Annotated in this window: 115 protein-coding genes, 4 tRNA genes and 4 pseudogenes (2 of these 123 cut by a window edge); 65 read left to right on the forward strand and 58 right to left on the reverse strand. The window is 61.1% G+C overall.

Features of this window, described 5'->3' with window-relative positions:
* The 3 genes in view from J3A71_RS11455 to J3A71_RS11465 are tightly spaced (at most 38 nt apart) and all read right to left on the reverse strand, a layout consistent with a single transcriptional unit that may run on beyond the window.
* A protein-coding gene (locus J3A71_RS11455; RefSeq protein ID WP_245353461.1) for an MFS transporter crosses the window boundary here: on the reverse strand, window positions 1-1005 show its 5' portion. Its footprint begins 186 nt before the window's first position; the window shows 1005 of its 1191 coding nt (coding positions 1-1005); its start codon is at window positions 1003-1005; the stop codon falls past the left edge of the window.
* 38 nt (window positions 1006-1043) lie between these two features.
* Window positions 1044-1823 (reverse strand): SDR family oxidoreductase, encoded by a 780-nt coding sequence (locus tag J3A71_RS11460; protein WP_096426451.1) that lies wholly within the window; start codon window positions 1821-1823, stop codon window positions 1044-1046.
* Window positions 1820-2713, reverse strand: coding sequence for a sugar phosphate isomerase/epimerase family protein (locus J3A71_RS11465; protein ID WP_024717432.1), 894 nt, complete (start codon window positions 2711-2713; stop codon window positions 1820-1822). Before J3A71_RS11465 ends, J3A71_RS11460 begins: the two co-directional genes overlap by 4 nt.
* A 126-nt stretch (window positions 2714-2839) precedes the next feature.
* On the opposite strand from J3A71_RS11465, the gene J3A71_RS11470 reads away from it, so the two are divergent.
* Entirely contained in the window at window positions 2840-3760 is a 921-nt protein-coding gene (locus J3A71_RS11470; RefSeq protein ID WP_096426450.1) for a LysR substrate-binding domain-containing protein, read from the forward strand.
* Window positions 3761-3859: 99 nt separating this feature from the next.
* Here the strand turns inward: J3A71_RS11470 and J3A71_RS11475 are convergent, their stop codons facing one another.
* Together J3A71_RS11475 and J3A71_RS11480 are read right to left on the reverse strand one after the other, a co-directional pair.
* Entirely contained in the window at window positions 3860-4129 is a 270-nt protein-coding gene (locus J3A71_RS11475) for a DUF3077 domain-containing protein (protein ID WP_016488006.1), read from the reverse strand.
* Window positions 4130-4150: 21 nt separating this feature from the next.
* Entirely contained in the window at window positions 4151-4393 is a 243-nt protein-coding gene (locus tag J3A71_RS11480; RefSeq protein WP_016488005.1) for a hypothetical protein, read from the reverse strand.
* 407 nt (window positions 4394-4800) lie between these two features.
* Here J3A71_RS11480 and arfB point away from each other — a divergent pair, with 407 nt between their 5' ends.
* Window positions 4801-5214, forward strand: coding sequence for an alternative ribosome rescue aminoacyl-tRNA hydrolase ArfB (gene arfB, locus J3A71_RS11485; RefSeq protein ID WP_060517119.1), 414 nt, complete (start codon window positions 4801-4803; stop codon window positions 5212-5214).
* A 175-nt stretch (window positions 5215-5389) separates the two neighbouring features.
* Here arfB and J3A71_RS11490 read toward each other — a convergent pair whose 3' ends face one another.
* Window positions 5390-6031, reverse strand: coding sequence for a 3-oxoacid CoA-transferase subunit B (locus J3A71_RS11490; protein ID WP_003251131.1), 642 nt, complete (start codon window positions 6029-6031; stop codon window positions 5390-5392).
* Window positions 6032-6039: 8 nt separating this feature from the next.
* On the reverse strand, window positions 6040-6735 hold the full coding sequence (locus tag J3A71_RS11495) for a 3-oxoacid CoA-transferase subunit A (protein ID WP_016488002.1): 696 nt from the start codon (window positions 6733-6735) through the stop codon (window positions 6040-6042).
* Between the two features lie 388 nt (window positions 6736-7123).
* Between J3A71_RS11495 and J3A71_RS11500 the strand changes: the two genes are divergently transcribed.
* Entirely contained in the window at window positions 7124-9289 is a 2166-nt protein-coding gene (locus J3A71_RS11500) for a methyl-accepting chemotaxis protein (protein WP_031311758.1), read from the forward strand.
* A gap of 129 nt (window positions 9290-9418) precedes the next feature.
* Entirely contained in the window at window positions 9419-10297 is an 879-nt protein-coding gene (locus J3A71_RS11505) for a LysR family transcriptional regulator (protein WP_060517124.1), read from the forward strand.
* 222 nt (window positions 10298-10519) lie between these two features.
* Here J3A71_RS11505 and J3A71_RS11510 read toward each other — a convergent pair whose 3' ends face one another.
* Window positions 10520-11737 carry an amidohydrolase family protein gene (locus J3A71_RS11510; RefSeq protein ID WP_023047272.1) on the reverse strand — a complete coding sequence of 406 codons (1218 nt, stop codon included), beginning with the start codon at window positions 11735-11737 and terminating at the stop codon, window positions 10520-10522.
* Between the two features lie 281 nt (window positions 11738-12018).
* Here J3A71_RS11510 and J3A71_RS11515 point away from each other — a divergent pair, with 281 nt between their 5' ends.
* Window positions 12019-13173 (forward strand): MFS transporter, encoded by a 1155-nt coding sequence (locus J3A71_RS11515; RefSeq protein WP_096426449.1) that lies wholly within the window; start codon window positions 12019-12021, stop codon window positions 13171-13173.
* A 36-nt stretch (window positions 13174-13209) separates the two neighbouring features.
* Here J3A71_RS11515 and J3A71_RS11520 read toward each other — a convergent pair whose 3' ends face one another.
* From J3A71_RS11520 to J3A71_RS11530, 3 genes are all read right to left on the reverse strand, one after another.
* Window positions 13210-14103, reverse strand: coding sequence for an SMP-30/gluconolactonase/LRE family protein (locus J3A71_RS11520; RefSeq protein ID WP_096426448.1), 894 nt, complete (start codon window positions 14101-14103; stop codon window positions 13210-13212).
* A 26-nt stretch (window positions 14104-14129) separates the two neighbouring features.
* Window positions 14130-14948: an NAD(P)-dependent oxidoreductase gene (locus J3A71_RS11525; protein ID WP_095115601.1), complete on the reverse strand. Its 819-nt coding sequence runs from the start codon at window positions 14946-14948 to the stop codon at window positions 14130-14132.
* A 74-nt stretch (window positions 14949-15022) separates the two neighbouring features.
* Window positions 15023-15748, reverse strand: coding sequence for an oligogalacturonate-specific porin KdgM family protein (locus tag J3A71_RS11530; protein ID WP_095115599.1), 726 nt, complete (start codon window positions 15746-15748; stop codon window positions 15023-15025).
* A 340-nt stretch (window positions 15749-16088) separates the two neighbouring features.
* Here J3A71_RS11530 and J3A71_RS11535 point away from each other — a divergent pair, with 340 nt between their 5' ends.
* From J3A71_RS11535 to J3A71_RS11575, 9 genes and pseudogenes are all read left to right on the forward strand, one after another.
* Complete coding sequence (locus J3A71_RS11535) at window positions 16089-17243, forward strand: mandelate racemase family protein (RefSeq protein WP_016487993.1); 1155 nt, start codon at window positions 16089-16091, stop codon at window positions 17241-17243.
* A gap of 69 nt (window positions 17244-17312) precedes the next feature.
* On the forward strand, window positions 17313-18923 hold the full coding sequence (locus tag J3A71_RS11540; protein WP_019472022.1) for an ABC transporter substrate-binding protein: 1611 nt from the start codon (window positions 17313-17315) through the stop codon (window positions 18921-18923).
* Window positions 18924-18989: 66 nt separating this feature from the next.
* Window positions 18990-20027 carry an ABC transporter permease gene (locus J3A71_RS11545; protein ID WP_095115597.1) on the forward strand — a complete coding sequence of 346 codons (1038 nt, stop codon included), beginning with the start codon at window positions 18990-18992 and terminating at the stop codon, window positions 20025-20027.
* Window positions 20028-20082: 55 nt separating this feature from the next.
* A complete protein-coding gene (locus tag J3A71_RS11550; protein WP_016487990.1) occupies window positions 20083-21693 on the forward strand; it encodes an ABC transporter substrate-binding protein in 1611 nt (536 codons plus the stop codon).
* Between the two features lie 62 nt (window positions 21694-21755).
* Window positions 21756-22673 (forward strand): annotated as a pseudogene (locus tag J3A71_RS11555) (ABC transporter permease).
* 11 nt (window positions 22674-22684) lie between these two features.
* Window positions 22685-23524 (forward strand): ABC transporter ATP-binding protein, encoded by an 840-nt coding sequence (locus J3A71_RS11560; RefSeq protein WP_031311759.1) that lies wholly within the window; start codon window positions 22685-22687, stop codon window positions 23522-23524.
* 10 nt (window positions 23525-23534) lie between these two features.
* On the forward strand, window positions 23535-24311 hold the full coding sequence (locus J3A71_RS11565) for an ABC transporter ATP-binding protein (protein ID WP_028613317.1): 777 nt from the start codon (window positions 23535-23537) through the stop codon (window positions 24309-24311).
* Between the two features lie 69 nt (window positions 24312-24380).
* Window positions 24381-24749 (forward strand): 5-carboxymethyl-2-hydroxymuconate Delta-isomerase, encoded by a 369-nt coding sequence (locus J3A71_RS11570; RefSeq protein ID WP_016487988.1) that lies wholly within the window; start codon window positions 24381-24383, stop codon window positions 24747-24749.
* A gap of 63 nt (window positions 24750-24812) precedes the next feature.
* Window positions 24813-26627 carry a glycoside hydrolase family 28 protein gene (locus J3A71_RS11575; RefSeq protein ID WP_096426446.1) on the forward strand — a complete coding sequence of 605 codons (1815 nt, stop codon included), beginning with the start codon at window positions 24813-24815 and terminating at the stop codon, window positions 26625-26627.
* A 2-nt stretch (window positions 26628-26629) separates the two neighbouring features.
* Here J3A71_RS11575 and J3A71_RS11580 read toward each other — a convergent pair whose 3' ends face one another.
* Complete coding sequence (locus J3A71_RS11580) at window positions 26630-27376, reverse strand: FadR/GntR family transcriptional regulator (RefSeq protein ID WP_016487986.1); 747 nt, start codon at window positions 27374-27376, stop codon at window positions 26630-26632.
* 96 nt (window positions 27377-27472) lie between these two features.
* Between J3A71_RS11580 and J3A71_RS11585 the strand changes: the two genes are divergently transcribed.
* Entirely contained in the window at window positions 27473-28192 is a 720-nt protein-coding gene (locus J3A71_RS11585; RefSeq protein ID WP_096426445.1) for a GntR family transcriptional regulator, read from the forward strand.
* 171 nt (window positions 28193-28363) lie between these two features.
* Window positions 28364-29002 (forward strand): TetR family transcriptional regulator, encoded by a 639-nt coding sequence (locus tag J3A71_RS11590; RefSeq protein WP_096426444.1) that lies wholly within the window; start codon window positions 28364-28366, stop codon window positions 29000-29002.
* A 3-nt stretch (window positions 29003-29005) separates the two neighbouring features.
* Here J3A71_RS11590 and J3A71_RS11595 read toward each other — a convergent pair whose 3' ends face one another.
* The 4 genes from J3A71_RS11595 to J3A71_RS11610 form a co-directional block, all read right to left on the reverse strand.
* Entirely contained in the window at window positions 29006-32563 is a 3558-nt protein-coding gene (locus J3A71_RS11595; RefSeq protein ID WP_096426443.1) for a molybdopterin cofactor-binding domain-containing protein, read from the reverse strand.
* Window positions 32560-33033: a (2Fe-2S)-binding protein gene (locus tag J3A71_RS11600; protein WP_096426442.1), complete on the reverse strand. Its 474-nt coding sequence runs from the start codon at window positions 33031-33033 to the stop codon at window positions 32560-32562. Before J3A71_RS11600 ends, J3A71_RS11595 begins: the two co-directional genes overlap by 4 nt.
* 243 nt (window positions 33034-33276) lie before the next feature.
* Window positions 33277-33753: a MarR family winged helix-turn-helix transcriptional regulator gene (locus tag J3A71_RS11605; protein ID WP_016487981.1), complete on the reverse strand. Its 477-nt coding sequence runs from the start codon at window positions 33751-33753 to the stop codon at window positions 33277-33279.
* A gap of 69 nt (window positions 33754-33822) precedes the next feature.
* Window positions 33823-34875: a 2,5-dihydroxypyridine 5,6-dioxygenase gene (locus J3A71_RS11610; protein WP_016487980.1), complete on the reverse strand. Its 1053-nt coding sequence runs from the start codon at window positions 34873-34875 to the stop codon at window positions 33823-33825.
* Between the two features lie 321 nt (window positions 34876-35196).
* On the opposite strand from J3A71_RS11610, the gene nicC reads away from it, so the two are divergent.
* The 6 genes from nicC (at window position 35197) to J3A71_RS11640 (ending at window position 41524) form a co-directional block, all read left to right on the forward strand.
* The gene (gene nicC / locus J3A71_RS11615; protein WP_016487979.1) at window positions 35197-36345 is read left to right on the forward strand and encodes a 6-hydroxynicotinate 3-monooxygenase; all 1149 of its coding nucleotides are present in this window, start codon (window positions 35197-35199) and stop codon (window positions 36343-36345) included.
* Window positions 36342-37148, forward strand: a complete 807-nt coding sequence (gene nicD, locus J3A71_RS11620; RefSeq protein WP_209952863.1) for an alpha/beta hydrolase — start codon at window positions 36342-36344, stop codon at window positions 37146-37148. The genes nicC and nicD overlap by 4 nt, the downstream gene beginning before the upstream one ends.
* Before the next feature lie 13 nt (window positions 37149-37161).
* Entirely contained in the window at window positions 37162-37914 is a 753-nt protein-coding gene (locus J3A71_RS11625; protein ID WP_016487977.1) for a maleate isomerase, read from the forward strand.
* A 14-nt stretch (window positions 37915-37928) separates the two neighbouring features.
* Window positions 37929-38570, forward strand: a complete 642-nt coding sequence (locus J3A71_RS11630; protein ID WP_016487976.1) for an N-carbamoylsarcosine amidohydrolase — start codon at window positions 37929-37931, stop codon at window positions 38568-38570.
* Between the two features lie 207 nt (window positions 38571-38777).
* On the forward strand, window positions 38778-40091 hold the full coding sequence (locus J3A71_RS11635) for an MFS transporter (protein WP_016487975.1): 1314 nt from the start codon (window positions 38778-38780) through the stop codon (window positions 40089-40091).
* A gap of 140 nt (window positions 40092-40231) precedes the next feature.
* The gene (locus J3A71_RS11640; RefSeq protein WP_016487974.1) at window positions 40232-41524 is read left to right on the forward strand and encodes an OprD family porin; all 1293 of its coding nucleotides are present in this window, start codon (window positions 40232-40234) and stop codon (window positions 41522-41524) included.
* 97 nt (window positions 41525-41621) lie between these two features.
* Here the strand turns inward: J3A71_RS11640 and J3A71_RS11645 are convergent, their stop codons facing one another.
* On the reverse strand, window positions 41622-41807 hold the full coding sequence (locus J3A71_RS11645) for a hypothetical protein (RefSeq protein ID WP_096426441.1): 186 nt from the start codon (window positions 41805-41807) through the stop codon (window positions 41622-41624).
* A gap of 777 nt (window positions 41808-42584) precedes the next feature.
* Here J3A71_RS11645 and J3A71_RS11650 point away from each other — a divergent pair.
* Window positions 42585-42779: a hypothetical protein gene (locus J3A71_RS11650; protein WP_016487972.1), complete on the forward strand. Its 195-nt coding sequence runs from the start codon at window positions 42585-42587 to the stop codon at window positions 42777-42779.
* Between the two features lie 131 nt (window positions 42780-42910).
* Here J3A71_RS11650 and J3A71_RS11655 read toward each other — a convergent pair whose 3' ends face one another.
* Window positions 42911-43816 (reverse strand): LysR family transcriptional regulator, encoded by a 906-nt coding sequence (locus J3A71_RS11655; RefSeq protein ID WP_016487971.1) that lies wholly within the window; start codon window positions 43814-43816, stop codon window positions 42911-42913.
* 98 nt (window positions 43817-43914) lie between these two features.
* Here J3A71_RS11655 and J3A71_RS11660 point away from each other — a divergent pair, with 98 nt between their 5' ends.
* Window positions 43915-44676: a TSUP family transporter gene (locus J3A71_RS11660; RefSeq protein ID WP_060517156.1), complete on the forward strand. Its 762-nt coding sequence runs from the start codon at window positions 43915-43917 to the stop codon at window positions 44674-44676.
* Here J3A71_RS11660 and J3A71_RS11665 read toward each other — a convergent pair.
* The 4 genes from J3A71_RS11665 to J3A71_RS11680 form a co-directional block, all read right to left on the reverse strand.
* Window positions 44650-46101 carry a GGDEF domain-containing protein gene (locus J3A71_RS11665; protein ID WP_095115583.1) on the reverse strand — a complete coding sequence of 484 codons (1452 nt, stop codon included), beginning with the start codon at window positions 46099-46101 and terminating at the stop codon, window positions 44650-44652. The genes J3A71_RS11660 and J3A71_RS11665 overlap by 27 nt on opposite strands.
* A gap of 137 nt (window positions 46102-46238) precedes the next feature.
* Window positions 46239-48068 (reverse strand): SLC13 family permease, encoded by a 1830-nt coding sequence (locus J3A71_RS11670; protein WP_096426440.1) that lies wholly within the window; start codon window positions 48066-48068, stop codon window positions 46239-46241.
* A gap of 125 nt (window positions 48069-48193) precedes the next feature.
* A complete protein-coding gene (locus tag J3A71_RS11675) occupies window positions 48194-48586 on the reverse strand; it encodes a glycine zipper domain-containing protein (RefSeq protein WP_096426439.1) in 393 nt (130 codons plus the stop codon).
* Window positions 48587-48659: 73 nt separating this feature from the next.
* A complete protein-coding gene (locus J3A71_RS11680) occupies window positions 48660-48845 on the reverse strand; it encodes a hypothetical protein (protein ID WP_016487966.1) in 186 nt (61 codons plus the stop codon).
* A gap of 224 nt (window positions 48846-49069) precedes the next feature.
* Here J3A71_RS11680 and J3A71_RS11685 point away from each other — a divergent pair, with 224 nt between their 5' ends.
* Window positions 49070-50230 carry a GGDEF domain-containing protein gene (locus J3A71_RS11685; RefSeq protein ID WP_016487965.1) on the forward strand — a complete coding sequence of 387 codons (1161 nt, stop codon included), beginning with the start codon at window positions 49070-49072 and terminating at the stop codon, window positions 50228-50230.
* Between the two features lies 1 nt (window position 50231).
* On the opposite strand, the gene J3A71_RS11690 is transcribed toward J3A71_RS11685, so the two are convergent.
* Window positions 50232-50522, reverse strand: coding sequence for an RcnB family protein (locus J3A71_RS11690; protein ID WP_016487964.1), 291 nt, complete (start codon window positions 50520-50522; stop codon window positions 50232-50234).
* A 116-nt stretch (window positions 50523-50638) separates the two neighbouring features.
* Between J3A71_RS11690 and J3A71_RS11695 the strand changes: the two genes are divergently transcribed.
* Entirely contained in the window at window positions 50639-50989 is a 351-nt protein-coding gene (locus J3A71_RS11695; RefSeq protein ID WP_016487963.1) for a hypothetical protein, read from the forward strand.
* 167 nt (window positions 50990-51156) lie between these two features.
* Window positions 51157-51970 (forward strand): annotated as a pseudogene (locus J3A71_RS11700) (class I SAM-dependent methyltransferase).
* On the opposite strand, the gene J3A71_RS11705 reads toward J3A71_RS11700, so the two are convergent.
* The 4 genes from J3A71_RS11705 to J3A71_RS11720 all read right to left on the reverse strand — a co-directional run bounded on the left by J3A71_RS11705 (window position 51971) and on the right by J3A71_RS11720 (window position 55144).
* Window positions 51971-52738: an SDR family oxidoreductase gene (locus J3A71_RS11705; RefSeq protein ID WP_016487961.1), complete on the reverse strand. Its 768-nt coding sequence runs from the start codon at window positions 52736-52738 to the stop codon at window positions 51971-51973. It lies immediately after the preceding pseudogene.
* Between the two features lie 36 nt (window positions 52739-52774).
* Window positions 52775-53842 carry a phosphotransferase family protein gene (locus tag J3A71_RS11710; protein WP_096426438.1) on the reverse strand — a complete coding sequence of 356 codons (1068 nt, stop codon included), beginning with the start codon at window positions 53840-53842 and terminating at the stop codon, window positions 52775-52777.
* A gap of 217 nt (window positions 53843-54059) precedes the next feature.
* A complete protein-coding gene (locus J3A71_RS11715) occupies window positions 54060-54377 on the reverse strand; it encodes an SCP2 sterol-binding domain-containing protein (RefSeq protein WP_016487959.1) in 318 nt (105 codons plus the stop codon).
* Window positions 54378-54433: 56 nt separating this feature from the next.
* Window positions 54434-55144: a histidine phosphatase family protein gene (locus J3A71_RS11720; protein ID WP_016487958.1), complete on the reverse strand. Its 711-nt coding sequence runs from the start codon at window positions 55142-55144 to the stop codon at window positions 54434-54436.
* A gap of 436 nt (window positions 55145-55580) precedes the next feature.
* Between J3A71_RS11720 and J3A71_RS11725 the strand changes: the two genes are divergently transcribed.
* The 12 genes from J3A71_RS11725 to J3A71_RS11780 all read left to right on the forward strand — a co-directional run bounded on the left by J3A71_RS11725 (window position 55581) and on the right by J3A71_RS11780 (window position 64830).
* Entirely contained in the window at window positions 55581-56867 is a 1287-nt protein-coding gene (locus J3A71_RS11725; RefSeq protein ID WP_209952864.1) for a tyrosine-type recombinase/integrase, read from the forward strand.
* 70 nt (window positions 56868-56937) lie between these two features.
* Window positions 56938-57348 carry a hypothetical protein gene (locus J3A71_RS11730; RefSeq protein ID WP_209952866.1) on the forward strand — a complete coding sequence of 137 codons (411 nt, stop codon included), beginning with the start codon at window positions 56938-56940 and terminating at the stop codon, window positions 57346-57348.
* Window positions 57269-57793 (forward strand): BRO family protein, encoded by a 525-nt coding sequence (locus J3A71_RS11735; RefSeq protein ID WP_209952868.1) that lies wholly within the window; start codon window positions 57269-57271, stop codon window positions 57791-57793. The genes J3A71_RS11730 and J3A71_RS11735 overlap by 80 nt, the downstream gene beginning before the upstream one ends.
* Window positions 57794-57850: 57 nt before the next feature.
* Window positions 57851-58378 carry a hypothetical protein gene (locus J3A71_RS11740; RefSeq protein WP_209952870.1) on the forward strand — a complete coding sequence of 176 codons (528 nt, stop codon included), beginning with the start codon at window positions 57851-57853 and terminating at the stop codon, window positions 58376-58378.
* 787 nt (window positions 58379-59165) lie between these two features.
* The gene (locus tag J3A71_RS11745; protein ID WP_054904073.1) at window positions 59166-59567 is read left to right on the forward strand and encodes a hypothetical protein; all 402 of its coding nucleotides are present in this window, start codon (window positions 59166-59168) and stop codon (window positions 59565-59567) included.
* Window positions 59568-59617: 50 nt separating this feature from the next.
* Window positions 59618-60619 (forward strand): hypothetical protein, encoded by a 1002-nt coding sequence (locus J3A71_RS11750; protein WP_209952872.1) that lies wholly within the window; start codon window positions 59618-59620, stop codon window positions 60617-60619.
* A 259-nt stretch (window positions 60620-60878) separates the two neighbouring features.
* A complete protein-coding gene (locus J3A71_RS11755; protein ID WP_054903677.1) occupies window positions 60879-61352 on the forward strand; it encodes a Rha family transcriptional regulator in 474 nt (157 codons plus the stop codon).
* A gap of 644 nt (window positions 61353-61996) precedes the next feature.
* Window positions 61997-63016 (forward strand): protease SohB, encoded by a 1020-nt coding sequence (gene sohB / locus J3A71_RS11760; protein WP_096426437.1) that lies wholly within the window; start codon window positions 61997-61999, stop codon window positions 63014-63016.
* A gap of 154 nt (window positions 63017-63170) precedes the next feature.
* Window positions 63171-63244: transfer RNA gene (locus tag J3A71_RS11765), tRNA-Cys, on the forward strand.
* A gap of 529 nt (window positions 63245-63773) precedes the next feature.
* Complete coding sequence (locus J3A71_RS11770; protein ID WP_096426436.1) at window positions 63774-64082, forward strand: hypothetical protein; 309 nt, start codon at window positions 63774-63776, stop codon at window positions 64080-64082.
* Window positions 64083-64174: 92 nt separating this feature from the next.
* Window positions 64175-64504 (forward strand): hypothetical protein, encoded by a 330-nt coding sequence (locus J3A71_RS11775; RefSeq protein ID WP_096426435.1) that lies wholly within the window; start codon window positions 64175-64177, stop codon window positions 64502-64504.
* Window positions 64505-64590: 86 nt separating this feature from the next.
* Window positions 64591-64830: a hypothetical protein gene (locus tag J3A71_RS11780; protein WP_016487953.1), complete on the forward strand. Its 240-nt coding sequence runs from the start codon at window positions 64591-64593 to the stop codon at window positions 64828-64830.
* 162 nt (window positions 64831-64992) lie between these two features.
* Here J3A71_RS11780 and J3A71_RS11785 read toward each other — a convergent pair whose 3' ends face one another.
* The 3 genes from J3A71_RS11785 to J3A71_RS11795 all read right to left on the reverse strand — a co-directional run bounded on the left by J3A71_RS11785 (window position 64993) and on the right by J3A71_RS11795 (window position 66564).
* Window positions 64993-65331 (reverse strand): YceK/YidQ family lipoprotein, encoded by a 339-nt coding sequence (locus tag J3A71_RS11785; protein WP_095115575.1) that lies wholly within the window; start codon window positions 65329-65331, stop codon window positions 64993-64995.
* A gap of 164 nt (window positions 65332-65495) precedes the next feature.
* The gene (locus J3A71_RS11790) at window positions 65496-65816 is read right to left on the reverse strand and encodes a hypothetical protein (RefSeq protein ID WP_016487951.1); all 321 of its coding nucleotides are present in this window, start codon (window positions 65814-65816) and stop codon (window positions 65496-65498) included.
* Window positions 65817-65844: 28 nt separating this feature from the next.
* Window positions 65845-66564: an SOS response-associated peptidase family protein gene (locus J3A71_RS11795; protein WP_031311988.1), complete on the reverse strand. Its 720-nt coding sequence runs from the start codon at window positions 66562-66564 to the stop codon at window positions 65845-65847.
* A 102-nt stretch (window positions 66565-66666) separates the two neighbouring features.
* On the opposite strand from J3A71_RS11795, the gene umuD reads away from it, so the two are divergent.
* Both umuD and J3A71_RS11805 read left to right on the forward strand, forming a co-directional pair.
* On the forward strand, window positions 66667-67095 hold the full coding sequence (gene umuD, locus J3A71_RS11800) for a translesion error-prone DNA polymerase V autoproteolytic subunit (protein WP_016487949.1): 429 nt from the start codon (window positions 66667-66669) through the stop codon (window positions 67093-67095).
* Complete coding sequence (locus tag J3A71_RS11805) at window positions 67085-68359, forward strand: Y-family DNA polymerase (RefSeq protein WP_096426434.1); 1275 nt, start codon at window positions 67085-67087, stop codon at window positions 68357-68359. The genes umuD and J3A71_RS11805 overlap by 11 nt, the downstream gene beginning before the upstream one ends.
* Before the next feature lie 106 nt (window positions 68360-68465).
* Here J3A71_RS11805 and J3A71_RS11810 read toward each other — a convergent pair whose 3' ends face one another.
* The 3 genes from J3A71_RS11810 to adhP form a co-directional block, all read right to left on the reverse strand.
* The gene (locus J3A71_RS11810) at window positions 68466-68720 is read right to left on the reverse strand and encodes a hypothetical protein (protein WP_134792777.1); all 255 of its coding nucleotides are present in this window, start codon (window positions 68718-68720) and stop codon (window positions 68466-68468) included.
* Window positions 68721-69251: 531 nt separating this feature from the next.
* The gene (locus J3A71_RS11815; protein WP_016487945.1) at window positions 69252-69458 is read right to left on the reverse strand and encodes a DUF6434 domain-containing protein; all 207 of its coding nucleotides are present in this window, start codon (window positions 69456-69458) and stop codon (window positions 69252-69254) included.
* A 77-nt stretch (window positions 69459-69535) separates the two neighbouring features.
* Window positions 69536-70546, reverse strand: coding sequence for an alcohol dehydrogenase AdhP (gene adhP / locus J3A71_RS11820; RefSeq protein ID WP_060517197.1), 1011 nt, complete (start codon window positions 70544-70546; stop codon window positions 69536-69538).
* Between the two features lie 422 nt (window positions 70547-70968).
* Here adhP and J3A71_RS11825 point away from each other — a divergent pair, with 422 nt between their 5' ends.
* Window positions 70969-71166 (forward strand): hypothetical protein, encoded by a 198-nt coding sequence (locus J3A71_RS11825; RefSeq protein ID WP_016487943.1) that lies wholly within the window; start codon window positions 70969-70971, stop codon window positions 71164-71166.
* A 1-nt stretch (window position 71167) separates the two neighbouring features.
* Here J3A71_RS11825 and J3A71_RS11830 read toward each other — a convergent pair whose 3' ends face one another.
* Both J3A71_RS11830 and J3A71_RS11835 read right to left on the reverse strand, forming a co-directional pair.
* Entirely contained in the window at window positions 71168-71581 is a 414-nt protein-coding gene (locus J3A71_RS11830) for a DoxX family protein (protein WP_016487942.1), read from the reverse strand.
* A gap of 104 nt (window positions 71582-71685) precedes the next feature.
* A tRNA-Leu gene (locus J3A71_RS11835) sits at window positions 71686-71770 on the reverse strand.
* 198 nt (window positions 71771-71968) lie between these two features.
* Here J3A71_RS11835 and J3A71_RS11840 point away from each other — a divergent pair.
* From J3A71_RS11840 to J3A71_RS11855, 4 genes are all read left to right on the forward strand, one after another.
* A complete protein-coding gene (locus J3A71_RS11840) occupies window positions 71969-72244 on the forward strand; it encodes a hypothetical protein (protein WP_016487941.1) in 276 nt (91 codons plus the stop codon).
* 70 nt (window positions 72245-72314) lie between these two features.
* On the forward strand, window positions 72315-73475 hold the full coding sequence (locus J3A71_RS11845) for a PAS domain-containing sensor histidine kinase (protein ID WP_016487940.1): 1161 nt from the start codon (window positions 72315-72317) through the stop codon (window positions 73473-73475).
* A 5-nt stretch (window positions 73476-73480) separates the two neighbouring features.
* Window positions 73481-74926 (forward strand): ATPase domain-containing protein, encoded by a 1446-nt coding sequence (locus J3A71_RS11850; RefSeq protein ID WP_016487939.1) that lies wholly within the window; start codon window positions 73481-73483, stop codon window positions 74924-74926.
* Window positions 74927-74938: 12 nt separating this feature from the next.
* Window positions 74939-75292: a response regulator gene (locus tag J3A71_RS11855; protein ID WP_016487938.1), complete on the forward strand. Its 354-nt coding sequence runs from the start codon at window positions 74939-74941 to the stop codon at window positions 75290-75292.
* Between the two features lie 36 nt (window positions 75293-75328).
* Here the strand turns inward: J3A71_RS11855 and csrA are convergent, their stop codons facing one another.
* The 8 genes from csrA to J3A71_RS11895 form a co-directional block, all read right to left on the reverse strand.
* Window positions 75329-75526, reverse strand: a complete 198-nt coding sequence (csrA, locus tag J3A71_RS11860) for a carbon storage regulator CsrA (RefSeq protein ID WP_012051904.1) — start codon at window positions 75524-75526, stop codon at window positions 75329-75331.
* A 253-nt stretch (window positions 75527-75779) separates the two neighbouring features.
* Complete coding sequence (locus J3A71_RS11865) at window positions 75780-76802, reverse strand: DNA topoisomerase IB (RefSeq protein WP_060517201.1); 1023 nt, start codon at window positions 76800-76802, stop codon at window positions 75780-75782.
* A 57-nt stretch (window positions 76803-76859) separates the two neighbouring features.
* Complete coding sequence (modC, locus tag J3A71_RS11870) at window positions 76860-77951, reverse strand: molybdenum ABC transporter ATP-binding protein (RefSeq protein WP_016487936.1); 1092 nt, start codon at window positions 77949-77951, stop codon at window positions 76860-76862.
* 1 nt (window position 77952) lies between these two features.
* Window positions 77953-78633, reverse strand: a complete 681-nt coding sequence (gene modB, locus J3A71_RS11875) for a molybdate ABC transporter permease subunit (RefSeq protein ID WP_016487935.1) — start codon at window positions 78631-78633, stop codon at window positions 77953-77955.
* A complete protein-coding gene (gene modA / locus J3A71_RS11880) occupies window positions 78633-79391 on the reverse strand; it encodes a molybdate ABC transporter substrate-binding protein (RefSeq protein WP_060517203.1) in 759 nt (252 codons plus the stop codon). Before modA ends, modB begins: the two co-directional genes overlap by 1 nt.
* A gap of 187 nt (window positions 79392-79578) precedes the next feature.
* Entirely contained in the window at window positions 79579-80655 is a 1077-nt protein-coding gene (locus tag J3A71_RS11885; protein WP_096426433.1) for a nitronate monooxygenase family protein, read from the reverse strand.
* Window positions 80656-80678: 23 nt separating this feature from the next.
* Window positions 80679-80849 (reverse strand): hypothetical protein, encoded by a 171-nt coding sequence (locus J3A71_RS11890; RefSeq protein ID WP_095115567.1) that lies wholly within the window; start codon window positions 80847-80849, stop codon window positions 80679-80681.
* A gap of 7 nt (window positions 80850-80856) precedes the next feature.
* On the reverse strand, window positions 80857-81159 hold the full coding sequence (locus J3A71_RS11895; protein ID WP_016487931.1) for a DUF1883 domain-containing protein: 303 nt from the start codon (window positions 81157-81159) through the stop codon (window positions 80857-80859).
* A gap of 160 nt (window positions 81160-81319) precedes the next feature.
* Between J3A71_RS11895 and J3A71_RS11900 the strand changes: the two genes are divergently transcribed.
* From J3A71_RS11900 to J3A71_RS11940, 9 genes are all read left to right on the forward strand, one after another.
* Entirely contained in the window at window positions 81320-81679 is a 360-nt protein-coding gene (locus tag J3A71_RS11900) for a hypothetical protein (protein ID WP_016487930.1), read from the forward strand.
* 77 nt (window positions 81680-81756) lie between these two features.
* Window positions 81757-82407 carry a c-type cytochrome gene (locus tag J3A71_RS11905; protein WP_096426432.1) on the forward strand — a complete coding sequence of 217 codons (651 nt, stop codon included), beginning with the start codon at window positions 81757-81759 and terminating at the stop codon, window positions 82405-82407.
* On the forward strand, window positions 82404-83321 hold the full coding sequence (locus J3A71_RS11910; RefSeq protein ID WP_016487928.1) for a c-type cytochrome: 918 nt from the start codon (window positions 82404-82406) through the stop codon (window positions 83319-83321). Before J3A71_RS11905 ends, J3A71_RS11910 begins: the two co-directional genes overlap by 4 nt.
* A 299-nt stretch (window positions 83322-83620) precedes the next feature.
* A complete protein-coding gene (gene galU, locus J3A71_RS11915; RefSeq protein ID WP_016487927.1) occupies window positions 83621-84460 on the forward strand; it encodes a UTP--glucose-1-phosphate uridylyltransferase GalU in 840 nt (279 codons plus the stop codon).
* 475 nt (window positions 84461-84935) lie between these two features.
* Window positions 84936-86357, forward strand: coding sequence for a group II intron reverse transcriptase/maturase (ltrA, locus tag J3A71_RS11920; protein WP_042914397.1), 1422 nt, complete (start codon window positions 84936-84938; stop codon window positions 86355-86357).
* A 122-nt stretch (window positions 86358-86479) separates the two neighbouring features.
* A complete protein-coding gene (gene gorA, locus J3A71_RS11925) occupies window positions 86480-87835 on the forward strand; it encodes a glutathione-disulfide reductase (RefSeq protein WP_016487925.1) in 1356 nt (451 codons plus the stop codon).
* Between the two features lie 266 nt (window positions 87836-88101).
* Entirely contained in the window at window positions 88102-88665 is a 564-nt protein-coding gene (ahpC, locus tag J3A71_RS11930; RefSeq protein WP_004375926.1) for an alkyl hydroperoxide reductase subunit C, read from the forward strand.
* A gap of 126 nt (window positions 88666-88791) precedes the next feature.
* Window positions 88792-90354 (forward strand): alkyl hydroperoxide reductase subunit F, encoded by a 1563-nt coding sequence (ahpF, locus tag J3A71_RS11935; RefSeq protein WP_096426431.1) that lies wholly within the window; start codon window positions 88792-88794, stop codon window positions 90352-90354.
* 155 nt (window positions 90355-90509) lie between these two features.
* On the forward strand, window positions 90510-90698 hold the full coding sequence (locus J3A71_RS11940) for a hypothetical protein (RefSeq protein WP_016487923.1): 189 nt from the start codon (window positions 90510-90512) through the stop codon (window positions 90696-90698).
* Window positions 90699-90702: 4 nt separating this feature from the next.
* Here the strand turns inward: J3A71_RS11940 and J3A71_RS11945 are convergent, their stop codons facing one another.
* The 3 genes from J3A71_RS11945 to nhaR form a co-directional block, all read right to left on the reverse strand.
* Window positions 90703-91350 (reverse strand): DUF480 domain-containing protein, encoded by a 648-nt coding sequence (locus J3A71_RS11945; RefSeq protein WP_016487922.1) that lies wholly within the window; start codon window positions 91348-91350, stop codon window positions 90703-90705.
* 129 nt (window positions 91351-91479) lie between these two features.
* On the reverse strand, window positions 91480-92691 hold the full coding sequence (sstT, locus tag J3A71_RS11950) for a serine/threonine transporter SstT (protein WP_031312121.1): 1212 nt from the start codon (window positions 92689-92691) through the stop codon (window positions 91480-91482).
* A 139-nt stretch (window positions 92692-92830) separates the two neighbouring features.
* On the reverse strand, window positions 92831-93724 hold the full coding sequence (gene nhaR / locus J3A71_RS11955) for a transcriptional activator NhaR (RefSeq protein WP_060517211.1): 894 nt from the start codon (window positions 93722-93724) through the stop codon (window positions 92831-92833).
* A 131-nt stretch (window positions 93725-93855) separates the two neighbouring features.
* Between nhaR and J3A71_RS11960 the strand changes: the two genes are divergently transcribed.
* Entirely contained in the window at window positions 93856-94095 is a 240-nt protein-coding gene (locus tag J3A71_RS11960) for a hypothetical protein (protein ID WP_024717747.1), read from the forward strand.
* Between the two features lie 29 nt (window positions 94096-94124).
* Complete coding sequence (locus J3A71_RS11965) at window positions 94125-94877, forward strand: TerC family protein (RefSeq protein ID WP_016487918.1); 753 nt, start codon at window positions 94125-94127, stop codon at window positions 94875-94877.
* Between the two features lie 48 nt (window positions 94878-94925).
* On the opposite strand, the gene J3A71_RS11970 is transcribed toward J3A71_RS11965, so the two are convergent.
* Window positions 94926-95102, reverse strand: coding sequence for a hypothetical protein (locus tag J3A71_RS11970; protein WP_016487917.1), 177 nt, complete (start codon window positions 95100-95102; stop codon window positions 94926-94928).
* 222 nt (window positions 95103-95324) lie between these two features.
* On the opposite strand from J3A71_RS11970, the gene J3A71_RS11975 reads away from it, so the two are divergent.
* Window positions 95325-96002, forward strand: a complete 678-nt coding sequence (locus J3A71_RS11975) for a peptidase C39 family protein (RefSeq protein ID WP_060517213.1) — start codon at window positions 95325-95327, stop codon at window positions 96000-96002.
* A gap of 94 nt (window positions 96003-96096) precedes the next feature.
* On the opposite strand, the gene J3A71_RS11980 is transcribed toward J3A71_RS11975, so the two are convergent.
* Window positions 96097-97380 (reverse strand): FAD-binding oxidoreductase, encoded by a 1284-nt coding sequence (locus J3A71_RS11980; RefSeq protein WP_096426430.1) that lies wholly within the window; start codon window positions 97378-97380, stop codon window positions 96097-96099.
* 202 nt (window positions 97381-97582) lie between these two features.
* Between J3A71_RS11980 and J3A71_RS11985 the strand changes: the two genes are divergently transcribed.
* Window positions 97583-97659: transfer RNA gene (locus J3A71_RS11985), tRNA-Val, on the forward strand.
* A 106-nt stretch (window positions 97660-97765) separates the two neighbouring features.
* Here the strand turns inward: J3A71_RS11985 and J3A71_RS11990 are convergent.
* On the reverse strand, window positions 97766-98152 hold the full coding sequence (locus tag J3A71_RS11990) for a hypothetical protein (RefSeq protein WP_023048477.1): 387 nt from the start codon (window positions 98150-98152) through the stop codon (window positions 97766-97768).
* 131 nt (window positions 98153-98283) lie between these two features.
* Here J3A71_RS11990 and J3A71_RS11995 point away from each other — a divergent pair.
* From J3A71_RS11995 to J3A71_RS31740, 4 genes and pseudogenes are all read left to right on the forward strand, one after another.
* Window positions 98284-98490: pseudogene (locus tag J3A71_RS11995) on the forward strand (DUF2514 family protein); the annotation flags it as partial.
* A 139-nt stretch (window positions 98491-98629) separates the two neighbouring features.
* Window positions 98630-100063: a sialidase family protein gene (locus J3A71_RS12000; protein ID WP_080641068.1), complete on the forward strand. Its 1434-nt coding sequence runs from the start codon at window positions 98630-98632 to the stop codon at window positions 100061-100063.
* Window positions 100064-100285: 222 nt separating this feature from the next.
* Complete coding sequence (locus J3A71_RS12005; RefSeq protein ID WP_031312117.1) at window positions 100286-100504, forward strand: hypothetical protein; 219 nt, start codon at window positions 100286-100288, stop codon at window positions 100502-100504.
* A gap of 484 nt (window positions 100505-100988) precedes the next feature.
* Window positions 100989-101090, forward strand: a complete 102-nt coding sequence (locus J3A71_RS31740) for a hypothetical protein (protein WP_332249174.1) — start codon at window positions 100989-100991, stop codon at window positions 101088-101090.
* 100 nt (window positions 101091-101190) lie between these two features.
* Here J3A71_RS31740 and J3A71_RS12010 read toward each other — a convergent pair.
* Window positions 101191-101480: pseudogene (locus tag J3A71_RS12010) on the reverse strand (AlpA family transcriptional regulator).
* A 606-nt stretch (window positions 101481-102086) separates the two neighbouring features.
* Here J3A71_RS12010 and J3A71_RS12015 point away from each other — a divergent pair.
* Window positions 102087-102163, forward strand: a tRNA-Val gene (locus J3A71_RS12015).
* A 49-nt stretch (window positions 102164-102212) separates the two neighbouring features.
* Here J3A71_RS12015 and J3A71_RS12020 read toward each other — a convergent pair.
* Genes J3A71_RS12020 through J3A71_RS12035 form a run of 4 tightly spaced genes read right to left on the reverse strand, consistent with a single transcriptional unit; the run spans window position 102213 to window position 105888 of the window.
* On the reverse strand, window positions 102213-103493 hold the full coding sequence (locus J3A71_RS12020) for a TRAP transporter large permease (protein WP_016487911.1): 1281 nt from the start codon (window positions 103491-103493) through the stop codon (window positions 102213-102215).
* Window positions 103487-104092, reverse strand: coding sequence for a TRAP transporter small permease (locus tag J3A71_RS12025; RefSeq protein ID WP_016487910.1), 606 nt, complete (start codon window positions 104090-104092; stop codon window positions 103487-103489). The genes J3A71_RS12020 and J3A71_RS12025 overlap by 7 nt, the downstream gene beginning before the upstream one ends.
* Window positions 104093-104117: 25 nt before the next feature.
* Entirely contained in the window at window positions 104118-105167 is a 1050-nt protein-coding gene (locus J3A71_RS12030) for a TRAP transporter substrate-binding protein (RefSeq protein WP_082421998.1), read from the reverse strand.
* 49 nt (window positions 105168-105216) lie between these two features.
* Window positions 105217-105888 (reverse strand): RraA family protein, encoded by a 672-nt coding sequence (locus tag J3A71_RS12035; protein ID WP_060517217.1) that lies wholly within the window; start codon window positions 105886-105888, stop codon window positions 105217-105219.
* A gap of 112 nt (window positions 105889-106000) precedes the next feature.
* Between J3A71_RS12035 and J3A71_RS12040 the strand changes: the two genes are divergently transcribed.
* Window positions 106001-106900: a LysR family transcriptional regulator gene (locus J3A71_RS12040; RefSeq protein WP_016487907.1), complete on the forward strand. Its 900-nt coding sequence runs from the start codon at window positions 106001-106003 to the stop codon at window positions 106898-106900.
* Between the two features lie 82 nt (window positions 106901-106982).
* Here the strand turns inward: J3A71_RS12040 and J3A71_RS12045 are convergent, their stop codons facing one another.
* The 4 genes in view from J3A71_RS12045 to J3A71_RS12060 are tightly spaced (at most 51 nt apart) and all read right to left on the reverse strand, a layout consistent with a single transcriptional unit that may run on beyond the window.
* Complete coding sequence (locus tag J3A71_RS12045; protein ID WP_023048475.1) at window positions 106983-107783, reverse strand: aldolase/citrate lyase family protein; 801 nt, start codon at window positions 107781-107783, stop codon at window positions 106983-106985.
* Between the two features lie 18 nt (window positions 107784-107801).
* Window positions 107802-108605, reverse strand: a complete 804-nt coding sequence (locus J3A71_RS12050; RefSeq protein WP_209952874.1) for a carbon-nitrogen hydrolase family protein — start codon at window positions 108603-108605, stop codon at window positions 107802-107804.
* A 51-nt stretch (window positions 108606-108656) separates the two neighbouring features.
* Window positions 108657-109652: a TRAP transporter substrate-binding protein gene (locus tag J3A71_RS12055; RefSeq protein ID WP_016487904.1), complete on the reverse strand. Its 996-nt coding sequence runs from the start codon at window positions 109650-109652 to the stop codon at window positions 108657-108659.
* Window positions 109653-109681: 29 nt separating this feature from the next.
* On the reverse strand, window positions 109682-109929 hold the 3' end of the coding sequence (locus J3A71_RS12060; RefSeq protein ID WP_016487903.1) for a TRAP transporter large permease subunit. It continues 1036 nt past the right edge of the window; the window shows 248 of its 1284 coding nt (coding positions 1037-1284); its start codon lies off the right edge, out of view — the gene reads right to left on this strand; the stop codon is at window positions 109682-109684.

The following is a 109929-nucleotide window of genomic DNA, read 5'->3' on the forward strand; positions in this document are numbered from 1 at the left end:
AGTGCTGAAGATGATCAGGCCGATGCTCCCGGTGGTGATTGACCACAGGAAGAAGAACACCCCCGCACTACAAGCGAATGCGCCAACCGTGAAAATTGTCTTGCGCCCGATTCGGTCTCCCAGCAAGCCGAACAAAGGCTGACAGACCAAGGCTACTGCCTGACTCGCTGCAATCGCAGTGAGCATGGATGGGCGATCGATCCCTTGGTTGTTGGTGGCCCAGGACAGCCCGAAAATCATCACAAGGGAGGAAACTGAACAGATCAATGCGCAGCAAAATACCGTAAAGAAAGCGCGACGTTCGTTGCGCATGAGTTCGACGACAGGCGGAAGGTCATTTGCTGGTTGGCTTGCTTTGAACTCGGGGCTTTCTTCCACGCCCCGACGGATGATCCAAGTGATCACGACCATTACTGCACTGAGCAAGAACGGAATGCGCCACCCCCAGCTTAGAAGCTGCTCTTCACTCAACATCGATAGAGGGATGAACACTGAGGTGGCGAGGATAGACCCCATCGAGGCGCCATTGATCAACCAGCTGGTGTAGAACCCCTTACTCTTACCCGGAGCATGCTCCATCGTCAGCAAGCTTGCCCCCACCTGCTCGCCACCTGCAGAGAACCCTTGGAGCAATCGACAAAACACCAACAGAGCGGGTGCCCACGCGCCGACAGTTGCATAGGTGGGCAGAAGGCCAATGGTAAACGTCGCTAAACCCATCAATAGCAGCGTCATCATCAGCACTTGTTTGCGGCCCCATTTATCACCCAGGTGCCCGCAAACCAATGCGCCGATTGGGCGCGCTATGTAGCCAACGCCGAAGGTGGCAAGCGCAGCAAGCGTTCCCGCCATAGGGTCGTTCGAGGGGAAGAACAGGGTGCTGAAAACCAGGGCCGCGGCTGAGCCGTAAATGAAGAAGTCGTAATACTCGACAACGCTACCCAGGAAGCTGCCGAAGGCAGCCCTGCGGGCCATGCGCCGTTGGTTCGTGGCATCTGAATGCATGATGGGACCTTTATTGTAATTGTCTTTTTCAGGAGAACTCAGCGACTGCCAAATGGCGCGAGCTGGCTGCCGCCGCAGACATGGATGACTTCGGCAGTTACGAATGCGGCGTCCTCAGATGCCAGATATGAAGTTGTTCCAGCGATGTCTTCTGGCTTGGCCAGGCGCTTGAGCGGTGTATTGCTGATTGATCCCTGCGCCATACGCTCGAAGCTCTCTGCATCACGCCCATCCAGTGTGAATGCGGAGGGTAAAAGGCCTGGCGCGATGGCATTCACCGTGACGTTGTGTGCGGCTAATTCTCTGGCCATCGATCGTGTCAGGCCTACCAAACCAGCCTTGCATGCCACATAAGCTGGAGGGCCGCCCGCGACCCAGCACCGCGAAACCATGTTGATCACTCGACCACTGGCCTGGCGCTGCCAGTAAGGTGCGACGTGCTGGCAGATCAGGGCTGGAGCGCGCAGGTTCACGGCCATCATGTGATCCCATTTCGCCACGTCGAAATCGTAGATAGAGCCTCGGTGATTGACCGCAGCGTTGTTGACCACGACGTCGATGCGACCGAACCGCTGCCCCACCTGCTCGACCATTTCACTGATCGATGAGGGGAGGCCGAGATCAGCCTGGACTGCCACCGCACTTTGGCCGGGCGCCAGTTGAAGCTGCTGGAGAAAGGCCTGAGTTGTGTCCAGGTCGATATCAACTGCGGCAATGTGCAACCCGTCTCTGGCCAAGCGAACGCAGATTGCGCGCCCCAGTTCTCCAGCGGCGCCGGTGACGAGTGCAACGCGGCGATTTTCATGTGTTGTATTCATTGGCACGGTACCTCAAGGCTTGTATCGGAAGCGACGGTGGTCATTTTCATGTAGCGACGCACGAGATCCCGGTTCCGGGACAGCTTCGTTACGTCCGGATGGCTCGAGTCAAAATCCTCAATCGAGATCCAATCGTCGAAACCGTTTTTTTGGAGCGTTTTCAGCATGGATTGAAGTGGCAGCACCCCCTCATCTGGCGGACACCATTCCCAGGTCCAGCCCTCGCCCGGGGCCTGCGGGACATACGCGACATTTTTAACCTGTACGTGAGCGAGGTGATCGCCCATCAGGTCGAGGGATAACTGCACGTCCTCTCGGCCCTCGATTGCGAGGTTGCCAAGGTCGTAAATGATGCCTAGCTGCTGCGTGGGATAGTGCTCAGCGACACGCATCGCAAGCGAAGGGCTTGAGCAGATGGTTCGCTGGTGGACTTCAAGGGCGAGCTGGATGCCCGATTTTTCGGCCAGCGGGACGATGTCATCCAGGAATCGGCGCATTCTGGAGTAGCCCACGGCGTAACGCTGATGCTGGTAGCCAGGCGCCCAGAGTCGAAGCCGTGCTTGACCCGCTTGAGCTGCAAGGTCGATCAGGAGGCGAGCATTTTCAATGTCGCCGACCTCCAGGTAAGGACTAAGCCCGAAGATCTCGAGACCATGCGCCTGGCAGTGCCGGTAGATACGATCGACTGCCTGAGGGGTAGGCGCCACGGTGCAGCGATTATTGCTTCGCGCGTCCCATGGGCGTCTGTTATCCAGGCCATCGATATTCGCCACCCGCCATTCCACGCCTTGGTAGCCTTCTCGCGCCAAGTGCTCCACGAGATGCTCTGGGGAAAGGGAAGGTAGCGAAGCGCTAGAGACGCCTAGGCGCGGCGTTTTTTGTTGTGTCATTGATTGGCACCTTAATCACACCCCGAGTTGGTGGGGTGGCTCGATGCTAAATCAAACTGTTGGTTCATTAAATTGATATAAAAGCCACCGTTGATTAACCTGTAGGTTGATCAAAGGATTCGTTGCATGAAACCATCCCCCATCAGCCTTCGTCACTTCAAGGTGTTCCTCGCTGTCGTCAGCTCTGGCAGCCTGGTGACGGCTTCCAAACTTCTTCACATCACGTTGTCGGCAGTATCCAAGAGCGTCAAGGAGCTTGAGCAGGAACTGGATGCCCAGTTGCTGGTGCGTGGGCGAAAAGGCATACAACTGACGCAAGCGGGGGAGGCGTTCAGCAAGCACGCTTCTCAGGCCATGGCCAGCTTCAGGCTGGCCATGGAGGACGTAAAAGACGCGCCCCAAGCGCCTCAGGTTCTGAAAGTTGGTGCATTACCGACTGCTGCTGGTTACATGCTTGCACCTGTCGTGGAGCAGATGCGTCAGCGATACCCGCATATCCAGGTGCAGGTCGCTTCCGGTATTTACGATTACCTGGTGGGCAAGCTGCGCACGCGTGAGCTTGATTTGATCGTTGGGCGCCTGATCGGACGGGACATGGTGGGTGTAGTGTTCGAGGCACTCTACGAAGAAGATCTGGTGCTAGTGGTGCGCAGCGGCCATCCGCTTGCCCAGCATCGGCATCTTGAGCTGGATGATCTGCGCCCCTACACGCTCGTCGTATCGCCGCATGGAACCTTGGTGCGGATCAGCGTAGACAACTTTCTACTCTCCAAGGGCGGGCTAGAGGGGTTTCAAATACAGGAATCCCTGAGTGAGACGTTCTCGCGGGTATACGTGCAGGATTACGATGGGGTCTGGTTTGTTCAGCGGGGGGTGGTTGACCTTGATATGCGCATGGGGCTGGTTAAACGACTGCCCTTCAGCAGCACGCTGCTTCGAGCTCCGATCGGATTAACATCTCCGACAGACCGGCCCCTATCAGAGGCGGCCACCGTTTTTGCCGAACTGCTGAGGCAATGGTGCGCACAAACACAATCTCAGAGTTGATTCTGAGCCCCGCCAAAGCCCCGGCAGAGATGCTGGGGCTTTTTTGCATTGGGTTGGGGCATTAGGCGCTTTTCGAGCCAATGCTGGAGGCCAGGCAAATCAGCGCATCATGCCCAGCTCGGCATCATCCATCAGTGCCTTGGCCAGCGCACTCAGATAATGAGCAGCCCAGATCATCATCGGTTTCTCATCCATCAACCCGATAATCGTCAGCTCCCGCACGTACCCCATCAGCTCCGAGGATTGCTCCCGAGCGCTTTTGCAGGGAATCCCGGCTTCGATGCGAAACAGTGGGTGTGTCTGGTTTTCACCCTGGTAGAACGTGGTCTTGCCTACTGTGGTTTGTTCGGTCGATTCGTCAGTAGTCATGTGTCCATCTCCCGGATCGGCTCAGTGCTGCATTCGCGGCTCGTTCGGCGTCTGTGCCTGAATCAATGCGGACTCAAGTAACGAGCGCAGGGACTCAAGCTCATGGGTCGTCGCCATCATCAGCACCGCTGCAGGTGACTTGGGCTGCATCAGCATCGCTTGTTGCGAAATGGCTAGCGCGCAGACGGCATATTCCGCGGCTTGGATGAGAGTGTCTTCGAGGGAGTGGAGGGTGTGGGGTGGGTCGGGGACCATCTTTAACATTTGCTTATTACCTCTATGGATGCCACTACCTGACTGCTGTCAAACAGAAGGGTGGTAGCTGTACGTGGGTTGACAGACCGGCGGAATAAGCAAGTTCCGGCGCACGCAAGCGTGCCCCACGCACAGCCACCATAGAAGGAAAGCCGTAATGCTTAAACCGTTACGGCCTGTCAAAGCCGTGTCGCTGATGAGCAACGACCGGCCCAGACTAGAGCCCCAACAGGGCACCCGCAACGGAAAATAGGCGGCAACAGTATCTTTGGGAAATGCCCTACAAGAAAGCGAAAAATTCTGATTTTTCGACACAGATAGACATCATCTTGGGTGGGGATAGCAAGGAATCGTGCATTGTTCTATGGGAGCGCTGCCAAGGCTGTGATAATGGCGGCAATGACAAGGGCCATACCATGCTGACCATCTCCAATAACGTGCATCTGCCGGATGCCGAAATCGAACTGACCTATATCCGCGCGCAAGGCGCGGGTGGGCAGAATGTCAACAAGGTGTCCAGCGCCGTGCACCTGCGCTTCGACATCCCGGCCTCATCGTTGCCCGAGTTCTACAAGGAGCGGCTGCTGGCGCTGCGTGACAGTCGCATCACCGGCGACGGTGTGTTGATCATCAAGGCCCAACAATATCGCACCCAGGAGCAGAACCGTGCTGACGCACTGGCGCGTCTTGGCGAGTTGATCATCGCTGCCGGCAAGACCGAAAAGAAACGCCGCCCCACCAAACCGACCCTCGGCTCGAAGACCCGCCGGCTTGAAGGGAAAGCCAGGCGGAGCACTGTCAAGGCGGGTCGGGGCAAGGTGGATTTCTAGGGCGGTGTCGGACCGTCGCTGGCAAGTCTGGGCTCTGCGATGCCAGCGTGGCTAGTCCGGCTGCAAAGCGGCCCCCGGGTTTTGGCGTAACATCAACTATTGCTGGGGCTGCTTTGCAGCCCCTTCGCGGCACAAGGCCGCTCCTACAAAGGTCCGCGTAAGCCAACACGCAAGATCACTTGATCAGCGGCACACCGCTCAGCTTCTGCAACTCGTCAAAGTCGATATCTGCACAAATCTCGACCACTTTCAGCCCTTCAGGCGTTACTTCCAGTACGGCCAGGTCGGTGTAGATGCGGCTGACGCACGCAATGCCGGTCAGCGGGTAGGTGCACTCGGGCACCAGCTTGCTTTCGCCGGTCTTGGTCAGGTGGTCCATCATCACGAACACCTGGCGGGCGCCGGTGGCCAGGTCCATCGCGCCGCCTACAGCCGGGATCGAGCCTTCGGCGCCGGTGTGCCAGTTGGCCAGGTCGCCCTTGACCGACACCTGGAAGGCGCCCAGTACGGCGATGTCCAGGTGGCCGCCACGCATCATCGAGAACGAGTCGGCATGGTGGAAGAAGGCGCCACCGGTCAGCAGAGTCACGTGCTGCTTGCCGGCGTTGATCAGGTCATCGTCTTCCTCGCCCGGCGCAGGGCTTGGGCCCATGCCCAGCAGGCCGTTCTCGCTGTGCAGGAAGACTTCCTTGTCGCCCAGGTAGTTGGCCACCAGGGTGGGGGCGCCGATGCCCAGGTTTACGTACGCGCCTTCCTGGATGTCTGCGGCCACGCGCTGGGCCATCTCGGTGCGGGAGAGCTTTTTGGTGATGGTCATGGCAGGCCTCAGACAGCGTTGGCAATCGAAGAAGCGGCAGCACCGGAAACGGCAACCACGCGCTGGACGAAGATACCCGGGGTGATGATGTGTTCCGGGTCCAGTTCACCGAGTTCGACAACCTGGTCGACCTGGGCGATGGCGGTCTTGGCAGCCATGGCCATGATCGGGCCGAAGTTACGGGCGGCCTTGCGGTAGGTCAGGTTGCCCCAACGGTCACCCTTGTGCGCCTTGATCAGCGCAAAGTCGGCGTGCAGCGGCATTTCCAGCACGTACATGCGGCCGTCGATTTCACGGGTTTCCTTGCCTTCGGCCAGCAGGGTGCCGTAGCCGGTCGGCGAGAAGAACGCACCAATGCCCGAACCCGCTGCGCGGATGCGCTCGGCCAGGTTGCCTTGCGGGACCACTTCCAGCTCGATCTTGCCGGCCCGGTACAGTTCGTCGAACACGTAGGAGTCGGACTGGCGCGGGAACGAGCAGACCACCTTGCGCACGCTGCCCGCCATGAGCAGGGCGGCCAGGCCGATCTCGCCGTTACCGGCGTTGTTGCTGATAATGGTCAGGTCGCGGGCACCGGTTGCGATCAGGCCATCGATCAGCTCGGACGGCATGCCGGCTGTGCCGAAGCCACCGACCATGATGGTCGAACCGTCGGTGATCCCTTCCACCGCGCTGGCGATGGACTCGTACGTTTTGTTGATCAAGGCGAGCTCCTGGTTGTTCCTGGAGTAGGGTTGTCGGGCTGGCCGGCGCGTTGAAGCGATCAGGCCTGTCAGCGCTTGAAATGGGTTGCTGACTTTCGCTATAGCGTGCCGCAAGATAGGGCAACAGTAGAGGGGGTTTAGCGGAATTTGTGCGATTATCGAACTGTTGTGCGATGTGCGAGCAGTTCTGGTGGCTATTTGTCACATTTCGGACAAGGGCCTGATTTCATCTGGTTTGCGCCTCGTTGGTGCATGCAGGGCCTGGCATAACCTTTCTTGCACAAGTGCTGTGCATTCAATGACTTGAATTCCCCATTTATCACCGCTCCCGCCGTTGGCGTGCGAATTGCTATCAGATTGCCATCCGATGTCGCGTATGGTGAAGATAATGTCGCTTTCCAGTGGTTCGATGGCGTTGTCATCGAGTGAGAAGGGCTGGTTGCCCTGGTTCGGTAAAACCGGAAAGCTCAGCATGGGCTGGGCATGTCGCCTGAACCGGGCGAGCTATCCGCAGATCGAACAAACCTTCGAAGCCATTGCCCAGACCCGCATGCGTTTGTTGCATGACTGGGCGAACGAGCACTGGGAGCATTTGGCTGAACTTGCAGAACAACTCGCGCAAGGGTTCGCTCAACCCGATAGCACGCTGCTGCGGGACAAACTGGCGCAGGCCGAAGACTTTTCCGAGTTGTTTGTCGTCGATGCTGCGGGCAGCATCATCACCTCGACCTGGCCACAACGTGGTACGCCACGTATCGAGCAGACTGCAGCGCTGGCCCAAGGGCTGAAGGCGCCCTTTCTGCATGGCCCTTACAGCGACCCGCTGACCCTGCGCATCGGCCCGTCGTCTTCACGCTTCCACGACGAAGTGACGCTGATGTTCTACCAGCCGGTGAAGGCTGGCGGTAAAGTCCTTGGCTGCCTGTGCGGTCGGGTACCCAACGATGTTCTGGGTGACCTGATCCAGCGCGAGGCCGGGCATATTTTCGCCGAGTCGGGCGACAACTACCTGTTCATGGCGCAGTCGCGCTTCGACCCGGCGATCCAGCCCGGCACGGCCCTGTCGCGCTCGCGCTTCGAGGACGGCACCTTCACCCACGGCGAAAACCTCAAAAGTGGAGTGCACACGCCTTGGTCCACCGTACAGGTCCAGCGCCATACCGAACTGGAACTGCGCTTCACCGACCCCTCCACGCGCGAACTGCACCCTGGGGTAAGGGAAACCATCAGGCGTGGTGCCAACCTGTTCGTGACCTACCCGGGTTACTCGGATTACCGCCACGTACCAGTGGTCGGCAAGGGCGTAACGTTCCAGTTGCCGGGCTCGCCTGACCGCTGGGGCATGATGTGCGAAGCCGACCTGGAGGAGGTCTACCGCCGCCGCTCGCTGAGTCATGGGTTGATGAAACCCTATGTGGCGACCATGGCCGGGTTGTTCGGCTGCAACTACCTGGTGCAGCACTATGCCGGCCTGGCGCAAGGGCTGAACGATGTTGTTCTGGGCTTGAGCATGCTCGGCGCCACGCTGTTGTTCGGCGTATTTGGGCCCAAGCGCCTGGCTGCCAGGCTTAATGGCATGAGCGGCGTGCTGCGTACCATCGCCGAGGGTGAAGGCAACCTGCGTCAGCGCCTGGACACCAGCACCCTGGGCAATGACGAGAGCGGCGATATGGCGCGCTGGATCAACAGTTTCATCGACCGCCTGGACGCGGTGGTGGGCCAGGTGGTCAAGGCCAGCCGCACGGTCGGCAGTACCAACCAGATGATGCTCGGGCGCAGCCAGGCGGCCAGCGTGAGCTCCGCCGATGTGGCTGATGCGGTGCATCAGATGATGATCATCATGGAGGAGCAGCTTGGCGAACTGCAGCAGGCGTCGGTCAGCGCCGAACAGATGAAGCAGGCCATGGACGAGGTGGTCAGCCGTGCCCGCGAGCAGTTTCTGGCGGTGCAGGCAGGCACCCAGTCCATTCGCGATGTGGTGGCGCGCTCGTCATCCAGCGTGCAGCGGCTTGACAGCCGCATGGTCGAGATCGACAACATCACCGGGCTGATCAGCGACATCACCAACCAGACCAACCTGCTGGCGCTCAATGCCGCCATCGAGGCGGCGCGCGCCGGCGAGCATGGTCGTGGTTTTGCGGTGGTGGCCGACGAGGTGCGCAGCCTGGCCGCGCGAACCGCGCGCGCGGCCGAAGACATTCGCCACATGGTCGAGAGCCTACAGGGCGAAACCCGCCAGGCCGTCAGTTTCATGGAGCAGGGCGTACAGGACGTGGACAACAGCCTGCGCCTTGCCGAAGACGCTTCGTCCGAGAACGTCCAACTGCACCAGGCCGTGGAAAGCATGTTCGCCATCATCCAGCAGCTCAACCGGCGAAGCGTGGAATATGGCAAGACCATCGAGCAGGTCAACCAGTCCTCCAGCGAGATGCAGCAGACCGCGGTGGTGCTGCAGAGCAGCGCGCAGAAGGTGCGGGTGGATGCTGGCAAGCTGCAGAAGCTGGTAGGGCAGTTCGAGGTCAGCGGTGAGGGTAAGGGGGCCGCTGCAGCTTGAGCACAAGATCGGGTGCGCGAAACGGTTCGTGCATGCGTACAAGGCATGCCGTGCCCTCGGGCAATGCATCATGCATTCCAGCTTCAGGCATCATGTACCCAGCCCCATCCAGAAAGCTGAACCCGTCAAATGCCAGACTCCATCAAACCCAACCGCGCCATCTATGACCTGGACATGCTCCGCACCGTGGTCATGGTGGCCGACTGCGGCAGTTTCACCACCGCTGCCGCGCGCCTGCACTCCACCCAGTCCACGGTCAGCCAGAAGGTGCGCCGGCTGGAGGAAATGGTCGGCCAGCAGCTGCTCGACCGCAGCAACCGCGAGGTGCACCCGACCGATGCGGGGGAAACCCTGCTGGGGTATGCGCGGCACTTGCTGGCGGTGAGCAGCCAGTTGACCGAAGCCATGTCGGGCGGGGTGACGGTGACCGTGCGCATCGGCCTGCCGGACGATTTTGTCGCGGGCAAGACGATGCAGGCGCTGGCGGCGTTCAACCGCCGCAACCCGACGGTAAAGCTGGAAATTACCGGAGGGCTTAGCCGGGACTTGATGAGCACCTATGACCGTGGCGAGCTGGACCTGGTGCTGATCAAGCAGCGGCGCCACAGCCGTGAGGCCAATGCGTGCCAGCCGGAGCGCATCGAATGGATCGACAGTGCGCAGTACCCGTGTTTTGCCCAGGACCCGATTCCGCTGGTGACCTTTCCGCCACGCGGGTTGTACCGGGATGACATGATCGGTGCCGTCGAGGCAATGGGGCGCAGTTGGCGGATCGCTTTTACCAGTTCGAGCCTGGCGGGGATTCAGGAGGCGGTGGCTAACGGGTTAGGGGTTAGCCTCTTGCCGTCGCGGGTAGTGACGGGTGGGCATCGAGTGCTCGGGGCGGAGCAGGGGTTCAAGCCTATCAAGGTGTTCGAGGCGGCGATTTTTCATCGGCCTACCGCAGACCCTATGGTCGTGGCGCTGGCCGAAATCCTGATCGGGATCTTGCGGGCTGAGGCGGAGTAAGAATGCGCCTTCGCTCAGAGTGCAAAGTCTGAAACCGAGTCGCGTACTTTGTGGGAGCAACTGTCTTGCTCAAATCTGAAAGCTTTCGCGATCACTGTGGGAGCGGGCATGCCCGCGAACACGGGCGAAGCCCGTGCCATCCACCGCGCCGCCTGCTTCGCGGGCTTGCCCGCTCCCACAAGGGGGCGCGCAGGGCTTAAAATCTGTGCTCTGCCAGGGGTTTTAACGGTGGATTTCCGTGGCGAACTGCGCAGCCTTCAACTGCAACTGTGCAGGCCTGCCCCAGAACGCGCCGTGGCGCACGATCACCCGTTCATGAATGGCCGCTGCCACCGCCGCAGCAGCATTCGGTGCCCTGAACAGAACGAAGCTGGCCTCGTTACCAACCTTCAACCCATAGTCCTGCTTGCCCATCACCCCGGCACTGGCTTCGGTCGCCATTTCCAGCGCAACCCGCAGCTCCTCATCGGTATTGAAGCCCGAGCGGTAGCTGACCAGCATGGCCCTTTGCAGCATGTCGCCATTGCCGTAGGGCCACCAGGCGTCCTGGATGTTGTCGTTGCCGGTAAATACCCGCACGCCGCCGTCACGCAGGCGCAGTACGGGGGGAAACGCATGTTCGCCGGGGGCGTTGGTCATGATGGAGATGCCTGCGCCGGCCAGCACTTCGGCCGTGCGGTCGACAACAGCATCGGATACGTCGCCCAGGCCATAGGCGTGGCTGACCGCCACCAGGCCTTGCATGCCCAGTGCCTGGGTGCGCGCAGCGATGCGTTGGAGCTGAGCGATGCAGATGTCGCCGGGTTCGTGCAGGTGGATATCAACCTTCACGCCATGGCGCTCGGCGATACCGAACACGATGTCCAGTTGGGCGTCGGCGTCGCCATCCAGTGTGGTGGGGTCGATGCCGCCGACCACCTGCACGCCTTCGCGGATGGCCGCTTCCATCACTTCAGCCGTACCGGGGCAGGTCACCACACCGGCCTGAGGGAAGGCCACCAGCTCGATGTCGAGCAGGTCTTTCCACTTGTCCCGGGCTTGGAGCATGGCGTGCAGGTTGGTCAGGCCGGTGGTGGCGTCTACGTCCACGTGGCAGCGCATCGCCAGGGTGCCGAACGAGGCAGCTTGGCACATCAGCGCATCGGCGCGCTCGACGATGGGTGGGGCACTGGCCAGTTCGCGTTTTTCCACGGCCAGGCGCTCGCGCAGGCTGGCCACGGGTTGGTGCGGTCGCCAGCGGTCGCCGACAAAGCTCTTGTCCAGGTGAATGTGGCCATCGACAAAGCCTGGCAGCACCAGCAGGCCTTCGAGGTCGATGGTTTCACGGGCTGGGGTGCTGGCGCGTTGCGGGCCGATGTGGGTGATGCGGCCGTTGGTTACGGCAATGTGCAGGGGCTTGCCATCGGCATCGATAGCGTTGATGAACTCACGGTCGTTCATGATCGGGCCTTTTTTACGGAGGCTTGGGTGACGTACCACGGTAGGGGGGATGTGGGCCTGTCTCCAATTAATTATCAGGATCGGGTGCAGTGCATTTCTGGATGCAGGCAGGGGATGCTGACCTGTATTAAAAAGCCCACTGACGTGGATGCCGATAATTAACTTTCAAAGCCCGCAATGTCGGCCCACGATTGCCACCGAGACCCGCCTCGCCGCCAGCTACGGCGCCCTTCGGGCAGGTCGCCACACACAATAAAAACAAATGCCGTGTCGGGGTCCCCATGACGCAAGATTCCAAGCTGCTGCGTGCCGCGCTGATTTTCATCGCCTGTACTTCCTTCATCGTCTGTGGCGTACAACCCATCTTCATGGGTTTGGTCACAGAGCAGCTGAGCCTGTCACTCGATCAGCAGGGCTGGGTGGTGTCGGTCGAGATGATCGGCATGACCCTGGGCACCTTGCTTTGCCCGGTGCTGATGAAGCGCCATGGCGGGCGCAGCCTGTGCCTGTTCGTTGGCGCGCTGTGCGTGGCATTGAGCATCGCGACCGCCTTTGCCACCACCAACACCGTGCTGCTGATCGTGCGCCTGGCGGCCGGCACCTGTGCGGGGCTGGTGTATGCCTATGCGGTGTCCACGCTGGGCCGCTTGCCCAACCAGGACCGTTCGTTCGGGTTGATGCTGTTGCTGCAAACGCCCGAGTACTCGTTGTTTTCCGCAGCGCTGCCGCTGCTGGCCGCGCAAAGTGGCACGGTGACCGCCTTGTGCGCGTTCGGCCTGTGGTACTTGCTCATCTGCGGCGCCAGCCTGGTGCTACCGCGTCGCCCGGCGGCGTTGCTGGCCAGTGGCGAAGCCTCACCTGCCCAGAGTGGTTCGGCGCGCACGGGGCGCACTGCGCTGGTGGGCATGCTGTTCATGCAGATCGCCATCTACTGCGTATGGGGCTTCATCGACCAGTTGGCGCGAGACCAGGGCATCAGCGGCGTCGATATCGGCTGGGCATTCGGCCTGTCGGCCCTGGGTGGTTTGCCCGGGGCGGGGCTGCCTAGCCTGCTGGGGGCGCGGGTCAATCGCCAATTGATGATCGCCGTAGGGCTGGTGGCGGTGTTCATTTCCATCGCCATGCTTACGGGGCATACCCGCACGCCAATGCAGCTGCTCGTTGCGTTGTTGCTGATCAACTTTGGTTGGGTGCTGTCGTTGTCGTACTACATGGCGCTGATTACCACCAACGACCCGACTGGCAAGCTCACACCGCTGGTCAGCATCACGTTGATGGGGGCGGCAGCGGTGACGCCGGCGCTGATCGCCATGCTGGTGGAGGGCTCCAACCAGCAGCTGATTTTCCTGTTGGGTACCGGGGCGTTGGCGATTGCCTTCGCGGTCACTTGCCTTGGGGCAGGTCGCAGGGGGATGTCCAGCAAGGCCGCTTACTGAGCATACCCCTGGTGGCAGCCAATACCGGCCCAGGCTTCAGCCCCCGGCAATCGGCTCCGGCAAGCCCTTTACGCCGGGGTTGAGCGCGAACACGCCGCCGGCCAGGGGCTGGTCGCTCAGGTCGATGCCTTGTGGGCGAATCGACGTCACGAACAGCGTATCCAGCTGCGGGCCGCCGAATGCGCACATGGTCGGTTTCTTTATCGGTAGCGGCAGGGCGCGATCCAGCTTCCCTTCGGGGGTAAAGCGCAGTACCTGACCGGCATCGATCGCGCAAATCCAGTAGCAACCCTCGGCATCTACCGCAGCCCCGTCCGGTCGGCCGGGGTGCTGGTTCATGTCGACGAATATTCGGCGGTTGTGCGGTGTGCCGCTGTCGATGTCGTAGTCGAAGGCCCAGATCAGCTGAACGCTGGGGTGCGAGTCGGAGACATACAGTGTTTTGCCGTCCGGGCTGAACGCCATGCCGTTGGGCACGATCAGCTCGTCCAGTCGTGCTTGCATTGGCTTTACCGTTGCGTCCGCCGTTGCGTCATATCGGTAAAGCGCACCCACCGGCTCGGCGCCCATGTTTGTTTGCATCGTACCGGCCCAAAAGCGCCCCTGGCGGTCACAACGTCCGTCATTGAAACGCATGCCGGGCCTCGCGTGTTCGACGCTGGTGCGCTTGTCGACAACCAGGCGACCGTCAGCCTGGGGGGTGAGGTGAAAGATCCCGCTCTCCATGGCCCCAAGCCAGTGGCCTTGCTGGCTACGGACGATGCAGCCGAGCATTTCGTCTGCGGCCCAGTGATGTGTCTGGCCGTCTGGTTGCCAGCGGTGCAGGCGGCCTGCCGATATATCTACCCAGTACAAGGCATTTTCCTGCGGGTGCCAGACCGGGCTTTCGCCTGTGGCATTGCGTGCATCGGTAATCAGTTCGGCTGTCATGGAAGAATTACGCGCTCCATCAGGGTTTAGTCGTCAAAAGGGCCGGCAGCGGTGAAGGCGCCACCTTGCAGGTGGGCCGTCGGGTCATCTGTAGCGGGCTTTGGCTGCTGCTCCAGGGCCGGGCGGAAGCGCTCGGCACTGTCCTTCGGATTGAAGTCCAGGTGTGCGGCGTGGCGGTTGCTCCACCAGAGGTCGCGGTTGGCTGAGACACCGTACACCACGGTATGGCCGACGTTTTCGGCGAGCAATGCGCGATCTACCAGATGCGCCAGGTCGCCGTAGCTCAGCCAGGTGGACAGCATGCGCACATTGCGTGGTTCGGGGAATGAAGAGCCGATGCGCAGGCTGACGGTTTCGATGCCGTAGCGGTGGAAGTAGAACGTGGCCAGGTCTTCGCCGTAGGCCTTCGACAACCCGTAGTAGCAGTCTGGTCGGCGCGGCGAATGCGCATCTACCTGTTCGCCTTGAGGGTAAAAGCCGGTGACATGGTTCGAGCTGGCGAACACCACGCGCTTGATGCCGTGCTTTCGGGCGGCCTCATAGATGTGGAAGGTGCCGACGATGTTGGCTTGCAGAATCTCTTCGAAGGCACGCTCGGTGGAGATGCCGCCCAGGTGCACGATGGCGTCCACATCCTCGGCCAGGGCCAATACGCCGGCCTTGTCGGCCAGGTCGCAGTTGATGACTTGCTCATGCTCGCCCGCAGCCGCTGCCATGGGGCTGATGTCTGATACGCGCACGAGGTTGGCGTGTGCTTGCAGTGCTTGGCGAAGCACTTGCCCGAGCCCGCCGGCGGCGCCGGTGAGCAGCAGGCGGTTGAAGGGTTTGCGGTTGGTCGTGGTCATTGTCGGATGCCTTTTGCTGAAACTGCATGAGGGTGCCGTGGTGCAACGACACCGGCATGGTCGGGCGGTTGCCCTTACAGGAAGTTGTACTGGATACCCAGGCGCCAACGGGCCTGGCGATCGTCCGTGTAGCTGTTGACCTTGATGTCACCCACTTCCATGAATGGCGCCCACTGTTTGTTGAGCTTGTACTTGATGATCAGGTTCTGCTCGTAGTCCTGCTTCTTGTTGTCGTAACGGATGTAGTCGGTGGTGAAGTGGATGTACTGGTATTCGAATGCCCACGGGCCGCTGGGGGTGTAGCCGAGCCAGCCTTCAAGGCGGGTGGTGTTCTGGTTGTCCTTGGCGCGGTCCGCTTTGCTGTGGTCGACCTGATCCCGGTCGAGGCTGCGTGCGTCGTGGCGTACGCGGGTGGCGACGTACCAGGTGTCGCTGAGCTTGTAGTTGTACTTCAAGCCGAACTTGTAGGTGGTTGCGTCCTTGGAACTGTCCATCTGGAAGGCGGGGGTCCAGGTCGACCGGGGGCTCATCTTGTAGTTGTAGTCCACGGTGAACTCATGGCCGTTGTTGACCATGTTGTCGTAGGCGACGTCTTCGCGGTCGCCGGCAGTTTTGTATTTGATTTCTGCGGCAAACCCCAGGCCGCTGTCCTTGCGGTAGCTCAGCTTTATCCGGTCGGAGTGAATGCTGTCGTCTTCGGTGTACCCATGCCGGTAGTTGATGCTGGCGGAGTCCGCGCAGGCGTAGAACGACAAGCCGAGGGTACTGGCGGCGATAAGGCGGCGAAGTGTGTTGTTCATGCGATCTCTTTTTTTGTTTTTGTTGAGGACGTGATGAGGCGTGTGATCGGGATGAGGTGGGTGGGGCGCTCCGTGATTTTTCAAATAAGTTATCGTACGACCAGGGGGCTGTCTACGAAATATTGAAATGTTGTCTGATCACTCTGATAGAAGGCTCTAAATCAGTAGTTGTGGCTTTTGTTGAGCTTTGTGATGGGGATCACATGGTGGGGTTTAGCAGACTATTCACGACTATTTCGTCGGTTTGAAGTGGTGCTTTTCAAATGTTGTATGATGACGTAGGATTGCCCCCAGAGCGTGACTCACCCGCCACAAATCCAATAAGAAGGCTCAGACGTCCATGATCATTACTGCTGTAAACGTCCAGGTGTTTTCCTACCCCACGCGCCGCGCTGTAGACAGCGCCGGCCATGCCCATCCGGGCGACGTGACCCAGGCCAAGATGGCCTTGCTGCGAATCAAGACTGAGTGCGGCAACGAAGGCTTCGCCTTCGGCGCTCCCGAGCTGATCCGCCCGTACGTGCTGGATGGCTTCGTGCGCAAGGTGCTGGTCGGCGCCAATGCCTTCGACCGCGAAAAAATCTGGCACGACCTGGCGCACTGGCAACGCGGCAGCGCAAGCCAGCTCACCGACCGCGCCCTGGCACTGGTCGAACAGGCCCTGTGGGACTGGGCCGGGCGCAAGCTCAAGGTGCCGGTGCACAAGCTCATCGGTGGCTACCGCGACAAGGTCCCGGCTTACGGTTCGACCATGTGCGGTGACGAGCTGCCGGGCGGCCTGTCGACCCCTGAAGAATACGGCCGCTTCGCCGAGACCCTGGTCAAGCGCGGCTACAAGGCGATCAAGCTGCACACCTGGATGCCGCCGGTGTCGTTCGCCCCGAGCGTGAGCATGGACATCAAGGCCTGCGCCGCCGTACGTGAAGCGGTCGGCCCCGACATCGCGCTGATGATCGACGGCTATCACTGGTACAGCCGCACCGAAGCGCTGACCGTCGGCCGTGCGCTGGAGAAGCTGAATTTCGCCTGGTTCGAAGAGCCGATGATGGAAGACTCGGCCGAGTCCTACGCGTGGCTGGCCGCCCAGTTGGACATCCCCGTGCTGGGCCCGGAAAGCCTCGGTGGCAAACACCTGAGCCGCGCCAGTTGGGTCAAGAACGATGTCTGTGACATCCTGCGCGCCGGCGTTGCCGGGGTCGGCGGTATCGCCCCGTGCCTGAAGGTCGCGCACATGGCCGAAGCGTTTGGCATGGATTGCGAGATCCACGGCAACGGCGCGGCCAACCTGGCGGTGGTCGGCGCGATCAAGAACTGCACCTGGTACGAGCGCGGCCTGCTGCACCCGTTCCTCAACTATGACGAAGTACCGGCCTACCTCAAGCGCCTGGTCGACCCGATGGATGAAGACGGCTTCGTGCACCTCTCCGACCTGCCTGGCCTGGGGGAGGAGATCGACTTCGACTACGTCGAGACCAACACGCTGCAGAGCTTCTGATTCGTGCATGGCGGCACGCCTTGGTGCGTGCCGCCCGAGAGTCCAATAACTATAAAAAGGCTATCTCACATGAGCGTTCTCCCCAAATTCTGGGCGGGGGTCCTGGCCGCATCGCTGGCGATGACGTCGGTACCTGCCGCTTTCGCCAAGACCCCCGCCGACCAGTTGATCGTCGGCATGAGCATGATCAACCTGCTGTCGCTCGACCCGGCCGCCGCCACCGGCCTGGATGTCTCCGAGGTCAATGCCAACCTCTACGACATGCTGCTGGTGCAGGACGTCAAGCAGCCGGACCAACTGGTACCGGCTCTGGCGCAAAGCTGGCAGGTTAGCGACGACCGCAAGACCCTGACCTTCACGCTGCGCCCCGGCGTGACCTTCCAGTCGGGCAACCCGCTGACTGCCGAAGACGTCGCCTGGTCGTTGCAGCGCGTGCTCAAGCTCAATCTGGCCCTGGCCTCGACATGGAAGGCTTACGGCTTCACCGCCGGCAACGCCGCCCAGTACCTGCGCGCCGCCGACGAGCACACCTTTGTCCTCGAGCTGCCGCGGCCAACCGACCCGATGTTGGTGCTCAACACCCTGGCGACCTCGCCCAGTGCCTTCATCCTCGACCGCAAAGTGGTTCAGCAACACCAGAAGGGCGACGACATGGGCGGCGCTTGGCTGACTACACACGCCGCCGGAAGCGGCCCGTTCATCCTCAATGACTGGCGCGCCAACGATGTGATCCTGATGAGCCGCTACGACGGTTACTGGGGTGGCCCGGCCAAGCTCAAGCGCATCGTCATGCGCAACATGACTGAGTCGCAGTCGCTGCGCCTGATGGTCGAGCGCGGTGACCTGGACCTGGCCAAGGGCATGTCCGCACCCGACATCGAAGCCCTGGAGAAGTCCGACAAGGTGCGCACACAGACCGTGCAGCGCGGGACCCTCTACTACGTTGCCCTGAGCGTCAAGAACAAGCCCTACGATGACGCCCGTGTGCGCCGCGCGGTGCGTTCGCTGATCGACTACCAAGGCATCAACCAGACCGTCATGCCGCACTACGGCCAGCTCAACCAGCGCCCATTGCCGCTCGGCCTGCCGGCACGGCTGGACGATCCGGGCTACACCCTGAACGTCGCCGAGGCGAAAAAACTGCTGACCGAAGCCGGTTACCCGAATGGCTTCAAAACCACCATCCGCGTGCTCACTGAGCCGCCATTCATCAACATCGCCTCCAGCCTGCAGGCGACCCTGGCTCAGGCCGGCATCCAGGCGACCATCGTCACCGGCACCGGCAACCAGATCTACGGCGCCATGCGCGAACGCAGCTTCGACATCCTGGTCGGCCGCGGCGGTGGCGGGGCCGAGCGTCATCCGCATTCGAGCCTGCGGACCCTGGTGTACAACCCGGACAACCGCGACGAAGCCAAGCTGAGCAACTTCCAGGGCTGGCGCACGTCGTTCTACAGCCCCGAATTGAACGCGCTGATCGAGCAGGCCGAAGTCGAGCCTGACAAGACCAGGCAACTGGCCCAGTACCAGCAGATCCAGAAGACCCTGGACGCGCAGGTCGGGGCGATCCTGCCGGTGTCGCAGATGACCGACACCGTGGTGGTCTACCACGATGTTCAGGATTACCAGACCCACAGTGCGGCCACCACCCGCTACAAAGACGTCTACAAGTCGCGATGAGCGGGAGCGGGGCGTGCGCGCCCCGAACGCCTCGGTGTTGGCTGAACGCATTTTCAGGAGCCTGTTATGTTAGTTTCGACTGCCTCTGTGCTGGGCACGCGCGTGTCTGGCACTGCCCGCCGGGCCAGCACGGTCCTGGTGACCCTGCTCGGTCTTTTGGCGCTGACCTTCTTCATTGGCCGGGTGATGCCGCTGGACCCGGTGCTGGCCGTGGTCGGTCCGGACGCCGACAGCTCCACCTACGACCAGGTGTACCGGGCGATGGGCCTGGACCAGCCGATCTGGGTGCAGTTCGGGCTGTACCTCAGCGACCTGCTCCACGGTGATTTCGGCAACGCCCTGCTGACCGGCCACCCGGTGCTGGACGACATCAAGCGGGTGTTCCCGGCGACCATCGAGTTGGCCACCCTGGCAATCCTCTTCGGCATCGTCATCGGCTTGCCACTGGGCGTGGTCGCGGCCAGTAACCAGGGCCGCCTTGGCGACCATGTGGCACGGGTGATCACCCTGTTTGGTTACTCCACGCCGATCTTCTGGGTCGGCATGATGGGGCTGCTGGTGTTCTACGCCTGGCTCGGCTGGGCCGGCGGGGCAGGGCGCATCGACCTCGCCTACGACGGCATGGTGCCGGACATCACCGGCCTGCTGCTGATCGACACGGCCCTGGCCGGCGACTGGGAAGCCTTCACCAGCGCGCTGCGGCACATCGTCCTGCCGGGGCTGATCCTGGGCCTCAACTCGGTCGCCTACATCAGCCGCATGACCCGCAGCTTCATGCTCGAACAGCTGTCCCAGGAATACATCATCACCGCCCGGGTCAAGGGCCTGTCGCGCCGCCAGGTGGTCTGGGGCCATGCGTTTCGCAACATCCTCGTGCAGCTGCTGACGGTGGTCGCTTTGGCCTACGGCTCGCTGCTCGAAGGCGCGGTACTGATCGAAACGGTGTTTGCCTGGCCCGGTTTTGGTCAGTACCTGACCAGCAGCCTGATGCTCGGTGACATGAACGCGGTGATGGGCTGTGTGCTGGTGATCGGGCTGATCTTCGTCGCCCTGAACCTGATCAGCGACGCCCTGTACAAGGTGTTCGACCCAAGGACCCGTTAAGCCCCGCGCGGCCAGCGCGAACACAGTGCATGACTATAAAAACAAGGACAGCCACATGAAAACTGTACTTCCGATCCTGCGCCTGAGCCTGCTGGGTGCGATGCTGGCACTGGGGCCGATGGCCGCCGTGCAGGCCAAGACCCCCGCCGACCAGTTGATCGTCGGCATGAGCATGGTCAACCTGTTTTCCATCGACCCGGCCAACGCCCCGGGCCTGGATGCCTCCGGGGTCAACGCCAACCTGTATGACACGCTGGTCAAGCGCGACCAGGGCAACCCGGAAAAACACCTGCCACAGTTGGCCGAACGCTGGGAGATCAGCGAAGACGGCAAGCAGGTCACCTTCCACCTGCGCAGCGACGTCAAGTTCCATTCCGGCAACCCGCTCACCGCCGAAGACGTGGCCTGGTCGCTGTACCGCGTGATGAAACTCAACTTCGGCCTGGCCACCACCTGGAAGGCCTACGGCTACAGCGTCGACAACATTCAGGGGCTGATCCGCGCCACTGACCCGCACACCCTGGTGGTCGAGCTGCCACAGCCCGCCGACCCGCTGCTGCTGATCGACTCGCTGGCAATCTCGCCCAGCGCGGTCATCGTCGACCGCCAGGAAGCCTTGAAGCACGAGAAGGACGGCGACCTGGGCGCCGCCTGGCTAGTCACCAACGAGGCCGGCAGCGGCCCGTTCACCCTGACCAAGTGGAGCGCCAACGACGCCTTGGTGATGACCCGCTTCGACGGCTACTGGGCGGGCCCTGCAAAAATGAAGCGGGTGCTGGTGCGGCACATGACCGAGTCGCAATCACTCAGGCTGATGCTCGAGCGCGGTGACCTCGACCTGGTCTACGGCATGGCCGCGCCAGACATCAAGGCCATCGAGCGCTCGCCCAAGCTGCAGGTGCAACCGCTGCAGCGCGGCACCATGTACTACGTGGCGATGAGCATGAAGCAGCCCGAATTCGCCAACCAGAAAGTCCGCGAAGCAGTGCGCAACCTGATCGACTACAAAGGCATCGACGAGCAAGTCATGCCGCACTACGGCATGCTCAACCAGCAGCCGATGCAGCTTGGCCTCGACGCCCGCCTGCCGGACCCAGGCTACAAGATGGATGTCGCCAAGGCCAAGGCGTTGCTGGCCGAAGCCGGCTACCCGCAAGGCTTCACCACCACCATCCGGACCTTGTCCGAGCCGCCGTTCATCGACATCGCCGCGCGCATGCAGTCGACGCTCGCCGAAGGCGGGATCAAGGCCAGCATCGTCACCGGCACCGGCAACCAGGTGTATGGCGCGATGCGCGCGCGCAACTTCGAGATGATCGTCGCGCGCGGTGCCGAGCGCTACCCGCACCCGTACTTCAGCCTGCGCACCTTTGTCTACAACCCGGACAACAGCGACAGTGCGGGCCTGCCCAACTTTCAGGGCTGGCGCGCGTCGTTCTTCGATCAACAGCTCAATGCGCTGATCGACCAGGCGGGCGTCGAGCGTGACGCCGCCAAGCGCGTGAGCCTGTACCACCAGGCCCAGCAGCGCTACGACCAGCAGGTCGGGCCGATCATGATGCTCTCGCAGATGACCGACACCGCGGTGAGCGCGGTGGACGTCAAGGGCTTTACCGGCGATGACGCCGAGGCGACCCGTTACCTGGGCGTCTACAAGCAACGCTGAACCTGTCCGGGGGCGCCAGCGGGCGCTCCGGGCGGCCATGATTTCACACCGAGAACATGCCGATGATTGCCAACATGTCTTCTACCCAAGCAAGCGCCAAGCCGTAGGCCGACACCACGCCGGCTTCCAGCCTCGACGCCTTTTACAAAAGCAGCCTGCGGGTGCTGCGCCACCTGTTGCGCAACCCCATGACCCTGGCCGGGCTGCTGGTGGCCGTGCTGCTGATCGTGGTCGCCACCTTTGCCCCGTGGATCGCCACCCATGACCCGGTGGTGCAGAACCTCGCCAATGCCCTGCAGGCTCCCGGTGCCGCGCACTGGTTCGGCACCGACGAATACGGCCGCGACATCTTCAGCCGGTTGGTCTACGGCTCACGCATCACCCTCTACATCATTACCCTGGTGACCGTTATCGTCGGACCGATCGGGCTGTTCATCGGCACTGTGTCGGGCTACTACGGCGGCATCGTCGACACGGTGTTCATGCGCATCACCGACATCTTCATCTCGTTCCCCAGCCTGGTCCTGGCACTGGCGTTCATCGCTGCCCTTGGCCCTGGCCTGGAGCATGCCGTGGTCGCTATCGCGCTGACCTCGTGGCCACCGATCGCACGGCTGGCAAGGGCTGAAACCCTGTCGCTGCGCAAGGCCGACTTCGTTGTCGCGGTCGAGCTGCAGGGCGCCTCGTCGACGCGCATCATCCTGCGTCACATTGTGCCGATGTGCCTGTCGTCGGTGATCATCCGCCTGACCATGAACATGGCCGGGATCATCCTCACCGCCGCGGCGCTGGGCTTCCTCGGCCTTGGCGCACAGGCGCCGCTGCCGGAGTGGGGCGCGATGATCTCCACCGGTCGACGCTACATGCTCGAATGTTGGTGGCTGGTGGCGGTACCGGGTGCGGCGATCATGCTGGTGAGCCTGGCGTTCAACCTGCTGGGCGATGGCCTGCGGGACATTCTCGACCCGCGTAGCGAGTAACTGGAGGCTTTATGTCGTCGCTCAAACTCAACGTCGAAGCGCTCAACGTACGCTTCGTCAACGGCAAGAAAGAAATGCACGCGGTGCGCGATGTGTCGTTCACCCTTGGCCGGGAAAAACTGGCCATCGTCGGCGAGTCCGGCTCGGGCAAGTCGACGGTCGGGCGCAGCTTGCTCAAGCTGCACCCCGGCAGCACGCAGATCACCGCCAAGGCCCTGCAGTTCGGCGATGTCGACCTGCTCAGCGCCAGCGAAAAGGCCATGCAGAAGATCCGTGGCCAGCGCATCTCGATGATCATGCAAGACCCCAAGTACTCGCTCAACCCGGTGGTCAAGGTTGGCGACCAGATCGCCGAGGCGTACCTGGCGCACCACAAGGCCAGCCGCAGCGAGGCACGCGAGCGGGTCATGCTGATGCTGGAAAAGGTCCATATCCGCGACCCGAAACGCGTTTACAACCTGTACCCGCATGAAGTCAGCGGCGGCATGGGCCAGCGCATCATGATCGCCATGATGGTCATCACCAACCCGGAGGTGATCATCGCCGACGAGCCGACCTCGGCACTCGACGTGTCGGTGCGCCAGCAGGTGCTCAACGTGCTCGAAGCGCTGGTGGTCGAGCAGCAGATGGGGCTGATCTTCGTCAGCCACGACCTCAACCTGGTGCGCAACTACTGTGACCGGGTGTTGGTGATGTACGCCGGGCGGGTGGTCGAGTCGCTCGCCGCGTGCGACCTGCAATATGCCGAACACCCGTATACCCGTGGCCTGCTGGCGGCCTTGCCGAGCATGGACAACCGCCGCCCGCGCTTGCCGGTGCTGCAACGCGACCCGCTCTGGCTCACCTGCTGAGGTAACTGACATGTCCATGATCCAAGCACAATCGCTGAACCTGAGCTTCGGCGTTGGCGCCACACTCAACCAGGTGCTGCACGACGTCGACCTGACCGTCGAGGACGGCGAGTCCTTCGGCCTGGTCGGCGAGTCGGGCTCCGGCAAGACCACCGTGCTGCGCTGCCTGGCCGGCCAGTACCGGCACTGGAGCGGGGCGCTGAGCATTGCCGGCGGTGCGTTGCAGCACAAGCTGCCCAAGGAGCATTTTCGCAAGGTGCAGATGGTCTTCCAGGACCCCTACGGCTCGTTGCACCCGCGGCACACCATCGACACAGCCTTGCGCGAGCCGCTGACCATTCACGGCATGGCTGATCGCGACGACCGGATCAACGACATCCTGGTCAAGGTCGGCCTCAATGACAGCTTCCGCTACCGCTATCCGCACCAGTTGTCGGGTGGGCAGCGCCAGCGTGTGGCGATTGCCCGTGCGCTGATCCTCGAGCCGCGTGTGTTACTGCTGGATGAGCCGACCTCGGCGCTGGATGTCTCGGTGCAGGCGGAAATCCTCAACCTGCTGGCAGACCTGCGCCAGCGCGAGAAGCTCACCTACCTGATGGTGACCCACGACCTGGGGGTGGTCAGCCACCTGTGCGACAAGGTCGCGGTGATGCAGCAAGGGCGCATCGTCGAGCGCCTCGACAGCCAAGCGTTGAGCCAGGACCTCGCCCGTCATGACTACACCCGCATGCTGGTCCAGGCCAGCCGCGACTTCAGCGCCGAATCGCCGCGCGCCGCCTCTGCCTGAACCCCTCCCAAGCCTTGCGCCTGAGCCAGCGGGGCAGGGCGCACTGGGCTGCCGATCAAGGAATCCACCATGCCTCATTGCATTATCGATTGCCCGGCCAGCTTGGCTGAGCGGGTTGGCGAGCAGACGCTGCTGGCCGCCGTGCACGACGCCATCGATGCCAGCGGGCTGTTCAAGCCCGGCGACATCAAGGCGCGGCTGAACACCTTCAGCCATTACCGCTGCGGCGCCGGGCAGGATGATTTCGTGCATGTTGCACTGTACCTGTTCGCCGGGCGCAGCGCCGAGCAGCGGCGCAGCCTCGCCTCGGCGGGGGTGGCGGCGCTGGTCGGCCTGCTGCCCGAGGTCGAGGCGCTATCAATGGATGTGAGGGAAATGACCCGGGAGACCTTCGTCAACCGCAGCCAGTACCTCGAGCAAGCCGCGTTGACGGCCTGAGCCACGCGGCTCGGCCGCGCAAGCGTGGCGTTATCAATGGCAAAAACAAGGAAGATAAAAACCATGCCGTATGCACACCCTGCTGTCGCTGCACGCAAACACCCACTGGCGCGTGCACTGCTAAGTGCCCTGGCCATGGGCTGCAGCCTGCCGCTCTTGGCGCTGGACGCGCCCGCCAAACTCCTGGTGCCGACGCTGGCCTACGATGAGCAACAGATCATCCTGGTCTGGGAGAAGCCGGCCGACCACGCCGAGATCGTCGATTACCATGTCTATGCCAATGGCAAGCTGCTCGGTGGCAGCAACGCCAACAATGACCAGGTCTCACCGGCCAAGCCTTACATCGACCACTTCTACCAGCAGGACACGCAGAACTTCCATCACCGCATCGCCATTCACAGCTTCACCGCCCAGGGGCTTGCGCCCGATACCGAGTATCGCTTCACCGTGCGCTCGGTCGATAGCAAAGGCAAGGAGTCTGCTGATAGCCCCGTGGTTGTGCAGCGAACCACGGCCGTACCGGCACTGTTCAATGTGCAGCGCTACGGTGCCAAGGGCGATGGCAAGGCGCTCGACACGGCCGCCATCCAGCGTGCCATCGACGCTTGCAGCAAGGACTGCAAGGTGCTGCTGCCTGCCGGCACGTACAGGAGCGGGGCGCTCTACCTCAAGAGCAACATGACCCTGGAAATCGCCGAGGGCGCTACCCTGCTGGGCTCCGAGCGTGCCGAGGACTACCCGCGCGAAGGCTATATCCAGTACCCGTATTCCACCACCGTGCGCCCGGCCTCGCTGATCAACGCGTTGCCGCGCGACCCGCAGGCGCATCAGGCCTTCGAGAACATCCGCATCGTTGGCAAGGGCACGATCGACGGCAATGGCTGGAAGCGTAACCCGGATGTGCTCGACGAGCGCGGGCGAGCCTTGCCCTTCTACCTAGCCAGCGACAACACCCGCTACATGCACGATGGCGTGCTGGCCAAGGCCCAGGTGGAGCGGGCGGTGGCCGAGGGCATGAACGTCAAGGACGCTTACGGCCAGATGCGCTCCTCGCTGATCACCCTGCGCAATGTGACAAACGTGTTCTATGGCGGCTTCACGGTGGTCAACCCGGCCTATCACGGCATCATGAACCTGGAGACGCAGAATGTGGTGCTGACCAACACCACGCACCGTACGTACGACGCCAACAACGGCGACGGTATCGAGTTTGCCAACAGCCGCGGCGCCCTGGTGTTCAACAACTTCTTCGACACTGGTGACGACTGCGTCAACTTCGCCGCCGGCACCGGGGCTGATGCGATCCACCAAAAGGCGCAGGAAGATGCCTGGATCTTCAACAACTATTTTCGCAAAGGCCATGGAATGATCGTGGCGGGCAGCCATACCGGCGCGTGGATTCAGAACATCCTGGCCGAAGACAACGTCTCGGATGGCACCGATGCCGGGCTGCGCATGAAAAGCACCAACTTCATGGGCGGTGGCGCACGCCACGTGACCTTCCGTGATTCGGCCATCCGCAATACGGCGAAACAGGCCTTCATCTTCACCCTGGATTACAACGACCCGAATGCCAAGCTCGATTACAAACGCTCGACGGTGGCGGGGCAGTTTCGGGATATCACGGTCAGCGACGTAAGCGTGGAAAATGCCCGCACCGCTGCCATCGAGGTGAAGGGCGATAGCAGCCATGACGCCTGGCATCAGGGGCTGGTGTTCGAGCGTGTACGTTTCAGCGGGCCGGCCCCGGTCAAGATCGATGGCCTGAAAGATTCGCGCTTCGTCGGGCTTCGCTTCACCCACACCGGGGGCGCCAACCCTTGGCAGGTACAGGGCAGCCAAGGGCTGGCCTTCACGGATGTGGAGCCTGCGCCTTAGCTTCAGGCCTCGCTGTAAAAAGCCTGTAGCCGTTGCGCCTCACGCAGGCGCGTACGGCTGTTGCTCAGGTGCAGGTACATGGCAGCGCGCGCCGCATCAACCTGGCGGCTGGCGATGGCATCGTAGATCTGCTGATGTTCGGCGTTGATACCGGCCAGGTAGGTGCTGCGGTTGCTCTGGCCGGTGTAGGCAGAGTTCATGCGCGTGCGGGGGATCATCTTGGTGCCCAGATGCTTCATGATATCGATCAGGTACTGGTTGCCTGCGGCCTTGGCAATTTTCAGGTGGAACTGGAAATCAGCGTTGGTGGTGCTGCCGGATTTTTCCGGGCCCTGCATCAAGGCTTCAAGTGCTTGATGCAGTTCTTCCAGCGCTTGCGGCGTGGCCCGTTCGGCGGCCATGCCGGCGGCTTGCACTTCAAGGCTCAGGCGGTATTCCAGCAGATCGAGCACATCGGACAGCAGGCTGATGGTTGCCGGCCCCACGTTGAAGCTCTCCGGTGCCGGCATGTCCAGCACGAAGGTGCCGACACCATGGCGAGTCTCGACCAGGCCCGCGGCCTGCATGCGTGATAAAGCCTCGCGTATCACCGAGCGGCTGACACCTTCGGTTGCGATTAGCGTGGCTTCGGTGGGCAGCTTGTCGCCACGCTTGAGTGTGCCTTCGCGCATGCGCTCGGCGAAGCGTTCGACCAGCGCTTCGGCCAGGCGGCGGGGCGGTTGAGAGGGGCTGGCGGTGTGGTCTGGCATTGCTGTGCTCGCGTCTGAACAGCGGCCAGTATAGTGCGTTTTGGCACCAGGCTGCGGGTATACTCCGGGGTCTTCCGCTTATCAAGGGTTCACACAATGGCATCCGCCACCCCGGAAAAACGCCTGAATCTCGCCCAGCAACTGGTGCATGACCTGTCGCAGCAGATTCGCTCGGGTGAATTGCCAGCGGGTAGCAAATTGCCCACCGAAGAAGCTGTGACCAAAGCGCGAGGCGTAAGCCGTACCGTGGTGCGTGAAGCCATTTCTCGGTTGCAGGCCGAAGGCCTGGTCGAAACCCGTCGTGGTATCGGTACCTTCGTTGTAGACGCCATCCCGGCAGGTGACTTCCAGAGTACCAGCCCTGGAATGGGCGATGCTTACAACGAGGTGGCGATCATCGAGCTGCGGCTTTGCCTGGAGGTCGAGGCGGCTGCCATTGCTGCCCAGCGTGCTACCGCAGGGCAACTGGCTGCCATGCGGGCGGCGCTGGATGAGGCTGTTGATACGCAGTCAGCGCCCTGCATGCGAACCGACTTCGAGTTTCACCTGCGCATAGCCCAATGCACGGGCAACAGTTTTTTCATCGACACCATGACCCACCTTGGGCATACCTTGTTGGCGGTGGCGCAGCAGGCCATGCCGGCGTGCGATGCCCAGCAGCGGGCACTGGAGGCGCTGGAGCGCGAGCAAGTGCATGCCGCGGTCACCCGCAAGGATGCCGGTGCTGCCCGTGCTGCCATGCGGCTGCACCTGGTCAACTGCCTGACACGCGCCCAGCGAAGCATCGCCCAAGACGAACGGGGTGCCGAGCCGTAGGTGGCAGCACGGTGCACAGCCACACCGTATCCCCGGCCCTGGCCCGTTGCCGTGCCCTGTCGCATGTTCAGCTCCCCCGCGTTTATCGTGTCAGCCCAGCCGAAAAAGCCGCGCAATGGCCCAACGTCTGTGGCAGTGTTGGGTATCTGGCCAGCCCCCTCAGGGACCGACATGCAAACTCGCAAAACCGGTGTTCGCGCCCAACAGGCCGACCGCACCCGGGACAACATTCTCAAGGCTGCGGTGAAGGTCTTCAGCAAGGAAGGCTTCACCGGTGGGCGCATCGAGCAGATCTCCACACTGGCCAAGTCCAACGACCGGATGATCTATTACTACTTCGGCAGCAAGGAAAAGCTGTTCATCAGCGTGCTGGAGCACATCTATGCCAGCTTCAACCAGGCCGAAGCCAAGCTGCGCATCGACCTCGGCGACCCGGAACAGGCCCTGCGTGAGCTGGTGGCGTTCATTTGGGACTACTACGTGCGGCACCCCGAATTCGTCACCATTCTCGCCACCGAAAACCTGCATCAGGGCCAGCACGCGCGCAAGTCGCAGAACCTCAAGGCGCTGTCCGGCGAAGCGGTGGGCGTGCTGCGGCCGATCATTGAAGCAGGCCAGGCCAAGGGCCTGTTCCGCGACGACATCGACATCACCCACGCCTACCTGATGATTGCCTCGCTCTGCTATTTCTATAATTCCAACCGCCATACCCTCAGCTCGTTTCTGGCCGTGGACCTGGCCGACAAACAGGCCAAGGCCGACTGGCTGGCGTTTATCAGCGACCTTGCCCTGCGCGGCCTGCGCCGCTGACGCTCAGTGGCTGCCGGGGTTGGCGCGCACCTGCGCGGCCTTGGCCGCCAGCCCTTGCCAGGCCGGCTTGTCGGCAGCGAAGCGCTGGCGCAGATAAGCTGCCAGGTCGGCGACCTGGCGGTCCGACAGGCTGTCCTTGAAGCCGGGCATGTAGCCCAGGTCACGGGTGGCCGGGGTGGCAATGCCGTGCAGCACCACGCGCAGCAGGTTGTCCGGCAGAGCGCTGTGGACGTTGCTGTTGACCGCCATCGACGGGCTGACGCCAAACAGCTTCGGCCCCAGCCCATCGCTGTGGCAGGCCATGCACGCGCCTTTGAATACCCGCTCGCCGTTGCTCAGCGACACCTGCGTGTCCACCTGGGGCGCGGCCTTGGTGGCCACTGCCTGCGGCTCGCCGTCGAGTGAGCCGAGGTAGTGGGCAATGGCACGCACGTCACGCTTTGGCAGGGTGGCCAGTTCGCTGACCACCGGGCCCATGGGGCCGGCCGCCACACCGTGCTTTTCGGAGAAGCCGGTGCTCAGGTAGCTGAACAGCTCGTCTTCGCTCCACGGCGTGGATGATTTGCCCAGCGCATTCAGGGCCGGGGCTTCCCAGCCATCGACCATGCCGCCGGCCAGGTAGCTGCTGCCGCCTTTTTCCGCCCCCATCAGGTTGCGCGGCGAGTGGCAGGCTGTGCAGTGGCCCAGGCCGTCGACCAGGTAGGCGCCGCGGTTCCACTGCGCACTGCGCTGCGGGTCGGGCTGGTATTCGCCGCGTTGCAGAAACAGCGCATTCCAGCCGGCCATGAGCGGCCGCTGGTTGAACGGGAAGCGCATCTGGTTGGCGGGTGCTTCCTGGCGTACCGGGGTCTGCGACATCAGGTAGGCATACAGCGCCTGCATGTCGGCATCGTTGATGTTGCGAAACGAGGTGTAGGGAAAGGCCGGGTACAGGTGCCGACCGTCGCGGCTGATACCTTCGCGCATGGCCCGCTCGAAGGCGCCGAACGACCAGCGGCCGATGCCGGTTTGCGGGTCGGGCGTGATGTTGGTGCTGTACAGGGTGCCGAACGGCGTTTCCATCGCCAGCCCACCTGCATTGACGTTGCCACCGTTGACCGTATGGCACACGGCGCAGTCACCGGCCGCGGCCACCTGGCGCCCGCGCTCGAGCATCGCGGCGCTCCAGCTGCCAGCGCCTGGCGGGGTTACCGGGGCGATTTCGGCGCGCCAGGGCAAGGCGGTGGCGAGCACACCCAATGCAGCGCCGAATACCCCGGCCAGCGAGCCGAACCACCACTTTGAACGTTTGGGCGTGGGCTGCGCTGGTGCATCAGGGCCCTGACGTTGGCCATCGAGGGCGGCACGCACCCGTTCTGCCGTGATCGGCAGCTCGCGAAAGCGAATGCCGGTGGCGTCAAAAATGGCGTTGGCGATGGCCGCCGCGCTGGGTACCGAGGCCGACTCGCCACTGCCCATTGGCGGCTCGTGCTGGCGGGGCAGCATCATCACGTCGATGGCCGGCAGTTCGGGGAAGGTCAGGATCGGGTAGCCGCCCCATTCCTTGCTGGCCACCGTCGACGCTTCGAAGCTGACCTGTTCCTTGAGCACCCGGCTGGTGGACTGGATGACGTTGCCGTGGATCTGATGCCGCACGCCTTCAGGGTTGACCATCATCCCGGCATCGTGGCCGATCACCACGCGGGTGACGGCCACTTCACCGGTGCGCCGGTCCACCGCGACATCGGCCACCCATGCCGCCCAGGCCGCGCCAAACCCTGGGAACTTGCTATGGATATAGCGCGCGTAGGCAAAGCCCCTGCCGCGCAGCACGTCACCTTCGGCCTGCGCCTGCATGGGGCGGGTATGCGGCTGCCATTCGGCGCGTTCGGCGGTGGCCTTGACCAAGTCGATGGCGCGCGGGTCGGACAGGTGCCTGAGGCGGTATTCGACCGGGTCGACGCCAGCGGCAAAGGCCAGCTCATCGATGTACGACTCGTGGGCGAAGCTGTTGGGCATGGCCGACACGCCACGCATCCACGAGGCACGTACCAGTGGCGTCATGTCGTTTATGGTGACGCGCATGTGTTCGTAGTCATAAGGCGGGATCGAGGTGCGGTCGCCCATTTCGAACAGGGCCGGCACCGGCTCCACGGCGCCGGTCAGCAGCAGGGCCAGGGTGGGGGCGCCATTGGACGGGTAGCTGGTCTGGAAGTCATAGGCGGCCACGCTGCCATCGGCGTTCAGGCCGCCGTCGATTTCCATCAACTGCGCAGTGCCCTTGGGCTCCCACACGTGCTCCTGCTCGCGGGTCAGCTGCACCCGCACCGGGCGCTGTACCGCGCGCGACAGCAGCACCGCATCGGCGCACACGTCATCGGCGCAGTTGCGACCATAGCAACCGGCGGCCTCCATGCGAATGATCTCGATGCGGGCTTCGTCGCACGCCAGCAGCCAGGCCAGGTCGGCGCGCAGCAGGTGCGGGTTCTGCGTGCCGGACCACACGCGGATCGGCCCGTCGGTGAAATCGGCCAGCGCGCACGACGGGCCGATCGATGCGTGCAACTGGTACGGCCATAGGTAGCTGCGGCTCAGGCGCTGGCTGGCATTGGCGAGGCCACCGTCAACATCGCCCTGGTCCAGCACGGTACGTTGTACGCGCGGGTTGTCGCGGATGGCCTGGGCGACATCGCTGAGGTCGGGCAGTTTGCCTGTGAATGGCTTCCAGCTGATTTTCAGCGCCTGGGCTGCGCGGATCGCTTGCTCTTCGCGCTCGGCCACCACGCCGACAAAGTCGCGGATGACGACCACGGCCACCACGCCGGGCAAATGGGCGATGGACGATTCATCCACCGCCAGCAGGCTGTTGCCGACAAAGTCGCCACTGTCGTGGCCGGCGTAGGGCGGGCGGATCACCCGGCCGTGAAGCATGCCGGGCAGGCGCATGTCATGCACATAGGCCAGCTCGCCGGTGGCCTTGCCGGGGATGTCTACCCGTGCGGTGCTACGCCCGACCAGGCGGTAGTCCTCGATGGCTTTTAGCGGGGCATCGTCGGCAATGGGCAACTGGTGGTTTTCGCCTTGCACCAGTTCGGCAAAGCTCAGGGTGCTGCCGTTGCTGGCAATGACTGCGCCGTTTTCAATGCGCAGCGCTTCGGCCGCGCAGCCAAGCCGTTGCGCGGCCTGTTGCAACAGAAAGCGCCGCGCCGTGGCGGCCGCCTTGCGCAGTGGCACGGCAGAAATCTGCAGGGTGGCGCTGGCAATGGTCGCGCCCTGGTTGGGGGCCCGCTCGGTGTCGCCCAGCACCATGTGCACCTGGTCCATGCGCAGGTCCAGCTCCTCGGCGACGATTTGCGCCAGCGAGGTACGGATGCCAGTGCCCAGGTCGACGTGGCCGTTGAAGGCGTAGACCATGCCGTCGTCGCTGACAGCGATAAACAACGCCAGCTCGCGCGCCTTGACCACAGGGGTAACACCCTTGGCCACGGGGCCCGAGGGAGGGGTGATCTGGTCGACGATCAGCAACACACCCGTCTTGGCCAGCAACTGGTCGCGGCTGGGCACCTGTTGTGAGTGGTTCATGCTTTCCTCCGGGGGGCGGCGGCGCGGCGCACGGCGCGCAGGATTTCGACGTGGGTGCCGCAGCGGCACAGGTTGCCGGACAGTTCGTTGCGAATCTGTTCGTCGCTGGGGGCGGGAATGCGGTCGAGCAGGGCCTTGGCGGTCATGATCATGCCGTTCATGCAGTAGCCACACTGGGCGGCCTGTTCGTCGATAAACGCCTGTTGCACCGGGTGTGGGGCGGCCTTGCTGCCCAGCCCTTCGAGGGTGGTGATATCGCGGCCCGCAGCACCGGCCAGGGGGATGACGCACGAGCGCGCGGCCACGCCGTCGATGATCACCGTGCACGCCCCGCATTCACCCAGGCCGCAGCCATATTTGGGCCCATTCAGGCACAGGTCGTTGCGCAGGATCAGCAGCAGCGGGGTGTCGGGCATGGCGCTGACTTCGACAGGCTGGCCGTTGATCCGCAGGGAGATGGTTGTTTGCATTGTTGGCTCATCTCTGGAGGTTGCTTGCGCTACCAAAGGACTCACATGGCGCGAGATTTTCGGTAAGTACTCACTACATGAAATGAGTGAGCAAGAAGCAGGCCAGAGAGGAATTTGCAGAGCGCTGTGATGGGGGGTATGGCGGAACATCATCGGCGCCTGGGAAATCGAGCGCCGCCCGCGCGGCGCTCGATCTCGAAGCCCGCGTATCTGTGACGGCAAGCGCGGCAGTTACAACCAATTTCAGCCCAGGTTCTCGTCGCTGTCGATCATCTTGCGCAGCAGGTACAAAATGGCCACGCGTTCGCCGGCATTCAGGCTGCCCATGCTCAATTCGCTGATCTGCCGGGCGCAGGGGATCATTGCGTCGAGCAAGGCCGCGCCGCTGTCGGTGAGTTCGACAATGACCTTGCGCCGGTCGCCCGGGTCTGGCGACAGCTGCACCAGTTCGCGGGTTTTCAGGCGCTCGACGATGCCGCGGATGGTGGCCTGGTCCACTGCGGTGGCCTTGATCAGTTCGGCCTGGGAGCTGGGGCCGTGGTCACGCAGGGCGCACAGGGTGACGAACTGGATCGAGGTAAGCTGCGGGTCGCAGGCCTGCTGCTGGAAGATCGCCGTGTGCCGCTGGTAGGCCTTGCGGAGCAAATGGCCGACCTGTTCGGTGACGTCATAGGGGGTGGTGTCGAGCGGGGCGCTGCTGGGTGTGGTTTTCTTTGGCATAGGATGGCTTGGGCTGGTGGAAAGGTGCTGGCCGGCCGCCAATAGCGGAGCGCCCGGCCAGTATAACCACTATCGCGCCCGCGACTCCTCTGGTGCGACCACGTCGCCGGCCAGCACCACGGCCTTGTCATCCAGATAGATATCGCAGTTGCGCAGCGGGATATCCAGGTGGCATGGGGTCTTGCGCTTGCCGCCGACCTCGGTATTGGGGCCGGTGGAGAACAGGAAGTTGCCGTAGAACGCACGGGCGTCCATGCACATGCCGTCGTTGCGGTCGTGCAGGCCCATGGCCGTCCACTGCGCGCGCGGCTGCAGGCCCCAGCCGATGTGTGAGATGCCGTATACCTCGGGGTCGTTGAAGTACCTCATGTATTCGCGCAGGTATTCGGCCTCGAAGCCGCCGTGGATACCGGTGATAAAGCCTTTTTCGATCTCCAGGGTGATGCGCTCGCGGCAGTAGTTCTTGAATGGCAGGATGATGTCGCCCACGTCCAGCACCAGCGTGCCCTCGGCGCTGTCCTCGTTGGGCCAGGTGAACAGGAAGCCGCTGGGCCAGTGATCCCAGCGCCCCGGTTCGTCAGCATAGCCGTACTCGGTCACGGCCGGGTACTGGCCGAGCGGGGCGTGAAAGTCGCTGCCAGCCTTGGACCGCACATGCATGCTACGGGCCTGCTTTAGCAGGGTTTCGGCGGCCAGCACCCGGTGTTTGTCGGCTTCGGTTGGCAGCATGCGTGCCAGCACCTCGGGTGGCTCTACGGCCAGCAGGATGCGCGTGCCAGTCTTGAGGATCTGCTCCTGCTCGGGCGAGTGCAGCAGCATCATGGTGTCGACGACCAGGTCGGCCGCTTCCAGCGCCCGCTGCGCCGCCAGGTTGCCGGTCAGCGCGGTATCGCCACAGTAGGCCGTCATGTCGTTGCCCATGGCGGTGGGGTGGTTGAACGCTGGCAACTCTACGGCATACACCTTGGCCTTCAAGCGCTGGGCGGCTTCCATGGCGGCGTTGACCGTGCGCGGGTCTGAGTAGTGGCTCTTGAGCACGGCCACGCTCTGCGTTTCATCCACACGAGACAGCTTCAGTACGTGCTCGAACATCTGGGTCAGTTGTGCATTGCTCACCGGCATCGGGGTTCTCCTGGGTGACGTTGACAGGGGTGCACCATGGCAGTGCCAGGTGCGTCATCTCGGTGCAAAACAACAGTGTGTACACCCTACTTTTGCCGATGTAAGCGCATCCGGTCAGCAAGCGCAAGTTATCTGTCACAACGTTACCTATCCACACAGTGCTCAATATTTCCGGTAACAAGGCGCCGAATGTACTTTCGCCTGGCTGCTTTAAAAATATTTTCACAGGCCTCTTTCCAAAAGTGATTTGTAGCGTATACGCTCTAAATCGTCAGGCGGTCGAACCGCTGGCCACACATCAGAACAAGAGGAGACATACCCATGCGGGGTAGGCAGAAAATCGCAATCGTCGGTGCAGGTCTGGGTGGGGCAGCCGCCGCCACGTTGCTGCAGCAGGCCGGGTTCGATGTCGAAGTGTTCGAGCAGGCGCCGGCGTTCACCCGCCTTGGGGCAGGCATTCATATCGGCCCTAATGTGATGAAGATCTTCCGCCGCATGGGGCTGGAGCAGAAGCTGGAGCTGATGGGCTCACACCCGGACTTCTGGTTCAGCCGCGATGGCAACAGCGGTGATTACCTGGCGCGTATCCCGCTGGGCGAGTTTGCCCGGCGCGAGTACGGCGCTGCCTATATCACCATCCACCGTGGCGACCTGCATGCCCTGCAGATCGAGGCAATCAAGCCGGGCACCGTGCACTTCGGCAAGCGCCTGGAAACGATTGTCGACGAAGGCGACCAGGTACGCCTGACCTTTGCTGACGGTACCCACACCGTGGCCGACATCGTCATTGGGGCCGACGGCATTCACTCGAAGATCCGTGAAGAGCTGCTGGGGGCTGAAGCGCCGATCTACAGCGGCTGGGTGGCGCACCGGGCGCTGATCCGTGGCGTGAACCTGGCGCAACATGCCGATGTGTTCGAGCCTTGCGTCAAATGGTGGTCCGAGGACCGCCACATGATGGTCTATTACACCACCGGCAAACGCGACGAGTACTACTTCGTCACCGGTGTGCCACATGAGGCGTGGGACTTCCAGGGTGCGTTCGTCGACAGCAGCCAGGAAGAAATGCGCGCGGCCTTCGAAGGCTACCACCCAACCGTGCAGAAGCTGATCGACGCTACCGAGTCGATTACCAAGTGGCCGCTGCGCAACCGCAACCCGTTGCCGTTGTGGAGCCGTGGCCGCCTGGTGTTGCTGGGCGATGCCTGCCACCCGATGAAGCCACACATGGCCCAGGGGGCGTGCATGGCCATCGAGGACGCGGCCATGCTGACTCGCTGCCTGCAAGAGACCGGGCTGTCCGACCACCGCACGGCGTTTGCGCTTTATGAGGCCAACCGCAAGGAGCGGGCATCGCAGGTGCAGGCAGTGTCGAACGCCAACACCTTCCTCTACAGCCAGGAAGACCCGGCCTGGGTCTACGGTTACGACCTGTACGGGCAGGCGCTGAAAAGCGGGGAGGCAGCATGAGCACCTTCGTCGCTGGCGGTAACGTCAGCGCCAATGGCATCCGCCAGCACTACCTGCGCTATGGCGGCAAGGGCCACGCGTTGATCCTGGTGCCGGGCATCACCAGCCCGGCGATTACCTGGGGCTTCGTCGCCCAGCGCCTTGGGGTGTACTTCGACACCTACGTGCTGGATGTGCGCGGGCGCGGCTTGTCTTCAAGCGGCCCCGAACTGGACTACGGCACCGACGCCTGTGCTGCGGACATTCCGGCTTTTGCCGCAGCGCTGGGCCTGGACAGTTACCACCTGGTCGGGCACTCGATGGGCGCGCGCTTTGCGATTCGCGCGGCGGCCCAGGGAGCACCGGGGCTGCAGCGGCTGGTGCTGGTAGACCCGCCAGTGTCCGGGCCGGGCCGGCGTGCCTACCCGAGCAAGCTGCCGTGGTATGTGGATTCGATCCGCCAGGCCACTGTGGGCATGAGCGGCGACGACATGCGCACCTTCTGCGCTACCTGGAGCGACGAGCAGCTGGCGCTGCGCGCCGAATGGCTGCACACCTGTTACGAGCCAGCGATCGTGCGGGCCTTCGATGATTTCCACGACGTGGATATCCACCAGTACTTGCCCGCAGTGCGCCAGCCGGCATTGCTGATGGTGGCCGGGCGGGGCGGGGTGATCGAGCCCCGTGACATCGCCGAAATTCGCGAGCTCAAGCCGGATATCCAGGTCGCGCACGTGGACAACGCCGGCCACATGATCCCCTGGGATGACCTGGACGGTTTCTTTGCCGCCTTTGGCGACTTCCTCGACCAACCCCTCGTCTGACGGAGCACGAGACATGACCAAGCTATACCGCATCGGCCAGATCGTGCCGAGCTCGAACACCACGATGGAAACCGAAATCCCGGCGATGCTCAATGCCCGCCAGGCGATCCGACCCGAGCGCTTCACCTTCCATTCCAGCCGCATGCGCATGAAGCAGGTGAAGAAGGAAGAGCTGGCCGCCATGGACGCCGAGTCCGACCGCTGCGCCGTGGAGCTGTCCGACGCCAAGGTCGATGTGCTGGGCTACGCGTGCCTGGTGGCGATCATGGCCATGGGCCTGGGCTATCACCGCCAATCGGAAAAGCGCTTGCGGCAGGCTACCGCCGACAATGACGCACTGGCACCGGTGATCACCAGCGCCGGGGCGCTGGTGGAGGCCTTGCATGTGATGAAGGCCAAGCGCATTGCCATCGTCGCGCCGTACATGAAGCCGTTGACCGAGCTGGTGGTGAACTATATCCGCGAGGAAGGCTTCGAGGTGCAGGACTGGCGCGCGCTGGAAATCCCCGACAACCTCGCCGTGGCCCGCCACGACCCGGCCAACCTGCCAGGCATCGTCGCCGGCATGAACCTTGAGGGCGTCGATGTGGTGGTGCTCTCGGCCTGCGTGCAGATGCAATCGCTGCCGGCCGTGGCCAAGGTTGAGGCGCAAACCGGCAAGCCGGTGGTGACCGCTGCCATCGCCACCACCTACGCCATGCTCAAGGCGCTGGACCTGGAGCCGGTCGTGCCGGGCGCCGGTGCCCTGCTGTCGGGCGCCTACTGAAATTGGGGACGGACATGAGCGACGCACAAAGCGCACGTGACAACTACCAGGGCGTGTGGGGCCAGCGCATCGGCTTTGGCCGCAAGCCGGCCCTGCTGATGATCGACTTCATGCAGGGCTACACCACCCCCGGCGCACCGCTGTACGCCCCGGGCGTGGTCGCGGCGGTCGAGCAGGCCGCCGGCCTGCTGGCGCTGGCCCGCGACTGCGGTACCCTGGTGGTGCATACCAACATCCGCTACCAGCCGCCGCATTTTGCTGACGGCGGCGTGTGGGTGCGCAAGGCGCCGGTGATGAAGGACATGGTCGAAGGCAACCCGCTGGCGGCGTTCTGCGAGGCCGTTGCGCCACAGGCAGGGGAGGTGGTGCTGAGCAAGCAGTACGCCAGTGCCTTCTTCGCCACCAGCCTGGCCCCGCTGCTGCATGCTCAAGGCGTGGATACCGTGGTGCTGGCCGGCTGCTCGACCAGCGGCTGCATCCGCGCAAGTGCGGTGGATGCCATGCAGCACGGGTTTCGAACCATCGTGGTGCGCGAGTGCGTCGGTGATCGCCACAACGACCCGCATGAAGCCAACCTGTTCGATATCGACAGCAAGTACGGCGATGTCGTCACCCGGCAGGACGCCATGCAGCAACTCAGGCACCTGGCCGGCTGAGTGCCGGGCAGCCCTTACCCATAACAATCAAGGAACGGTGCGGGAAGCCCGTCCATGACCGCCTGCTGTCCGGGCGGTCGCCCCGCAGGAGCACTCGGGGTCTTCAGGCGCTGCCCAGGCACGCCGCGTATAGTGCGCGGGGTGCCCGGCGCGTCGAACACTGCTGGCCTTAAAACAACCACAAAGTCGCCCGCCAGGAGACAGGAAATGCCAATTGCGAATGCAACCACGGTCCACAGTGACATCGACCATGGCACGAAAGCGCTGTACAGCAAGATCACCTGGAGGCTCATCCCCTTCCTGTGCTTCTGCTACCTCGCAGCTTATCTGGACCGCATCAATGTCGGCTTCGCCAAGCTGCAGATGCTCGAAGACCTGCAGTTCAGCACAGCGGCCTATGGCCTGGGTGCCGGGCTGTTCTTCGTCGGCTATATCATTTTCGAAGTGCCGAGCAACCTGATCCTGCAGCGCGTTGGCGCCAAGCTGTGGATCGCCCGCATCATGATCACCTGGGGCCTGCTGTCGGCGTGCACCATGTTCGTCAGCACCACCACGCAGTTCTACATCCTGCGTTTCCTGCTCGGCGCGGCTGAGGCCGGCTTCCTGCCGGGCGTGCTGTTCTACCTGACCATGTGGTACCCCACCTACCGGCGCGGGCGCATCATTGCCCTGTTCATGATCGGGCTGCCATTGTCGAGCGTGATCGGCGGGCCGATTTCTGGCTGGATCATGGGCAATTTCGACCAGGTGCATGGCCTGCACGGCTGGCAGTGGCTGTTTTTGCTGGAGGCGATCCCCAGCGTGCTGCTGGGCATCCTCACATTCTGGGCATTGCCCAACCACTTCCAGCAGGCCAAGTGGCTGTCGGCTGAAGACAAGGCCCAACTGGCGGCAGACCTGGCCGCCGACGATGCCGAGGGCAAGGACAGCAAGCACAGCTTCCGTGACGGCTTTTTCAACCTGAAGGTATGGATGCTGGGGGGCATCGACTTTTCGATTTTGCTCAGTGCCTACGCCATGGGGTTCTGGATGCCGACCTTCATCCGCGATGCGGGCGTCAGCGACACCTTCCACATCGGCTTGCTCACGGCCATTCCGAGCCTGGCCGCCCTGGCCGGCATGCTGATGATCGGGGCCAGCTCCGACCGCCATCGTGAGCGCCGTTGGCACATCATCGTGCCGTTCATCATTGGTGCAATTGCCATGGCCAGCAGCACCTTGTTCAGCCAGAACCTGGTGATGACTGTGGTGCTGTTCGCCATTGCCTCGGCAGCGATCATCGGCGCGGTGCCGGTGTTCTTCAGCCTGCCGGCCACCTTCCTTAAAGGTACTGCAGCCGCCACCGGCTTTGCCCTGGCCTGTTCGGTCGCCAACATCGCAGGCCTGGTGAGCAACTCACTGATGGGCGTGGTCACCGACCTTACCGGGACCTCGCACGCTGCCCTGTGGGTATTTGCCGGGTGCCTGATCCTCAGCTGCTTCCTGGTCATCGCCTTGCCGGCGAAGCTGGTCAACCGCTAGCGGCCCAGCGTTTCAAGCAACGGCAGGGCAGGCGGGCCGGGCGCCCGCCTGCCGACCCCCCCTCTCGCTGCAACCCCACGTGGGTGGCCATACATGGCCGCCGCGCAGGGTTGCTGTTGCCCGAATCCAGGAGTAGCCCCATGCAAGGTTTCACTGCACCGCGTTTTTCTTCGTCTGCGCGTCTGGCCGGCGGTTGTATTGCCGCCGCATTGTGTGCAGAGGCCTCGGCAGAAGAGGCCGGTTTTATCGAAGGTGCTCGCGCCACGCTGCAGGCGCGCAATTATTTCTTCAGCCGCGACTATGCCGATATCAAGGGTGCCAGCACCCAGTCGCGTACTCAGGAATGGGCGCAGGGTTTCATCCTCAATGCCAGTTCCGGTTATACCCAGGGCACCGTTGGCATCGGTGTGGATGTTATCGGCCTGCTCGGTTTCAAGCTCGACAGCAGCCCGGCGCATGCCAGGTCCGGGTTGCTGCCCAGCCTGGACAGCGGCAAGTCGGCGGACGAATACAGCCGGCTTGGGGCGGCGATCAAGTTCAAGGTGTCGCAAACCGAGCTGAAAGTGGGCGAGTTGATGCCCAACCTGCCTGTGCTGCTGTTCAGCGACTTGCGTCTGCTGCCGCCCACCTACCAGGGCGCGATGCTGGAGTCGCGCGAGTTTGCCGGGTTGACACTGAGTGCCGGCCAGTTCCGCTCCACCAGCCTGCGCGACTCCTCCAACAGCCAGAAGATGTACGCGCTGGTCAACGACCCGATCAACCCGGCGCGGCTGGCGCGTTTTACCAGTGATCGCTTCAACTACGTTGGCGCCGACTATGCCTTCAACGATAACCGCACCAGCGTTGGCCTGTGGCAGGCGCAGTTGGAGGATGTCTACCAGCAGCGGTTTTATAGCTTCAAGCACGCCGAGCCGGTCGGGGACTGGACGCTGGGGGTGAACGCCGGCTACTTCGATGCCCGCGAGGACGGGCGCAAGATCGCCGGCGATTATGACAACCATGCGTTGTTCAGCCTGTTCTCGGCCAAGACCGGCGGGCATACCTTTTACGCGGGCTACCAGCAGATCGGCGGCGAGGACGGTTTTATCCAGGTGGGAGCCAACACCAACCCGATGGGTAATACGCTGCCGACTTATGAGTTTTCCGCGCCGGGCGAACGCTCGTGGCAGGTGCGGCATGATTACAACTTTGTCGCCTTGGGGCTTCCGGGCCTGACGTCCACCCTGCGTTATGTGAAGGGGCGGGATGTAGACACCGGGCTGGGCTATGAAGGGCGTGACCGCGAGCGCGATCTGGACTTGGCCTACGTGGTACAGAGTGGGCCGCTGGCCGGCCTTGGGGTACGGGTGCGCAACGTGATGGCGCGCTCCAATTACCGGACCGACATCGACGAGAACCGGTTGATCCTCAGTTACACAGTCAAACTGTTCTGAAGTGATTGCCCGAGCTGCGCGCTTTTGCAGGAGCCGCGTTGTATCGCGACAGGGCTGCTCCTGCAAGGCTGGGCATACTTTGTGGGAGCAGCAGCGGTCACTGCAAGGTCACGGGCCTCAAGCTATCCGGCAACTGCCTGATAGCCGCCTCAATCCCTGCAATAGAGCCAGCGAGGCGGTCCGCTTCCTGGTCTTTGCCCTCACTTCTCAGGCGGTCACACTCAAGACGCAGGTCGAGCAATTTTTTCTGTAGCTTCAGGGCCGAAGTGTTGAACGGGTCCATGCTTTTCTCACGCTGTAGGCTTCCGTGCCGTTGTAGGAAAAATAGACCGTAGCAGCTCGGATTTGCTGGAGAAACTGATGTTTCATACAGGTGATTCCCAGTGCCGCGATTCTTCCTACAGCGCAGAGTAAACAATCCTACAAACTACGTTTCAATTCATGTGCTCCCGATTGCGCTCAACTTCCCGCCCCAGCTGGGTGCATTCACCCTTCGAGGGGCAGGCCACCCGGCGTGGTTGCAATCGGGGCCTTTAGTCCTTTTTGAAATCTCATGTAGCAATTGTCGCCCTGCAGGTCAGTGACCATCGGCGCAAAAGCTTCAGCAACTGACCTGATAAGCGCTGCCCGCCCCGGACGTTGAAAGTTTAAGCAATAAGCACCATGAAGAATCTGCACAGCCCATCTGATCCGCTTTTTTTCCACAAACCTGAATCTGTAACCGTATCAGCTCAAGCCTGACAATAAGCCCATTCCCGCATCAAAACTGTAGAGGTTCCAATGGGCAAGCTGGCGCTGTTCCTGGGTGGTTTTCTGCTGCTGACCATTCTGATTGGTATTCTTGGCACCATTCCGCCAAGCTGACTGCAACTGCGTTTTCCCCCCGCGGCCCGTCTATTTCAAGTGGCGGGCCCAATCCCTGACCAATTGGCCAGTATTCTCCCTTCCTGCACTGCTGGACCAGCGGTAGGTGCAAGTCATTCTCAAGTGCAAAAGCCTCGTGTAGTCTCCCGCCGCCGCTCATTCGGGCCGGTCATTTTGCCTTGGAGTCGATACATCAATGGAATACAAGAAAGGCACTTCAGCCGTGCTGGAGTGGCGTAGCCGTTTTCTTGCTGAAGGCACACTTGATGAGCAGGTTTATGACCAGGCACTGCGCGATGCCTTGCTGTTGGAGCAGGCTGGAGTGATCAGTACGTCGGAGTGGATCGAGCTGGTCAAGCTGGCAAACACCGCGTTGCTGGTTGTGCGATAAGTCGTTCTTTGCGTTGGGAAATCTGTCCACAAAAAACGTGGGTAGGTCTGTGGATAAAGTGCTGAAAGCCAAGCCCGCTGCGGTCTCTGTTAAATTGAGCAGAAATTGAACAGTCATTTCAGGGGGCTGTTTCAGCAGGCGAGGCCGGCGCGGCGCAACGCCGTCAGCAAGTCGCGCACCCGCGCTGGCAGCTCGCCGGCAGGGTACACGGCATGCATTTGCGGGTCCTGGCCGCTGCTGGAAGTCAGGCGGTAGTGCGGGCACACGCGCACCAGCCGTCCGGCCCTGACCTGCGCTTCGCCAACCCAGGCAGCCAGGCGGGCGATGCCTGCGCCGGCCAGGGTGCTGTGGTACACCGCGTCACCTGAGTCCAGGCGCAACCTGGGCCTTGGGCGCAGGCTGGTGATCTGGCCGTCGCGGTAAAAATGCCAGGCCTTGAGGATGCGCGGCGCGGTGTGCAGGATCAATGCATGCCCTTCGAGGTCTTCCGGTTGCTGTGGCGTGCCGGCCACGGCCAGGTACGCCGGGCTGGCATACAGATGGCGCTGGTAGGCCCACAGCGGGTAGCCGATCAGCTCGCTTGATTGCGGGAAGGCCCCACGCACCACGAAATCGAACTTGCCTTGCAGCGGGTCGAGGGTTTCGTCGCAGTACGTTATGTCCAGTGTCACCCCGGGGTGGCAGCGGGAGAACTCGGCAAGCACCTGTGGCAATACATGTTCACCCAGCAGTTGCGGTACGGCAAAGCGTATCCAGCCTTGGGCGCTGCCGCTGAGCGCGGCCAACGCGTCGGCAGCATCACGTTGCACATCCAGCAAACGTTCGGCATGGGGCAACAGGCGCTCGCCGGCTTCGGTGAGGGTTACGGCGTTGGCGTTGCGGTTGAGCAGCTTGCTGGCGGCGTTGTCTTCCAGGGTTTGTACCGCGCGGGTTACCGCACTGGGCGAGCGCCCCAGTGCACGTGCGGCGGCCACGAAGCTGCGCTTGTGGGCCACGCTGACGAACGCCTGGATTTCCCGCAACATGTCCAATGCCATTGCCTGCTCCTTGTTGCAGTTTTTGCAATATGGCATTTCAACACATGCGCGGCACTTTGATTAGCCTTGCAGGCGTCTTCACTGCCTGGAACCGCGTCATGATGGATATTGCTGTGCTTTCTGTGTTCGCCTTTGCCGCTGGGCTGATCGACGCCGCAGTGGGGGGCGGGGGGCTGATCCAGATCCCGGCCTTGTTCAACGTGCTGCCTACCGCGCAACCAGCGGCCTTGCTCGGCACCAACAAGCTGGCGTCGGTCTGCGGGACGGCCTTCGCGGCGCGCTCGTTCATTCGCAAGGTGACGCTGGATTGGGGGCTTATCGTGCCAGCGGCGCTCAGCGCCTTTGTCATGTCGTTCGCTGGGGCTGCCACGGTGTCACTGGTACCGCCCAGTGTGATGCGCCCGGCAGTGCTGGTGCTGATCGTGCTGATGGCCATCTATACCTTCTGCAAGAAGGATTTCGGCACCCTGCACAAGCCCGCGCAGATCGGCCGCAAGGAGCAATGCCTGGCGGTGCTGATCGGCGGTGCGATCGGCTTTTACGATGGCCTGTTCGGTCCAGGCACCGGCAGCTTCCTGATCTTTCTGTTCATCCGCTTCTTTGCGTTGGACTTCCTGCACGCTTCGGCCTCGGCCAAGGTGGTGAACATTGCCACCAACCTGGCGGCGCTGGTGTTCTTCGTGCCCTCGGGCAACGTGCTGTATGCCATTGCCCTGCCCATGGCTGCGTGCAATGTGCTGGGGGCCCTTACCGGCACCTGGCTGGCGGTACGCAAGGGCGCAGGCTTTGTGCGCGGGCTGTTCCTGATACTGCTGTGCGTGTTGATCGCCAAGCTATCGTGGGACTTGCTGGTTGCGTGACTCAGCCTCCTGGCGCTGTGCTTCGGCCTGCTCGACGCGGTTGCGGCCATGGGCCTTGGCCCGGTACAGCGCCTGGTCGGCACTTGCCAGCAACGCGTCCAGGCTGGGGGCCGGGATATTGGCGTCGCAGCCGGCCAGGCCGATACTCACGGTGATCTGCAGGCGCTGGTCGGCCTGCACCACGTGCAGGTCCTGTATGGCACGGCGCAGGCGTTCGGCGGTGAACTTGGCACGTTCAGGCGCAAGCCCCGGGAGGATGACGACGAACTCCTCGCCGCCCAGCCGCGCGAGCAGTTCATCGTTGTGCAACTGGTCCTGCAGGGTGCTGGCAAACTGGCGCAGCACCTGGTCCCCGACCCCGTGGCCATGGGCATCGTTGATCGACTTGAAGTGGTCGATATCCAGCATCATCAGGGTTAGCGGCAGCGCCTGGGCATGCTGCTGGCGGCTGTCCAGCAATGCGTTGGCGCGGCGGGTGAAGGCACTGCGGGTGAGCACGCCGGTAAGGTGGTCGATGGTGGCCTGATGCGCCAGGCGCGCCATCAGGCTGCGGTTGGCCTGGCTGACACAGGCCACCACCAGCGGGCCGAGCACCAGCATCGCAATGCCCAGCCGCGCCGACATCAGCGTGGTCACACCGGGCTCGCTTTGCGGCACGCTGAAGTGCATGAGGTTTTGCGCCACCGCCACAATCAAGGTACTGCCAGCGGTAAGTGTCAGCAGCGAAACCATGAACGGCGAGTAGGTCCACGCACACCACAGCAAGGCGGCAATCGGGAAGGCAATGGCACCGGGGCCGCCAAAGGCAATGCTGACCGCCAGCGAGGCCAGCAGCATCAGCAGTGGCGCCAGGCGGATGGCTTGGGCGCCACCCCGCACCAAAGCCCGCGCCGAGGGTGCTGTAAGCAGCACCGGCAGTACCAGCACGCTGGTCGAAAACTGTTCGCTGAACCAGGCGAGCCAGGTGGCACGCAGGGATTGCTCGAACCAAGGTGCGGCCATGACCGCTGCCATGCTGGCCGCCACCATGGCGGCGGCGGCACAGGCGGCAAACACGCTGAGTACGCCGTGCGGGGTGCGCATGCGCCGGTGCAGCCGCGGCAAACGCGATAGCAACTGCCAGAGGGTAACCACCACGCCAAGATTGCACAGGTTGAACCACAGGGCCGGCACCCAGGCACTGCCACACAGCAGGTCGGCACCGACCATGGCCAGCCAGACCAGGCTGAAGCCGGTCAGCGTGGCCTGGCGCGGGTAGCGCAGCAGCACGCCGGCCAACACAGCATTTACTGGCCAGAACAGCGACAGCGATTCGATCGGGCGTGCCAGGATACCGCCCAGGGTGAGGGCAAAGGTCAGGCAAAACAGAACGACATAAGGCAACAAGCGCGATTGGGCTGGAAAAACCATGAACTCGACCGGCAAGCGGAAACGAAATCCAGGACAACGCCTTGAAGCACCTGGGGCAATAGCCCGCAGTGTGTTTCGTCAGGCCACTTGATGTCAATCTGCCGCGATCGGTCGAGATAATGTCAAATTGCCTTTAGTCTATAGCGCTTTTCTCATAGCCCGAAGAACCACGGCACCATCACGACGGTGACCAACATCACCAGCACGGTGAAGGGCACGCCAATTTTGACGAAATCAGCGAAGCGGTATTGCCCCGGGCCCAGCACCAGTGTGTTGACCGGCGATGACACCGGCGTCATGAACGCCGCCGATGCGGCCAGCGCCACGGTCATGGCAAACGGGTAGGGCGACATGCCCAGCTGCGCTGCGGTGCTGACAGCCACGGGTGCCATCAGTACCGCAGTGGCCGTGTTGGAAATGAACAGGCCGATCACCGCTGTAACGGCGAACAGGCAGGCAAGAATGGCACTGGGGCCGGCACCACCCAGTACGCTTACCAGCCCACCCACCGCCAAATCGATGCCACCGGTTTTCTGCAGTGCCTGGGCGAATGGCAGCATGCCGACGATCAGCACCAGGCTTTGCCAATGAATGGCTTTATAAGCGCTGTTCATGTCGATACAGCGGCCGGCCCCCATCAGCAGGCAACCGATCAGCGCCGCGATGACATTGGGCACGGCACCGCTGACCATCAGCCCGACCATTACCGCCAGGCTAAGCAATGCCTGCGGCGCGCGGGTGCGGGCTGGCGCGACCTGATCGATCTCGGCGGGCAGGCTCAATACCAGAAAGTCTTTGGGCTGGCTTTGCAACTGGCGTACCGCCTTCCACGGGCCGACCACCAGCAGGGTATCGCCAAGGCGCAGTTTTTCGTCTACCAGTTGCTCTTCGATTGCCGCCTGTTCGCGGCGCAGGCCGACCACGTTGAGGCCGAAGCGGGTGCGGAAGGCCAGTTCGAGAACGCTCTTGCCGATCAACTGCGAGCCCGGCGGCAGCGAGACCTCGGCCATGCCCAGCTCCTGGGACTGGTCGATGAAATAGGCCGCCTTGAAGTGCAGGGGCTCCAGTTGCATGGTCTGGCACAGGCTGCGCAGGTTGTCGCGGTTGGCGAACAGGTCGAGCAGCAGCACATCGCCCTGGTGCAGTACGGTGTTGGAGTCGGCGCCGATCACCCGTGTGGTGAACTTGTGCTGGCGCTCGATGCCGATCACGTTGGCGCCGTGCCGGGTGCGCAACTCCAGCTCGCCGAGGGTATGGCCGATCAGCGGTGAATCAGGGCGTATGCGCAGGCGCCGTTCACGGCCGTTGAGCTTGTAGTCCAGCACCAGGTCCAGCAGTGTCCGGCGGGTTTCCACGCGGCCGTCCTTGCGCACTTCGCCGCTCAGCCAGTGCCGGGTCAGCAGCATATAGCCGATCCCCAGCACCAGCACCACCAGGCCGAAAGGGGTAAAGCTGAAGAAACTGAAGCCCGCTTCGCCATTGCGCACCAGCTCGCTGTGCACCACCACGTTGGGCGGTGTGGCCACCAGGCTGAGCATGCCACTGATCAGCCCGGCAAATGCCAGTGGCATCATCAGACGGCTGGGCGACAGCTGCAGGCGCGCGGCAATGCTCAGCACTACCGGGATGAAAATGGCCACCACACCGGTGGAGCTCATCATCGACCCCAGCCCGGCCACGGCCACCATCAGCAGCACCAGCAGACGTGTTTCGCTATTGCCGGCCCGCTCGCTCATCCATTCGCCGATGCGGTAGGCAATGCCGGTGCGCACCAGGCCTTCGCCGATCACGAACAGGGCGGCGATCAGTACCACGTTGGGGTCGCTGAAGCCGGCCAGGGCCTGCTCAACGGTGAGGATGCCGAGTAGGGGCAGGGCGAGGATCACCATCAGCGCGACCACGTCCATGCGTGGGCGATTGATGATGAACAGGGTAACGACGATGGCCAGCAGGCCGAGGACCCAGAGCAGATCTTGGTTCATGGGGAGGGGGTGTTCCTTCACACGGGGCACGATAGACAGTAGCAGCCAGTGTGCCAGTTCGTGATGAAGGGGGTGTTGATGTGCTGCAACAAAAAGGGCCGCTATACGGCCCTTGAGTCAGGTAATCAGTGACGGTGACGGCGGTGCTTTTTGCTGCCGCGGTTGTCGTCACCCAGGTGGTTGCCGAGGGCCCCACCGGCTGCGCCGCCCAGGCCTGCACCGACCGTGGAGCCGGTCTTGCCGCCCACCGCGCCGCCTAGCAGCGAGCCGCCAGCCGAGCCCAGGCCACCGCCGATGGCGGCTTCGGTACGATTGCCCTTGCGTGCACCTACCGCGCTGCCAGCTGCGCCGCCCACGCCGGCACCGATGGCCGCGCCAGTCTTGCCGCCGAGTTGTTGACCAACAACGTTACCCAGCACACCACCCAGGCCACCGCCAATGGCGGCAGTACCGTCGCCGGCGAAAGCGCCCTGGCACAGCAGCAGGCCGAGGGCAATGGAAGGCAGAGTCAGACGCATGATACGAACCTCAAAGGAATCATCAGGTTAAGGTGCCGCGCAACGGGCGGCAGGTCAGGGGTGCAAAGACGCTTCAGCGGTAGTCGCGGTCACCGCGGTACTGACGATTGTCATCGTCATCGCGGTCATGCCGATGGTGGTGGCGATGGCCACGGTCGCGGTCACGCCAGCCATCGTCGTCATCATGGTAGCGATGGCTGTGACAGCCTGCGGTCAGCAGGACTGCAGCAATCAGCGAAAGGCTTGCAAGGCGGGTCATCACGATATAGGTCCTTGATCCGCAAAGGTTTACGGGGCACTTGCTGAGACTGGGAATGATCCATTTGGTTTCCCGGGCAGGCAAAAATTTGTCGCGCCAGTGATGGGCGGCGTGCTTGCAGGCTGTTGTTCTGTCCCATTCGGTCATGGTCGAGTGCGCCATGGCCCTCTAGACTGTGGGGTAAGCCGCAGCGAAGACGGCAATCTGCCACTCGGTGAATCACGATGATCGCCCACACCCCCACGTTGTTTGCCGCCGTTGCCTTGGTCGCAACTATTCTAGCTTTCTGCCTGTTGCTGGTGGGGCGTAGCAACCGCCGTGACAACCTGCTGCTAACGGGTTGCGGGCTGCTGGTGCATGCCCTGGCTTATGTCTGCTACACCGTCTATGCCCAGGCCCCGCTGTGGGTCAGCTATGGTCTGGGCAACAGCTTGCTGTCGCTGGCCCTGGCGTTCTACACCGCCAGCTTGTTCCGGGTGCGTGAGCAGGTGGTGCCCTGGCGTGTCATCTTCGTCATTCCTGCCTGCATGCTGGGGGGGCTGGTGCTGCTGCTCGATACGCTGGAGCCGCGCATGCTGCTGGCGACGCTGGTATTGATGCTGCAGTGCTCGATGATCCTTTACTGGGCGTGGCGCCATGCCGAACGGCCGGGCAGGGCCCACCTGCTGCTGCAGATCGGTGCGCTGATCAGCCTGGTCGGCCTGGGTATGCGTGTGGTGGCGGTGGCCAATGGCACGGCAGTGGAAATGCGTTATGACACCAGCAACCTCAAGCAGAGCATTTCCGTGGCAATCGGCACGGCGACGGTAATGATGTATTCGATCGGGCTGGTGCTGATGGCCAAGGAGCGTAGCGAGTCCCGCTTGCAGCACCTGGCCCTGCACGATGTGCTGACCGGCACATTCAACCGCAGGGCGATCCTGGACCGGTTTGCGGTGGAACTGGACCGTGCTCGCCAGCAACAGGCCAGCCTGGCCGTGGCAATGATCGACATCGACCATTTCAAACGCATCAACGACCTGTATGGGCACCTGGCTGGCGACGAAGTGCTGTGCCATTGCGTGCGCCAGTTGCAGCAGCGGCTGCGTCAGGGTGACAGCCTGGGCCGTTATGGTGGTGAGGAATTCCTGCTGTTGTTGCCGGGCACTGACCGCAGCGGGGCGATGGCTGCGCTGCAAGGCCTGCGCGAGGCTATTGCGCGCAGCCCGGCCCGTTTTGCCGATGACCAGATCGAACTGCGCTTCAGCGTGGGCCTGTGGTGTGGCGTACCAGGTCCCAAAGATAGCACCGCCAACCTGCTGGCCCAGGCGGATGCCGCGCTGTACCAGGCCAAGGCCGCCGGGCGCAACACGGTGCACATGGCGGCATTGATCCAGGCGGGTTGAATCAGGACGCCGGCTGGATCGCCAGTACTACACCGTTGGTGATCTGCACCAGCACGTAGTGCTCGCCCATGCGTACCCAATGGCTTTCTTTCTCGGGGGCGGGCAGGCCTTTGGCTTTCCAGTCCTTGATGGCCTGCTCGTCACGTTTGTACTGGTCCGGTGCCTTGTCGCCCACTTCAAGCGTGCGGTTGTGGGTTTCCGGGGCGGTGATGCTTTCTTCGCTGGAGGGCGCGGCGCTGACGGCCAGGGGCAGGCAGGGCAGGGCGGCAAGTAGCAGATAGTGAAGCTTCATGTGGTGCTCCTTATGGCGGCGTACCTTATCTGCGACAGCGGCATGTGCGTGACAATTCACTCGCAATGCCCGCGAGTGCTAGAGTCGCATCTTTTTCGATACCCTGAGGATGGAACATGCGTGCGATTTTGCCGATGGCCGCGGCGCTGATGCTGGTCGGTTGTGCTTCTGCGACCATGGAGACGGCCCGCGGCGGCAAGCCGACTGCGCAGCTCGATTCAAGCAAGGCGCCGGAGCTGGTGGCGCAGTGTATCCAGTTCAGCTGGCAGGAAGAGAAGGTGTTCGGCGATGATGCCAGTGGCTACCTGCAACCGCGCAAGCAGGGCGGGTTCACCGTGTATACCCGTGAGGCAGAGGCGTTTGTGGATGTCTATCCACAGGCAGGCGGGGCTCGGGTGGATTACTACGCGCAGAAAAACGACGGCGTGGCGCTGCAGCGCCGGGCAGCGGCGGCGACCTGTTTGTAAAGGCCGCAGCCTGTATTGGCTTCATCGCCGGCCTGTAGGGGCGGCCAGTGCAGTCCAGTTATTGCTCAGTGGGTGCTTTGCGGGCTTTACAATTTTTAGCAAGGCAGTGGTGTCTTAGAGGGGCAGGTGGCGGCTAGCATGAACCGTTACCACTCAAGGAAGACACCATGGACCGTTCACTGCAACTCAACCGCAGCAGTTGGGACGAACGCGCCCCGCTGCACGCTGCCTCGAAGGACTACGAAGTCGAGACTCTCGTCCAGCGCCCTGGGCACCTGTCCGAAACCGTGCGCTTCGATTTGCCTTTGCTCGGCGACACTGAAGACCGTCCACCTGCAGTGCCACATTGGCACCGACACCCTATCGCTGGCGCGCCTTGGCGCCAAGGTCTGCGGCCTGGACTATTCCGCGGCTTCGCTGGCCGAGGCACGGGTACTGGCCGAGCGTTGTGCGGTGGCCATCGAGTATGTCGAGTCTGACGTCTATGCCGCCGACACGGTACTGCCGGCAGGCACGTTCGACCTGGTCTACACCGGTATCGGCGCGCTGTGCTGGTTACCCCGCATCGAGCCGTGGGCGCGTGCGGTCGCGGCGCTGCTGAAACCGGGCGGGCGGTTATTCCTGCGCGATGGGCACCCGATGCTGATGGCCGTCAATGAAGACCACCAGGACCGCCTGCAGCTCGAATACCCGTACTTCGAGCACGAAGCCCCGACGGTGTGGCACAACGACCAGACCTATGTCGAGACTGAAGAGCGCCTTGCCCACACTGAAACCCACGAATGGAACCACGGCTTGGGTGAAGTGGTTACTGCCTTGCTGGCGCATGGGCTGCAACTGACGGTGCTGGTCGAGCACCAGAGCATCCCTTGGGAGGCCCTACCGGGGCAGATGGTCAAGGGCAGCGATGGCGAGTATCGCTTGCGCGAGCAGCCTGCACGCCTGCCCCTGAGCTACAGCTTGGTGGCGGTCAAGGCCTGATCAGGAAAGGAACCCGCCGTCGACGTTGAGTGCCGTGCCAGTGGTGTAGCTGGACGCATCGCTGGCCAGGTACAACACCGCGCCGGCCATTTCCTTGGGGTCGGCTACGCGCTTGAGTGGGATCTGCTGCAGTGCGGCGTTCAGGATGGCATCGTTTTTCACCAGTGCAGAGGCAAACTTGGTGTCGGTCAGGCCCGGCAGCAGGGCGTTGCAGCGAATGCCGAACTGGGCGCACTCCTTGGCGAAGACTTTGGTCATGTTGATGACTGCCGCCTTGGTCACCGAATAGATGCCCTGGAAGTGGCCGGGGGACACACCGTTGATGGATGCCACGTTGATGATGCTGCCACCGCCATGCTCGCGCATCAGCTTGCCGGCTTCTACCGACATGAAGAAGTAACCGCGGATGTTCACGTCCACGGTCTTCTGGAAGGCATGCGGATCGGTGTCCAGCACGTTGCAGAACTGCGGGTTGGTGGCGGCGTTGTTGACCAGGATGTCCAGGCGCCCGAATTGTTCGCGGATGCCGGCGAACACCTGCTGGATCTGTTCCAGCTCTCCAATGTGGCAGGCCACCGCCGTCGCCTTGCCACCCGCCGCGATGATCGCCTCGGCCACCTGCTGGCAACCGTCGAGCTTGCGGCTGGAAACGATCACATGTGCACCTTGCTGGGCCAACAGGTGGGCGATGGCTTCGCCAATGCCGCGGCTGGCGCCGGAAACGAAGGCAATCTTGCCGTCGAGGTCGAACAGGTGGGTCTTGGACATGCTGTTTTCCTTGTTATCCGTCGTCGTGGGCGTTGCTCAGAGGCTGGACCTGGCAATGACCTGCAAGGTCATCTGCTCGAGCAAGCGGTTCATGTGGATGAACTGGGCGAAACGCTTGTCCTGGGTCTGGCCGTGGTAGTAGCGGTAGTAGATCTGCTGGACGATGCCGGCCAGGCGGAACAGGCCATAGCAATAGTAGTAATCGAAGTTGTCCAACGTGATGCCTGCGCGTGCCGCGTAGTAATCCACGAACTGGCGGCGGGTGAGCATGCCCGGCGCGTTGCTCGGCTGGCGGCGCATCAGTTGCACCGGCGCCGGGTCGTCGGCTTCGATCCAGTAGGCCAGGCTGTTGCCCAGGTCCATCAGCGGGTCGCCCAGGGTGGCCATTTCCCAGTCCAGCACACCGATGATGCGCATAGGGTTGTCGGCGTCGAGGATGACGTTGTCGAAGCGGTAATCGTTGTGCACGATGGCGGGCTTCGGGTGGTCGGCAGGCATTTTTTCGTGCAACCAGGTGGTCACCTTTTCCCAGCGCGGGGCATCCGGGGTCAGGGCTTTTTGGTAGCGGCTGGTCCAGCCCTTGATCTGGCGCTGTACATAGCCTTCCGGCTTGCCCAGGTCGGCCAGGCCACAGGCGTTGTAGTCCACCTGGTGCAACTCGACCAGGCGGTCGATAAAGCTTTTGCACAGGGCCTCGGTGCGGCTGGCGTCAAGGTTCAGCCCGGCAGGGATGTCCGAGCGCAGGATGATGCCCTTGACCCGTTCCATGACGTAGAACTCACCGCCAATCAGGCTGCTGTCGGTGCAGTGCACATACGCCTTGGGGCAGAAGGGGAAGCCGCTGTTCAACTGGTTGAGTATGCGGAACTCGCGGCCCATGTCGTGGGCCGACTTGGCCTTTTGCCCGAATGGCGGGCGGCGCAGCACAAAGTCCCGGCCCGGGTAGCTGACCAGGTAGGTGAGGTTGGAGGCCCCTCCTGGAAACTGGCTGATGCGCGGCAGGCCGTCCAGGTCGGGGATGTTGGCCTTGAGGTAAGGGTCGATGACGGCCGCGTCGAGTTCTTCGCCGGGGCGTACCTGGGTGGACTGGTCGGTGAGCGTCATGCGTTTTCCTTATTTTCGATCCCAAGGACTATTGGCTAATCTAATGGCCTGCCGGCGCTGGAACAAGCGTGCCAGATGCCATATAGGTGAGGGTGTTGCTGGTTGATCAACTGCCCTTATGTCAACGACCAACGTGCCAGCGCAGGCTTTGGGGCAGGCAAAAAAAAACCGAAGCCGCCAAGGCTTCGGTCTTTCGATCATCCGGTGTACCCAGCCCTCAGGACGGGAACAGCTCGCTGAGCTTCATCGACAGCATCATGTCGCCTTCAACGCGCAGCTTGCCGCCCATGAAGGCCTGCATGCCATCGGTTTCACCGCTGACGATGCCCTTCAGGGTTTCGCTGTCCATCACCAGTGTGCAGTTGGCGTCCGGGTTTTCGCCTTCCTGCAGGTCGCAGGTGCCGTCTTTGACGATCAGCGCGTATTGCTTGCCTTCGTCGGTGATGTTGAAGCCGAACACCAGGTCCAGGCCGGCGGCAGCGGATGGGTTGAACTTCTCTTGCATCTTTTTGACGGCATCAGCTACGGAGGTCATGGCGCATTCCTTATAGAGTTATTTACACGTCCCCGCAGGGACACAACAAGCCGGGCTCATCGATAGGTGACAAGCTCCGGTACCTTCAACAGCTGCACATGGGCCTGGCTGTTGAAGGAGGCCAGTGCCACGTCGCGGCCGCGGAACTTCAGCTGGCTGAGCGACGTGTTGATGATTTGCCAGTTCAGCGCGAACGCCTGGCTGGGGGTAATACGGGTAACCAGGTGCAGCAGGGCGGCAATGGTGCCGCCCGAAGTGAAGATGGCGACATTGTCACCGCTGCCGGCGGTATCGAGCACGCGCTCCAGGCCACCTTGTACACGACGAGTGAAAGCCTGCCAGCTTTCCAGGCCATCGTCCGCCTGTTCGCCCGCGTGCCAGCGCTGCACCATCAATGCGAACAGGCGCTGGAATTCGCTGCGATGCTGCGCAGCATTGCGCAGTACATGCAGGGCATCGGGCTCTTCTGGCAGCAGCCCAGGCAACAGGGCGCGGATGACGCCATCGGCATCGAACTCATTGAACGCCGCGTCGGTCTCAACAGCCGGCACCGGGCAGCCGCTGGCATGCAAGGCCTGCAGGGCCAGGCGCGCGGTATCCTGCTGGCGGCGCAGGTCGCCTGCCACGCAACGGTCCAGCCGTACACCCAACTGGGCCAGGTGCTCACCCAGCGCGTGGCTCTGGCGCACGCCCACGGGCGAGAGGACGTCGTAGTCATCAGCACCGAAAGAGGCTTGGCCATGTCGGATCAGGTAGAGGTTGCCCACGAAAGGTTCCGGCCTGTTTGGAGGTTGCTGCGAGGTTAGGATGCAGCACACGGGCTGTCAACGAAAAAACATACAAGCGTTTGAAAAGGTTGTTTGAAAGGTGTTGCCAGCGTTTACACCGGCTGGCAGCACCTTTGGCGCAGCGGTATGCTTGCAACAGTTAACGCGCCGCCTTGGCGCAGGTATTTAAGGAGTCAACGTGGAGTTTCTTGCCAACTGTCCTTGATCTCGGGTAAAGCCAAGCAGCACGGGGCTTCCACCCAAAATGACCATCCTCACCCCTGAATCCAGTGTCACAAATCGTCCCAACGTGTCACAAATCGCTGTGCCCTACGTCTACCGTAGAGCCTCGGGTCGGTATCACCTTCGAGTCCGCCTAAAGGGCTGCCACACCTCGTGTACGCTTTCGCTCAAGACCACCAATCGACCTGCTGCCATGACCACTGCTAAGCACCTGCTTCAGACCCTCAAAGCGTTCCACCTCGACAACCCAGAGGCATCTTGGGAGGAACTACGGGATAACCTTCGGGACATCGCTGAGGAAGCCTTGGGCAACCCACAAGGGGAAGCCTATGGGCTGGTACTGTCGGATGTCTCCGAGAACCTCGCTGAGATCGCCGAAACGATGCCCATGAGCTTGCCTCAAGCGCAGGCCGTTTTGATGGCTCAGAGGGTTCTGACGGCTGCTCAAGGGCGGCACAGCGGGGACCTGAGAGGGCTGGTCGAGCTGCTCAATGGGGACCTGAAGGGATCTATAGGCAGTGTTAATCAAATAGCAGATGTCGATAGTCGTGAGCTTGTGCCTGTCCCTATCTGTAAGTCGCTCTCCACGGACACCTCTACGACTACATTCCAGTCCCTCTACGAAGCCTTCAAGGCTGAGCGTGGCGGGGACAAGTCGGCCAACACCTTGAAGAACTGGAAGAGCAGCACCAGCACCATCGTTGCGCACCTCAAGGACACCGATATGGCGAAGCATACTCGGGCAACCTTCGTCGGCCTACGCGAGGCTCTATTGGCCACTGGTGGTAAGGTTGCCTCTGTCAACAAGGTCATGACTCACGCTTCCTCGGTCATTGGCTGGGCAGTGGCCACGGGTCTCATTGAGCGTGATTACTCCAAGAAGCTCACCATCACCAAAGGGGCTGAGAGCGACCGCACAGCCTTCTCGCAGGACCACCTGAAGGCTCTCCGTGACTGGGCAATGGGCAACCTCGGGGAAGACTGGAAGGCATCTGTCATTGCCCTCGGGGTTGCCACTGGGGCACGCATTGGGGAGATTCACCAGCTCACCGGCAGCGATCTCTATAAGGTCGAGGGTCAATGGGTCGTGGACATCAATGACAAGGACGGGAAAACCCTGAAGAACTCCTTCAGTCGTCGCACAGTGCCCTTGCTGGGCATCCCCGAGGACCACCTTGGAATGCTCTCACAGACACAAGGGCGGTTGTTCACTCAGTCCAAGAGTGGCTTCGATCAACTCACCAATCAGATGATCCGAGACCTGCTGGGCACTAAGACCGGGGAAGGGCTGTCGTTCCACTCGTTGAGGCACTCTATGGCGTCCGATCTGAAGGCCGCTGGCGTGTCTGTGGGGATCGTCCAGGCCATCTTGGGGCACAGCTCCGGGTCTCTTGCTTTCGATGTATACGGGGGCAATGCGGCAGCCTCATTGAGGCTCATGGTGGACGCCTTGAAGCTGGCACGGGGCGACGGTAGATAAAGCGTTTCATGGCCTCTCGCCACAATGATGTCTTAATGATACTGTTCGACCGTTTTCAAGGAGATTGCAGATGCGTAACGGTTCAATTGGATTGGTGAGTGCTATCGCACTTTTCCTCAGTTTTTCGGCTTCTGCGGGGGGAGATTGGATAAGCCTTGATGAATCCAAGGAAGGTTTTAAATGGGAAGCAAAGCCCGGCTCATTTGAGTTTTCTACGAATAGAAATAAAGTTTCTATTGCGGTCATCGCAGGGAGAGTGGTTGACTCAAAGTCTTCTAATATCAACTTGTATAAGTGGTATGTTTCGGCTGCGGATTGCAGCAAGAAAATGGGTAAGCTTGTAAGCTTGAGTGTTGACGGCGAATATCAATTTGATAATGATTTCATGTATGGGAGTGGAAATGTGGCTTCCAGTATTGCTGAATTTATTTGCGCTGTGGCTGATCACAATCTTAAGAAAGCCGAAGGTAAAAGCCTGTAAGTTGGATGTCCTCGTGGGCCACCCTGAGCATGACCTGCTGTTCGTGGCGACTCAGGTAGGCAAAGCTGCTGGGCTGAAGTCCCCAAGTGCATCGCTGTCGCTCTACCTGAGCACGAATAAGATCACCGAGGGCGTGATGCGTGCCTACGATGTCTTTAAGGTGGTTAAAGACGTGCCGAACAAGCGCGTCATTCAGGCCACCACTTGGCTTGCCACTGAGTCAGTGGTTTATAAGATGCTACTGGCGAGCACGGCACCTCAGACCGAACCGTTCCGCAAGTGGGTCACTGAGGAAGTCCTCCCGACCATCCGCAAGACCGGTCAATACAACGCTGCTGAGTCCACCAACCCGATTGCCGTGGGCATCATGGATGAGCTGAAGCTGCTCCGTGGGGAACTGGTGGAGCTGAAGGAGATCGTTAAGGCTCTGGGGCGGGTCGATTGACGTTTAAAACCCTCACTATGGCTGCACTCCCGCAGCGGCCACAGGAGGACCATATTCATGACCAGCTACGATCCAGCACAACACGAGGCAATCACTACCGCTGCACTCTCCACTCCCAAGCGTGGCCGGGGTCGGCCCACCAAGATCATCGCCAATTTGTTCTACGGCTTCATCGGGCCGACCACCGACTACGGTCAATATCCCCACTTCGCAATGGACATCCTTGAGGGCATCGCAAGGCTTGACTGGCATGACCGCCCAATCGGCTCTGGTGGCTCATCCAAACCTCTGTCCGTGAAGCGCCTTGTCGCCATCCTTGCAGAACTCGAAGTCGTCTCAGCGGCCAGCGTCATGGCTCAGTATCGGCTGGGTCTCCGACAAGCGCAGCGGTATGTGAAGGCCATCGAATTAGCGATGCCGTACCTGCTCAAGAGTCGCCCCGATGAGCTAACCCATGAGATGCGCTATGGCTTCCTGAAGACCAACCGTGTCAACGAGTGGGAAGACCCAGGCGAACCGCCAAGTCCTGAAGTCCTCGCCAAGCTGCACCACGACCTGAGAACGCTGGGCGCTGAGGCTGCCTGATTAAATGCCGCATACTTTAAAGAAACTCAACGAGACCCAAGCGGCCAACGGAATCGACCAGCTCATCGAGTAGACCCAGAGGGAGAGGGGTAATTGTAATTACACCCCTCATCTTTCATTCATCGAAAAGGGCATCTCTTAGAACATCGCAAAGGAGACCTCACACCATGACCAGCATTGTCTGTCCAGCTAACTCACGACTCACCGATCAGGACTTGTCTATCTTGTCCATGGTCTTCCCTCGACCTGCTCGAATCCAGCTCATCGAGTTACGTCGAGTCCTCAGCGACCACCGTTTCAACTTCAGGACCTACAAGGCTGGACAGGTCACCTTTGACATGGATGGTCTGGCCCAACGGGTCCTCGCTAAGTGTCCCCAAAAGACTCTCGACCGTTTGAACCAACTACTTGAACAAGGGTTGTGTCTTCAGGCCATCGCCTCGACTCACTTGAGGATTCCATTGAGTGGCTCTGAGGAATCTCACTCACAACTTAAAGATGTCCGTCAAGACTGTCGTTAAAAACCCTCACTATGGGTAAGACAGGAAGACCAACAACAAAATAATTTCCTCGACCCTGCACAACAGCCGTCGCCACGGTTGAACCCTTCGCAATACCGATGCCCTTCAGGCCCGCCATGTCCTGATCCGTCATCAACACCACTCAAATCAAGAACTCATTCGTCAGCCTTGGAAGGTGCCCACGCGGCTCACTCCTTGCCGTCTTGTCGTGCGCGTCTATGGCACCAAGGCTGAGCGAATGGGTCACCTCACAGGAGAACCCAACCATGAAAATCACCATCACCAAAGTCCTGAAGAACGAAGTCACCGTGTCGGGCCAGACCCTTAACCGTGAGTACGTCGAGAACATCATGTTGCCCATGCTGGTCGCCCAATGCGGGACCGTTAAGGGCCAGCAATTCGAGATCGTTAAGGCGTTCGATGAGGCCGGTCTGTCGCTCCAAGCGATTCCTGTAGTTGCCCGAGAGTACCGCCAAGACCAATACCAGAAGGCCCAAGAGAAAGCTCAGAGAGAGGCTGAGGCCCGTTGGCATCAAGAGCGCTGCCGTGAGTACACACCTCGTGAGATCGCCCAAGCGAAGGCCGATAAGGAAGCCCGAGCCGCTGCCATTCGTGAGCATGGTGCCCGTATCCGTGCTGCCTCCCGTGCCAATAGCGCTGGCTGGTAACAGCACCTCGACACACAACCACTTCATTCATCTATTCAGGAGAAACAACCATGACTAAGCCATTCCAGTACACCAAACCTTCGACCTACACCACCGCCATCACCGATGAGCACACTGGGTCGATTCGATTCAACACCGCCGATGTTCGACCTGAGACCCAAGCGGCCACCGATGTGTCCGTCTATGTGGAAGCCCTTGTGGAAGCCGCTGAGGACTACTTGAACGGCGATGAGTGGCGAGAGGCTGCCATGGAGGCAACCCCTTGCGAGTTCCGTCCGGCTGGGTCTGAGGCCACTGGGCAACAAATCATCACCATGGCCGACCGCTCTGTCACCTTCGATCCCCGCAAGAACTGGGATAACGAGACCATCGACAAGGGTGAAGTCCTGGCCGGGTCGATCATCTTCACCGAGGCCACCGACACGGCATTGGTCATCAGCCACCGTGCCACCATCCTCGACCACAATCTGATGGCAGGCTTCACCGTGCAGTCTATGGAGCAAACCGCTGACAAGATGCTCCGTGACATCGAGCACAGCGCAGCCGGTAAGGTCGCTGCCATCTTGGCAACCGCCCCAAGCACCGAGAGCGTATCTGAGGCCAAACCAACGGGTAAGCCTGCTGAGATCGCTGAGGACCTCATCGACATCCTCACGACCCACGTTAACCAGACTGTAGGGACCTCGCTGAGTGACTTCGTGATCCTGCTCCCAGTGTCTCTGGTGGCTGTCCTTGAGCGTGCTGCTCAACGTGCTGGTCAGGACTCTATCGAGGAACTCATTGGCGCAGGCGTACAGCCGTACACCGGGACCGACCACGGTATCTTCATGTTGCCCAAGCTGTTCACCTCGCTGAGCTACCGTGAGCGCCAAGACGGCAGCGTGTGGCGCATCGAAGCGACCCGCAACCCGAACGCCCAAGGCTGGGACCTTGAGATCATGGCTGTGGTGGACATCATCGCCAATGGCATGGTCAAGGTGAAACTCACCACCGATGGCCTTCAGACCGTCCAAGTGCCGTTCCCGCTGGTCACTCGCATTGCCCTGAGCTGATCTAAGGGAAACCCTGAGCTGATCTAAGGGAAACCCTGAGCTGATCTAAGGGAAACCCTGATAGCCCCGTAAGGCCGGACCTAAAGAGGGACCGGCAGGGGCACAGCTTCACCTATCCGCATCATCGCCCGTCGCTGGGCATCTATCTAACCGAAAGTCTTTCTGTTTGTTCCTTCATGCCACCGGCAGAACCCTTGGTCGGGTCTTTCGGCTGCCGGTGGGAGCGAACTTGAGGGAGCAAACAAGAGGAAAACAGACTATGACCATGACCACCAATACAGCGACCATCTTCGAGAACATCTCCAAGGCCGGAGCGGTATCCTCAACGACTCTCAACGGCTTACCCGGTATGTCGTCCTTGGAGATCGCTGAGATCACCGGTAAGCGCCATGACCATGTACTCAGAGACATCCGAAAGATGCTCAACGAGCTGGAAAGGGAGACCCCAAATCTGGGGGCACCTCAATGGGTCGAGGCCAGCTACCAGTCCAGTCAAAGCAAGTTATTACCGCTGACCATCCTCGACAAAGAGCTGACCTTTACGCTGCTCTCCCGGTATTCCTTCAAGCTGTCCAACATGATCGTCAAGCGCTGGCTTGAACTGGAAGGCTCAGGGTTTGAACGTGTGTCGATACAGGCTGCTGTGGTTCACCTGCTCGAACGAGAGAAGGACAACTATCGAATCGCAATGAGGGACATCAAGGCCGCTGCAAGGCGTCTCAAGGCCCGCTGAGGTCGTTGATTGATACTTCCTCAAACGAAGCGTGACGGGCTATGCTCAATAGCTAAGTTGCCCACAAAAAGGTCCCGCGATGAGTGTCACACTGTGCTACACCTACAAGGGCAAACGGGTAGTCACTAAGGTGCCTGTCCAGTCTCTGACACCACATGCGGCGCTATGCTATGCCTTGCTTCAATCAGGCGCTTCTAATGACCAATCTCAAGGGAGTTGGCCGCATACCTATGAGCGCCTCCTTGAGGTAGCCCTGCAACACGAACTCACAGACGTTCGCTTTCACAAGTCACTCTAACCCTTCAAGGAGAACCCCATGGACCACCTACAGGCCCTCTACTGGGTCTGTCTGGCCGTTCAACTGGGGTTCTGGTTGTGGTCGCATAGGCCCCCTTGAGAATCTGACAGAAAAATCTGAAAGGTCACCATTACAAGACTTCCCGCGCAGGTTCCCCCGTAGGCCCTCGCATGGGTGCCCGTGGGCGCGTTAAGGACCCTCGCGGGCAGGTGATAAGGACCCAGAAGAAAGCCCGAAAGGTGCGCCGCTGAGCCTGCCTCAAGTGCTTCGGAATGTCACAAGACCGTACCAAAGTGTCACAAGCCATGGTAGCGTAGCCCTTTAATTCCGGGCATTGAGGACTACTGTGGAGTTTCTTGCCGAATACGCAAGCTTTCTCGCCAAAACCGCCACCCTGGTCATCGCCATCCTCGTGGTGCTGTCGGCTATCGCCGGGTTGCGCAGCAAGGGGCGGCGCAAACCGGGTGGGCAACTGCAGGTCACCCGCCTGAACGAATTCTACAAGGACCTGCGCGAGCGCCTGGAGTCCGGCCTGCTCGACAAGGCTCAGCTCAAGGCTTTGCGCAAGCAGCAGGCCAAGGCGGAAAAACAGCAGAAGAAAGGCAAGGCCGAGGAAAAGGGCCGGGTTTTCGTGCTGGACTTCGATGGCGATATCAAAGCCTCTGCCACCGAAAGCCTGCGCAACGAAATCACCGCGCTGCTAACCCTCGCCACCCCGCGTGACGAAGTGGTGCTACGCCTGGAAAGCGGTGGTGGCCTGGTACACAGCTACGGTTTGGCGGCGTCGCAACTGGCGCGCATTCGTCAAGCGGGCATACCGCTGACCGTATGCATCGACAAAGTGGCCGCCAGCGGTGGTTACATGATGGCCTGTATCGGCGAGAAAATCATCAGTGCGCCATTTGCCGTACTGGGTTCGATCGGGGTGGTGGCGCAGCTGCCCAACGTCAACCGCCTGCTGAAAAAACACGATATCGACTTCGAAGTGCTGACCGCCGGCGAGTACAAGCGCACCCTGACCGTGTTTGGCGAGAACACTGACAAGGGCCGGGAGAAGTTCCAGGAAGACCTGGACGTTACCCACCAGTTGTTCAAGGACTTTGTTGCCCGCTATCGCCCGCAACTGCACATTGACGAAGTGGCCACAGGCGAAGTCTGGCTCGGCGTGGCAGCACTCAACCGCCATCTGGTGGACGAACTGCAGACCAGCGACGAGTACCTTAGCGCCCGCGCGCGCAACGCCAACCTGTTCCACCTGCACTATGCCGAACGCAAGAGCCTGCAAGAGCGAATCGGCATGGCGGCGAGTGGTGCGGTGGAGAACACAGTGGTGGGCTTGTGGAGTAAACTCGGCCGCCTGCGCTAACACCTTGAACCCGTTGAAATTTTTTTTCGTTCAGGGGGTTGCAAGGTTAAAAGAATGAAGACATAATGGCGCCCATCGAAACGCAGCAAACTTTGAAAAAGGTTCAGCGTTTCAAGGAGATAGCAAAGCGCAAGCAGCTAGATCCGACCTTTGAGGCCGAGTAGCAAAGTGGTTATGCTCCGGATTGCAAATCCGTCTACGCCGGTTCGATTCCGACCTCGGCCTCCACCATTCGAAAACCCCGCAGATTAACGTCTGCGGGGTTTTTATTTGCGCCTAAAAAAGCCGCACCGTTTCCGGATCCTGTGCCCGCTGCGCTGCGCGGTGATTGATCCGGGACTGACCCCCCCCCCCGCTGAACATCTCCATCAATCCCGCGAGCGCGTCGAAAGGCTCGACCTCTGAGATCCGCGCGACCTTGGCGCTGTTCATCCAGTGGCCGCGCTTAATCCAGATGCCGCAATTCTGGATCGTCCCGTAGCGTCGTCGATGACTTGGCCAGCCCCAGTGATCGCCTTATAAATCTGTAAACACGCCTGCGGCATCCGCAACCGGAACCCTGGCAATATCGATTTCAGATCGCGTTGGCATGAAATCCTGAACCATCAGAGCGGTGCTGCTGCTGGAGGGGGCAGCGGAAAAAATGAGCTTTTGTTCGCGGTCGGTGGTCAAGCTAGTTGGATAGGCCTAATTACAAATGAAGGGGTCTGCCAGTCCTGGTTACATCAACCACCCACCGGCGATGACGGAGAGCTATATGCGAATGAGGGGCCACGTGTACTGGGCTTGGGCTGACCCGGCGTTGCACCACCAAAGTCATGAAGAAACACTGAGTGACGGCACTCGCATTGACGTTCAGGTGAGGCGTTGCCGACCTGGCGGGACGCAGATTTTCTTGGGGGTTTATGCTTGGTCAGGGATGGCGTTGTACGAAGAGGCATTCAACTCTCGGCCTGGCGAGTCGATGCCCAGGGCGCTGGCATGGGGCGTGGGCCTGGCTCGCCGCGTGGCGATTGAAGGGGTGGCAATGGGCGCCATCACCGGTTCAACCGAAAAGCAGTTGTAAAAAAATGTAACGCAGAGCTTCTGCAGTGGATTCGGTGGAACAGCTGTGTATGCTGTCCCGCCAGTCAAGAATTTGAGCTCAAGGTCCTTTCCATGCGCAATCGCGGCAAAGTCTACTGGCAGTGGGCGAATCCTGAGATGTATTTTCGGAACTACGATGAGCGCCTGACCTGCGGCACTTTAATCAACATCCAGGCGCGGCTCTCGCCTGAAAACGCTACTCAACTTTTCTTGGGTATCTATGGAGAAAAAGGCGTGCTCTTGCTTGAAGAGCTTCACCCAAACTGCTGTGGCCAAAAACCGTCTGTAGCGATTGCTTGGGCGATCGAGCGTGCTCACGGCTGGGTCGCACAGGCGTTTCCGGCGCCAAAAGCACCAGGGCCTGAACCCCTTCCCCGCAGAGGTTCGCGTCTTCACAGATAACGATGCCGGGAAAACGGAACGCTCCTCAGATCGCATCAGTCGTATCTCTATCAGACGCGCATCGAGGCGCCCAGTTGGAGAAAGTGATGAGCCTTCAGTCCACCAGTCATGACCTTTACGTGCATTCCTATCTCGGTTACCAGGCATCGATTTACGTGCTGTGGGAGTCGAGCGTTGAATTTCCAACCGGGATGTTGGTTGAAGTAGGGAAGCCAGGTGCAACGGCGCGAACCCTGCGTGTGAGCCGCCCATTCTCCTCTTCGACAGAAGCCATTCTCGAAGGGAAGGTTATGGCGGAACAGTACGTGGAAAGTCAGAAAAGTTGAGTTTGGCCTGGCAGGCGCGTTCGCCGAGGTCGGTGATCGGGTGGCGCAGCGCGGTACATGCTGCACAACCCGGCTGTCCCCCAGCTAGCCGCGCCTGCGTCGCGCAGGCCCTGAGCGATTACAGCCCCGAGATCACTATCAGTTCGACGGCCCAGGCTGTTCCTATGGCTGACTCATCTGTGGGCTGAAGCTTGGTATCACCATATTGCCGAGCTTGTATTGCTGATAGCTGGTGTAGGGCAGAACAAGCGTATCAGCCACGCCCGACGCAGCCATATCTACCAGAATTTGATAGGGGTCTGAATGTACTCCCGTTCTTTCAGGTCCAGTCAAGTTGCAAAACTGGTAGGCGACCCCGCTATACATCCGGGGGATAGCGGGGCAATAAGAATTCCATTCAGCCAGGTCGCCCATGGCCTTTGATTCACTGGAAACGGTGCGTACCGTCCCACAACCGCCAAGCATCATGAGCAGCGCCAATCCCGTCCACAGCTGTTTCATCAGACCATCTCCTTGGTGATGGCCGGATAATGGCGCATTAATGAATGCCCCCGCGTCGTGCGGGTTTGGCCAAGACTCGCGGTAGCGATTGCCCCCTGCTTCACCGAATCGCACAGCTCACTCTGCAGGGGGCACAGGCTTGCGCCAGACAACCTTGGTGACGCCTAGAGCTTGTATTGAATGGTGTAGGACGCATCGGTTCTGGGCTCTATCAGAATAGGTATGCCGAAGAGCTTCCCTTGGCAATCACTGACAATACCGCGATACACCGCCCCCTGCCGGAGCTGGGCCCACAAGCCTTCGTCATGTATCGCGATACGCAATACATGATTGTTCGGGTCTTCTCTAACCTGAGCAACATGGTAATCCAGGTCGCATCCGAACTCAGCACTGGTAAATTCTGGATCGTAGCCGATCAGCACTCCGTGCCTTTTCAGATCGTCACGGATACGCTCAATCACGTCGTCTGCTTCTTGTTTTAGCATGATCGTTCTCTCGCGGTGTTTCACCTTGTCAAAACTCTAGCTGACCCTGATGGTTTTCGCTGTCTATTGCCGCAATCAACGATTCCCCCTCATTCCTGACATTGCCCACCGCCTTGCCTACCGGATACCAACGAAAATCCTCAGCCGGCCTGCAACCCGCTGTAACAATCGCTGCCGCGCGCGCCGGAGATGTTGCCGGGTCCAGCCATTCTTTGGCGGTCTCCGGTTTGAGTACCAAAGGCTTTCTGTCATGTATGTCGATGAGCCCCTGGTCCGCCGCTGCGGTTATGATGACAAAGCCATCGCTCTCATTGGGCTCCATGCCCTGGTGCACTTCAGCGAGCGCTGCGAAGTAGAGCGGCCCTCCATCAGCGCTTGTGATGTAGTAAGGCTGCTTGCGCTTCGGGTCCGCGGGGTCGGCTACCCACTCGAACCATCCGTTTGCCGGCGCCAGCGCTCTGCCACCTGGCCACAGGCCTTTGAAAAATTTCCCCGTTACCACCGTTTCCGCCCGAGCATTGATCGGGTCGGGCCTTTTTCCCTTTGCCCAGAATGGCGACCATCCCCACTTGACCCGATCCACGCTGAGCGCGCCTTCTATCTGACGTATCACCTCCACCCGGGTCGACGGCGCCACGTTGTAGCGACTGATGGACGCGTGGTCGTAGCCATTGATTACCACCAGATCCAGCGATAGCTGGCGCAGGTAGTGGTCCATCGACTCGTACATCGAATACCGTCCGCACATTTTCCACCTCTCGCCCGTCAGAAATTTCGCTGGCCAGGATTGACCATGCACCTGATGCCAGATTTACTGTATATACATACAGTCTGTACTGGGCCTTTCATCATGACCATCACGTTATTGGGTGCGCCAGCTGGCGGCACCGAACCACTACCGCTCTATTCATTCCACGTTCCGGCCGGCTTCCCGTCGCCTGCTGCAGACCATCTGGAAGGCCATATTTCCCTCGATGAGTTATTCGACCTCCGTGCACCCCATGTGTATCTGGTGAAAGTGGAGGGGGACAGCATGCAAGGGGCGGGGATCTATTCAGGTGACATCGTCATCGTAGACCGCGGCCGTGAAGCCGGGCACGGCGATGTGGTGATTGCCGCCGTCAATAGTGAACCGGTCTGCAAGCGCCTTTACCGTCGCGACGGCGTGGTGATCCTGAAGTCAGAAAACCCCGCCTATCCGCCACGCTATGTCATGGAAGGCGACGAGCTCGTCATCTGGGGCGTGGTTCGATACAGCGTTCGCGATCATGCGCAGTGACCCGGTATTTGCACTGATCGATTGCAACTCGTTTTACGCGAGCTGCGAGCGGGTATTTCGGCCGGATCTGACCAAGACCCCTATCGTGGTGCTGAGCAACAACGATGGCTGCGTGATCGCCAGGTCATACGACGCCAAGCCATACGTGAAGATGGGTGAACCGTACTTCCAGGCGAGGGACAAGCTGCGTCGGCACGGCATCATGGCCTTCAGCAGTAATTACGCGCTGTACGGCGACATGAGCGAGCGTGTCATGTCCCTGATCGAATCGATGGTGCCTGACACTGAGGTCTACAGCATCGATGAATGCTTCGCCGATCTGTCGGGTATTCAGGAAAACCTGACCCAGTTCGGACGCAAACTGCGGGCCAGGATCTTCCAGTGCACCAGTATCCCCGTGGGGGTCGGCATCGCTGGCACAAAGACGCTCGCCAAGCTGGCCAATCATACGGCGAAGCGCCTGCATGCGCAGACGGGCGGGGTGGTCGACATTACCGATCCGTTCAAGCGCGATTGGGTGCTGCGCAACACCGACGTGAAGGAGGTGTGGGGCATTGGCCGGCGAATGACCGCCCACCTCGAGGCAATGGGCATTCATACGGCGATGGACCTGGCCAAGGCTGACGCCCGCACGCTTCGGCAGACATTCAGTGTGATCGTGGAGAAGACTGCCCGCGAGCTGGCGGGCACGCCGTGCCTGGAGCTGGACGAGGCCGAACCCCCTAAACAGGAAATCTGCTGTAGCCGGATGTTCGGCAAGCGGCTGACAGAGCTTGCGCCCATCCAGCAGGCAGTGGCCACTTACGTTGGCCGAGCAGCGGAGAAGCTCCGGGTTCAGGGCTCAGTGTGCAAGCGCATGCGTGTGAGCATTCGCACCGGCATGTTCAACCCGGATGAGGCGCACCACGCACAAGGCGCGCTGGTGGAGCTGCCATACCCAACCTGCGACACGCTGCTGATGACCCGACTGGCTACCGACGCGGTCGGGCAGGTCTTCAGGCCAGGGTTTCGCTACAGCAAGGCAGAGGTGCTGCTGATGGACCTGCGGCAACCAGATGAATTTTCAGGGGACTTGTTTGCGCCCAGGCAATCGGTGGCATGTCACCGATTGATGCAGATGATGGATGACATCAACCAGCGCTGGGGGCGAGGGACAATGCGAGCCGCCAGCGTGCCGGCAACACCGGACTGGGGCATGAGGAGAGAGATGATGAGCCAATCCTATACCACGCGGATTGATCAGCTGTGGACGGTCAAATGTTGAACCTGTCATCGGCTTGGCCCCGTCTGCTTCCCCTTCCATAGGCGTGTGGTGTACAGAAGAGGGGGACCGGCGGAGGAGTCTCGCTCCAAGCCGCCGGCCATAAAGGTCATTGCTCTACGATGCAGATCCAGCGGTGGTTGTATCTGTAAGGCGCTCTGGTAAATGCAACCTCTGATACCAGGTTCATGCCGTGCTGCTTAAGCGCCTCGGTCAGTTGAGCGAGTGTCTCTGCTTGGATAGTCATTGCTGTCACCTCGTCAGATTTACTGCGTTCATTATTCTTGACCGAACAGGCAGCTACCGAATTCATTTTTTTGAGTGACGGTTTCGAGCCTTTACGCGCAGCCAGTGCCCATGTCATGCGCAAGCGCTATCGCTTTCTGTGTATTGGGTTACATCGGTGGGGTAAGGGCGACGAGCCGCGAAAAGCAGTGAACTTCTGAGAGGGGTAATCGCTCTGAGGTTGGCCGTTACGTTAGATGCGTGGCGCCCCCCTCTCTCAACGCTTATCTGCGGAATGACTGACATGTTTTCGGAAGACTTTTACGGCGTGTTTCTGGTAGCTGAGGCCGTGCTGGCATTCACTGTGCTGGCCGTTGCTTTTCACTGGAATCGAAGCGCATAACCCCTCAAGGATGGCGTCCTGCGTGCCCTCTCCCAGGCACTTATCTTGAACCTCTGCTCTGAAACGCTGGTCTTCAGCATGAGAGGCATCCTTCTTCGGCTTCCTCATCAAAGATTGAAATGTTCTGAAGCTAGGGTTGTACCGAAGCCAATTCCATTATTGACGGAGTCAGGAAATGGATTATTCCAGCATGGTTGAATCGTTGGACAAAATGCTGAAAGACGCGGCTGGCGCGCAGTCCGGGTTGCAGGGGGCAGGTGCCGGTTGTCATCGATGGAGTCGCTGCCATTCGTCCGCGACTTCGCCCATCGTCGACGGTGCCCCGGTTTTGATCCATGCCATAAAGGAGCGGTCGAACCGGAATGACGGGCCGCACTCACTGAGCAGAAACTGACGCACTTTGTGCGTGTTGCGGTAATGCTTGTCTAGCGCGGTGGTGCGGGTAATCGGCCCGGCGTGCCAGTCGACGCTCATGGTCTGCTCCTTGACTGCGAAAAGGCACAAAGCCCGTAGACCAAAAATCTACAGGCCTTGTCGGCGTATGAAAATAGTCAGTCTTCGAACTGGATCACCATGCGGCCTTTGATCTTGCCCTCCAGCATCTCGTCAAAGATCTGGTTGATATCTTCGATCGGTCGCAGCGTCACCTTGGGCACGACTTTGCCTTCTGCGGCAAACTGGAAGGCTTCCTGCAGGTCCTGGCGTGTACCGACCAATGAGCCCACTACTTCAATCCCATCCAGCACCAGGCGGGGAATGTTCAGGTCCATGGACTCCGACGGAAGCCCGACAGCAACCAGTCGCCCGCCAGCGCGCAAGGCATCGACGGCCGAGTTGAATGCGCCTTTGGCGACGGCAGTCACTACGGCAGCGTGGGCGCCACCGGTCTTGGCCTGGATAACCTTCGCGGCGTCTTCGTTGAGCGGGTTGACCACCAAATCTGCGCCCATTTCGCTGGCGAAGCGCAGTTGCTGTTCATTGACGTCGATGGCGATCACTTTCGCGTTGAAGACGTTCTTGGCGTATTGCAGGGCCAGGTTGCCCAGCCCGCCGAGGCCGTAGATGGCGATCCACTGGCCGGGGCGGATGTTGGAGATTTTCACCGCCTTGTAGGTCGTGACGCCAGCGCAGGTAATGCTGCTGGCGGCAGCGGAATCGAGGCCGTCGGGTACTTTGACCGAGTAATCGGCGTTGACGATGCAGGCCTCTGCCATGCCGCCGTCCACGGTGTACCCGGAGTTCTTCACCTCGCGGCACAGGGTTTCGTTGCCGCTGTTGCAGTACTCGCAATGCCCGCAACCCTGATAGAACCAGGCAACACTGGCACGGTCGCCCGGTTTGAGCGAGGTAACCCCCGGCCCGACTGCCTGGACCACGCCGATACCTTCATGGCCCAGCACGACGCCGGTCTTGTCACCGAAGTCGCCATTCTTTACGTGCAGGTCGGTGTGGCACACACCGCAGCATTGCATCTTCAGCAGCGCTTCGCCGTGTTCGAGGGGGCGCAGGGCTTTCTCTACTATGTCCACGCGACGGCCTGGTGCAACGACAGCAGCTTTCATAAGAGCCTCCGTGTCTATCTGAGTGAGCTTGGGTTATCGCCGGGTTAGCATAGCCCTTGGCGGGCCGGGCAAAACTGCTACAGGTCATGCGCGGCTGGATTAGCAGGTGTAGCAGCGGCCCTGCGTATGCTTCATGAACACGTCGCAAAAAGAAAAGCCCGCGGCAATGATGCGGCGGGCTTCAAGAACGTACGGAGCAGGGTCAGTGTGCCGGTCTGGTTGTGAGTATTTCGTGAAGCTCAGGTCATGAGGCTGTCATGTTCCCTGGGCCATAAAAAAGCCCGCCATGAAAGGCGGGCAAAAGACGTTTGAAGGGAGAGCCTGCAGGCTGCACCCGGCCGGTTAACCCAGGATTAAGCGGAACACATTGACCTTGGCACCTGATCAGCCTATACAGGCCTGCCATCACCCCAGGAGCCAGCATGCACGACCAAGACGACCTGCACGAACCCGAGCATGATCACTTGCTTGACCATGAATTTCTCTACGAAGACATGGAGCCCGAGGCGGATGCCCAAGGCGCCGAGGATGAAGTGGAAGAAGATGAGGAAACGCTGGATGACCTTGATGATGAAGAGCGTGATCACCCAGCCTGGTTCGATGACTGCGAAGACGACTGACTCAGCGCCCGTCCACCGAGAAACGCCCAGGGCCGCTCACTGCCAGCAACAGCAAGCCACCCATGATGGCAAGGTTTTTCAGGAACTGGGTCATGTTGGCGCTGCGTTCGGGGTCGACCATGTTCCAGAACGGGTGGCCCAGCAGTGCCGTACCCAGCACGAACAGTGCGAATAGAAATGCCAGCGGGCGGGTGTAAAAGCCCAGGATGAGCAGGATGCCGACGACGAACTCCATGAGCACGGCAATCGCTGCCGCCAGCATGGGGGCAGGGGCGCCGAGCGACGTCATGTAGCCAACCGTGCCATCAAAGCCGGTCAGCTTGGCCCAGCCAGACAAGACAAACAAAATCATCAGCAGTACGCGGGCAATCAGGATAATGATGTCGCGTTGGCCATCGAGCAGCGAGTAGCGCATGGCGGCGTTCCAGTGGAAGAGGACACGCTCCACTTTAGCAGCTGTGCCAAGGATTGCTGGCAGGCAGCAAAAAGGCGCCCCAAGGGCGCCTTTTCGAGGAAGTTTGGTGCGAGTGGCGGGACTCGAACCCGCAAGGCTCACGCCGACAGATTTTAAGTCTGCTGTGTATACCAATTCCACCACACTCGCACGCTTGAAAGGGTCGTGACGACCAGCCCACTTCTAGGCAGAAGGGCTTTGCAATCAAGCGCGCTTTATAACCCATTGTTATATTTGAGTCAACTGCAGCACCTATGATCAACAGAAGGGTTGGACCACCGGGCAATTGACACCTTGGTGTCATTACGCCACTGTTGCCGCCTTTATTGGATCCAAGAGTATGCCGCGATGACTCGGTCTGACCCTTGCACGCAAGTGGCGCGCCCACGGCTGTTCTGGCGGCTGCTATTTGCCCAGGTGATGGTGTTGGGCGCGTTTCTGTTCCTCAGCCTGATAAGCCTGGGTGGCTACCTGTTGATGCTCGGTTTCGATGCTGAGCACCCACAGCCGCAGCGGTGGATGGCTTTGGTGGGCGGAGGGGTTATCATGCTGGTTGGCCTGTGGCTGTTGAGGGTGGCGATGCCACGGCGCATCAGCCCCGTGCTGGTCGAGCCTGAACGCTGACCATCGCTAGCCGCTGGCGGGCACCCTCGGCTAACGTTTATGTCCCTTGCGCTGTGCCAGTGGAGTCTTCATGGTTTCAGCTGACTGCCTCGACAACCCCGTCATGCCTGAACACCGCTATGAGCAGCTGGTTCAGTCTGTGGTGGATTACGCCATCTACATGCTGAATACGTCTGGCCATGTGGTGTCGTGGAATGCCGGGGCGCAACGGATCAAAGGCTACCGCGCCGATGAAGTGATCGGCCAGCATTTCTCGCTGTTTTTCACCCCCCAGGACTGCGCCGACGGCCGCCCTGAGCGCTTGCTGCGCCAGGCGCTGGAGGAAGGAGTGGCGCAGGATGAGGGCTGGCGCGTGCGCAAGGATGGCACACAGTTCTGGGCCCTGGCGGCGCTGGATGTGATCCGCGATGACCAAGGGCAGATCATCGGCCTGGCCAAGGTCACGCGGGACATCACCGACCGCCGCGAGTCGGCGATGCAACTGGATGCAGTGCGCGCCCAGCTGTTCCAGGCGCAGAAGCTGGAAGCCCTCGGCCAGCTGACCGGGGGGCTGGCGCATGATTTCAACAACATGCTCACCATCATCATCAGTTCCGCGCGACTGGCGCTCGCCAGCAAAGACCCGGCGCGCATCGAGCGCATGTTGCAGCACATTCTCGTCGCCGGGCAGCGGGGCACTGAACTGACCCAGCAGCTGCTCAGCTTTGCTCGCCACCGTCAGCTCGATGTAGCGCGTGTCGCACCGGCAGACCTGGTCGCTACTACCCGCGGCCTGTTGGAGCACGCACTGCCCAGCTCGATAGAGCTACAGGTGCAGTTGGAAGCGGACTTGCCGTTGATTGAAGTGGATGCCGGGCAGTTGCAGATGGTGCTGCTGAACCTGCTGTTCAACGCCCGCGATGCTATCGCAGAGGAGGGCCGGATAGGTCTGACAGTCGATGTGGTTGAGCTGGCTGGCGAGGTGGGAGGGCTGCACGGCAGCTTTGTGCGCTTCGTGGTGGAAGACAGTGGTGGAGGGATTGCACCAGAAATTCTGCCGCGCATCTTCGAGCCATTCTTCACGACCAAGGCGTTCGGCAAGGGTACTGGCCTGGGCCTTAGCCAGGTATATGGCTTTGCCAGGCAGAGCGGTGGCGCTATCCACGTCGACAGTGAGCCCGGCCATGGAACTTTCATGCAGCTTTACTTGCCAACGTATCAGGACAAGACCAACAGCCCACTCGACAGGTAAGCATCATGGCGCAGGCACTCAGGCGGTTGGTGACAGGTATCGAAGGGCTCGATGCGCTGCTCAAGGGGGGGCTGGTAGCCGGAGCCTCCTACATCATTCAAGGCCCGCCGGGTGCCGGCAAGACTATCCTGGCCAATCAGCTGGCCTACGGGCACGTGCGCTCGGGCGGCCGCGTGCTGGTCGCTACCTTGTTGAGCGAGTCGCATGAGCGGCTGTTCCAGTACCTGTCCACCCTGGACTTTTTTGACCCGACGCTGGTTGGCGATCAGATACAGTTTGTCAGTGCCTTCGATACCCTTGAGCAGGAAGGTCTGGATGCTGTGGTGCGGCTGCTGCGCCAGGAAATCGCCCGGCAGCAGGCCAGCCTGCTGATTGTCGACGGTGTGCTTAATGCCCGGGTGCGTGCCGAAACCACGCTGGACACCAAGAAATTCGTCTCCGAGCTGCAGGGCCATGCGGCCTTTGCCGGCTGCACCGTCCTGCTGCTCACCAGTGCGCGGCTGGACGAGGGCAGCCCGGAGCACACCATGGTCGACGGGGTAATCGAGTTGGGTGAGCAACTGGTGGGCAGCCGCGCCGTGCGCCATATCCAGTTGCGCAAGACCCGCGGCAGTGCGGCGTTGTCGGGGCGCCATGAATGCCTTATCAATGAAAGCGGCATGCAGGTCTATCCGCGCCTGGAAGCGTTGTTCAGCCACCCGAGCCAGATGGGCAGCGCCACCCCGGCGCGCATCAGCAGTGGTGTGTCATCCCTGGATGAGATGCTCGAAGGCGGCCTGGCGATGGGTTCGGTCAGCCTGTTGATCGGGCCCTCTGGTATTGGCAAGACATCATTGGGGCTAGCCTTTCTTGGCGCCAGCACCGTGCAGGCGCCGGGGCTGCATTTCGGCTTTTATGAAACGCCCGAACGCCTGCGCAACAAGGCTGCGTCGCTGGGTTATGACTTTGCAGCGATGGAGCAGGACGGTAGCCTGCAGTTGTGTTGGCAGCCGACTACCGAGGGCCTGCTAGACCAGATCGGCGCGCGCCTGCTCGAACGTGTCGAGGCGCAGGGCAGCAAGCGCGTGCTGATTGACAGCCTTGGGGCATTCAGTCGCCTGGCCGTCGATCCGGCGCGGCTCAATGGGTTTTTCCGCGCCATCGCCGGCGAGCTGCGTGCGCGTGATGTGAGCGTGATGTTGACTTGGGAAATGCGCGACATCTTCGGCGCGGAAATCAGCGCGCCGGCCCCGGACCTGTCGAGCATTGTCGACAACCTGATGCTGATGCGCTTCGTCGAGCTGGATTCTCAACTACGGCGCATGCTGTCGATCCTCAAGGTGCGTGACAGTCACCATGACCCGGCCTTGCACGAACTGTTGATCGGGCCGCAGGGCATTAGCTTGCGCAAGGCGTTCGAAGGCGCCAGTGGTGTGCTCTCGGGAACGCCCGTGCCGCAGGGGAGCGGGTGACGGAGCAAACCGATGAACACCATCCTGATCGTCGATGACGAATACCTGATTGCCGATATCCTTGGTTTTGCCCTGGAGGACGAAGGCTATCTGGTAGAAAAGGCGAGCAACGGCTGCAAGGCACTGGAGGCCTTGAAGGAAAAGCGTGTTGAGCTGGTGATCACCGACTACATGATGCCGCTGCTCAATGGTGAGGAGCTGGTTCGTGCCATGCGCCAAGACCCATTGCTGTGCGAATTGCCGGTCATTCTGATGAGCGGCGCACAGGCCAGCCAAGGATGTCCGGCCCTGTTCGCCGCCATATTCGACAAGCCTTTCGACATGGACGAGATGATCGCCAAGGTGCGCCAGTTGTTGGGCACCTGAGCCTGGCGATCAAGCGCAGCCATGTTCCCTGGGGGCTCAGTGTGAGTCTTCGTGTTTCTCCGGGGCCGGGCTGCCAGCCTGAATACGCTTGAAGATCTCTTCGCGATGGACCTGAACATCTTTCGGTGCATCGATACCGATCCTCACCTGCATCCCTTTGACGCCCAGAATGGTGACTTTGATGTCATCGTTGATGACGATGCTTTCGCCAACCTTACGGGTGAGTATCAGCATGTAGTTCTCCTTGGTAATGTAAGAGTCCGCCGGCCTATTTGCCGCAGCGGTGGGAGCTTGTCCCTCTTCCTTCTCATTAAAGACGCTTTCGGCGGATAAGAATTCCCAGACAGACAAATTCTGTTGCGTGTCTTCACTTGCAGGGGCCGGTGCAAACCGTCAACGGTTTGTCGGCCAAGGTGCTCGATGGCAAGGATAGGGGGCTTGGACGCTAATGGGAAATTTCTTCGTATCATGGGCTAGATAGACAGGCTTAATGGTCATCCTGTTCCTCAAGCGCCTGAAGAAACAGCAATAAGGCCACTTCTTCTGGGTCCAGGCCTTTGCGTACACGGTTTTTTGGCAAACTGGCCAAACGCCCCAGTGCATAGTGCTCCAGTACTGCCGGGTGGATATAGCAGCGCCTGCAGACTGCCGGCGTATTACCCAAGCGCGTTGCGACCTGGCGGACTATCGCCGCGACCTGGCGTTTGGCTTCGCTTTCCGGCTCCCAGGCCAGCGGTTTAAGTAAGTCCAGCGCCAGGCTGCTGCCGGCCCAGGTGCGGTAATCCTTGGCGGTAAAGTCCGCGCCGGTCAGTTGCTGCAGAAACTGGTTCACCTCACCCGAGCCTACGCTGTGGCGCTGGCCGTCTTCATCCAGGTACTGGAACAGCGCTTGCCCAGGTAACTCCATGCAGCGTTTGAGCAGGCTGGCCAGGCGCCGGTCGTTGAGGGTGACATTGTGTTCGACGCCGCGCTTGCCGCGAAACTGGAAGCGGATGGTGCTGCCTTTGACTTGTACGTGGCGGTTGCGCAGGGTGGTCAGGCCGTACGACTGGTTATCGCGCAGGTAGCGCTGGTTGCCGATGCGGATCAGGGTGTGGTCCAGCAGGCTCACCACCAGCGCCATGACTTTTTCCCGGTCCAGCCCTGGGCGAGCCAAGTGGGCCTCCAGTTGCGCGCGCAGCTTGGGCAGCGCTTTGGCGAAGGCCAGCATGCGCCCGTACTTGTGCTGGTCGCGCAGTTCGCGCCACTGCGCGTGATAACGGTACTGCTTGCGGCCACGGGCATCACGGCCGGTTGCCTGCAGGTGGCCCTGCGGGTCGGTGCAGATCCACACATCGGTATAGGCCGGGGGGATTACCAGGGCGGCGATGCGCGCAAGGGTTTCGCTGTCGCGTACCCGTTGGCCATCGGGATCCAGGTAAATGAAACGGTCGCGCCAGCGTCGCCGGGTCAGGCCCGGCTGGCTGTCGTCAACGTAATGCAGCGTGCGCGGCAGGGGGCAGTCGAGCATAGGGTGCGGGCCTTGATCGGGTCACTGATCAATGGACAACACCTGAGCGCAGGATGCTCAGCCTAAAAGGGCCACCGACTTGATCTGGGCGAACAGTACCTGGCCCGGGTGCAAGCCGAGCTGGTCTGCCGAGAAGCGGGTGATGCGCGCAAGCAGGGCATTGCCACCGGCATCCAGGCTGACCAGCACATGCGCCGGGTTGTCCGCCGGGCGGCTATCACGCACACGCACTGGCAGGCGGTTGAGGATGCTTGACGTACTGTCTGCCGCCAGTGCCAGGCTTACGTCCCGGGCCTGCACCTTGACCCGCAGCGTACTGCCCATCGTATGCGCCGGGTGGGCGATGCGCAGCAGCGGCCCGCTACTGCCGGGCAGGCGCAAGTCGAGCAGGTCGTAGTGCGGATCGTGCCCCACCACCATGCCCTCGAACACCACGCCAGCATCGTCGCCCTGGGCCAGCGACAGGTCCAGACGGGCCAGGGTTTCGCCGATCGGGCCGCTGGCGACCGCCCTGCCTTGTTCAAGCAAGACCAGATGGTCGGCCAGTCGCGCCACTTCATCCTGGGCATGGCTGACGTACACCAACGGGATGTCCAGTTCGTCGTGCAGGCGCTCCAGGTAGGGCAGGATCTCGCGCTTGCGAGGCCCGTCCAGCGCCGCCAGCGGTTCATCCATCAACAACAGCCGTGGGCTGCTGAGCAAGGCGCGGGCAATGCCCACCCGCTGCGCCTCGCCGCCAGACAAGGTTGCCGGGCGGCGCTCCAGCAAGTGGCCGATACCCAATAGCTGGCAAGCCTGGTCGAGGCTGACCTTGCGTTCAGCAGCCGCTACCCGGCGCCAGCCGAATTCCAGGTTACCGCGTACCGACAGGTGCGGGAACAGGCTGGCCTCCTGGAACACGTAGCCCACCGGGCGCAGGTGCGGCGCCTGGAAGTAGCCGCGGGCGCTGTCTTCCCAGACTTCGCCATTAACCTCGATGTAGGCACTGGCGGCCCGTTCCAGGCCGGCCAGGCAGCGAAGGCAGCTGGTCTTGCCGGAGCCCGAGTGGCCGAACAGCGCGCTGATGCCGCGCCCGGGCAGGTGCAGGTCAACGTCCAGGGTGAAGTCGTCGCGCGCCAGGTTCAGGCGCGCCACTATCGATGCGGTCATGTCAGCTCCAGCCAGCTTTGCCGCGGCGTCCGGCGTACAGCAAGAGCAGCACCAGGAAAGAGAACACCAGCATGGCACCGGCCAGCCAGTGGGCTTGCGAATACTCCATGGCCTCGACGTGATCGAAGATTTGCACCGACACCACTCGGGTCTTGTCGGGAATGTTGCCGCCGATCATCAGCACCACGCCAAATTCGCCCACGGTATGGGCGAAGCCGAGGATGCTGGCCGTGACGAAGCCGGGGCGGGCGAGCGGCAGCACCACATGAACGAAGGTGTCCCATGGGCTGGCGCGCAGGGTAGCGGCGACTTCCAGCGGTCGCTGGCCGATGGCGCCAAAGGCATTCTGCAGCGGCTGCACGACGAACGGCATGGAGTACACCGTCGAACCGATCACCAAGCCTGTGAAGCTGAACACTACGCTGCCCAGGCCCAGTGCCTGGGTAGCCTGGCCTAGCCAGCCGTGTGGCCCCAGGGCGATCAGCAGGTAAAAGCCGATCACCGTCGGAGGCAGTACCAGCGGCAGTGCCACTACCGCACCCACCGGGCCGCGTAGCCATGAGCGCGTGCGCGCCAGCCACCAGGCGATGGGGGTGCCGATGACCAGCAGGATCAGCGTGGTCAGGCTGGCCAGCTTGACGGTCAGCCAGATGGCACCCAGGTCACTGGCGTCCAGGGGCATCAGCGTTCATAGCCGTAGGACTTGATCACCGCTGCGGCTTTCGGACCTTTCAGGTATTCGACCAGCGCCTTGGCGGCAGCATTGTCCTTGCCTTTGTTAAGGATCACGGCGTCCTGGCGGATCGGGTCGTGCAGGTTGGCCGGTACGATCCAGGCCGAGCCGTTGGTTACCTTGCCGTCCTTGTAGATCTGCGACAGCGCAACGAAGCCCAGCTCGGCATTGCCGGTGGAGACGAACTGGAAGGCCTGGGTGATGTTCTGGCCTTCGACAATCTTGCCCTTGGTGGCTTCGGTGAGCTCCAGCTTGTCCAGCACCTGGGTGGCGGCCAGGCCGTAAGGTGCCGCTTTCGGGTTGGCGATGGACAGGTGTTTGTAGTCGTTCTTCTTCAGCACGTCACCCTTGGCGTCCACGTAGCCTTCTTTCGCCGACCACAGGGCCAGGGTGCCGATGGCGTAGGTGAAGCGCGACCCGGGGACAATTTCCTTTTCTTCTTCAAGCTTCTTCGGGGTGCTGTCGTCAGCGGCGAGGAACACTTCGAACGGTGCGCCGTTCTTGATCTGTGCGTAGAACTGCCCAGTGGCGCCGTAGGCCGCGACCAGTTTGTGGCCAGTGTCTTTTTCGAAGTCCTTGGCGATGGCCTGGATGGGGGCAGTGAAGTTGGCTGCGACCGCGACCTGGACTTCGTCGGCCCAGGCAGTGTTGAAGGCGAACAGGGTGGCCAGGGCGGTGGCGGCCAGGTGGGAGGGGCGGATACGCATCAAGACAGCTCCTTGGGGTTATCGTTATGTCCTGAACTATATAGCGATAGGCCATTTGCCGGGAAGGGGCTGGGTGATGCATTTGCAGGCTCGGCCTCTTCGCAGCACAAGGCTGCTCCTACAGGCGCCGCACCTTTTTAGGAGCAGCCTTGTGCTGCGAAGAGGCCGAGCCTGTATATGAAGATGCCTAACGATTAACCAAGGCCAGTGCCTTTTCGGCAATCTCCCGGGTCAGCTCCCCCGCAGGCATGTGCCTACCCAACCTCAGAGCCTGCCCTGCCCAGAGGTTGCTGAAGTCACTGTTACCCTGCGGATCGGTGATCGCCCGCAAAGGCATCAGTGCCCCACCCGCCAGCGGGAAGCGCGGTGCCAGTTCGCTCATCGGCCCTAGCTCGCGCATGATGCGGTTGTTGATGCCACGCGCCGGTCGGCCGGTAAACAGGTTGGTCAACGCCGTGTCGCTGGCGGGCGCGCTGTCCAGCGCCTGGCGGTGCGCCGGCGAAACCTTGGCCTCGGGGCAGAACAGGTAAGCCGTGCCGATCTGCACTGCCGAAGCGCCCAAGGCCAGTGCCGCCACCAGGCCGCGGTGGTCACCGATACCGCCTGCGGCAATCACCGGCACGCTGACCGCGTCCACCACCTGCGGCACCAGGGCAAAGGTGCCGATCTGGCTGGTAATGTCGTTGCTGAGGAACATGCCCCGATGGCCACCGGCTTCATAACCCATGGCGATGATCGCGTCACACCCATTGCGTTCCAGCCAGACTGCTTCTTCCACCGTCGTCGCGCTGGACAGGACCTTGGCACCACTGGCCTTCACCCGATGCAGCAGGTCAGCCTGGGGCAGGCCGAAGTGGAAGCTCACCACCTCCGGGCGCAGTTGCTCGATCAGCTGGCAGCTTTGTTCGTCGAACGGCGCACGGTTGGACACTGGCGTGGGGGCCGTGAAATCGGCACCCGTTTCGCTGTAATAAGGCTCAAGCGCCTGCTTCCAGCGTGCATCACGCTCGGCATCGGGCGCTGGCGGCTGATGGCAGAAGAAGTTCAGGTTCAGCGGGCGGCCCGGGCAAGCCTTTCGAAAGGCTGCGATCTCGCCACGCACCTGTTCGCCTGTGAGCATGGCGCAGGGCAGGGCGCCAAGCCCCCCGGCGTCGGCCACGGCAATGGCCATGGCCGAACCGCTGGCACCGGCCATGGGCGCCTGCAGAATGGGCAACTCGATGCCCAGCAGATCGAGGATACGACGGTCGGGCCAGTTGCTCATGCAGTTCTCCTTGGCGCGCAGCCTTACAGTGCCTTGCTCACCTGAATGTCGCTGATCTTGTCGGCGTCGTCGCCGTGGATCTTGCGCAGGGCATCGAGGGCCTGCTCCTGCGAGGCGTCGGGCATGACGGCGAAATCCCAGCGGCGCTCGCCGTCGAGCTTGTATTTGATGACGTATTTGATGTTCTGGGTCATGGCAGTCTTATCTGAGTTTCGACGAAGAGCGACGGATGATCTTGATCTTGTGGCTCAAGGTTGGCTTGCGCGTCACCGAGATCGGGCGGGTGGTCACGGTGTCGATGGTGATGTTCCAGAAACCGGTGCTGGGTACCGTAATTTTGGCCGGGAAGTCGACAAACTGACCGCCGTGGTAGGTGTGACGGCCGCCGTTCTTGAAGCTGCGGAAGTTGGCGTCGTTCATCAGGCGGATATTGCAGCGCTGGGAGCATTCGATGACGACGATGTCGTCCTCGTTGAGGTGCTCGCGCTGGTGGACGAATTTCATGTGATGCTCCGCAAGGGTTGGATCTGTAAAGGCAAAAGATACCACGATGTGTCGCTACACTGGCGCGCTCGATGGTCAGGCCCCGCTAAATCTGCCAATGCAGGGAGCAAAACGACCTGGTTGTGGTCGAACTGGATTCTTGAAGGCTGAGGTGCTCTAAATGAAGTGGATGGTGGCGGTGGTGTCTTTGGCTCTGGGCGGTTGTGTGAGTGTTTCGGAACTGGAGCAATCCCACGAGACGCTGGATGTGATTTCCGGCAAGACCCCGCGTGAATATGCCGACTGCATCAAGCTAAAGCTGGCTGATACGCGCGATCCGTTGGTAGAGGAGCCACGTGGCGACGGCCTGCGCCTGATCGTGCCGCAGAAAATCAGCTCCGGGGCAGGCCCTGCGGCGCTGGTGGACATCGACAAGCGTGGCGGCGGCAGCAGCATCAAGCTGCATGAGCGGCTGAACAACTTCCCCCTGCGCCTGGGCGATGTGCGCACGGCGGCCACCCAGTGCATCTCCGGACATTGATCTGAGGCAACGGACCTTCCTGTCTTTGCTTATATGTTTTAAGCCTAAACATATAACAAAAGAAAAGGAGATTCGTGATGACACCGTTCAGACGCGCCCTGGTCGGCGGCTTGCTGGTCCTGGCCTGGCCCATGGCACATGCCGTGGAGGGCCAGAAAATCTTCACCCAGGGTGGGGCCAACCCCGCCGCCATGGCGTGCCTCGGGTGCCATGGCCCGGACGGCAAAGGTATCGCCGCTGCCGGCTTTCCACGTCTGGCCGGGTTACCGGCCGGTTACCTCAGCAAGCAATTGCACGATTGGCGCAGCGGCAGCCGCAAGCAGCCGGTGATGGAGCCATTGGCCAAGGCCTTGACCGAGGATGAAATCGAGGCGGTGAGTGCCTATCTGGCCAGCCTGCCGGCCGACCCCGCCAGCAAGTTGTGGCGCCAGCAAATCGCCGTTGACCCTACCACCCGAATGGCCCTTTACGGCGACTGGAGTCGTCAGATCCCGGGGTGTGTGCAGTGCCATGGTCCTGGCGGCGGTGGCGTTGGCGAACACTTTCCGCCTTTGGCCGGCCAGCCTGCCAGTTACCTGGTGGCCCAGCTCAATGCCTGGCGTGACGGCAGCCGCAGCAATGACCCCAACCAGCTGATGGTTGGCGTGGCCAAGGCCATGACCGATGAGGAGATCAAGGCTGTTGCCGAGTTCTTCGCCCGCGCCGTCAGCCAGGAGGTCAAGCCATGAAACCGATGATTCCAACGCTGTTGCTGTTGGCCATGGGCAGCGCCCAGGCGGCCGTGCCGATCGCCATGGAAGATCAGTCGCAGTTGAACGTGCCTGGCCTGCAGGCTGCGCCGCAGTTCGTGCCGCCCGCTGAAAACGCGTTGCCCGACAACGCCTTTGGCAAGATGGTGCGCGAGGGCCATGCCCTGTTCGTCGATACACGCCGGCTGATGCCCGAGGCCGTGGGCAACGGCATGAACTGCAGTAACTGCCACCTCGACCAGGGGCGGCTGGCGCATTCGGCGCCGATGTGGGGCGCTTATCCGATGTACCCCGCATACCGCAAGAAAAACGACAAGGTGAATACCTACGCCGAGCGGATCCAGGGGTGCTTCCAGTTCAGCATGAATGGCAAGCCACCTGCCGCTGACAGCCCGCAAATGACGGCATTGGCGACCTATGCCTACTGGCTTTCGACCAAGGCGCCAACGGGGGTGGAAATTGCCGGGCGGGGTTACCCGGAAGTGCCGCAGCCCCAGGGCGGCTATGACTTCAAACGTGGCCAGCAGGTGTACCGCGAGCAATGCGCGATCTGCCATGGCGACAACGGTGAAGGGCAGAAGGTGGCCGGTGAGTACGTGATGCCGCCGTTGTGGGGCAAGGAGTCCTACAACTGGGGCGCCGGTATGCACCGTATCAACACAGCGGCGTCGTTCATCAAGTCCAACATGCCGCTGGGCAAGCCGGGCAGCCTCAGCGATCAGCAGGCCTGGGACGTGGCGGCGTGGATCAACCGCCACGAACGGCCGCAGGACCCGCGGTTGGTCGAGGGCTCCATCGAGAAGACGCGGGTGAAGTTCCATGCCAATGACGGCGTGAACCTGTATGGTCAGAAGGTAGATGGGGTGCTGATCGGGCAGGGCACCGGTAGCTGATGCAGCACCTGTGCCGGCCTCTTCGCGGGTGAACCCGCTCCCACAAAATCTGTGCAGAGCTCAGGCCTGATGCGGTACCTGTGGGAGCGGGTTTGCCCGCGAAAGGGCCGGTACAGGCACCCTTGTTTTGCTGTCATCCGCCCGTCATGTGTGACGTTATTATTTACGATCCCCCGGAACTATCTACACTGGGTTATCTCTATGATGGCATCGGTCGCTATCGGGGGGCATTGTAAGGTGAGTGCCGCCTGATTAGACTGCGGCGAATTCCACAGGCCTAGCCTTTGTTAAGGACGTATATGATCAAAAAATGCTTGTTCCCGGCGGCCGGCTACGGCACTCGCTTCCTGCCCGCAACCAAAGCCATGCCCAAGGAAATGTTGCCGGTGGTCAACAAGCCACTGATCCAGTATGGCGTTGAAGAAGCATTGGATGCTGGTCTGAACGAAATCTCCATCGTGACCGGCCGCGGCAAGCGCGCCCTGGAAGACCACTTCGACATCAGCTACGAGCTGGAAAACCAGATCAAGGGCACCGACAAGGAAAAATACCTGGTGGGCATCCGTCGCCTGCTCGACGAGTGCTCGTTCTCCTACACCCGTCAGACCGAAATGAAAGGCCTGGGCCACGCGATCCTCACCGGCCGCCCGCTGATTGGCGACGAGCCGTTTGCAGTGGTGCTGGCGGACGACCTGTGCGTCAACCTTGACGGTGACGGTGTGCTGGCGCAGATGGTCAAGCTGTTCAAGCAATACCGCTGCTCGATCGTCGCGATCCAGGAAGTCGATCCGCAGGAAACCAACAAGTATGGCGTCATTGCCGGCGAGGAAATCCGTGACGGTATCTTCCGTGTGGACTCGATGGTCGAGAAGCCCAAGCCTGAAGATGCGCCATCGAACCTGGCCATCATCGGCCGCTACATCCTGACCCCGGATATCTTCGAGAAGATCGAGCAGACCGAGCCGGGCAAGGGTGGCGAGATCCAGATCACCGACGCGCTGATGAAGCAAGCGGCTGAAGGTAACGTGATCGCCTACAAGTTCAAGGGCAAGCGTTTCGACTGCGGTGGTGCCGAAGGCTACATCGAGGCGACCAACTTCTGCTTCGAGAACTTCTACAAGGCTGGCAAGGCTTACTGATAAGCCCCGCAGGTCATAGAGAGCCACCCTTCAGGGTGGCTTTTTTGTGTGCGCCAGGCATGGCGCGTTGCGCGTAAGCGCAACCCGCTTGGCTGTGGTGGCCAGGCGGGTGACTTGGAGGTGAAAGTCCTCTACACACCCGGCAAGGGGAAGTGTTAGCCAGAGGCAAGGGTGTCGCAGGTGACTGCGAATCTGAAGGAAGCCCGAGGCAAAATGCTGGCCTGACGAACAGGAAGCGGATAGAGGCGGCACAGCGGGGTGAGGTGGCACAAATCGCCAAAGCCCGATACTTGCACGGAACGCTGTGACGTAGATCCGACAGGCATAAGCAGGAAGGTCGCGCGAATTACCCTGGGAGATCTGCACGTTTGCCACTGTGCTACCGAACGTCGAGAGGCGGCGGGATGAGCATGCAGAAGTCAGCCGAGGCCGTAGTAAGTGGCGGTTAACCGCGCCACCAAGGGCCGAACAGGTTATGCCGCCAGTAGGCGTCACTGTCTCGTTGGTAACCGTAATGCAGAAAATTCCCACACAGGAATGTGTCAGTCGAGGTCCCGGCCAGAAGCCGAGGATGAGGGCTGGCAGTGTAGAGGTATTGACGGCGTCAGTGGCGGGGACGAACGCGGAGCCGGACACGTTGATGGAGCGGGTGCTTGCACCGGCGAACCTCAGGCGTGCGTATCAACGTGTGGTCAGCAACAAGGGAGCGCCGGGTGCCGATGGCATGACGGTGGCCGAGTTGGCGGGCCACGTGAATCAGTACTGGCCGATCCTCAAAGCCAGGTTGCTGGCCGGTGAGTACCGTCCTCAGGCAGTGCGAGCGGTTGAGATTCCCAAACCGCAGGGCGACACACGACAACTAGGTATCCCTAGCGTCGTGGATCGCCTGATCCAGCAAGCACTGCAGCAACAGCTCACGCCAATCTTCGACCCGTTGTTTTCGGACTACAGCTACGGCTTTCGTCCGGGCAGAAGCGCTCATCAAGCCGTTGAAGCGGCCCGTTCCCATGTGGAGGCGGGCCGTCGCTGGTGCGTGGAGCTTGATCTGGAGAAATTCTTTGATCGGGTTAACCACGACATCCTCATGGCCTGTATCGAGCGACGTGTCGAAGACAAATGCGTTCTCAAGCTCATCCGCCGGTACCTCGAAGCTGGGATCATGTCGGGTGGGGTCGCCAGTCCACGGCAGGAAGGGACGCCGCAAGGCGGCCCGCTCTCGCCGTTGCTGTCGAACATCCTGCTCGACGAACTTGATCGTGAGCTGGAGCGGCGGGACCACCGGTTCGTGCGCTACGCCGATGACGCGAACATTTATGTACGTAGTCACCGGGCAGGCGAACGGGTGCTGGCTAGCGTCGAACGCTTCCTGAGAGAACGTCTGAAACTGACGGTGAACAGGAAGAAAAGCCAAGTGGCAAGGGCGTGGAAATGCGACTACCTGGGCTATGGGATGAGCTGGCATCAACAGCCAAGGCTGCGCGTGGCAACGATGAGCCTGGGCCGTGTACGCGACCGGCTCCGAGCGCTACTGCGCAGCGTACGGGCTCGCAAAATGGCGACTGTCATCGAGCGGATCAACCCCGTCCTGCGGGGCTGGGCTGGCTACTTCAAGCTCAGTCAGAGCAAAGGGCCTGTTGTGGAGCTGGACGGCTGGGTCAGACACAAACTTCGCTGCGTCATCTGGCGCCAATGGAAGCGGCCCTCTACGAGGGCCCGCAACCTGATGCGCTTGGGGCTGGGCGAAGAGCGTGCCTGCAAATCGGCCTTCAACGGTCGCGGCCCATGGTGGAACTCTGGAGCGCCACATATGAATCAGGCGCTGCCGAAGAAGCTCTGGGATCGACTCGGGCTTGTCTCGATACTGGATACGATCAACCGGCTTAGCCGCATGACCTGAACCGCCGTGTACGGAACCGTACGCACGGTGGTGTGAGAGGACGGCGGGTGTGAACCCGCCTCCTACTCGATTTGCAGTGGCCAACGGCGTTATGCTGTGCGCCTGCCTAGGAGAGTGAATACATGGCCTACGATTTTGATCTGTTCGTGATTGGTGCCGGGTCTGGCGGTGTGCGCGCAGCGCGCTTTGCGGCGAGCTTCGGCGCAAAAGTGGCAGTGGCCGAAAGCCGCTACCTGGGTGGCACCTGCGTCAACGTCGGCTGCGTGCCAAAAAAACTGCTGGTGTACGGCGCGCATGTCGCGGACGAACTGGAGCAGGCCGCGGGTTACGGCTGGACCCTGGAAGAAGGGCATTTCGACTGGGGCACCCTGATTGCCAACAAGAACCGCGAGATCGAGCGCCTCAACGGCATCTACCGCAACCTGCTGGTCAACAGCGGCGTCACCCTGCTGCAGGGCCATGCACGCCTGACCGGTGCCAATGAAGTGGAGGTGGAAGGCCAGCGCTACACCGCCGAGCACATCCTTATCGCTACCGGTGGCTGGCCGCAGATCCCGGACATCCCGGGCAAGGAACTGGCGATCACCTCCAACGAAGCGTTCTACCTCAAGGCGCTGCCAAGGCGGGTGCTGGTGGTCGGCGGTGGCTACATTGCCGTCGAGTTCGCCGGTATCTTCCAGGGCCTGGGGGCCGACACCACGCTGCTGTACCGTGGCGACCTGTTCCTGCGCGGCTTCGATGGCTCGGTGCGCACGCACCTGAAGGAAGAACTGGAAAAGCGTGGCCTCGATCTGCAATTCAATGCCGACATCCAGCGTATCGACAAGCTTGAAGATGGCAGCCTCAAGGCCACCCTGAAGGACGGCCGCGAGCTGGTTGCAGACTGTGTTTTCTACGCTACAGGCCGGCGCCCGATGCTGGACAACCTGGGCCTGGAAAACACCGGTGTCGAGCTGGATGCGCGTGGTTACATTCGTGTCGACGAGCAGTACCAGACGACTGCGCCTTCGATCCTGGCCATTGGCGATGTGATCGGCCGTGTGCAGCTTACCCCGGTGGCCCTGGCCGAAGGCATGGCCGTGGCGCGGCGCCTGTTCAAGCCGGAGCAGTACCGCCCGGTGGACTACCAGAACATCCCGACGGCGGTGTTCAGCCAGCCGCCTATCGGTACGGTTGGCCTGACCGAGGAGCAGGCGCTGGAGGCCGGGCACAAGGTGCAGGTGTTCGAAAGCCGTTTTCGCGCCATGAAGCTGACCCTGACCGACATTCAGGAAAAGACCCTGATGAAGTTGGTGGTGGATGCCGAGACTGACAAGGTGCTGGGTTGCCACATGGTTGGCCCTGACGCTGGCGAGATCATCCAGGGCTTGGGCATTGCCCTGAAGGCCGGTGCGACCAAGCAGCAATTCGACGAAACCATCGGCGTGCACCCGACGGCGGCCGAAGAGTTCGTGACCATGCGTACAGTCACTCGTTAATGCCACTGGCCTCATCGCCGGCAAGCCAGCTCCCACAGGTATTGCAAGTCCATGGGCCTGCGCGGTACCTGTGGGAGCTGGCTTGCCGGCGATGGGGCCAATGAATGCAGCGCAATCCTTTGCTCAGCCCATTCCCTTCTATTAATTAACCCCGGTTATAGCCAAAACCAATCACAAGCATGAGCTTTGCCAATGAGCCTTCAGCGGGATGATTAGTTAGGATTCTATCCATCAACTGATTCCAACCCCATGAAGGAGCGTCTCTCATGCCAATCATCAACAGCCAAGTCAAACCGTTCAACGCCACCGCCTACCACAAGGGCGAGTTCGTCCAGGTCAGCGAAGCCGACCTGAAAGGCAAGTGGTCTGTCGTGTTCTTCTACCCGGCTGACTTCACCTTCGTCTGCCCGACCGAGCTGGGTGACCTTGCCGACAACTACGCCGAGTTCCAGAAACTGGGTGTGGAAATCTACGGCGTGTCCACCGACACCCACTTCACCCACAAAGCCTGGCACGACACCTCGGACACCATCGGCAAGATCCAATACCCGCTGATCGGTGACCCGACCCACGTCATTTCGCGCAACTTCGACGTACTGATCGAAGAAGCCGGCCTGGCGGATCGCGGTACCTTCGTGATCAACCCGGAAGGCCAGATCAAGATCGTCGAACTGAACGACGGCGGTGTAGGCCGCGATGCTGCCGAACTGCTGCGTAAAGTGAAGGCTGCCCAGTACGTTGCCGCCCACCCAGGCGAAGTGTGCCCGGCCAAGTGGAAAGAAGGCGAAGCCACTCTGGCGCCATCGCTGGACCTGGTAGGCAAGATCTAAGGTCATGCCCATAACGCGGGCGGTAAGCAGCCGCCAAAGCTGAAATACCTACCGCCCCGTCAAACGCCCGGGCGACATCGCCTGGGCGTTTTTGTATCCGAGTTTTGAAAAAAAGGAATCGCCCGTATGTTGGACGCCACGCTTAAATCGCAACTGAAAACCTACCTGGAGCGGGTCACCCAGCCGATCGAGATCGTAGCCTCCCTCGACGACGGCGCGAAGTCCCGCGAATTGCACGACCTGCTGGTGGAAATTGCCGGTTTGTCGAACCTCATTACCTTCAGCGCAGACGGTACCGATGCCCGTCGCCCGTCGTTCTCGCTGAACCGCCCGGGTAGCGATATCAGCCTGCGCTTCGCCGGTATACCCATGGGCCACGAATTCACCTCGCTGGTGCTGGCGCTGCTGCAAGTGGGCGGTCACCCGTCCAAGGCCAGTGCCGAAGTGATCGAGCAGATCCAGGCGCTGGAGGGCGAGTTCACCTTCGAAACCTACTTCTCGCTGTCGTGCCAGAACTGCCCGGACGTGGTCCAGGCACTTAACCTGATGGCGGTGCTCAACCCCAATGTGCGCCACGTGGCCATTGATGGTGCGCTGTTCCAGGATGAAGTGGAAGCGCGCAAGATCATGGCGGTGCCCAGCGTGTACCTGAACGGCGAAGTGTTCGGCCAGGGCCGCATGGGGCTGGAAGAAATCCTAGGCAAGATCGACACCAATGCCGGCGCTCGCCAGGCCGAAAAGATCAACGCCAAGGATGCCTTTGACGTGCTGGTGGTCGGGGGTGGCCCAGCCGGGGCTGCAGCGGCCATCTACGCCGCACGCAAAGGCATCCGCACCGGTATCGCCGCCGAGCGTTTCGGTGGCCAGGTGCTCGATACGCTGGCCATCGAGAACTTCATCTCGGTGCAGGAAACCGAAGGGCCGAAGCTTGCCACTGCACTGGAAGAACACGTCAAGCAATACGATGTGGACATCATGAACCTGCAGCGCGGCGAGGCGCTGATTCCGGCCACCGATGGCGGCCTGCATGAAGTACGCCTGGCCGGCGGCGCCTCGCTCAAGGCCAAGACCGTGATCCTGGCCACGGGCGCCCGCTGGCGCGAAATGAACGTGCCGGGCGAGCAGGAATACCGCGGTCGCGGCGTGGCCTACTGCCCGCACTGTGACGGCCCGCTGTTCAAAGGCAAGCGCGTGGCGGTGATTGGCGGCGGTAACTCAGGCGTGGAAGCGGCCATCGACCTGGCCGGTATCGTTGCCCAGGTGACGCTGATCGAGTTCGACAGCCAACTGCGTGCCGATGCGGTATTGCAACGCAAGCTGCACAGCCTGCCGAACGTGAAAGTGATCACCAGCGCGCTGACCACCGAAGTACTAGGCAATGGTGAGAAAGTGACCGGCCTGCGCTACAAGGACCGCACGACCGATCAGCAGCACGAGGTGGCGCTGGAAGGCATCTTCGTGCAGATCGGCCTGCTGCCGAATTCCGATTGGCTGAAAGGCACCGTCGAGCTGTCGCCGCGCGGCGAGATCATCGTCGATGCCAAGGGCCAGACCAGCATCCCAGGTGTGTTTGCCGCAGGTGACGTGACCACCGTGCCGTACAAGCAGATCGTGATTGCAGTGGGTGAAGGGGCCAAGGCTTCGCTGGCAGCCTTCGACCACCTGATTCGTACTTCGGCACCGGCATAAGCCTGCGCTGGCCCTATCGCCGGCAAGCCAGCTCCCACAGGTGATCACAGCATTCGAAACTGTGGTGCACCTGGGGGAGCTGGCTTGCCGGCGGTAGGGCCTTCGAAGGCTGAGGGTGTCTATGATTAGTGCAGATCCCCTCAGGAATCACGCCTATGACCCTGATCAGCCGCGAACCCTGGTGGCTAGTACCCCCAAAGCCCGGCCAGCAAGAACAGGACCTGCACTGGGGCTACCTGGAAATCTACGCCGACGGCCGCGCCGTGTTTGTCGACCAGCGCCCCAGTGACCGGGAGCTGGCCGAACGCAAGAGCTGCCGCAACTTCCCCGAACGCGAGCCGTGACGGCTTAGCCTTCCAGCTCGGCCAGCCGCGCTTCCAGCGCCGCGATGCGGGCCTCGAGTGCTTCGATGCGGTCTTCCGAAACGCTGCCGCCACTGCTGCGCGCGCCACCTTCGTGTTGACGTGCAGCGAGGATGGTCTCGATCTCTGCCGGGTCGCCCAATGCATGGGTGTAGCGGTCTTCACGCTGGCCGGCCTGGCGTGGCAGGTGCAAGGCCAGGCCGCGCGAGATCAGGCGCTCCAGCTGGTGCTGGATCTGCTCGGTGTCGTCAAAGTCGTGCAGGCGGTTGCTGCGGGTGAGCAGTTCGTTGAGGGTTTGCGGGCCGCGCAGGAACATCAGGCCCATCAAAATCAGCTGTGCCGGCACCAGCTCCAGGGCCTTGTCCACCCGTTGTTCCCAGCGGTCGGCACGGCTGCCCATCTGCAGGCGGGTCATCCCTTGCCCTTCGAGTGTGCGAAGGGCCTGCCCAACCTGGCCTTGGGTAAGGTTCATCACCGGCTCGCGGCTGGTCTTCTGGTTGCAGGCCAGGACCAGGGCATTAAGGGTCAGCGGGTAGCTTTCCGGGCTGGTGGCCTGCTTCTCGATCAGCGAACCGAGAATACGGATCTCAACGCTGCTGAAGCGGCCTTCATCGGCGGTTTCTTGTTCTGACATGGCCCTGTCTCAATTGCTGGGGAAAGGCCACTAGCCTAGGTAATGCGCCTGGCTTAAGCAATCATTGGCATCATCGCTAGCAGGCGCAGGCTTGCCTTCGATGGGCCGCAAAGCGGCCCTTTGGTCTGCTCAGGCGCTACGCCCCTCTTCGGCTTGGCACGCCGCCGCTGTGAACAGCACATCGGTCGACGAATTCAGCGCTGTCTCGGCCGAATCCTGCAGCACGCCGATAATGAAGCCCACCGCCACTACCTGCATGGCAATTTCGCTGGGGATGCCAAACAGGCTGCACGCCAGTGGAATCAGCAGCAGCGAGCCCCCGGCCACACCCGAGGCGCCACAGGCGCACACCGCCGCCACCACGCTGAGCAGCACGGCCGTTGGCAGGTCCACCGGGATACCCAGGGTATGCACCGCGGCCAGGGTCAGTACGGTAATGGTGATTGCCGCACCGGCCATGTTGATGGTTGCGCCCAACGGGATCGACACCGAGTAGGTGTCTTCATGCAGGCCAAGGCGCTCTGACAGTGCCAGGTTCACCGGGATGTTGGCCGCCGAGCTGCGAGTGAAGAACGCGGTAATGCCGCTTTCGCGCAGGCACAGCAGGGTCAACGGGTAGGGGTTGCGGCGGATTTTCCAGAACACGATCAGCGGGTTCATCACCAGCGCCACGAACAGCATGCAGCCGATCAGCACAGCCAGCAAGTGCAGGTAGCCGAGCAGGGCCTGCAGGCCCGACTGGGCGAGGGTGGAGCTGACCAGGCCAAAGATGCCCAGCGGGGCGAAGCGAATAACCACGCGCACGATAAGGGTCACGCCATTGGACAGGTCTTCGACCACGGTGCGGGTGGTTTCACCCGCATGGCGCAGGGCCACGCCCAGGCCGATAGCCCAGGTCAGCACGCCGATGAAGTTGGCGTTGAGCAGGGCATTGATCGGGTTGTCGACCGCGCTCAGCAGCAAGTTCTGCATCACCTCGGAGATGCCACCCGGGGCGCTCAACGTTGCCTCACCGCTGCTCAGCACCAGGTCGGAGGGGAACAGCATGCTGGCGACCACGGCTACGACCGCTGCGGCGAAGGTACCTAGCAGGTACAGCCAGAGGATCGGCCGGATATGGGTTTCCTGGCCGTGACGGTGGTTGGCGATCGAGGCCATGACCAGGATGAACACCAACACGGGCGCCACGGCCTTGAGGGCGCTGACGAACACCTTGCCCAGGAAGGCCAGGTCGCGGGCGATGGCAGGCGCGAGCAGGGCAACGGCGATGCCCGCGAGCAGGCCGATGACGATCTGTGTCACCAGGCTGGTGCGGTTGAGGAGGCGGAAGACAGGGGTCATGTGCAGCGGCATCTCGGAATCTGGAAAGGGCGAGACTTTACCATAGACCACGTGTACGGCTGTTCTGGCGTCTTCGCCGTGTACCGAGACGTGTGCAGTACCGGTGGGAGCGGTTTCACGGACAAAGACGCCACCACGATCACCAATGAAACAATTCCCGCCGCGCCCCCTCGGTAATCGCGACAATCCCCGGGTGCTTGACCTTGCGCTCTACCGAAATGGCATAGAACGATTCGTGCACGGCCTCGGTCTGGCCGATCAGCGCCACACCATATTGGCGGCACACCTCGTCGGCGATCACGCTGGGGGCGACGAAAATGCCGCTGCCCGACTGGCCGAACGCCTGCATCAGGGCACTGTCATCGAACTCGCCCACGATGCGGGGCTGCAGCTGTTGCTCGCCCAGCCACCGCAGCAAACGGCTGCGCACCACGGTTTCCTGCCCGGGCACCAGCAGCGGAGCATCCTGCAGGCAGGCGGGGAAGGGGCCGTTCAGGCGTTGTGCCAGTGCCGGCGTGGCGAAAAAGCTCAGCCCGCACTCGCCCAGCTTCTGGCTGTAGCCCTTGATGTCCAGATTGCTGGGCATGGGGCTGTCGGAAATCACCAGGTCCAGGCGCTGGATGGCCAGGTCTGCCAGCAACCGCTCAAGTTTGTCTTCGCGGCAGTTGATGCGCAGCACCTCATCCAGCTCCATGGTCGGTGCCAGCAGGCGGTAGACGATGGATTTGGGCACCACATCGGCCACCCCCACACGGAACAGGATCTGCTCCTGCGGGCCGGCGCGCAGCATGGCCTCCAGTTCGCCGCCAATCTGGAACATCTGTTCTGCGTACACCAGCGCCTGGCGGCCGGTCTCGGTCAGCTCCAGTTGGCGGCCGACGCGCTGGAACAGTTCCAGGCCGTAGGTTTGCTCGAACAGGCTGATTTGCCCGCTGATGGTCTGTGGTGTGAGGTTCAGCTGTTCGCTGGCGCGGGTGATGCTGCCCGTCTTGGCCACGGCCCAGAAGTAATGCAGCTGGCGATAGTTGAGCACCGTCGGTCGTCCCGATTCGTAAAACCCGAAGTATACGCCATGAAAATACGAATTTTCCTGAACTGTCGGCATCTCTAGAATGCACCGCATCAGGCGCCATGCGCCGCCGGGATATTTCAAGCGAGGACACCATGCTGCAATTCAAATCCATCGGTACCCCATTGGTGCTGGCGTTGGCCCTGTTCACCCTGGCAGGCTGCGACCAAGCCGAGAAATCCGCCCAGCAGATGCTCGACCAGGCCGCCCAGTCGGCCAAGCAGGCCATTGACGACACCAACAAGGCCGCCCAGCAGGCGTTGAACGAGGCTATCGGCGGCGAAGCGCAACAGCCTGAAGATGCCGACAAGAAAAAAGACACCCAGGAAATCTGACCCTAAACCGCCGCTGCAGGATTTGAACAATGGAATACTTGCTGGAACTCGCCGCTAGCCCTACTGCCTGGGTTGCCCTGGCTACATTGGTGGCCATGGAAGTTGTGCTGGGCATCGACAACCTGATCTTCATCTCCATCCTGACCAATAAACTGCCGGTGGAGTACCGCTCCAAGGCACGGCGGATCGGGATCAGCATGGCCTTGGTCATGCGCCTGGCCTTGCTCAGCACGGTGGCCTGGATCGTACAGCTCACCGACCCTGTGGTCGAAGTGTTCGGTAACGCCTTCTCGTGGAAGGACATGATCCTGATTGCCGGTGGCCTGTTCCTGCTGTGGAAGGCGACCAAGGAAATTCACGAAAGCGTTGACCCGCACGGTGCCAAGGAAGAAGCCAAGGTCGGTTCGACTGTAACCCTGGGCTTTGCTGCGGCAATCTTCCAGATCCTGCTGCTGGACATCGTCTTCTCGGTCGACAGCATCATCACCGCTGTGGGCATGACCGAGCACTTGCCGATCATGATCATTGCCGTGATCACGGCAGTCATCGTGATGATGGTGGCCGCTGACCCGCTGGCCAACTTCATCAATGACAACCCGACCGTGGTCATGCTGGCCTTGGGCTTCCTGATCATGATCGGCATGACACTGATCGCCGAAGGCTTTGGCGCTCATGTGCCGAAGGGGTATGTGTATGCGGCCATGGCGTTCTCGACCGCGATCGAGATCCTCAACATTCTGGCTCGCCGGGCGCGTTTGAAGCGTGAGGCTGCTGAAGGTTGATGAAAAAAAGACGGGGCGCATTGCGCCCCGTTCGCGGGTTCTGAAATCTTAGTGCACCCCGGCTGGCCGTCGTGGCCGTCGCACAGGTTGCGGCTTGGCAGGTACCAGCGGTGGCCGGTGGTGGTGGGAATGGCGCCGCACGATACGCAGCACACCCCACAGCATGGCGGCTGCAACGCTCAGCCACATGCCCACCAGCATGAGGATTGCCATAGTCAGGCTCATCTGTGCCTCCCTCTCCAAGGGCAGCGCTCGGTCAGCCAGCGCTTGCCTTCCAGACACTGCTTTAGTCTAGCCCTTCGCCTGTGACGTTCCATCGAACAAAGGTCTATCCCTGAGTCCGATTCGCTCCAAGCCGCTGTCGGACTATACCCGCGCCGCTGTCGGACCTATGATCGGTGCCAGAGCCGGGCGCTGCCTGCCTGGCGTTGGAACAAGCGAGTGTCCATGCAGCAACATTCCGTCAAAACTGCCCCCCGGCGGCTGCTGGCCGTCTGTCTGATGGCAGCCACCCTGGCTGGCTGTGCCAGCGCACCGCCCGCCAATCTCAAAGGCCTGGCGCAGCGGGTCGAGATCAGCAGCGTGCCGTTCTACCGTGGCAACGCCAACCACAGCGGTGCCATGGCGCTGGCAGCGGTGCTGTCGCAACAGGGCGCGCCGATTACGCCTGGTTTGCTGGACAAGCCGCTGAACCTGCCCCAAGGCGCAGATGCGCTGGACACGGCTATCCCTCGCGTGGCACGTGACTACGGCATGGTGGTATACCCACTGGACAAGCAACTGGACGCGCTATTGACCCAGGTGGCGGCGGGCAACCCGGTGCTGCTGCGTTACGAAGAGGGTTCGGCCTGGTGGGGTGAGCCACGTTATGCGGTGCTGATCGGCTATGACCGCTACAAGCAGCGTGTGCTGCTGCGCTCGGGCATGCACCGGCGGCAGGTGATGGCGTTTGATGACTTTGCCTCGGCGTGGGCAAAGCAGGGGAGTTGGGCGGTGCTGGTGCAGCCACCGCGGCAACTGCCGGCCCAGGTGGATCGCCAGCGCTGGTTGCAGGCTGCGGATGAGCTGGCGCGGGCGGGGCAGGAAATTGCGGCGAAGCAGGCCATCAGCAGCCTGAACAAATAGCGGTGCCAGCTCCCACAGGTAGCGCACTGGGTTCGACGCCTGTGCGGTACCTGTGGGAGCTGGCTTGCCGGCGATAGCGCCAGGCCTGCTTACATCAGAAGCCCAGGCGATCGCGCAGGCTGTAGTACCAGGCGCCAATGGCGCTGAACGGCACGCGCAGCATCTGGCCACCCGGGAACGGGTAGTGCGGCAGGCCGGCGAAGGCGTCGAAACGCTCAGCCTGGCCGCGCAAGGCCTCGGCCAGCACTTTGCCCGCCAAGTGGGTGTAGGTCACGCCGTGGCCCGAGCAACCCTGCGAGTAATAGATGTTGTCGCCGATCCGGCCAACCTGGGGCAGGCGCGACAGGGTCAGCAGGAAGTTGCCGGTCCAGGCGTAGTCGATCTTCACGTTTTTCAGCTGCGGGAAGGCCTTGAGCATTTTCGGACGGATGATCGCTTCGATGTTGGCCGGGTCACGTGCGCCGTACACCACGCCACCGCCGAAGATCAGGCGCTTGTCGCTGGTCAGGCGGTAGTAGTCGAGCAGGTAGTTGCAGTCCTCGACGCAGTAATCCTGCGGCAGCAGGGTGCGCGCCAGTTCTTCGCCCAGGGGTTCGGTGGTGATCACCTGGGTACCGCATGGCATGGACTTGGCGGCCAGTTCCGGCACCAGGTTGCCCAGGTAGGCGTTGCCGGCGACGATGATGAACTTGGCGCGCACTTTGCCTTGCGGGGTGTGCACCACTGGGTTGGCACCGCGCTCGATACCCACGGCCGGGGTTTGCTCATAGATGATGCCCCCCAGCGACTCGACCGCAGCTGCTTCGCCCAAGGCCAGGTTCAGCGGGTGGATATGGCCGCCGCTCATGTCGAGCATGCCACCGATATAGCTGTCGCACGCAACCACTTCACGGATGCGCTTCTGGTCCATCAGCTCGAGCTGGTTGTGGCCGAAGCGTTCCCACAGGCGCTTTTGCGACTCCAGGTGGCCCATCTGCTTGCTGGTGAGGGCGGCGAACACGCCACCGTCTTTCAGGTCGCACTGGATGTTGTATTTGGCCACGCGCTCACGAATGATGCGCCCGCCTTCGAAAGCCATGTGGCCCAGCAGTTGTGCCTGCTTGGGGCCGACGGTGCGTTCGATGACGTCAATGTCGCGGCTGTAGCTGTTGACGATCTGGCCGCCGTTGCGGCCCGATGCGCCGAAACCGACCTTGGCCGCTTCGACGATGCTCACCTTGAAGCCGTTCTCCAGCAGGAACAGGGCGCTGGACAGGCCGGTGTAGCCGGCACCGATGATGCACACATCGGTTTCCACCTCACCCTGCAGCGCCGGACGTGGCGGCACCGGGTTGGCCGAGGCGGCGTAGTAGGACTGGGGGTAGGGGGTGTTAGCCATGCTGCAGGAACCTCGTGTTTTATATTTTTAACGAATGTACCGATGCTATCAATAATAATAAACACCCGCTAGTCGTCTGGTGAAAATCCTTTACGGGGGACCCGCCAGCAGCCTTTATACAAAGGGGTTAAGATTCAGTAGGTTAGCGCAAAAAAAAGTGTTGACAGGGTTTTTGGAATGCGTAGAATGCGCACCACACGACAGGCACATAGCTCAGTTGGTTAGAGCACCACCTTGACATGGTGGGGGTCGTTGGTTCGAGTCCAATTGTGCCTACCAAACAAAAGCCCCGGTTTTCGGGCACTTGAAGGGCGATCCGAGAGGGTCGCCCTTTTTGTTTTTGCAAAACTTTTGCAAAACCACCCACCTCTATCCTCTCTAGGCCCTAGAAACCTACAACGCCTTTGAGCCAAGTGATTACTTGAGTCCCTTCTGGGCTCGTTGCAAGCAATGCGAGACCTTCTACCACTGTTGCAGCATTGGCTGAGTGTTGAAGATACGGCCCGATCTTCGAGGTTTTTAGGGCCTGTGTTTTCTCTTCAAGTGGCGCTTCTGGCCTGTCCCGCAGGGTCATCAGAGCTATCAGCAGGGCATCAAAAGGCGTATCCGCTGGAAGGCCAAGCATTTCAAGAAAAGAAGGCGGATCACGCTCAATAATGCCGTTCTCCGAACCAATAATCTTTCCTCTGGTGTACTCCACGTCCGTTCCATGCGAAACAGAAATGGCGGTCTTGAAACCTATTATGTCCACATCTGAAAGCTTCAGTATCATTCCACCAGGCCTCTTTCCTGTGACTGATGGTTTCTTGATATCACAGCCTGACTGGTTCCAGTAGGCGAATGATATCTCGCACTGGATTGGGATAGGACAAACCTCCGTGAAATTTTTGGCCGCAGACCGGCAGTTGCCCCGGCACGGACACCGCTGCTGTCGCCAGAGGCGAGACAGCCACCCGCGCCACCTTGGTGCTCTCCGACCTGCTCGCACGGGCTGATGCTCGAGCCGGACAGTTGGCGAAGGCGTATGACCGAGCCAAGATAGCGGGAGACCAGTGCGCCAAGGAGTACGACTATGTGAGCGGGCGACAGTCGCGGAACCAGTCTGATTAAGCGGTGCCATAGAAGTACTACAACCTGTGCTACGTCTTCATCAGCTTCCTAGCGCCAGTTTCCGCATGCGTATTAGGCAGCAGGGTGATGTTACGTACTATCTTGGAAATACTCGGATCCTAGGAAGAGGAAGAAACTGATGGACGGACTGCCTATCACTCAGGTGTCGAAAGCGGTATCGGAATCATCAGCTGTTATCGTGGGTGATAAGGAGCTTGCGCGATTCGATACCGAGCTCAGCCACTGGGTGTTGAATGTGGAGCCTCGAAAAAACGCAGATGTTTTCGAAGGGGCTATAGGTCGTCCAGACCATCGGAATACCCCCGATGTCCATAGCTCGCCTGCCAACGGGAGCGCTCCATTGTATTTAGCGAAAAATGACCCGCTTGCGCCGGGAGGGGATAGGGCCAAGCGTCAGGGCACGACAAAATCCGATATCGTTTCCAGCTTCGATCAGCGGCCGGCACGCGTCTTTGTGGATTCCCCGGCGCGTATCGAGCGAGACACCGACGACCCTTCCTACCGTCTGGCCAATCGTGCGTACCAGGCCACGGCCACAATCGCCAGAACCGGTCCAATCCGATACTGGACCGCATGGCGTGCTGACAATACCCATGCAGCCGAAGGACCAGGAAACTTCGCGGTGCTGGCCTACTCGGATAACGGCGGCGAGAGCGTTAAAGAGTACGGATACCTGACGTACTCACCTAGCCATCCAGGAAACCAGATTGTAGATCCAATGCTCTGGACAGATCCCAAGGGCCGTCTCTGGCTTTTCTATGGCGTCCTGGGAGACAACAAGCTCTACGATGGTATTGGTGGAGCATGGGCAGTTATTTGTGACGATCCCAATGCTGAGGACCCCAAATGGGGCGAGCCATTCCGTTTGTCTTACTACGGTGATCCGCGACGTCCAGTCAAGATCGAAGATAAGTGGTATCTAGCAGTAGATGGCTGGCGCTTCTCTGCTGAATATCCTCCAGCATACATGGATCATGTAGGGCCGCATATTTACGAGCTGGATTGGGAAAGCCAGAAAATTAAACATGTTTCTCAGCTTCCACCTAACAATAACGGCCAGTACAGTGGTTTCTTTGAAACTGAGTTCGTGCAGCGGTCCGATGGAAGTGTTTTAGCTCTGCTAAGATCGTTGGGTTCCAACTCACAAATGCAGTATTCCGTCAGTCGCGACCTAATGAGGACCTGGACGCCTTGGCAGGCTTACACGGTTACCGCTCCGAGCTCTTCGTCGCGTGCGTGGCTAGGCAGGACTCCTTCCGGACTCCTTCTACTTTGCTGGAACAATGATCTTGTGCGAGGAACACTGACAGTTGGTCTCTCCGATGACGACGGAGCTACATACCGGTATAAAAAAATTATCGAGCCAGATTCTTCTATTCAGGTTTCGTATCCGGTAGTCAGTTTCGGTGATGATGGTGAGATACTTATCATCTACGATAACGGTCGTGATTCTCACAAACAGATTCGCATCGCCAAGTTCAATGAGCATGAGATCATCTCTGGAAAAAGCACGCCTTCTGTCAGAGTTATCAGCGATCCAGCAAATCTCTAAGGATCAGCAGTAAATTTATGCGGCCTGGATGAACTGGGCAAACAAAAAACGAAGCCCTGGATGCTGGTGTCCAGGGCTTCTAGCTACCTTGGTCCCTATGAATGGCAAGCCAGCGTGGCCAAATGGTATCAGCGAGAGGCTTTAGAGTCATCAGCTGTTCCCGTTCTGGGTGCCACCAATCCGCCCTATACTCTGCTGGTCAATTGGGCAGGGCATCGCATTTTGGACAAGCGCACCTTTATCGGAATGGTCGAGGCCGGCGAGCCGCTGATTCAGCAGGCTGTCGACGCCGTCCGTGAGTATCACCAGGCGCAGGGTCGCGGCGCGCCGGCGGAGGAGGTCGAGCGCCTGCTGGCCGAGTCGTTATTTCAGGCGGTATCCGACTACCAATTGCGGGTCGTTGCGAGAGCCAGGGGCAAGAACCTGCCACCTACCCATTGAACATTTAGACGCTAACACCGACCGACAGAATGCTCTGGCCAGCTCCACACTCATGACTGATAGTCATCTACCAATCTGCAGCGAGCGCCTCTGTGATGAGCAAAGAGCATCAGGTTCTCCCTCGTATTTTGAGGTATCGATCTGCACCTGGTTACCTAGGGATGTGCAGGACAGAGTTCGATAAGGCAGTACGGCCACTCGTAAAGGAGTTCCCGATTGGCGCGCGAGGCGTAGGATTTGATCGGTATGAACTCGATGAGTGGGCAGACACTTACATAGCTGAGCACGCAGTAGACAAGACTCCCGGTCGGATGCTTTTGTCAGGTAGTTCTGTTATTCGAGCTGAAGGAAAACGATCTGAGCAGTCAGGGATGGATCTTGAGCCGGCACTGGAGTTGGTGCGGCGCAAGAGGTGAATGTCATGAGAACAGAATTTCTCCTGCTAGCTCAGTACGATGGACTGGCAGTAATTCCGCTGGACTAGGTGTGCGCCGACTACTTTTCTCACCGGAGCCCAGAAAAACAGAGGCTCAATATCGCCAAGGGCGAGATACGCCTTCCACTCATTGCGATGGAGCGCAGCTAAAGTGAGCTCGCGGTATTCATTTGGCTGATCTGGCCGCGTACATGGATGCTAGCCGTGCAGAGGCCACGTACACTATGTAGTGGAGGTCGCCGCGAGGCCGTTACGTTCGTGCAGCGAGCGCGTCCGGTTCGATTGAGTATTCTCGCGGCGACCAGATTAAGCATACCCTAGCTCTGCTGATCATTTTGTGGACCGACGAGGTGCTTTCTACGACGGATGTCATCCATTCCGAGATGGTCGACTGAAGCCATGCAACGGAATTGGGACCCAGTCGAACCTGCCGTGGAAATGTGCCTTCGCGCATCCGTCGATAGATAGTGTTCCTTCCCGGCCCGTCACGGATATTACCTCATCAATTCGTATGAACCGATCAGTCGCGGCTGAAATCATACTGACCTCCGGGCCCCAATTGGCTATCTCAACTTGGTAAGCGTTGGGGGTGGTTTCCGCTTGCGTCCAGGCTTCGATTACCGCCCGCCGCGTTGCTCCCAATCTTTGAGACACGCCCTAACAGATTCCAGCCGCCAACAGATCCGCTGTCCCTGCCTGAAGAACGGGGGTAGCCATGATGCACGGGTTTGCATGGCGCGTCGTATGGCGGATTAGGATCGGCCGAGTAGTTTTGCCAGCTCAGGGATGTGGATAATCTCAGGTTCCATAACAATCAATAAGTTAGCATGCGGTTTTGCAAATTGACCGGCGTAAAAAATATTCCACGCGGCACCCGCGCCACGAACGTCAGATTTGCCATTCTGTAGCGCGCGTCTTCACAAGACCACCTTGACATGGTGGGGGTCGTTGGTTCGAGCCCAATTGTGCCTACCAAATCGAAGAAGGGGTGATCCGAAAGGGTCACCCCTTTTTTCATTAGCCATTGCTGTGGGTACCGCAAACTGCGGTAAGGGCACCCAGTGCTGACATTCGAAAGTTTTTGATTTTTCTCAAAAAAAAGCTTTACAGGTACGCATCGGATCACTAATATGCGCACCACACGACAGGCACATAGCTCAGTTGGTTAGAGCACCACCTTGACATGGTGGGGGTCGTTGGTTCGAGTCCAATTGTGCCTACCAAATCCCAAAAAGGGCGATCAGAGATGATCGCCCTTTTTGCATTCTGCCGCTAGAACGCCTTTGGCAGCCACAGCGCCAGTTGTGGGAAGGCAATCAGCAAACCGATCAGCGCGAGCAAAGCCAGGCAGAACGGCAGGGCGCCGTACACCACGTCCATGAAGTTGCCGCGACCACGGATGCTCTGCACCACGAAAAGGTTCATGCCGAACGGCGGGGTGATCTGGCCCATCTCGCACAGCACGATCAGCACCACCCCGAACCACAGCGGGTCAAAGCCCAGGTTGACGACGATTGGCACGATCAGCGGCGCCGTGGTGATGAGCATCGCCAGGGTGTCCATGAAACAGCCGAGCACGATATAGAACACGATGATCGCCAGCAGCGCGGTCGTGGGTGGCAGGTTCAGGTCGGTGACGAAGCTGACCAGGGTGGCGGTCAGCCCGATGGACGCCAGCACGAAGTTGAGGAAGAACGCCGACAAGGTGATGAAGATGATCATGCCGGTGGTGCGCAACGTGGCTTCGAAGGCCTGGCCCAGGCTTTGCCAGGTGAAAGCCCGACGCCACAGGCCCAAGCCCAAGGCGCTGAGTACCCCAAGTGCCGCCGACTCGCTGGCCGTTGCAAAGCCGCTGTAGATCGAGCCGATCACCAGAACGAAGATGGCCAGTGGCGGCAGCAGGTCGGGGATGCAGGCCAGGCGTTCTGCCCAGCGGGTGTGTTCTATGCGCCCACCCAATGGTGGGCGCACCAGGCAGGCCAGCACGATCAGTGCGACGAACAACAGGCTGAGGATGATGCTGGGGATGGTCGCGGCCAGGTATAGCTTGGGCACCGACACGTTGGCAATCAGGGCGAACAGGATCATGTTGATCGATGGCGGAATCAGGATACCCAGCGTGCCGCCAGCGGCGATGGAGCCAAGGAACAGCGGTGCGTTGTAACCTTTGCGTTCCTGCTCTGCGATGGCCAGGGTGGAAATGGTAGCGGCGGTTGCCACGCTGGAGCCGCTGGTGGTGGCAAACAGCGCGCTGGCGCCGATGTTGGCGTTCATCAGCCCGCCCGGCAGCCAGGATAGCCATTTCTCGACCGCCTGGTACATGCGCCCGGCCACTCCCGAACACACCAGCAGTTCACCCATTAGTACGTAGAGGGGGATGGCCACCAGCAGGAACTCGGCGCTGATGTTCCAGGCGATTTCGCCCATGGCATTGCTCAGCGGCAGGGTCGAGAACAACTGCGACAGCGACATCCCCAGCAAGCCGACACTGACGGCCGCGGCCACGCTCAGCGCCAACAGGGTCAGCAGCAGCAACAAGGTGATGCTCAGCATGGCGGGTGCTCCTGGGGAGGGGTGGCGGCGGGGTGTAGCGCTTGCTCGATTTCCTGCTCGACCGTGTTGATACCGATCAGTGCACTGACTGCCCCCCAGCGCCCGCGCAATAAATGCCCCAGGCTCACCAGCGCCAGGTTGAGGAGGGTCAGGGCGAAGAACAGGTAGCCGGCAAACCAGAGGGATTGCGGTATCCATTGCGGTACTTGCAAGGGGGTGTTGGACACTGAACGGTATTCGATGGAGTCCCACAATACATGCCAGGCGTGAAAGACCAAGGTGCTGGCCAGCGCGGCCATGCAAGCCAGGGCGAACAGGTCGAGCGCCACCCGTGGTTTCAAGCCAAGGCGAGCGTAGAGGATGTCGACGCGGATGTGCGAACGCTTGAGCAAAGTGACCGGTAACGCCCAGGCGCTGGTGACTGCCAGAACATAGCCGGCAATTTCATCAGCGCCGCCCATGGAGATGCCCACGGTCTTGCGCAAGATCAGGTCGATGCCAATCAGCAGGGCGCAGCCGAGCAGGGCAAAGCCACCCACCCAGGTGCTGGCCTTGGCGATGGCGGTGATGGCCGCCAGGCTGGAACGGGCCGTCTTCATCACTGTATGCTCCGAGGGAAAGGGTTTATGGGGCCAGGCGCATGCCGATGGCGCGGCCTGCGCTGGCATTCCATTGTTCGACACAACTGGGGCCACAACGCCTGCCCCAGTCGTTGGCGATTTCCAGCGCCATTTGGCGCACGCGCTGCTGTTCTTGCGGGTCGGGTGCCGACGCACTCATGTGCGCCAGATGGTGGATCTGGCAGTCAGGGCTGCCGACATTGCATGCCTTGGCGTACCGGTTTTCCCTGGCCGTCTCCTGCCAAAGGGCATCTTCCAGCACCTTCGACTGCGCCTGCAGCAGTTGCTGCACCTCAGGCGGCAACTGTTGCCAGCGCTTGAGGCCGATACCATAGAAGCCAACCGACCAGTCCACCGGCAGGTCGTACAGGTACCCGGCCACGTCGTACCATTTGGCCGCGTTACCCGAGCCGATACCGGTAATGGCGCAGTCGATGACGCCGGTCTGCATGGCGGTCACCACTTCGGCAAAGGGCAGGGTGACCGGCGCAGCGCCAATCGCTTTGACCAGCTCGGCCATGTTGCGCCCGCGGGTGCGGATTTTTCGGCCTTTGAGGTCGGCCAGCGATTGCACGGGCGCGCGGCAGAAAAACACCTGCGCAGTGTACGGCACGGTGGCCAGCAGCTTTATGCCATGGCGCTCGGCCATACGCTGTTCCAGCACCGGCTTGTAGGCGTCGGCGATGCGGCGGGCCCTGCCGATGTCGGCGGCCATGCCCGGCAGGTCGATGCCTTCGAAGGTAGCATCGTCACCGGCGACGAATGCGAACACGCCCATGCCAATGTCAACCGCGCCAAAGCGCATCAGGCGAATGATTTCCGGGCCCTTGAGGCCGCTCTCCGACAGCCCCAGCAGCTGGGCGGTGACCTTGCCGTGGGAGGCGCTGGGCAAGGAGCCGTTCCAGAACGGCTGTTCAACGGCGCGGAACGTGTAGTTGTGGCTACCACCACCGATCACGTTGAAACGGATTTGCGGGTAGTCCTGCGCCTGGGCGGCCGGGCTGCCCATCAGCACGCCAAGCGCCAGCGGTATGAGCAGGGAGATGAGCTTCACGGTAGGCCTCTTGTTGTTGTTCGGGGGCTACTTCGGGTGCGGTGTGACGCTATCCGCGAGGGCGGGTCGCCGCCTCGATGGTCGACCGCGACCCGACGATGTCGGGAAACTTCTCGCCCTTGGCCAGCCGTGCGAGGGTGTGCTTTTCGTTGTGCTGGAAGTCGATTGCCCGTTGCGCCAGTTCTACCACCCTGCCTGGGCGCAGGAACACGATGCCGTTCTCGTCTGCCACCACGGCGTCGCCCGGGTACACGATGACCCCGCCGCACTGGATGGCAGTGCAGAACTCGCCTTCGTGGCCGATCACTCGCGTGGTGATGGCACTGGCACCGCGCGACCATACCGGCACGCCGTGCTCGCGCAATTCGCCAAGGTCGGTGACATAGCCGTCGACAATGATCCCGGCTACCCCGGCCTGCTTGGCGGCGTAGGCCATGGCCCCACCGAGCGCGGCGGTGATGCGCTCGCCGCAGCGGTCCACGATCAGGAAATCGCCGGGGCGTGCGCAGCCCATGGCGTAGTGCAGGATGCCACCGTCATTGCCGGGCATGCGTACGGTTACGGCAGTGCCCACCGCGCGTACATTCTGCAAGTGTGCCTTGATGTCTGGGTGGGGTATGCCGTGGGTAATGAAATGACCGATAGTTGCCGGTTCGGCATTGATCAGTATTTCAAGTTCGTGGGCGTTAACCGGGGTAGGTAGAGCTTCGATGATATACATAGGGAGTTGTTGTTATGCCGGATGCTTTTTCGAAGGGTTTCGGTCATCCTAACAAGCGCCCTGAACGGTCGATAATAAAAATCCGTAAGCAGTAGCCGGAGCAGTTTTTATCATGCGTATCACGCTGATGCAGATCGAGGCATTCTACTGGACCGCTCGCCTGGGCGGTGTGCACGCGGCCTCACGGCATCTTCACCTGACGCAACCTGCGGTATCGGCGCGCATCAAGGAAATGGAGTCGTTGCTCAGCGTCAAGCTGTTCGACCGCAGCAAGCAGCGCATGAGCCTCACCGCCGACGGCCACACGGCGCTGCGCCATGCCGAACTGGTACTGAACAACAGCACGCAGCTGGAGCAGTTCGCGGCCCAGCAGAAGCAACACCGGCGCCTGCGCCTGGGGGCAGACGAGTGCTCGGCCATGGTCGGGCTGACTGCGGTGATAAGCGAAATCAAGGCGCACTTCCCGGAAATCACCCTGGAAATCACCATCGATGTGGGCGCCGCGCTCAACCGCAAACTGAACGATCACGAACTGGACATCGCCCTGCTGACCAACCCGGCCACACGCGAGGATGTGACCGATGTGTTCCTTGGCTGGATGACGTTTCAGTGGGTGGCGGCGCGGCACCTGGAGATTGCCGACGGGCCGTTTCTGCCGCAGCAGGCGCGGCAGTATTCGATCGTTACCCACAGCGCGCCGTCGACACTGTATTCGGTGGTGGACCGCTGGTTGCAGGAAAGCGGCTCGGCGAGCCACGCTTTTCATTCCAGCAACTCGCTGGCGTTTATTGCCAAGATGGTATCGGCGGGGCATGCCATTGGCATATTGCCGGTGCCACTGATTCGCGACATGTTGGCGGTGGACATGCTGAAGACATTACCGTGCGACCCGGCGATTCCTGCGGCAAAGTTCTGCCTTTCCTATTTGACTGAACGGCCAGACATGCAACTGGGTGAACTGGTATCGATCATTCGGGCGACACTGGTAAAGCAGAACTTTCTGGTAGATTGATTAGTCCCGAGCCCGCAGGCACCGTAGCAGCCCGAAAACTGCGCGGTGCCTGCAGGCGCCGGTTGTGTGGCGTGTCAGCCGGTCAGGTGAGCGCCTGTTTTACTGCAGCGATATGTTGCCCGGCCTGGTTGAGCCATGACAGATCACTGCCCATCAGCAGCATGTCGCTGCCCATGTCCAGCAAACGCCCGGCGGTGACTCGGTCGGCCGGAAAGCACGGCACCATCACCTTGATCGAGCGGGCGTGGCATTTTTCGATCAGCACCTGCAGGCGTTGCCGCACCTCGGGGTTGCCCAGGCGGTAGTCGACCGGTAGCCCGCGTGAAAGTGAGTAGTCCGCCGGCCCGAAGTGCACTGCATCGATCCCTTCCACATCGAGAATCTCATCGATGTTGTCAAAAAACTCATAGCTTTCGGCCATGGGCACGATCACGCTGCGGTCGTTTTCTGCCTGCGTATAGCGCGCCCAGTCGAAACCTGGCCCGGCGAACCCGGCCGAGCGCACCGAGCTGTCGCCACCGCGGCGTCCCAAGGGCGGGAACTTGCTGTAATGGATGATCTGGCGCATCTGCGCGGCGTTGTGCACTTGCGGCACGATCACCCCGGCAGCGCCCATTTCCAGGGCCTTGCGTATATCCCACTCCAGCGTGCCCCGCACCCGTACCAGGCTGGGGATTGCAGCGCTGCTGGCGGCCAGCAGCAGTTTTTCCATGTCGCGGTCCACGCCCAGCGCGGTGTGCTCGGCGTCAATGAAGACGAAGTCCAGGCCCCAGTTGCCGGCCACTTCGATGGCCATGCAGGCGGTGCTGTAGATGTTCATGCCGAACGTGGCACCGCGCGCCATGCGGGCCTTCAGCAAGGTGTGTGTAGTGCTTTGGTTCATGTTCGAGGCCGCCTTGGGTCAGATGCGGTAGGTTTCAGGCAGCCGGTCGCGGAACGGGTGCACTTCGAATATGCCCGGGTCACGGATCAGCGATTTGTTGCGGGCCTTGGCCAGGTCGATCTCGGCGGTGTACACGCCGTCTTCCAGGCCGGCGCGCACCAGGGTCTTGCCGGACGGTTCGATGATATGGCTGGTGCCGATGAACTGCATGCCCTCGTCCATGTCGTTGCGGTTGGGAGCAACGAAGTACACCATGTTTTCAGCGGCGCGCACGGTGCTGAAAATGTCCGGCAGCATGCGTGCCTGTTCTGGCCAGGCAGCAGGCAGTACGACGATGTCGGCACCTTCCAGGGCCAGGGTGCGTACCACTTCGGGGAAGCGGATTTCGTAGCAGATGGCCAGGCCGATGCGGCCGATGTTGGTATCGAACACAGGTGTTGCCCAATCGCTGGGGCGGTCGGTGAAGCGGTCGCCGATCATGAATGGCAAGTGGCGCTTGCGGTGCAGGCCGATGATGCCTTGCGCGCCGATCAGCACGGCGGTGTTGTACACCGAGCTGGCGTGCCGCTCGTAGAAGCCGACCACGATCAGGATGCCGGTCTGCGCCGATACCTCCAGCAGCGGCGCCAGGGCGTCGAGGCTGATGGCGCCGCGCTCGAGGTCTTCACGGCTGTCGAACGCGCCGCCGGTGAGCAGGCATTCGGCAAAGGCGATCAGCCGCGAGCCTTCTGCAGCGGTCTGGCGTGCCAGCGTGGCAACCTTGTCGACGGTCAGGGCCGGGTTGCCGGCCACCGGGTGAATCTGGGCTACGGAGATTTTCATGCTGTTCCTTGATGGCAGTTGAAAGGCGCCGCAATGCGCGGCGCGAGGGCGTCACTGTGGCTGGTAGCCCATGGCCTGGTAGACCTTGCTGACCAGTTGGGGATTGATCTGTGCGGCGTACTTGTCGACCACGGGGCGAATCTTGGCCTGGATGCGCGCCACCTCGTCGGGCGGCAGTTGGTTGACTTGCATGCCCGCGCCCTGCAGGTCGGCGATGGCCTTGCTGTCCGCCTCCCGGGAGATGCGCCGTTGTTCCAGCCGCACTTCCTGGGCAACCTCGGTCAGCAGTTGCTGCTCATCCTTGTTGAGGCTGTCCCAGAACGTCTTGCCGATCAGCACAATCTGTGGGTTGTAGTTGTGCCGGGTCAGGCTCAGGTACTTCTGCACCTCGTTGAAGCGTGAGGCGAGGATCAGCGCCGCCGGGTTTTCCTGGCCGTCCACGGTGCCGGTCTCCAGTGCCGTGTGCACCTCGGTGAAAGGCAGCGGCGTCGGGTTGGCACCGAGTGCCGCCCACACGTCCAGGAACAGCGGCGATTGCTGGGCGCGAATCTTCAGCCCGGCAATGTCTTCAAGCTTTTGCACCGGCCGCACATTGTTGGTCAGGTTGCGCTCGCCCAGCTCCCAGAACGCCAGGCCTACCAGATTTTTCGCTGGCAACTGGTCGGTGAGCATCTTGCCTACCTCGCCGTCGAGCATGGCATCGACCTTGGCGGTGTCGGTGTACAGGAACGGGAAGTCGAGGATGCCGAAGTCGGTGATGTGGTTAAGCATCAGCCCGGCGTTCCAGGTCATCATTTCCACCACGCCACCCTGCAAGGAAGACAGCACCTGTACGTCGCCGCCCAGGACACCGTTGGGGAAGGTGCGCACCTTGATCTTGCCTTCGCTGCGCTCCTGAACCTTCTTGGCGAACAGTTCCATGCCGATGGCCGGTGGCGTGCCTTTGGGGCTGGTGGCGGCGAACTTGATGACGCGGGCGTTGTAGTCGGCGGCCATGCTCAAGCTGCTGGACAGCAACAGGGCGGCGATGAGGGCGAGTTTCTTCATGGACAGTACCTTTATTGTTATAGGGGGGATCAATGCCCGAACCACTGGGCGGGAACGGTGACCAGTTCGGGGAAGATGACCAGCAGGAACAGCACGATGATTTCCGCGATCAGGAAGGGGAACGTGCCTTTGAGCAGTGCCTCGTAACGCATGCGACCGATGCCGCAGACCACGTTGAGCACCGTGCCCACCGGCGGGGTGATCAGGCCGATCGAGCAATTGATCATGAACAGCACCCCGAAATAGATTGGGTCGATGTTCGCAGCGGTCACCACCG

This window comes from Pseudomonas sp. PvP089 (assembly GCF_017875165.1).
Classification (GTDB): Bacteria; Pseudomonadota; Gammaproteobacteria; order Pseudomonadales; family Pseudomonadaceae; genus Aquipseudomonas; species Aquipseudomonas fortuita.

Bases quoted from the DNA above. Each gene is read 5' to 3' on its own strand.
- J3A71_RS11460 (WP_096426451.1), bottom strand. From the start codon at position 1,823: ATGAATACAACACATGAAAATCGCCGCGTTGCACTCGTCACCGGCGCC.
- J3A71_RS11465 (WP_024717432.1), bottom strand. From the start codon at position 2,713: ATGACACAACAAAAAACGCCGCGCCTAGGCGTCTCTAGCGCTTCGCTA.
- J3A71_RS11470 (WP_096426450.1), top strand. From the start codon at position 2,840: ATGAAACCATCCCCCATCAGCCTTCGTCACTTCAAGGTGTTCCTCGCT.
- J3A71_RS11475 (WP_016488006.1), bottom strand. From the start codon at position 4,129: ATGACTACTGACGAATCGACCGAACAAACCACAGTAGGCAAGACCACG.
- J3A71_RS11480 (WP_016488005.1), bottom strand. From the start codon at position 4,393: ATGTTAAAGATGGTCCCCGACCCACCCCACACCCTCCACTCCCTCGAA.
- arfB (WP_060517119.1), top strand. From the start codon at position 4,801: ATGCTGACCATCTCCAATAACGTGCATCTGCCGGATGCCGAAATCGAA.
- J3A71_RS11490 (WP_003251131.1), bottom strand. From the start codon at position 6,031: ATGACCATCACCAAAAAGCTCTCCCGCACCGAGATGGCCCAGCGCGTG.
- J3A71_RS11500 (WP_031311758.1), top strand. From the start codon at position 7,124: ATGTCGCTTTCCAGTGGTTCGATGGCGTTGTCATCGAGTGAGAAGGGC.
- J3A71_RS11505 (WP_060517124.1), top strand. From the start codon at position 9,419: ATGCCAGACTCCATCAAACCCAACCGCGCCATCTATGACCTGGACATG.
- J3A71_RS11510 (WP_023047272.1), bottom strand. From the start codon at position 11,737: ATGAACGACCGTGAGTTCATCAACGCTATCGATGCCGATGGCAAGCCC.
- J3A71_RS11515 (WP_096426449.1), top strand. From the start codon at position 12,019: ATGACGCAAGATTCCAAGCTGCTGCGTGCCGCGCTGATTTTCATCGCC.
- J3A71_RS11520 (WP_096426448.1), bottom strand. From the start codon at position 14,103: ATGACAGCCGAACTGATTACCGATGCACGCAATGCCACAGGCGAAAGC.
- J3A71_RS11525 (WP_095115601.1), bottom strand. From the start codon at position 14,948: ATGACCACGACCAACCGCAAACCCTTCAACCGCCTGCTGCTCACCGGC.
- J3A71_RS11530 (WP_095115599.1), bottom strand. From the start codon at position 15,748: ATGAACAACACACTTCGCCGCCTTATCGCCGCCAGTACCCTCGGCTTG.
- J3A71_RS11535 (WP_016487993.1), top strand. From the start codon at position 16,089: ATGATCATTACTGCTGTAAACGTCCAGGTGTTTTCCTACCCCACGCGC.
- J3A71_RS11540 (WP_019472022.1), top strand. From the start codon at position 17,313: ATGAGCGTTCTCCCCAAATTCTGGGCGGGGGTCCTGGCCGCATCGCTG.
- J3A71_RS11545 (WP_095115597.1), top strand. From the start codon at position 18,990: ATGTTAGTTTCGACTGCCTCTGTGCTGGGCACGCGCGTGTCTGGCACT.
- J3A71_RS11550 (WP_016487990.1), top strand. From the start codon at position 20,083: ATGAAAACTGTACTTCCGATCCTGCGCCTGAGCCTGCTGGGTGCGATG.
- J3A71_RS11560 (WP_031311759.1), top strand. From the start codon at position 22,685: ATGTCGTCGCTCAAACTCAACGTCGAAGCGCTCAACGTACGCTTCGTC.
- J3A71_RS11565 (WP_028613317.1), top strand. From the start codon at position 23,535: ATGTCCATGATCCAAGCACAATCGCTGAACCTGAGCTTCGGCGTTGGC.
- J3A71_RS11570 (WP_016487988.1), top strand. From the start codon at position 24,381: ATGCCTCATTGCATTATCGATTGCCCGGCCAGCTTGGCTGAGCGGGTT.
- J3A71_RS11575 (WP_096426446.1), top strand. From the start codon at position 24,813: ATGCCGTATGCACACCCTGCTGTCGCTGCACGCAAACACCCACTGGCG.
- J3A71_RS11580 (WP_016487986.1), bottom strand. From the start codon at position 27,376: ATGCCAGACCACACCGCCAGCCCCTCTCAACCGCCCCGCCGCCTGGCC.
- J3A71_RS11585 (WP_096426445.1), top strand. From the start codon at position 27,473: ATGGCATCCGCCACCCCGGAAAAACGCCTGAATCTCGCCCAGCAACTG.
- J3A71_RS11590 (WP_096426444.1), top strand. From the start codon at position 28,364: ATGCAAACTCGCAAAACCGGTGTTCGCGCCCAACAGGCCGACCGCACC.
- J3A71_RS11595 (WP_096426443.1), bottom strand. From the start codon at position 32,563: ATGAACCACTCACAACAGGTGCCCAGCCGCGACCAGTTGCTGGCCAAG.
- J3A71_RS11600 (WP_096426442.1), bottom strand. From the start codon at position 33,033: ATGCAAACAACCATCTCCCTGCGGATCAACGGCCAGCCTGTCGAAGTC.
- J3A71_RS11605 (WP_016487981.1), bottom strand. From the start codon at position 33,753: ATGCCAAAGAAAACCACACCCAGCAGCGCCCCGCTCGACACCACCCCC.
- J3A71_RS11610 (WP_016487980.1), bottom strand. From the start codon at position 34,875: ATGCCGGTGAGCAATGCACAACTGACCCAGATGTTCGAGCACGTACTG.
- nicC (WP_016487979.1), top strand. From the start codon at position 35,197: ATGCGGGGTAGGCAGAAAATCGCAATCGTCGGTGCAGGTCTGGGTGGG.
- nicD (WP_209952863.1), top strand. From the start codon at position 36,342: ATGAGCACCTTCGTCGCTGGCGGTAACGTCAGCGCCAATGGCATCCGC.
- J3A71_RS11625 (WP_016487977.1), top strand. From the start codon at position 37,162: ATGACCAAGCTATACCGCATCGGCCAGATCGTGCCGAGCTCGAACACC.
- J3A71_RS11630 (WP_016487976.1), top strand. From the start codon at position 37,929: ATGAGCGACGCACAAAGCGCACGTGACAACTACCAGGGCGTGTGGGGC.
- J3A71_RS11635 (WP_016487975.1), top strand. From the start codon at position 38,778: ATGCCAATTGCGAATGCAACCACGGTCCACAGTGACATCGACCATGGC.
- J3A71_RS11640 (WP_016487974.1), top strand. From the start codon at position 40,232: ATGCAAGGTTTCACTGCACCGCGTTTTTCTTCGTCTGCGCGTCTGGCC.
- J3A71_RS11645 (WP_096426441.1), bottom strand. From the start codon at position 41,807: ATGGACCCGTTCAACACTTCGGCCCTGAAGCTACAGAAAAAATTGCTC.
- J3A71_RS11650 (WP_016487972.1), top strand. From the start codon at position 42,585: ATGGAATACAAGAAAGGCACTTCAGCCGTGCTGGAGTGGCGTAGCCGT.
- J3A71_RS11655 (WP_016487971.1), bottom strand. From the start codon at position 43,816: ATGGCATTGGACATGTTGCGGGAAATCCAGGCGTTCGTCAGCGTGGCC.
- J3A71_RS11660 (WP_060517156.1), top strand. From the start codon at position 43,915: ATGATGGATATTGCTGTGCTTTCTGTGTTCGCCTTTGCCGCTGGGCTG.
- J3A71_RS11670 (WP_096426440.1), bottom strand. From the start codon at position 48,068: ATGAACCAAGATCTGCTCTGGGTCCTCGGCCTGCTGGCCATCGTCGTT.
- J3A71_RS11675 (WP_096426439.1), bottom strand. From the start codon at position 48,586: ATGCGTCTGACTCTGCCTTCCATTGCCCTCGGCCTGCTGCTGTGCCAG.
- J3A71_RS11680 (WP_016487966.1), bottom strand. From the start codon at position 48,845: ATGACCCGCCTTGCAAGCCTTTCGCTGATTGCTGCAGTCCTGCTGACC.
- J3A71_RS11685 (WP_016487965.1), top strand. From the start codon at position 49,070: ATGATCGCCCACACCCCCACGTTGTTTGCCGCCGTTGCCTTGGTCGCA.
- J3A71_RS11690 (WP_016487964.1), bottom strand. From the start codon at position 50,522: ATGAAGCTTCACTATCTGCTACTTGCCGCCCTGCCCTGCCTGCCCCTG.
- J3A71_RS11695 (WP_016487963.1), top strand. From the start codon at position 50,639: ATGCGTGCGATTTTGCCGATGGCCGCGGCGCTGATGCTGGTCGGTTGT.
- J3A71_RS11705 (WP_016487961.1), bottom strand. From the start codon at position 52,738: ATGTCCAAGACCCACCTGTTCGACCTCGACGGCAAGATTGCCTTCGTT.
- J3A71_RS11710 (WP_096426438.1), bottom strand. From the start codon at position 53,842: ATGACGCTCACCGACCAGTCCACCCAGGTACGCCCCGGCGAAGAACTC.
- J3A71_RS11715 (WP_016487959.1), bottom strand. From the start codon at position 54,377: ATGACCTCCGTAGCTGATGCCGTCAAAAAGATGCAAGAGAAGTTCAAC.
- J3A71_RS11725 (WP_209952864.1), top strand. From the start codon at position 55,581: ATGACCACTGCTAAGCACCTGCTTCAGACCCTCAAAGCGTTCCACCTC.
- J3A71_RS11730 (WP_209952866.1), top strand. From the start codon at position 56,938: ATGCGTAACGGTTCAATTGGATTGGTGAGTGCTATCGCACTTTTCCTC.
- J3A71_RS11735 (WP_209952868.1), top strand. From the start codon at position 57,269: ATGTGGCTTCCAGTATTGCTGAATTTATTTGCGCTGTGGCTGATCACA.
- J3A71_RS11740 (WP_209952870.1), top strand. From the start codon at position 57,851: ATGACCAGCTACGATCCAGCACAACACGAGGCAATCACTACCGCTGCA.
- J3A71_RS11745 (WP_054904073.1), top strand. From the start codon at position 59,166: ATGAAAATCACCATCACCAAAGTCCTGAAGAACGAAGTCACCGTGTCG.
- J3A71_RS11750 (WP_209952872.1), top strand. From the start codon at position 59,618: ATGACTAAGCCATTCCAGTACACCAAACCTTCGACCTACACCACCGCC.
- J3A71_RS11755 (WP_054903677.1), top strand. From the start codon at position 60,879: ATGACCATGACCACCAATACAGCGACCATCTTCGAGAACATCTCCAAG.
- J3A71_RS11770 (WP_096426436.1), top strand. From the start codon at position 63,774: ATGCGAATGAGGGGCCACGTGTACTGGGCTTGGGCTGACCCGGCGTTG.
- J3A71_RS11775 (WP_096426435.1), top strand. From the start codon at position 64,175: ATGCGCAATCGCGGCAAAGTCTACTGGCAGTGGGCGAATCCTGAGATG.
- J3A71_RS11780 (WP_016487953.1), top strand. From the start codon at position 64,591: ATGAGCCTTCAGTCCACCAGTCATGACCTTTACGTGCATTCCTATCTC.
- J3A71_RS11785 (WP_095115575.1), bottom strand. From the start codon at position 65,331: ATGAAACAGCTGTGGACGGGATTGGCGCTGCTCATGATGCTTGGCGGT.
- J3A71_RS11790 (WP_016487951.1), bottom strand. From the start codon at position 65,816: ATGCTAAAACAAGAAGCAGACGACGTGATTGAGCGTATCCGTGACGAT.
- J3A71_RS11795 (WP_031311988.1), bottom strand. From the start codon at position 66,564: ATGTGCGGACGGTATTCGATGTACGAGTCGATGGACCACTACCTGCGC.
- umuD (WP_016487949.1), top strand. From the start codon at position 66,667: ATGACCATCACGTTATTGGGTGCGCCAGCTGGCGGCACCGAACCACTA.
- J3A71_RS11805 (WP_096426434.1), top strand. From the start codon at position 67,085: ATGCGCAGTGACCCGGTATTTGCACTGATCGATTGCAACTCGTTTTAC.
- J3A71_RS11810 (WP_134792777.1), bottom strand. From the start codon at position 68,720: ATGACATGGGCACTGGCTGCGCGTAAAGGCTCGAAACCGTCACTCAAA.
- J3A71_RS11815 (WP_016487945.1), bottom strand. From the start codon at position 69,458: ATGAGCGTCGACTGGCACGCCGGGCCGATTACCCGCACCACCGCGCTA.
- adhP (WP_060517197.1), bottom strand. From the start codon at position 70,546: ATGAAAGCTGCTGTCGTTGCACCAGGCCGTCGCGTGGACATAGTAGAG.
- J3A71_RS11825 (WP_016487943.1), top strand. From the start codon at position 70,969: ATGCACGACCAAGACGACCTGCACGAACCCGAGCATGATCACTTGCTT.
- J3A71_RS11830 (WP_016487942.1), bottom strand. From the start codon at position 71,581: ATGCGCTACTCGCTGCTCGATGGCCAACGCGACATCATTATCCTGATT.
- J3A71_RS11840 (WP_016487941.1), top strand. From the start codon at position 71,969: ATGACTCGGTCTGACCCTTGCACGCAAGTGGCGCGCCCACGGCTGTTC.
- J3A71_RS11845 (WP_016487940.1), top strand. From the start codon at position 72,315: ATGGTTTCAGCTGACTGCCTCGACAACCCCGTCATGCCTGAACACCGC.
- J3A71_RS11850 (WP_016487939.1), top strand. From the start codon at position 73,481: ATGGCGCAGGCACTCAGGCGGTTGGTGACAGGTATCGAAGGGCTCGAT.
- J3A71_RS11855 (WP_016487938.1), top strand. From the start codon at position 74,939: ATGAACACCATCCTGATCGTCGATGACGAATACCTGATTGCCGATATC.
- csrA (WP_012051904.1), bottom strand. From the start codon at position 75,526: ATGCTGATACTCACCCGTAAGGTTGGCGAAAGCATCGTCATCAACGAT.
- J3A71_RS11865 (WP_060517201.1), bottom strand. From the start codon at position 76,802: ATGCTCGACTGCCCCCTGCCGCGCACGCTGCATTACGTTGACGACAGC.
- modC (WP_016487936.1), bottom strand. From the start codon at position 77,951: ATGACCGCATCGATAGTGGCGCGCCTGAACCTGGCGCGCGACGACTTC.
- modB (WP_016487935.1), bottom strand. From the start codon at position 78,633: ATGCCCCTGGACGCCAGTGACCTGGGTGCCATCTGGCTGACCGTCAAG.
- modA (WP_060517203.1), bottom strand. From the start codon at position 79,391: ATGCGTATCCGCCCCTCCCACCTGGCCGCCACCGCCCTGGCCACCCTG.
- J3A71_RS11885 (WP_096426433.1), bottom strand. From the start codon at position 80,655: ATGAGCAACTGGCCCGACCGTCGTATCCTCGATCTGCTGGGCATCGAG.
- J3A71_RS11890 (WP_095115567.1), bottom strand. From the start codon at position 80,849: ATGACCCAGAACATCAAATACGTCATCAAATACAAGCTCGACGGCGAG.
- J3A71_RS11895 (WP_016487931.1), bottom strand. From the start codon at position 81,159: ATGAAATTCGTCCACCAGCGCGAGCACCTCAACGAGGACGACATCGTC.
- J3A71_RS11900 (WP_016487930.1), top strand. From the start codon at position 81,320: ATGAAGTGGATGGTGGCGGTGGTGTCTTTGGCTCTGGGCGGTTGTGTG.
- J3A71_RS11905 (WP_096426432.1), top strand. From the start codon at position 81,757: ATGACACCGTTCAGACGCGCCCTGGTCGGCGGCTTGCTGGTCCTGGCC.
- J3A71_RS11910 (WP_016487928.1), top strand. From the start codon at position 82,404: ATGAAACCGATGATTCCAACGCTGTTGCTGTTGGCCATGGGCAGCGCC.
- galU (WP_016487927.1), top strand. From the start codon at position 83,621: ATGATCAAAAAATGCTTGTTCCCGGCGGCCGGCTACGGCACTCGCTTC.
- ltrA (WP_042914397.1), top strand. From the start codon at position 84,936: ATGCCGCCAGTAGGCGTCACTGTCTCGTTGGTAACCGTAATGCAGAAA.
- gorA (WP_016487925.1), top strand. From the start codon at position 86,480: ATGGCCTACGATTTTGATCTGTTCGTGATTGGTGCCGGGTCTGGCGGT.
- ahpC (WP_004375926.1), top strand. From the start codon at position 88,102: ATGCCAATCATCAACAGCCAAGTCAAACCGTTCAACGCCACCGCCTAC.
- ahpF (WP_096426431.1), top strand. From the start codon at position 88,792: ATGTTGGACGCCACGCTTAAATCGCAACTGAAAACCTACCTGGAGCGG.
- J3A71_RS11940 (WP_016487923.1), top strand. From the start codon at position 90,510: ATGACCCTGATCAGCCGCGAACCCTGGTGGCTAGTACCCCCAAAGCCC.
- J3A71_RS11945 (WP_016487922.1), bottom strand. From the start codon at position 91,350: ATGTCAGAACAAGAAACCGCCGATGAAGGCCGCTTCAGCAGCGTTGAG.
- sstT (WP_031312121.1), bottom strand. From the start codon at position 92,691: ATGACCCCTGTCTTCCGCCTCCTCAACCGCACCAGCCTGGTGACACAG.
- J3A71_RS11960 (WP_024717747.1), top strand. From the start codon at position 93,856: ATGCTGCAATTCAAATCCATCGGTACCCCATTGGTGCTGGCGTTGGCC.
- J3A71_RS11965 (WP_016487918.1), top strand. From the start codon at position 94,125: ATGGAATACTTGCTGGAACTCGCCGCTAGCCCTACTGCCTGGGTTGCC.
- J3A71_RS11970 (WP_016487917.1), bottom strand. From the start codon at position 95,102: ATGAGCCTGACTATGGCAATCCTCATGCTGGTGGGCATGTGGCTGAGC.
- J3A71_RS11975 (WP_060517213.1), top strand. From the start codon at position 95,325: ATGCAGCAACATTCCGTCAAAACTGCCCCCCGGCGGCTGCTGGCCGTC.
- J3A71_RS11980 (WP_096426430.1), bottom strand. From the start codon at position 97,380: ATGGCTAACACCCCCTACCCCCAGTCCTACTACGCCGCCTCGGCCAAC.
- J3A71_RS11990 (WP_023048477.1), bottom strand. From the start codon at position 98,152: ATGATACTGAAGCTTTCAGATGTGGACATAATAGGTTTCAAGACCGCC.
- J3A71_RS12000 (WP_080641068.1), top strand. From the start codon at position 98,630: ATGGACGGACTGCCTATCACTCAGGTGTCGAAAGCGGTATCGGAATCA.
- J3A71_RS12020 (WP_016487911.1), bottom strand. From the start codon at position 103,493: ATGCTGAGCATCACCTTGTTGCTGCTGCTGACCCTGTTGGCGCTGAGC.
- J3A71_RS12025 (WP_016487910.1), bottom strand. From the start codon at position 104,092: ATGAAGACGGCCCGTTCCAGCCTGGCGGCCATCACCGCCATCGCCAAG.
- J3A71_RS12035 (WP_060517217.1), bottom strand. From the start codon at position 105,888: ATGTATATCATCGAAGCTCTACCTACCCCGGTTAACGCCCACGAACTT.
- J3A71_RS12040 (WP_016487907.1), top strand. From the start codon at position 106,001: ATGCGTATCACGCTGATGCAGATCGAGGCATTCTACTGGACCGCTCGC.
- J3A71_RS12045 (WP_023048475.1), bottom strand. From the start codon at position 107,783: ATGAACCAAAGCACTACACACACCTTGCTGAAGGCCCGCATGGCGCGC.
- J3A71_RS12050 (WP_209952874.1), bottom strand. From the start codon at position 108,605: ATGAAAATCTCCGTAGCCCAGATTCACCCGGTGGCCGGCAACCCGGCC.
- J3A71_RS12055 (WP_016487904.1), bottom strand. From the start codon at position 109,652: ATGAAGAAACTCGCCCTCATCGCCGCCCTGTTGCTGTCCAGCAGCTTG.